This window comes from Parabacteroides caeci, assembly GCF_023656795.1.
GTDB classification, from domain to species: Bacteria; Bacteroidota; Bacteroidia; order Bacteroidales; family Tannerellaceae; genus Parabacteroides; species Parabacteroides segnis.
Genome location: NZ_JAMOKT010000006.1, coordinates 1 through 115,343, shown reverse-complemented (window position 1 = coordinate 115,343; position 115,343 = coordinate 1). Strand labels below are relative to the sequence as shown.

79 protein-coding genes and 1 tRNA gene are annotated in these 115,343 nt (G+C 43.4%); 26 read left to right on the top strand and 54 right to left on the bottom strand.

The annotated features are described in order from the left end of the window. Positions 1–72 precede the first annotated feature (72 nt). Complete coding sequence (locus tag NBH15_RS04705) at positions 73–894, top strand: tetratricopeptide repeat protein (protein WP_128134137.1); 822 nt, start codon at positions 73–75, stop codon at positions 892–894. A 354-nt stretch (positions 895–1,248) separates the two neighbouring features. Here the strand turns inward: NBH15_RS04705 and leuB are convergent, their stop codons facing one another. The 8 genes from leuB to NBH15_RS04665 all read right to left on the bottom strand — a co-directional run bounded on the left by leuB (position 1,249) and on the right by NBH15_RS04665 (position 11,818). Beyond that, positions 1,249–2,319 (bottom strand): 3-isopropylmalate dehydrogenase, encoded by a 1,071-nt coding sequence (leuB, locus tag NBH15_RS04700; protein ID WP_028726080.1) that lies wholly within the window; start codon positions 2,317–2,319, stop codon positions 1,249–1,251. A gap of 14 nt (positions 2,320–2,333) precedes the next feature. Then, positions 2,334–2,780 (bottom strand): methylglyoxal synthase, encoded by a 447-nt coding sequence (locus tag NBH15_RS04695; RefSeq protein WP_007654467.1) that lies wholly within the window; start codon positions 2,778–2,780, stop codon positions 2,334–2,336. An 18-nt stretch (positions 2,781–2,798) separates the two neighbouring features. Further along, positions 2,799–4,310 carry a hydroxymethylglutaryl-CoA lyase-like TIM-barrel protein gene (locus NBH15_RS04690; protein ID WP_128134138.1) on the bottom strand — a complete coding sequence of 504 codons (1,512 nt, stop codon included), beginning with the start codon at positions 4,308–4,310 and terminating at the stop codon, positions 2,799–2,801. A 1-nt stretch (position 4,311) separates the two neighbouring features. Then, complete coding sequence (gene leuD / locus NBH15_RS04685) at positions 4,312–4,902, bottom strand: 3-isopropylmalate dehydratase small subunit (RefSeq protein ID WP_128134139.1); 591 nt, start codon at positions 4,900–4,902, stop codon at positions 4,312–4,314. Positions 4,903–4,935: 33 nt separating this feature from the next. Beyond that, positions 4,936–6,333, bottom strand: a complete 1,398-nt coding sequence (gene leuC / locus NBH15_RS04680) for a 3-isopropylmalate dehydratase large subunit (RefSeq protein ID WP_244050830.1) — start codon at positions 6,331–6,333, stop codon at positions 4,936–4,938. A gap of 18 nt (positions 6,334–6,351) precedes the next feature. Next, positions 6,352–7,848: a 2-isopropylmalate synthase gene (locus tag NBH15_RS04675; protein ID WP_128134140.1), complete on the bottom strand. Its 1,497-nt coding sequence runs from the start codon at positions 7,846–7,848 to the stop codon at positions 6,352–6,354. 351 nt (positions 7,849–8,199) lie between these two features. Next, the gene (locus NBH15_RS04670; RefSeq protein WP_244050829.1) at positions 8,200–9,624 is read right to left on the bottom strand and encodes an L-fucose/L-arabinose isomerase family protein; all 1,425 of its coding nucleotides are present in this window, start codon (positions 9,622–9,624) and stop codon (positions 8,200–8,202) included. 16 nt (positions 9,625–9,640) lie between these two features. Further along, positions 9,641–11,818, bottom strand: coding sequence for a glycosyl hydrolase (locus tag NBH15_RS04665; RefSeq protein WP_250822113.1), 2,178 nt, complete (start codon positions 11,816–11,818; stop codon positions 9,641–9,643). Positions 11,819–12,031: 213 nt separating this feature from the next. Here NBH15_RS04665 and NBH15_RS04660 point away from each other — a divergent pair, with 213 nt between their 5' ends. The 4 genes from NBH15_RS04660 (at position 12,032) to NBH15_RS04645 (ending at position 18,602) form a co-directional block, all read left to right on the top strand. Continuing rightward, on the top strand, positions 12,032–12,544 hold the full coding sequence (locus NBH15_RS04660; protein WP_128134142.1) for an RNA polymerase sigma factor: 513 nt from the start codon (positions 12,032–12,034) through the stop codon (positions 12,542–12,544). A 93-nt stretch (positions 12,545–12,637) separates the two neighbouring features. Beyond that, on the top strand, positions 12,638–13,543 hold the full coding sequence (locus NBH15_RS04655; RefSeq protein ID WP_244050828.1) for a FecR family protein: 906 nt from the start codon (positions 12,638–12,640) through the stop codon (positions 13,541–13,543). Between the two features lie 309 nt (positions 13,544–13,852). Then, positions 13,853–16,945: a TonB-dependent receptor gene (locus NBH15_RS04650; protein ID WP_250822112.1), complete on the top strand. Its 3,093-nt coding sequence runs from the start codon at positions 13,853–13,855 to the stop codon at positions 16,943–16,945. A gap of 13 nt (positions 16,946–16,958) precedes the next feature. Then, positions 16,959–18,602, top strand: a complete 1,644-nt coding sequence (locus NBH15_RS04645) for a RagB/SusD family nutrient uptake outer membrane protein (protein ID WP_250822111.1) — start codon at positions 16,959–16,961, stop codon at positions 18,600–18,602. 109 nt (positions 18,603–18,711) lie between these two features. Here the strand turns inward: NBH15_RS04645 and NBH15_RS04640 are convergent, their stop codons facing one another. Then, a complete protein-coding gene (locus NBH15_RS04640) occupies positions 18,712–19,875 on the bottom strand; it encodes a purple acid phosphatase family protein (RefSeq protein WP_128134148.1) in 1,164 nt (387 codons plus the stop codon). Between the two features lie 362 nt (positions 19,876–20,237). Here NBH15_RS04640 and NBH15_RS04635 point away from each other — a divergent pair, with 362 nt between their 5' ends. Continuing rightward, a complete protein-coding gene (locus NBH15_RS04635) occupies positions 20,238–20,519 on the top strand; it encodes an HU family DNA-binding protein (RefSeq protein WP_128134149.1) in 282 nt (93 codons plus the stop codon). A gap of 170 nt (positions 20,520–20,689) precedes the next feature. Here the strand turns inward: NBH15_RS04635 and NBH15_RS04630 are convergent, their stop codons facing one another. The 14 genes from NBH15_RS04630 to NBH15_RS04565 form a co-directional block, all read right to left on the bottom strand. Further along, entirely contained in the window at positions 20,690–22,279 is a 1,590-nt protein-coding gene (locus tag NBH15_RS04630) for a RagB/SusD family nutrient uptake outer membrane protein (RefSeq protein ID WP_128134150.1), read from the bottom strand. A gap of 18 nt (positions 22,280–22,297) precedes the next feature. Continuing rightward, positions 22,298–25,576, bottom strand: a complete 3,279-nt coding sequence (locus NBH15_RS04625; protein WP_250822110.1) for a SusC/RagA family TonB-linked outer membrane protein — start codon at positions 25,574–25,576, stop codon at positions 22,298–22,300. A 475-nt stretch (positions 25,577–26,051) separates the two neighbouring features. After that, entirely contained in the window at positions 26,052–27,710 is a 1,659-nt protein-coding gene (locus NBH15_RS04620; RefSeq protein WP_128134151.1) for a RagB/SusD family nutrient uptake outer membrane protein, read from the bottom strand. A 15-nt stretch (positions 27,711–27,725) separates the two neighbouring features. After that, complete coding sequence (locus NBH15_RS04615; protein ID WP_128134152.1) at positions 27,726–31,046, bottom strand: SusC/RagA family TonB-linked outer membrane protein; 3,321 nt, start codon at positions 31,044–31,046, stop codon at positions 27,726–27,728. Positions 31,047–31,662: 616 nt separating this feature from the next. Then, on the bottom strand, positions 31,663–32,709 hold the full coding sequence (gene ilvC / locus NBH15_RS04610; protein WP_007654491.1) for a ketol-acid reductoisomerase: 1,047 nt from the start codon (positions 32,707–32,709) through the stop codon (positions 31,663–31,665). 48 nt (positions 32,710–32,757) lie between these two features. After that, on the bottom strand, positions 32,758–33,489 hold the full coding sequence (locus NBH15_RS04605; RefSeq protein ID WP_128133935.1) for an acyl-[acyl-carrier-protein] thioesterase: 732 nt from the start codon (positions 33,487–33,489) through the stop codon (positions 32,758–32,760). A 36-nt stretch (positions 33,490–33,525) separates the two neighbouring features. Further along, positions 33,526–34,080: an acetolactate synthase small subunit gene (gene ilvN, locus NBH15_RS04600; protein WP_128133936.1), complete on the bottom strand. Its 555-nt coding sequence runs from the start codon at positions 34,078–34,080 to the stop codon at positions 33,526–33,528. Between the two features lie 12 nt (positions 34,081–34,092). Continuing rightward, positions 34,093–35,793: a biosynthetic-type acetolactate synthase large subunit gene (gene ilvB / locus NBH15_RS04595; RefSeq protein WP_244050826.1), complete on the bottom strand. Its 1,701-nt coding sequence runs from the start codon at positions 35,791–35,793 to the stop codon at positions 34,093–34,095. Positions 35,794–35,819: 26 nt separating this feature from the next. Continuing rightward, positions 35,820–37,652, bottom strand: a complete 1,833-nt coding sequence (gene ilvD, locus NBH15_RS04590; protein ID WP_128133957.1) for a dihydroxy-acid dehydratase — start codon at positions 37,650–37,652, stop codon at positions 35,820–35,822. Positions 37,653–38,025: 373 nt separating this feature from the next. Next, on the bottom strand, positions 38,026–39,489 hold the full coding sequence (locus NBH15_RS04585; RefSeq protein WP_122327123.1) for an alpha-L-fucosidase: 1,464 nt from the start codon (positions 39,487–39,489) through the stop codon (positions 38,026–38,028). A 72-nt stretch (positions 39,490–39,561) separates the two neighbouring features. Beyond that, positions 39,562–41,004, bottom strand: coding sequence for a RagB/SusD family nutrient uptake outer membrane protein (locus NBH15_RS04580; RefSeq protein WP_010802205.1), 1,443 nt, complete (start codon positions 41,002–41,004; stop codon positions 39,562–39,564). Positions 41,005–41,009: 5 nt separating this feature from the next. After that, complete coding sequence (locus tag NBH15_RS04575) at positions 41,010–44,312, bottom strand: SusC/RagA family TonB-linked outer membrane protein (RefSeq protein ID WP_250822109.1); 3,303 nt, start codon at positions 44,310–44,312, stop codon at positions 41,010–41,012. 158 nt (positions 44,313–44,470) lie between these two features. After that, positions 44,471–45,460: a FecR family protein gene (locus NBH15_RS04570; protein WP_046146374.1), complete on the bottom strand. Its 990-nt coding sequence runs from the start codon at positions 45,458–45,460 to the stop codon at positions 44,471–44,473. A gap of 196 nt (positions 45,461–45,656) precedes the next feature. Beyond that, the gene (locus NBH15_RS04565) at positions 45,657–46,214 is read right to left on the bottom strand and encodes an RNA polymerase sigma-70 factor (protein WP_046145223.1); all 558 of its coding nucleotides are present in this window, start codon (positions 46,212–46,214) and stop codon (positions 45,657–45,659) included. 129 nt (positions 46,215–46,343) lie between these two features. Between NBH15_RS04565 and NBH15_RS04560 the strand changes: the two genes are divergently transcribed. Both NBH15_RS04560 and NBH15_RS04555 read left to right on the top strand, forming a co-directional pair. After that, positions 46,344–48,071 carry a PD-(D/E)XK nuclease domain-containing ATP-binding protein gene (locus NBH15_RS04560; RefSeq protein ID WP_250822108.1) on the top strand — a complete coding sequence of 576 codons (1,728 nt, stop codon included), beginning with the start codon at positions 46,344–46,346 and terminating at the stop codon, positions 48,069–48,071. A gap of 107 nt (positions 48,072–48,178) precedes the next feature. Further along, positions 48,179–49,354, top strand: coding sequence for a MalY/PatB family protein (locus NBH15_RS04555; RefSeq protein ID WP_007654504.1), 1,176 nt, complete (start codon positions 48,179–48,181; stop codon positions 49,352–49,354). 60 nt (positions 49,355–49,414) lie between these two features. Here the strand turns inward: NBH15_RS04555 and NBH15_RS04550 are convergent, their stop codons facing one another. After that, on the bottom strand, positions 49,415–51,283 hold the full coding sequence (locus tag NBH15_RS04550) for an LTA synthase family protein (protein ID WP_250822107.1): 1,869 nt from the start codon (positions 51,281–51,283) through the stop codon (positions 49,415–49,417). 205 nt (positions 51,284–51,488) lie between these two features. On the opposite strand from NBH15_RS04550, the gene NBH15_RS04545 reads away from it, so the two are divergent. After that, complete coding sequence (locus tag NBH15_RS04545; RefSeq protein ID WP_129698280.1) at positions 51,489–52,070, top strand: FKBP-type peptidyl-prolyl cis-trans isomerase; 582 nt, start codon at positions 51,489–51,491, stop codon at positions 52,068–52,070. Between the two features lie 111 nt (positions 52,071–52,181). Next, on the top strand, positions 52,182–53,252 hold the full coding sequence (gene aroC, locus NBH15_RS04540; protein ID WP_007654507.1) for a chorismate synthase: 1,071 nt from the start codon (positions 52,182–52,184) through the stop codon (positions 53,250–53,252). A gap of 26 nt (positions 53,253–53,278) precedes the next feature. On the opposite strand, the gene rlmH is transcribed toward aroC, so the two are convergent. After that, positions 53,279–53,752, bottom strand: coding sequence for a 23S rRNA (pseudouridine(1915)-N(3))-methyltransferase RlmH (rlmH, locus tag NBH15_RS04535; protein ID WP_186961331.1), 474 nt, complete (start codon positions 53,750–53,752; stop codon positions 53,279–53,281). An 88-nt stretch (positions 53,753–53,840) separates the two neighbouring features. Between rlmH and NBH15_RS04530 the strand changes: the two genes are divergently transcribed. Together NBH15_RS04530 and nadC are read left to right on the top strand one after the other, a co-directional pair. Further along, a complete protein-coding gene (locus tag NBH15_RS04530) occupies positions 53,841–54,212 on the top strand; it encodes a DUF4783 domain-containing protein (protein ID WP_007654516.1) in 372 nt (123 codons plus the stop codon). Positions 54,213–54,215: 3 nt separating this feature from the next. Further along, a complete protein-coding gene (gene nadC, locus NBH15_RS04525) occupies positions 54,216–55,055 on the top strand; it encodes a carboxylating nicotinate-nucleotide diphosphorylase (protein ID WP_010802146.1) in 840 nt (279 codons plus the stop codon). A gap of 308 nt (positions 55,056–55,363) precedes the next feature. Here nadC and NBH15_RS04520 read toward each other — a convergent pair whose 3' ends face one another. Further along, the gene (locus NBH15_RS04520; protein WP_010802145.1) at positions 55,364–55,939 is read right to left on the bottom strand and encodes an acyltransferase; all 576 of its coding nucleotides are present in this window, start codon (positions 55,937–55,939) and stop codon (positions 55,364–55,366) included. A gap of 6 nt (positions 55,940–55,945) precedes the next feature. Beyond that, complete coding sequence (locus NBH15_RS04515) at positions 55,946–56,650, bottom strand: SAM-dependent methyltransferase (RefSeq protein WP_186961334.1); 705 nt, start codon at positions 56,648–56,650, stop codon at positions 55,946–55,948. 192 nt (positions 56,651–56,842) lie between these two features. Between NBH15_RS04515 and NBH15_RS04510 the strand changes: the two genes are divergently transcribed. The 5 genes from NBH15_RS04510 (at position 56,843) to NBH15_RS04490 (ending at position 60,671) form a co-directional block, all read left to right on the top strand. Further along, positions 56,843–57,670, top strand: a complete 828-nt coding sequence (locus NBH15_RS04510) for an ABC transporter ATP-binding protein (RefSeq protein WP_250822106.1) — start codon at positions 56,843–56,845, stop codon at positions 57,668–57,670. 13 nt (positions 57,671–57,683) lie between these two features. Then, on the top strand, positions 57,684–58,412 hold the full coding sequence (locus NBH15_RS04505) for a hypothetical protein (RefSeq protein WP_250822105.1): 729 nt from the start codon (positions 57,684–57,686) through the stop codon (positions 58,410–58,412). After that, positions 58,409–58,798 (top strand): GntR family transcriptional regulator, encoded by a 390-nt coding sequence (locus tag NBH15_RS04500; RefSeq protein ID WP_250822104.1) that lies wholly within the window; start codon positions 58,409–58,411, stop codon positions 58,796–58,798. The genes NBH15_RS04505 and NBH15_RS04500 overlap by 4 nt, the downstream gene beginning before the upstream one ends. Next, a complete protein-coding gene (locus NBH15_RS04495) occupies positions 58,785–59,195 on the top strand; it encodes a hypothetical protein (RefSeq protein WP_250822103.1) in 411 nt (136 codons plus the stop codon). Before NBH15_RS04500 ends, NBH15_RS04495 begins: the two co-directional genes overlap by 14 nt. A gap of 87 nt (positions 59,196–59,282) precedes the next feature. Further along, a complete protein-coding gene (locus NBH15_RS04490; protein WP_250822102.1) occupies positions 59,283–60,671 on the top strand; it encodes a methyltransferase RsmF C-terminal domain-like protein in 1,389 nt (462 codons plus the stop codon). 155 nt (positions 60,672–60,826) lie between these two features. On the opposite strand, the gene NBH15_RS04485 is transcribed toward NBH15_RS04490, so the two are convergent. From NBH15_RS04485 to NBH15_RS04475, 3 genes are all read right to left on the bottom strand, one after another. Next, a complete protein-coding gene (locus tag NBH15_RS04485) occupies positions 60,827–61,822 on the bottom strand; it encodes a DUF4837 family protein (protein ID WP_250822101.1) in 996 nt (331 codons plus the stop codon). A gap of 999 nt (positions 61,823–62,821) precedes the next feature. Continuing rightward, positions 62,822–63,499, bottom strand: a complete 678-nt coding sequence (locus tag NBH15_RS04480) for a hypothetical protein (RefSeq protein WP_128133944.1) — start codon at positions 63,497–63,499, stop codon at positions 62,822–62,824. A gap of 10 nt (positions 63,500–63,509) precedes the next feature. Next, on the bottom strand, positions 63,510–65,579 hold the full coding sequence (locus NBH15_RS04475) for an RNA degradosome polyphosphate kinase (RefSeq protein ID WP_250822100.1): 2,070 nt from the start codon (positions 65,577–65,579) through the stop codon (positions 63,510–63,512). Positions 65,580–65,637: 58 nt separating this feature from the next. On the opposite strand from NBH15_RS04475, the gene NBH15_RS04470 reads away from it, so the two are divergent. Next, on the top strand, positions 65,638–66,132 hold the full coding sequence (locus NBH15_RS04470) for a metallophosphoesterase family protein (protein ID WP_250822099.1): 495 nt from the start codon (positions 65,638–65,640) through the stop codon (positions 66,130–66,132). 9 nt (positions 66,133–66,141) lie between these two features. Here the strand turns inward: NBH15_RS04470 and NBH15_RS04465 are convergent, their stop codons facing one another. From NBH15_RS04465 to NBH15_RS04455, 3 genes are all read right to left on the bottom strand, one after another. After that, positions 66,142–67,260 (bottom strand): NUDIX hydrolase, encoded by a 1,119-nt coding sequence (locus NBH15_RS04465; protein ID WP_250822098.1) that lies wholly within the window; start codon positions 67,258–67,260, stop codon positions 66,142–66,144. A gap of 64 nt (positions 67,261–67,324) precedes the next feature. Then, the gene (gene lipA, locus NBH15_RS04460; protein ID WP_250822097.1) at positions 67,325–68,170 is read right to left on the bottom strand and encodes a lipoyl synthase; all 846 of its coding nucleotides are present in this window, start codon (positions 68,168–68,170) and stop codon (positions 67,325–67,327) included. After that, positions 68,170–70,344, bottom strand: coding sequence for a S9 family peptidase (locus NBH15_RS04455; RefSeq protein WP_250822096.1), 2,175 nt, complete (start codon positions 70,342–70,344; stop codon positions 68,170–68,172). Before NBH15_RS04455 ends, lipA begins: the two co-directional genes overlap by 1 nt. A gap of 167 nt (positions 70,345–70,511) precedes the next feature. Between NBH15_RS04455 and mnmL the strand changes: the two genes are divergently transcribed. After that, the gene (gene mnmL, locus NBH15_RS04450; protein WP_250822095.1) at positions 70,512–71,444 is read left to right on the top strand and encodes a tRNA modification radical SAM protein MnmL/YtqA; all 933 of its coding nucleotides are present in this window, start codon (positions 70,512–70,514) and stop codon (positions 71,442–71,444) included. Here mnmL and NBH15_RS04445 read toward each other — a convergent pair. After that, on the bottom strand, positions 71,428–71,925 hold the full coding sequence (locus NBH15_RS04445) for a DUF4251 domain-containing protein (RefSeq protein WP_046145234.1): 498 nt from the start codon (positions 71,923–71,925) through the stop codon (positions 71,428–71,430). The genes mnmL and NBH15_RS04445 overlap by 17 nt on opposite strands. A gap of 214 nt (positions 71,926–72,139) precedes the next feature. Here NBH15_RS04445 and NBH15_RS04440 point away from each other — a divergent pair, with 214 nt between their 5' ends. The 6 genes from NBH15_RS04440 (at position 72,140) to NBH15_RS04415 (ending at position 78,766) form a co-directional block, all read left to right on the top strand. Continuing rightward, a complete protein-coding gene (locus NBH15_RS04440) occupies positions 72,140–74,824 on the top strand; it encodes a calcium-translocating P-type ATPase, PMCA-type (protein WP_250822094.1) in 2,685 nt (894 codons plus the stop codon). Positions 74,825–74,907: 83 nt separating this feature from the next. Further along, positions 74,908–75,207 (top strand): STAS domain-containing protein, encoded by a 300-nt coding sequence (locus tag NBH15_RS04435; RefSeq protein WP_128133950.1) that lies wholly within the window; start codon positions 74,908–74,910, stop codon positions 75,205–75,207. 21 nt (positions 75,208–75,228) lie between these two features. Further along, a complete protein-coding gene (locus NBH15_RS04430) occupies positions 75,229–75,636 on the top strand; it encodes an ATP-binding protein (RefSeq protein ID WP_128133951.1) in 408 nt (135 codons plus the stop codon). A 1-nt stretch (position 75,637) separates the two neighbouring features. Beyond that, positions 75,638–76,759 (top strand): sensor histidine kinase, encoded by a 1,122-nt coding sequence (locus tag NBH15_RS04425; RefSeq protein ID WP_244050822.1) that lies wholly within the window; start codon positions 75,638–75,640, stop codon positions 76,757–76,759. Next, positions 76,752–77,588 (top strand): sensor histidine kinase, encoded by an 837-nt coding sequence (locus tag NBH15_RS04420; RefSeq protein WP_128133952.1) that lies wholly within the window; start codon positions 76,752–76,754, stop codon positions 77,586–77,588. Before NBH15_RS04425 ends, NBH15_RS04420 begins: the two co-directional genes overlap by 8 nt. A gap of 14 nt (positions 77,589–77,602) precedes the next feature. Further along, positions 77,603–78,766 carry a PP2C family protein-serine/threonine phosphatase gene (locus tag NBH15_RS04415; protein ID WP_250822093.1) on the top strand — a complete coding sequence of 388 codons (1,164 nt, stop codon included), beginning with the start codon at positions 77,603–77,605 and terminating at the stop codon, positions 78,764–78,766. Between the two features lie 77 nt (positions 78,767–78,843). Here the strand turns inward: NBH15_RS04415 and NBH15_RS04410 are convergent, their stop codons facing one another. From NBH15_RS04410 to NBH15_RS04340, 15 genes are all read right to left on the bottom strand, one after another. Further along, positions 78,844–79,671, bottom strand: a complete 828-nt coding sequence (locus NBH15_RS04410) for a hypothetical protein (protein WP_128133954.1) — start codon at positions 79,669–79,671, stop codon at positions 78,844–78,846. Positions 79,672–79,705: 34 nt separating this feature from the next. Next, positions 79,706–82,609, bottom strand: coding sequence for an ATP-binding cassette domain-containing protein (locus NBH15_RS04405; RefSeq protein WP_250822092.1), 2,904 nt, complete (start codon positions 82,607–82,609; stop codon positions 79,706–79,708). Between the two features lie 1,358 nt (positions 82,610–83,967). Beyond that, positions 83,968–84,040: transfer RNA gene (locus NBH15_RS04400), tRNA-Thr, on the bottom strand. 56 nt (positions 84,041–84,096) lie between these two features. After that, entirely contained in the window at positions 84,097–84,558 is a 462-nt protein-coding gene (locus NBH15_RS04395) for a hypothetical protein (protein WP_186961350.1), read from the bottom strand. 67 nt (positions 84,559–84,625) lie between these two features. Beyond that, positions 84,626–85,657 carry a DUF6340 family protein gene (locus tag NBH15_RS04390; RefSeq protein ID WP_250822091.1) on the bottom strand — a complete coding sequence of 344 codons (1,032 nt, stop codon included), beginning with the start codon at positions 85,655–85,657 and terminating at the stop codon, positions 84,626–84,628. A gap of 44 nt (positions 85,658–85,701) precedes the next feature. Beyond that, on the bottom strand, positions 85,702–86,553 hold the full coding sequence (locus NBH15_RS04385; protein ID WP_010802117.1) for a sugar phosphate isomerase/epimerase family protein: 852 nt from the start codon (positions 86,551–86,553) through the stop codon (positions 85,702–85,704). 267 nt (positions 86,554–86,820) lie between these two features. After that, positions 86,821–89,436, bottom strand: coding sequence for a valine--tRNA ligase (locus NBH15_RS04380; RefSeq protein WP_128135559.1), 2,616 nt, complete (start codon positions 89,434–89,436; stop codon positions 86,821–86,823). A 119-nt stretch (positions 89,437–89,555) separates the two neighbouring features. Beyond that, complete coding sequence (locus NBH15_RS04375) at positions 89,556–92,213, bottom strand: sugar-binding domain-containing protein (protein WP_250822090.1); 2,658 nt, start codon at positions 92,211–92,213, stop codon at positions 89,556–89,558. 107 nt (positions 92,214–92,320) lie between these two features. After that, positions 92,321–93,928, bottom strand: a complete 1,608-nt coding sequence (locus NBH15_RS04370; protein ID WP_128135560.1) for a RagB/SusD family nutrient uptake outer membrane protein — start codon at positions 93,926–93,928, stop codon at positions 92,321–92,323. Between the two features lie 12 nt (positions 93,929–93,940). Next, on the bottom strand, positions 93,941–97,231 hold the full coding sequence (locus tag NBH15_RS04365) for a TonB-dependent receptor (protein WP_233567558.1): 3,291 nt from the start codon (positions 97,229–97,231) through the stop codon (positions 93,941–93,943). Between the two features lie 453 nt (positions 97,232–97,684). Then, the gene (locus NBH15_RS04360; RefSeq protein WP_250822089.1) at positions 97,685–98,650 is read right to left on the bottom strand and encodes a FecR domain-containing protein; all 966 of its coding nucleotides are present in this window, start codon (positions 98,648–98,650) and stop codon (positions 97,685–97,687) included. A 71-nt stretch (positions 98,651–98,721) separates the two neighbouring features. After that, positions 98,722–99,264 carry an RNA polymerase sigma-70 factor gene (locus NBH15_RS04355; RefSeq protein WP_186961359.1) on the bottom strand — a complete coding sequence of 181 codons (543 nt, stop codon included), beginning with the start codon at positions 99,262–99,264 and terminating at the stop codon, positions 98,722–98,724. Between the two features lie 276 nt (positions 99,265–99,540). Then, the gene (locus tag NBH15_RS04350) at positions 99,541–100,389 is read right to left on the bottom strand and encodes a TonB family protein (protein ID WP_250822088.1); all 849 of its coding nucleotides are present in this window, start codon (positions 100,387–100,389) and stop codon (positions 99,541–99,543) included. Beyond that, a complete protein-coding gene (locus tag NBH15_RS04345; RefSeq protein WP_250822087.1) occupies positions 100,386–100,964 on the bottom strand; it encodes an RNA polymerase sigma factor in 579 nt (192 codons plus the stop codon). Before NBH15_RS04345 ends, NBH15_RS04350 begins: the two co-directional genes overlap by 4 nt. Before the next feature lie 84 nt (positions 100,965–101,048). Next, positions 101,049–104,984: a hybrid sensor histidine kinase/response regulator transcription factor gene (locus NBH15_RS04340; protein WP_250822086.1), complete on the bottom strand. Its 3,936-nt coding sequence runs from the start codon at positions 104,982–104,984 to the stop codon at positions 101,049–101,051. A gap of 180 nt (positions 104,985–105,164) precedes the next feature. Between NBH15_RS04340 and NBH15_RS04335 the strand changes: the two genes are divergently transcribed. After that, a complete protein-coding gene (locus NBH15_RS04335) occupies positions 105,165–106,067 on the top strand; it encodes a glycoside hydrolase family 20 zincin-like fold domain-containing protein (RefSeq protein ID WP_128135697.1) in 903 nt (300 codons plus the stop codon). A 211-nt stretch (positions 106,068–106,278) separates the two neighbouring features. On the opposite strand, the gene NBH15_RS04330 is transcribed toward NBH15_RS04335, so the two are convergent. From NBH15_RS04330 to NBH15_RS04310, 5 genes are all read right to left on the bottom strand, one after another. Further along, a complete protein-coding gene (locus NBH15_RS04330) occupies positions 106,279–106,692 on the bottom strand; it encodes a heme-binding protein (protein ID WP_250822085.1) in 414 nt (137 codons plus the stop codon). 608 nt (positions 106,693–107,300) lie between these two features. Further along, positions 107,301–109,325, bottom strand: a complete 2,025-nt coding sequence (locus NBH15_RS04325; RefSeq protein ID WP_250822084.1) for a RagB/SusD family nutrient uptake outer membrane protein — start codon at positions 109,323–109,325, stop codon at positions 107,301–107,303. Positions 109,326–109,337: 12 nt separating this feature from the next. Further along, complete coding sequence (locus NBH15_RS04320; RefSeq protein WP_250822083.1) at positions 109,338–112,538, bottom strand: SusC/RagA family TonB-linked outer membrane protein; 3,201 nt, start codon at positions 112,536–112,538, stop codon at positions 109,338–109,340. Positions 112,539–112,991: 453 nt separating this feature from the next. Next, positions 112,992–114,467, bottom strand: a complete 1,476-nt coding sequence (locus tag NBH15_RS04315; protein ID WP_250822082.1) for a PAS domain-containing sensor histidine kinase — start codon at positions 114,465–114,467, stop codon at positions 112,992–112,994. 216 nt (positions 114,468–114,683) lie between these two features. Further along, on the bottom strand, positions 114,684–115,025 hold the full coding sequence (locus NBH15_RS04310) for a hypothetical protein (protein WP_250822081.1): 342 nt from the start codon (positions 115,023–115,025) through the stop codon (positions 114,684–114,686). Between the last annotated feature and the right edge of the window lie 318 nt (positions 115,026–115,343).

The window sequence follows — 115,343 nt, the reverse complement described above, 5'->3', positions numbered from 1 at the left end:
TTTTTAATCCGGCGGCAGAACAAGATATTTGCGTAGCTTTGCGACGATCAAATAACAGATAAAAACAAGAGAATGAGATTACTGCTGATATTCATCACTTTTATCCTGGCAACAACTAACTGTTTTGCCCAATCGTATGAGGAACTGATTGAAAAAAGTTACGACTTTCTGGATAAGAAAGATCTGGTGTCTGCCGAAGAAAGCCTGAGGGCCGCCATGCGTCTGGAGCCGGGAAACCCTATGAACTATGCCTTGTTGACAAACCTCGGAAGTATCCAGCGCCGCCAGGGCAAGCTCCAAGATGCGCTGCTTTCCTATACGGCCGCACTCAGCGGACGTCCCAACAATCCGACTATCCTGGAGAACCGCGCCTCTCTCTACTCCGAGTTGGGAGAAACGGAGAAAGCGCTGAATGATTACGATGCCTTACTGATCGTGGAACCGACAAACGAAGAGGCTCTTTACTGTCGCGGACTGATCTATATCCAAAAGAAGAATTATATCTGGGCGGAGCAGGATTTCGATAAAATACTTGAAATGAACGAAAAGTCCGTCCGTGCCCGTCTGGGACATGCCATTCTTGAAAAGATGCGTGGTAACTATGAGGAAAGTGAAAGAATCTTCAACTACCTGATCAGCCAGATGCCCCGTGACTGGCTGTTGTATGAAGGTCGTGCCGATGTGTACTTCATGATGGGCAAGAACGCCCGCGCCATGGCAGATATTAACAAGGTATTTATTGAAAGTACTCCCAGCGCTTCCCTGTATGTGCTGAGAGGGAAAGTGAAGCTGGCCCAGTATGAAAAAGAATCCGCCGCAAAAGATTTCCTGAAAGCACAGGAAATGGGCTATGACCAAACAATCATTGACGAGTTGATGAAGATGACAAAATAAGAATCTATTTAGAAAGTTTTGAGCTATCTGCCAATTATAGGATGAGCCAGTTAGTGACGGTGTCTTCAGGCTGTAGGCCTGTAACAAACTAGCCCAGGGTTCTAACCCTGGGTTCCTTTGAATCCTTTTCTTTTTGAGGCACCCTGTAGGGGTGCAACAAGGTAGAAAGGGTTGATATTTATCTTGTACCGCCCCTACAGGGCGGAAAGGCAGGAGTAAGTTTTCATAAACCCAGGGTTAGAACCCTGGGCTGGTTTGTTAAAGCCTTACAGGCTTACATTGACACCGTAAGGGCGGTTCGCGAACCGCCCTTACCAACGACGCTACATTCATATTTGATAAATTCCAAACCTATTATTTTTTCGCAATATATTCAGCAATCCAGTCCCCTACTTCGCTGGTCTTGTAGGCTTTGCCATTTTCAGCGATATCTTCGGTTACAATATTGGCATCCATGGAAGCAGCAACGGCTTCGCGGATCAATGCACCTTCTTCCATCAGGTTGAAAGCATATTCGAACATTAAGGCGGCACTTAGGATAGTAGCCAGCGGATTGGCTATATTCTTTCCGGCAGCCTGCGGATAAGAACCGTGGATCGGTTCGAACACGGAAGTATGCACACCGATAGAAGCAGAAGGCAGCATGCCTAATGAACCGGTAATTACCGAAGCCTCGTCTGTCAGGATATCACCGAACATGTTTTCGGTAACCATCACGTCGAAACTCTTCGGCCATTGAACCAGACGCATAGCGGCGTTGTCGACAAACATATATTCTGTCTCCACATCCGGATATTCCTTTTCGATCTCCTGTGCTACCTGACGCCACAGACGAGAAGTAGCCAACACATTCGCCTTATCGACTACCGTTACTTTCTTGCGGCGTTTCTGTGCATACTGATAAGCCAGGCGAACGATACGTTCGATCTCTTCACGGGTATAAACACAGGTATCATAAGCCGTGTTTCCATCTTCGCTTCTACCCTGCGGACGACCGAAATACATACCGCCTGTCAATTCGCGGATACACATAAAGTCTGCTCCCTCGATCAGTTCGGCACGAAGCGGAGATTTATGCAACAGCGACGGGAACGTTGTCACCGGGCGGATATTGGCAAAAAGTCCCAGTTTCTTGCGCATTCCCAGCAGTCCTTGTTCGGGGCGTACCTTTGCGGAAGGGTTATTATCATATTTCGGAGAACCGATCGCACCAAAATAAACGGCGTCGCTCTGCATACAAAGTTCGTGCGTTTCATCCGGATACGGGTTGCCGGTCTCATCGATGGCAACCGCTCCCACCAGAGCGTGTTTGTAACTTAGTTCGTGGCCATATTTTTCGCATACGGCTTTAACGGCTTTCATGCCTTGTTCTACAATCTCGGGACCGATACCGTCGCCGGGAAGGACTGCGATGTTTAATTTCATTTCAGTTTGTTATTTTAGTCTCTTTTAAATAGCACATATTTGGGTTCCATAGGGACGTAGCTATCATCGTCCCACAGGGTGCTCGTAATCATCAGGTCGGCACTGTAACGGTTACAAGCAATGGGTACATTATGAACACGACACTGGCGAAGCAACATCTGAATATCAGCCTCGTGCGGTTGCGCGTTCAGGTCATCGATCAGGAAGACCGCCAGATCCACCTCCTTGCGTACCACCATGGCGGCAATTTCTGCATCACCACCTAACGGCCCGGAATGCATACAGATTACTTCGGCAGCAATACCTTTCTCGTCGAAAGCATTACGTATCAGTCCGCCGGTTGTACCGGTACATACTAAAAGATGGTGGGAAAGGAATTCTGCATTGTGTACAGCCCATTCTACCATGTCAGCTTTACGATTGTCGTGCGCTACCAGCGCAATGGTCAGTTTTCTGTTCATAACTAATACCTCCTATATTTATTGTTCAATCTTATTCAGCATCTTCAGCGTCGCCTTGATGGCGGCTTCCGTCTGGTCGGCATCGAGGCCGCGGGTTTTGAAATCTATCCCGGCATAATTCCAGCTGATGATCGTCTGCACAAAGGCATCGGTACGACCTCCGGGGGGAATGGATACGGAATAGTTCGTCAGCATCGGGAACGGGCGGCCCAGATCGGAATAAATCTTGCGAAGGGCACGGACGAACGCGTCGTACTGGCCGTCGCCGGATGCGGATTCCTCGTATGCCTCGCCGTCGATCTCTATTTTCAGCGTGGCTACCGGCCTCAGTCCCTGCGCCAAAGATAAGGAATAATTTAATATACGGATACGTTGGTCTGCCATTGTATCATGGTGAAGGACATCACTGATGATATAAGGCAGGTCTTCCGTCGTCACCATTTCCTTCTTGTCACCCAGTTCGATGATCTTTTCGGTGATCTTGCGCATGGACTCGTCGTCCACGTCGATTCCCAACGATTCCAGGTTCATGCGGATATTCGCCTTGCCGGAAGTCTTTCCGAGGGCATATTCGCGGACACGGCCGAAACGTTCGGGGATCAGGTCGTTGCAATACAGGTTGTTTTTGCTATCGCCATCGGCATGGACGCCGGCACATTGCGTGAAGACATGTTCACCGATGATCGGACGGTTCGGGGCGATATGGATGCCGGAATAGGTCTCGACCAGGCGGCTTGCGGCATTGATCTTCTCTTCCCGCACGCTGGTCTGACCGTTCAGATGATCTTTTATCACAGCGATCACACTGCTGAGCGGTGCATTTCCCGCTCGTTCGCCCAGACCGTTGATCGTGGTGTGGACACCGTGTATTCCTGCCCGGACTGCCGAATAGACATTGGCTACCGCCAGGTCGTAATCGTTGTGGGCATGGAAATCAAAATGAAGCCCGGGATAATGTTCGAGCATCTGTTTGCAGAACTCGTACGTATTGCCCGGATTCAGGATACCCAACGTATCAGGCAGCATAAAACGTCGGATCGGCAGGTCTTTCAACGCATCGATCAGCTGGAAGACATAATCGGGGGAGTTTTTGATCCCGTTCGACCAGTCTTCCAGATACATATTAACCTCAATACCTTTTTCGGTAGCCAGCGATACAACAGAACGGATATCTGCAATATGCTGTTCGGGCAATTTGCGGAGTTGTTCGGTTACGTGTTTATACGAACCTTTACAGAGAAGGTTTACCACACGACAACCGGCCGATTCGATCCAGTTGAGCGAGGCGTCGCCATCCACAAAGCCCAATACTTCGAGCTTATGCAGATTTCCGGTACGTTCGGCCCAGGCAGCCACTCGCTTCACGGCTTCGAACTCTCCGTCCGATACGCGAGCAGAGGCAATCTCCACGCGGTTTACTCCCAGATCCCCCAACAGCATCTGCGCAATACTGAGCTTTTCGTGAGCCGCAAAAGAGACACCCGATGTTTGTTCCCCGTCCCGAAGGGTTGTATCCATTATTTCTACCATCTTACTTTCTATTTGCTTCGTACGCTTCTATCTTCGACTTATTAGCCAGCAGGTAATCGATATCGTCCAAGCCATTTACCAGGCAATCTTTTTTATAGGCATTGATGTCAAAGGATTCGCTTTTGCCGGTTGCGTTGTTGGTAATTGTCTGCGCGGGCAGGTCGATTGTCAACGTTGCTTCCGGATCGGCTTCGACAGAAGCAAATATCTCCGCCAGGAACTCCGGAGAAACAACAACCGGAACAAGGCCGTTGTTCATCGAATTGTTCTTGAAGATATCGGCGAAGAAACTGCTGACTACCGCCCGGAAACCATATCCGGCAATCGCCCAGGCAGCATGTTCGCGACTGGAACCGCTACCGAAGTTCTTCCCGGCAACAAGAATCTGACCTTTATAAGTATCCTGGTTCAATACAAAGTTGGGATTAGGGTTACCGGCCTTGTCATAACGCCAGTCGCGGAAAAGATTATCTCCGAAACCCTCGCGTGTGGTCGCTTTCAGGAAGCGGGCCGGGATGATCTGGTCTGTGTCGACATTTTCCAAAGGAAGGGGGACACAGGTCGATGTTACTATCGTGAATTTTTCTTTCATTTCGTTCTCTTGATTTTTCAGTTCGTAATCTTATTACATTAAATCTCTCGGATCGGTGATCTTACCCGTCACTGCCGCAGCCGCTGCAACCAACGGTCCGGCCAGGATGGTACGTGCACCCGGTCCCTGACGGCCCTCGAAGTTACGATTTGAAGTAGATACGGCATATTTGCCTGCCGGAACCTTATCTTCATTCATGGCCAAGCAAGCCGAGCAACCCGGCTGACGCAGTTCGAAACCAGCTTCCGTCAACACCTTATCGATACCTTCCGCACGGATCTGGCGTTCCACCTGCCAGCTGCCCGGAACCAGCCATACGATCACATCGTCGGCCTTTTTCTTTCCTTTCACCAGGGAGGCAAAAGCACGGAAATCCTCGATACGGCCGTTCGTACAACTTCCCAGGAAGACATAGTCGATCTTTTTGCCCAATACAGGTTCACCGGCGGTGAAGCCCATATAGTCCAGAGATTTCTTATAAGAGATACGGCCGGCTTCGTCTACGCTCTCCATCGTCGGGATGTTTTCGCGGATGCCCATTCCCATTCCCGGATTGGTTCCGTATGTAACCATCGGGTCGATATCTTCTGCATGGAAAACGATTTCCTTGTCGAATTTAGCATCGGGATCGCTGTACAGTTCACGCCATTCAGCCAGTTTCTTTTCCCAGGCTTCGGCACGGGGAGAAAATTCACGGTCTTTCAGATAGTCGAAAGTGACCTGGTCGGGAGCGATCATACCACCGCGAGCACCCATTTCAATAGACAGGTTGCAGATGGTCAGACGTTCTTCCATCGTTGTGTTGCGGATAGCTTCGCCGGCATATTCAACGAAATAACCGGTAGCGCCGCCTGTCGTCATCTTACTTATAATGTATAGGGCGAAATCTTTTGCCGTTACACCCGGTTTGCGCCGGCCGTCGATGGTGATACGCATCGTCTTCGGCTTGCGCTGCATAATACACTGAGTAGCCAATGTCATTTCTACCTCGCTGGTACCGATACCGAAAGCAATTGCACCCATGGCACCGTGGGTAGAAGTATGAGAGTCACCGCAAACGATCGTCATACCCGGCTGAGTCAGGCCAGTTTCCGGTCCTACTACATGGATAATACCGTTTTTGGGGTGTTGCAGACCGTAATAAGTCAGGTTGAAATCCTTCGCATTCTTTTCCAATGTATCCACCTGGTTTTTGGAAACAGGGTCTTCGATCGGTTTCTCCTGGTTCAATGTCGGAATATTATGGTCCGGCATACAAGTAATCTGCTCCGGTCGGAAGGGCTTCAGGCCACGGGCACGTAACCCCGCAAATGCCTGCGGACTGGTTACTTCATGGCAGAACAGACGGTCGATGTAAAACTGGATCGTTCCGTCGGGCAGGGTATCCACCACATGTTTCTCCCAAATCTTTTCGAATAATGTCTTGCTCATTGCTAATTATGTATTATGTTATTTTACGAACTTGTTGATTGCGTCGATAAAGGCTTCTACGGAAGCAGCGATGATATCGGTATTGGCAGCAAAACCGTAGTAATTGTTTCCGTCGTATTCCACCTGCATATGGACTTTACCCATGTCGTCGCTACCTTTATTAATAGCCTGGATGAGAAATTCCTGGATGGTCATCGTACGATGGATAATCGACTTCACGGCTTTGATGGCAGCATCGACAGGGCCGTTACCGGCAGCGGCAGCCTGGAACTTCTCACCGGCGATATTCAAGCAGACGCTGGCGACAGACTGTAAACCGACACCCGATGTAACCTGCAAATATTCCAGTTTGATACGGTGCATGGCTGTGCGGTCTTTTCCGGCCAACATCAACACGTCGTCGTCATTAATATCTTTCTTGCGGTCAGCCAGTTTCAGGAATTCCTGATATACCTTATCCAGTTTTTCCTGGTCCAGTTCCACACCTAAAACACTCAGGCGGTGTTTCAATGCGGCACGTCCGCTACGGGCAGTCAATACGATTGCGTTATCGTCGATACCGACATCTTTCGGGTCGATAATCTCATAGCTTTCACGGTTTTTCAATACACCGTCCTGGTGGATACCGGAAGAATGGGCGAAAGCATTACGTCCGACAATCGCCTTGTTCGGCTGAACCGGCATGTTCATCAAGCTGGAAACCGTACGGCTGATGCCATAGATTTTGGTTGTGTTTATATTGGTTTCGATACCACGTTCTTTGTGGCTGCGGAAGATCATGGCTACTTCTTCCAGCGAAGTATTACCGGCACGTTCGCCGATACCGTTGATGGTCACTTCCACCTGACGGGCACCGTTCAGGACCCCCTGCACGGTATTGGCAGTTGCCATACCCAGGTCATTATGGCAATGAGTGGAGATGATTGCATGCTGGATGCCGTCCACATGTTCCATCAGATATTTGATCTTTGCGCCATATTCGTCAGGCAGACAGTAACCGGTCGTATCCGGGATATTCACAACGGTTGCACCCGCTTTGATCACCGCCTCCACGACACGTGCCAGATAGGCATTGTCCGTACGTCCGGCATCTTCGCAGTAGAATTCTACGTCTTCCACATATCTTTTGGCATACTTGGTGGCAGCGATGGCACGCTCCAGTATCTCGTCCTGGTTGGAGTTGAACTTATAACGGATATGGTAATCGGAAGTACCGATACCGGTATGGATACGTCCGCGTTTGGCGAACTTCAATGCTTCGGCAGCCACATCTATATCTTTTTCAACCGCACGGGTCAAAGCACAGATAGTCGGCCAGGTAACGGCCTTGGATATTTCAACCACACTGTTGAAATCGCCCGGACTCGATACAGGGAATCCAGCCTCAATCACATCGACGCCCAGCTCTTCGAGTGCTCTGGCAACCTGAATCTTTTCAATACTGTTTAACTGGCAACCTGGCACTTGCTCACCATCCCGTAATGTGGTGTCGAAAATAAATAATCTGTCTGACATAGTTCTTATCGTCTTAAATTTGTTAATATTCTTTTGTTCATTCATAAAAAAAGCCTCTCTCACAAGGAAGTGAGAAAGGCTCTTTAATATCTTCATGCATCAGAAAAGCACGTACAGTCTCACTTCCTATCCCGTTCCCAGAGTAGAATAATGTTTAGAGAAATAATGAGACTATTTGCTATGTTCTGTTTCATTGTCATTTTTATTTAACGCTGCAAAGATACAGCCTTTTTCTAAACCACCAAATATAAAACGATATTTTTTACACATATTATCTTATAAACTGAAAGAGGAAAGGCTTTCGAATTAATAAATCATTACTCAAACTCCCTTCCTATAGCAGTCTCCCACCTATCCTACCCTGATAATCGGTATATCCAGCAGGAATGCGATTTTCTCCAGTTTATCTACCTGATGTCCAAGCCCTATCGCACAATGATGGGAAGGGCCTGCCTTGCTCCATGCGTCGATAAAAGCACGGGCACCACAAGCAAAACGATAGCGGCTGTTCGTATTTCCAATCTTCAAAGTCGGTCCTTCCACCGATTCTCCTTCGGCTGCCAGCAGGAAAACGCCGTCTTTCCCTTCGCAGACGGACAACAAAGTAACAGGGCCATGTTTGACCGTCATCTGGATAGACAATCCTTTACCCGGTTTGCCATGATAAACCGGAAGCGGCACCAACCGGACTTTTCCTTCCGCTATGGTAAAATGAGCCGGACCGTCATGCCCCAGCATAACGATATCATCCTTGAAATCGAGGGCATAAAATTCAGAAAAAGAGCCGCCTGCTCCCAACAAAGACATGATCTTCATTGCCTGTACATTCTTCACTTCACATTCGCCGGCAACAGGGATCTCGCGTCCGGTCAACAACGTGTTCCCGGCAATGACGGAAGTCACGATATTCTCATAGTCATTTCCGGCATAGCCTTCATAATAATAGGCCATCGAACCCAGGTCGTGCGCATCGATCAGCCTGTCAAGGGCTATGGATGTCCGGGCGGCACGTTCCAGCTCACCGGCTTCGCATTGCTCGTCAATCTCAAAACAAGCATTGAATTCATCCAGTTTGTCTTTTACATCTTCATCGGTAACATTGTCACGGTAGGCTTTCAGTTCGCACATCTCCACGATTTCCACATGCGTACCGAAAACAGACGACTGCCGGGTCAAGTCGGTATACACATCGAGCATCCCGCAATAATAATGGCCCAGGATTCCCATGCGGTTATTCTTCATCCCATTTACCACACGGGCGGCATCGATCCAGCCGTTTATCTGCTTCCACACATATTCTTCCTGCAAATAGCCGCTTACGATTTCATAAGGAATACCGGCGCGGTTGAACACGCTAGCAAATTCAGGTACGGAACAGGCCTGGCAATGTGCCAGCCATTCACCTGTCATTTTTCCCCTGTCACCCAAGCCGTTTATATATTCATAGTCGATTGCCGCAACGGGCTGGATATTCAAGAGAATAACCGGGACTTTCACACGCTGGGCCAACGGAAGGACCGTCGAAGATAAAGCGTAGGTAGAAATAAAGACAAACAGAAGGCTGATCTCTTCCTTCTTCAGATCTTCCGCTGCCTCAACAGCTTTTACCGGGTTATCAGCAATTCCGGCGTTAACGACTTCAGTGTCCCGACGGGACATCTCCGATGCGATCCAGTCCTGGTATCCGCAAAGACGTGTGTATAATCCTTCAAATTGGGGCCAATACGTATCCAGGCCCAGTCCAATCAGGCCGATTTTAGTTTTTCCTGTTTTCATGGTATCTATTTTTCTATTATAAAATGTTATCAATAAGGAATACGGACGAATGCCTTTCTATCGGTAATGTAACCGTTGTCGTTTCCATACCGGAAACACGTTTATGTTCATATGCCACCTTCATCCGCTGTCCGGTATGAGGGTTCAATAAGACAGGTTTCAGCTTCCCCCGCAACACGACATTTGCCTGATAGGGTTGATCTTTCAAATTGGCAAAATAATAAACAGACTGATTTTTCAGTTCCTTATGTATGTAATTCAATTCATGCCCTGCTTCAAAGGCCACATCAGGAACAGGATAGGAATCTTCGATTGCTGTCTTTAATGCATCCGGTCCTGGTTTCTCTACGAAAAAGGCTTTACCCGCAGTTGCGTAGGAAGCATTCACACCTAATATACGGGAAATGATCTCTTTCACCTCCTTGTCCTGTCCCGGTTCTACCGATTTTTCCGGCAACTGGGTTGTAAATATGACATTCCCCCCGGATTTAAAGAAAGACTCGACCTGTCGTAAAGCCGTTAACGATATTGTTTTTACTCCGGGAATAATAATCAACCGGAAAGTTTCTTTGTTCACCTGATTATCGAGGTGCAACAGTCCTTTTTTCACACGGCATTTTGTAGACAAGACCTCCGGATGCAGATAAGTGAAATCACGCCCGAGAGTATCAGTCAATAAAGCCGAGACATGTGTATAATCCGTATTCGGGATCATTACCCCGCCTTCATAAAATCCCAGTTCCCCGTCCATCACATGTTCTCCCTGAAGAGATTCGATCGGGTAAAGGACTGCTATATCGGCAACATGTCTTCCTTCCTGCTGCAAAATATAGTTGAGACGTGACAGGAACTTATTAAATGCCGGAAGTGAGTCCCGGTATAGTTCGTTCCGCCAAGATAACTCAGGCAGAAAAGTAACATGCTGATCGTTATACCAGACAGCATGAGGGATAAGCGTATTGACCCCTTTCGTATATTGTTCCATGGCTATGTGGTAAAGCTCTTTTACACTGATATTCCCCATAGCACCGTATGTTTCGGACATTACCTGGCGTTTGTCCCAGTTATAGGCAGAAGAAGAAACCACTTTATAAAACAATTCGGTCGGACGGCCTCCGCCAATCTTGTCAATACCGGGAATCCCCATATATTTCCCGCACAACATCAAGTCACCTGAAGTACCCACCGGATTCGCAATCTCTTCCTGATCCTGATGGCCGGTAGAGTAAATATCATGGGCAGAAGCCCATTCACCGATTATTTTCATAAAACCTTCGGAATACAAATGGGCACGCAAGCCAAACAGACGGTTTCGCGCAGATTGCGTTTCCTCCCCGATGTCATACCATAATGCCGGATACAACAATTCGGGGGATTCCCCGTAACGGGAGATAAATTTGTCGTTAAACGCGTCTGTCCAGATACGTCCCTTAGCCCGGTACAGGGTCGGTTCATCGAAAAAAGTTTCTATGATCGTATTCCCGAAATAGGGAGAGAAACGGTCATAATATGCCTGATGAGTTTCTTTTACAAACAGCCTGACGGCTTCTGGGTCCAGATAATCCACATTCGGATCGCCATCTTTCACACAGACGAAAAACATGATCTTCCAGGCCCCTTCCGGAACTTTCCAGTTGAGTTTGCCGGAACGGATATGTTGTTTCAGTGAAATCCGATGCTTCGTCAGCGTGTCCATTGCAACGACCGACATCAGTTTTCCGGCAGGAACGACCTGCTCGAATGATTCGCCGGCAGCTACTTTATACTCCACTTTATCCAGCCGCTTGATTGTGGCATTCGGATATTTGTTCATAAAACGAGGTACCCCATCCGCATTGATGGCTCCCATACTTCCACTCGGAAAGCCATACTCATCATACAGGGACATATGCACATCCAGCTTCCTGGCTTCCTCTATAATCTTGCCATAAAGATTGAAATAATCGTCAGATAGATATTCAGGTTTGAAATCTTGCCCAAAAGGAAGGATTGCACAACCGCCATACCCATCTTTTCGGATCATCTGACGGAATTGGTCCAGCAATTCGTTTTCATTGACCGTCGCATTATTCCAAAACCATAAAGGAACAGGCTTGTATTTATTCTCTGGATTTACAAAAGCCGACTCACTGACCTGGGCAGATACTCCAAACGAGACAAAACACATACATATGACAAAGAAAATACCTTTCATTAAAGATTCTATTTAGGTTATACAATGATTACCGTTTTTATGATTGCACAAATATAGAACCTCTGCTTCAACAGGTTATTTTCAAAACTGATTCTATTCTTCCTATTTTTGATAGTTCAGCCGGAAGGGGGATTGGTTTGTATAAGATTATAATTTATATTTGTCCTCTAAAGAGTCAACCTCTAATAATATACTCGATTTTACTCTGATACAATGACCGAAAAGTATAATACTTTCACGATTCTATATGAACAGCAATATGAACGTTTATTTCGTTTTGCCCTTCATTTTGTACCTGATCATGAAGATTGTGAAGATATACTGGCCGATGTCTTTGTTGCTATTTGGGAGAACTGGGATACATTGAAAAAAATAGACAACCTCAACTCTTATCTTTTTACATCCGTCAAGAACAGATGCCTGAAGTTTCTAAACAAACAAAATCATTTTGAAGAATATATCGAATATCTGCATATCCATTTAAGCATCGATTCAACCACTCCGGAGTCTCTCCTGCATTCGGGCGAAATGACAGGGATAATAGAAAACGCACTGAATCAACTCCCCCAACGATGTAAACTGATCTTCCTAATGTTGAAGGAAGAGAATCTTAAATACAAAGAAGTAGCCGATATCCTGGGTATTTCTGAAAAGACAGTGCAAGCTCAACAAATCATTGCTAAAAAGAAACTGACAGAGATTGTCAGACATTACATAAATGAATAGTAAACATACATATTAGTTAACAAATACTAAACACCAACTTTCCTTTAGGCATAAATGATTGTTTCCGGATTCTATATATAAAAACGTAGAATTATGAACAATCAAGAACAATCATGGAAGGGTCTACCCGAAGAACAACTTACCGATAAGCTGGCCGGACAAATACGCAGCCAGGCAGACCCGGAAGCGATTCGGAAAAGAAAAAGGAGTGTTCAGGATAAAATATTTATACAAATACAGCAACGAAAAAAACAAAAAGAACGAAGAATCCTTTTTGTGTCGATTGCAGCTTCCCTGCTCGTGTTATTTACCATCGGATATAACCTTTTGACAGGCAGTCATAGTAGTGAACAAATAGCCTGGATCGAAATATCCACCCCCAAAGGAGTACGCGATTCGGTATTATTGTCCGATGGCAGTAAAATATTTTTGAATGGAGGATCCGACTTGAAATATCCCCGGCAGTTCACAGGAGATACACGTGAAGTGTCTTTCACCGGAGAAGGTTATTTTGAGATTGCGAAGAATGCAAAGAAACCATTTTTAATTAACACCGAACTTATCGAAGTTAAAGTTTTAGGAACCAAATTCAACCTGAAAGCTTATGCAAACGATATGTCGGTAGAAACAATACTGGAAGAAGGCCGCGTACAAGTGAAACATTCCGCCTCGAATCAGATACTCGATATGAAGCCTAACGACTGTGTAACCTTCAATAAACAAATGAATACATTTTCGACCAAGCAGGTAGATCCCTTAGTGGCTACTATGTGGAGGAGCGGAAAGTATTCTTTTCACTCTACCCCATTCCCTGAATTCGCCCAGACATTGGAAAGAGGGTTTGGTGTAACATTTATCATTGAGAATCCGGATGTGGCCTCCCGCCACTTTACCGGTGAGTTCATACGGGGAGAATCAATCGATGAAATATTGAATATCCTAAAAATAAGTAGTAAGCTGAATTATCAGAAAAAAGATAATATTATCACGATCAGATGAGATAGCAGTAAAGTAATCAGAATATAAACCTAATCTAATATCGCCTATGGTATAACTTCATTAAAAAAAAGAATAGGAAATACCTCCATATTCCCTATTCTCTGCGTTTGCCGAAGCAAACACGTAAACTTAATTAGCAATTAAATTTCTTCACAAAAGTATGAAAAAAAACAAGACAAGCATCTCGTTTCAGGCATTTATTGTCTTAAATTGAAGCGAATTATGAGAATTACAGCCTTTTATTTAATCTGTTGCGCTTTATATGTTTCAGCGGAAACATATTCGCAAACCAAGGTATTTTCATTTACCATGAAAAATGCAAGCATAGAAGAAGTTCTCTCAGTTATAAAAAAAAGCAGCGAATATTCTTTCTTCTACGAGGATTCCCAAATCGACCTAAGTCCCAAAGTTTCAGTTTCCGCCCGGAAGGAGACTGTTTCAAGTATTTTAGACAAAGTGTTAACTGACAAAAACATCAGCTATAAGATCGAGAACAAACATATTATTCTTTACAAAGCAGAACCTAAGAATCAACAGGCCAGCAATAAAATATCAATAAAAGGCCAGGTATTCGATAAGCAGGAGCCGCCTTCTCCCCTGCCGGGTGTTACTATCCAGATAAAAGGTTCTAACCAGGGCGTAGCCACCGATCTGGACGGCCTTTTCCATATCGAAGCCCAACGGGATGATATTCTGATCTTCTCGTATGTCGGTTACAAACCTGTCGAATATGTGGTAAAGCGTCATCAGTCGAACCTGATCATTTCATTGGCCGAAAATATAAGTGCTTTGGAAGAGGTGATCGTAACCGGTTTCACAGAAGAACGTAAACTAAACAGCATTTCCTCTATCTCGCAGGTTAAACTGGATGCAACACTCAATAACAAACCGATCACTTCATTATCACAGGCGCTGCAAGGTGGTGTGACAGGAATTACCGTCACACAATCGACCGGCCTGCCGGGTGGAGATGCGGCAATAATAAAGATCAGAGGCGTTACGATGGGTAACCTGTCTCCACTGGTCCTGGTGGATGGTATCCCTATGAATATGGACAACCTCGATCCCACAACGATTGAAAGTGTCACTGTCTTAAAAGATGCGGCGGCGGCAGCTATTTATGGAGCCCGTGCAGCAAACGGAGTTATCGTGGTAAAAACGAAAAGGGGCCAGCCCGGCAAAATCAAAGTCAGTTACAATGGATACGGTGGCGTGCAAAAAGCAACCTATATGCCTGATTTTGTAAATGCCCCGACTTACATGAGAATGATGAACGAAGCCCACAAGAATAATGGAGGCGACCCGGTTTATTCGGAAGATGCGATACAAAAGACAATCGACCAAAGCGATCCATACAAATACCCCGATACCGACTGGACGGATTTGTTATGGAAAAATGCAACGATACAAAACCATTCGGTATCCGTTTACGGAGGTAGCAGCATTGCCCGTTTTGCCATTACAGGTAATTATATGTCGCAGACTGGTTTTGTCAAAGATTTCACATACGATCGTCTGAACCTCCGCGCAAATACCACCGTCAGTTTACGTGAGAATATCACAGTAGGCGTTGACCTGAATGTGATTCGCGGAACACAGCATAAATGTAGTGTGGACGGAGCTACCGGAGCATTCAATCCTATTAGCTTGCTGTACTGGACACCTCCTACTATCGTGGGTAAATATCTGCAGCGGGAAGGAGACCCCAATGAATACTATGGGAATTACGGTTCAAGCATGAGAAATCCGCTGGCACAAATTGAAAAAGGAGGTTTTACCGAGAACCTGACAGATAATATCAGTGTCAACCTGCAACCCAAATGGGGAATAATACCCGGTTTAAACCTGGCCGGACAATTCAGTTACCAAGTAAACAGCGGTGCAACCAAAGGAGACCGTCGTGCAGTCAACTTTTTCGATTACGATAACGGACAGCTTATTGCCACATGGGGTAACTTTCAGCCTTCCTCCACATGGCGTTCCAGCTATTACTATATAGGGGGAACCGTTGACTATACTAAAACGTTTAATGAAAAACACCGGCTGTTTGTCATTGCCGGAGTAAATGCCGAATTAAACAACAGCGGCGTGTGGGATGAATATGCCATGCAATCATTACTGGCTAAAGCCAATTATACGTACGACGAACGCTATTTGTTTGAAGCAACTATCCGCCGTGACGGATCGTCACGTTTTGGTCCCGGAAATAAGTTCGGTTGGTTCCCGTCCGGAGCTATCGGATGGAATGTGAATAAAGAGGCTTTTTTAAAGGAGGTTGAATGGATAAACAATCTAAAACTAAGAGGTTCATACGGATTATTGGGAAACGAGAATATCGGCGCCTATAAATACCAAAGTACGATCGATCCGAACAACGGCTCCGAACTTATTTTCGGAAATCCGGATATTTCATGGGAAAAGGTATCCATGTTCAACACTGGTGTCGACTTTAGCATTTTCAATAATATGATAGATATCACCTTCGATTATTACGACAAACTAACCTCAGACATTATTTTAAGACCGCCTTTATCATCTGTCGGCGGTATCGGACAATCGGATATCAATGCCGGAGAAATAAGAAACAGAGGTTGGGAATTCAGTATGAATTATATGCAAACCTTCGGGGATTGGAAAGTTTCAGCATTCGGAGGTATATCCCGTAATAAAAATAAGATTGAGAAACTACCCGGAGGTCCTTATGACGGCGGTAGCCATATCGACAAAGAAGGACATGCGTTGAGCAGCCATTACCGGTATGTGTCGAACGGATTATTACAGGAAAGCGATTTCATTCAGCAAAGTGACGGAAGTTACATCCCCAAAGAAGGCATTGTAATCATAGACGGACAACAGCCCGGAGACATCCGTTATATGGACCTTGACGGTGATAATATGATCACGGCTAACGACCGTAAAGTTATGGGAAACGGAGAACCTGATTTCAACTACTTCGCAAACCTGAGTCTGAACTGGAAAAATATTGATTTTGAGATCATGCTACAAGGCGTATCGGGAGTTGATGCCTACTACGGAGGAGCCTTTTCCGATCCGATTGGCAATGCTGCCACTCCACAGACATTCCATCTGGACTATTGGACAAAAGATAATCCGGACGCCCGTTTTCCACGCTTGACACCAACCTCCGGCGAAAACGGCAAATCATCTGATTTCTGGTACTTTGATGCCAGCTACTGCCGGGTAAAATATATCCAGGTAGGATATACGGTCCCTTCTTCTTTTAGCAATAAATACTGGGTATCCAATCTGCGCTTCTTTGTAAATCTTCAGAATCCGTTTACAATAGCTAAAGAAAACAAGATTGACCCTGAAGCCAGAGGAGGAGACAGTACTTATCCTCTGTCAAAAACATATTCCGCAGGTATAAATATTTCATTTTAAAAGGAATACAGATATGAAAAATACATATTTATTATTGAGTCTTACAGTCTTACTATCCAGTTGCAGCGACTTTCTGACACGGGATAATCCTTTCGGTGCTACCGACGATGCTTTCTGGAAAACCAGTAGTGAAGTGGGAGCAGCCTTGAATCTTTGCTATTCACTACCCTCCGGCTCCCTGCATTATACAGCACCTTATGCCTCAATCATCCATTACGAAGGATTTACAGACAACACTTATCATGGAGCTGATTTCGGAGGTTTTATAACCACCATCGGAAACAGCACTATTACCTCCGATAGTCCCAACTCTTTTGGTGGTATTTCTGATGTGTGGACATCCTATTACAAGAATATCCGGAACTGCTGCCGTTTGCTCGAAAATATGGACAAAGCATACTTTATCGATCCGAGTGAAAAAGAACGAATGCGTGCGGAAGGAATCATTTTACGTGCATATTATCATTGGGAATTATTCAAATATTTCGGATATAAAGAAGGCATCCCCGTCGTTGATCATGCTTTATCTCCTAACGAGAATTATATGGAACGTTCTACACCTGAAGCGGTTGTCGATTTTATTCTGGCTGAATTAGACCGTGCGTTGGCTATTGAAGACCTACCCTTCAAATATGAGGATGCAAAAAAAGACAGAATGGATAAAGCTGTAGCCTTATCTCTTAAATCGATTGTTGCCTTAAATGCCAAACGTTACGAAGTATCCAGACAGGCTGCGGCTGAAATTATAAATAGCGGAAGATATGAACTATTCTATACAACAGCGGAAGATGACGATCCTGGCAAAAATTTCAGAGATCTATTTCGGACAGTCAGCATGGACGGCTCCAATAAAGAACGGATACTTATCAAACCAGCCGGATGCAAAGAGGCTTATTTCCGTTTTTCCGGACCAGGATTGGGACAGCAATGTACCTCATGGCCCACACTCGACTTCGTTAACACATTCGAAACCAAGCAAGGAAAAACCTTGCAAGAATTAGGACCAGACTCACTGGATATTTATTCTAAAGATCCTCTGTATAATAATAACCGTGATCCACGTCTTTATGCGACTATTGTTATGCCTTACGACAATACAACTTTTGAGCAATACACCTACGATCCATGGGGAGAAGGACCTGAAGCCGTCGGCAGGCCAAATGCATCGCGCAGTGGTTTCATGCTGAAGAAGTTCTATGATCCACAAGACAGGACCAGTCAAAGAAACGACCACATGATCATCCGGTATGCCGAAATTTTGCTTAATTACGTAGAGTGTTTGATCGAAACCGGACAATACAATAACCCGGATGTATTAAAGTATATAAATGATATAAGAAAACGTGCCGGTCAGATACAGGTTACTGCCGCCGAATATAACAGCGAAGCCAAAGTACGTGAATTATATCGCCGGGAACGTCGTATCGAACTGTCTTTCGAAGGTGCCCGCTACATGGACATCCGCAGATGGGATATTGGCGAACAGACAATGAATGGCCCTATATACGGAGCAGTAAATCCCGCAACCGGCAAAAAGGTGCAGATAGAAATACGGCAGTTCCGCAAAAACAAAAACGAAGTCTGGCCGATACCGGAAAGCGAAATTCTTGCCAATCCGAATTTAAAGCAAAACCAAGGATATGTAGGCAAAGACTAATGTATATTATAGTATGAAGAAAACTCTCTTAACCAATTGAACAACAAAAATCCCCAACAAGCAGCACCTACACTGTTTGTTGGGGATAATTTATATCAGGAGTTATCTTTTACTTATTTATTGTCAGCATATCCACCTCTTTCCCCTCCATGTCCAGTATCCTGATGTTTAATTCTTTTGCGCCTGCTTCCGCTTTCAACACCGTATTGTTGGAGTTTACGATAACCGGAAAACGGACACCGTCTTTCGGTTCATTCCGCATATACCGGTGAAGGTGGCCGCAAAGCATGATATCGACACCGGCATTATTGAGTAAGGGGATAAACTTTTCGGCAACTTCCTGTTCACCGTGCCAACCGCCAAACGGAGGCATATGGCAGACAACGACCTTAAACGGTGCTTCTTTATACTCCTTGCTTTCAAGTACCTTCTTCAACCATTCCGCCTGTTCCGTACGATACTGGTCATAGACCGTTATGCCGGCATATTCAAGATCCGAATCCGGCTTATCTTCGCCACTGTCCAGGATAACAAAGCAGACAGGTCCCTGGCGGAACATGTAATAGATATGCTCCTGTTTCGGAGAGAAATAGTCCTGGAATGCGGTAGCAAAGGAACCGCGGGTTTCATGGTTTCCACGGGTATAGTACATTGGTATCTCGGAGGCGAAAAGTTCGGTTGCCTTATCCATAAAGCCTTCGAATATTTCCTTTTCATTATTGAAAATAGAGACCATATCGCCATTGAACAGAAACATATCGGTCTTTTTCAGATCACAATGGGAAATCAGTTTTTCCAGCAAATCGCTTTTTCCGTGGATATCGTTGACCATGGCAAAATTCACGGATTGCCTGCTATGATCGCTGGTCAGGAACGTCAGCGGTTGCTTGCCGTAAACAGACGTTGCCGCCACATTCCCGTAAATCACCCGCCAACCGACATGGCTTAACACTTCCTGCGAATACACCCGGTAGCGATAACGTGTGCCGGGCTTTAACCCTGTCAGATGCACAGAATGGACAGTGGAGGTCAGCTTGATGCCATTCTTCGCATTAAAGAACTTCGGACGTTCTGTCTGATAATAATGAGTTCCGTCATCAGGCGCCAGTTCCACCCAGCCGATCGAAGGCTTGTTCGCAGTCCATACAATAGTGACTTCATTTTCTCCCAGATTTTGCAGATAAGGGGCATGCGTTATCTTTATATCATCCTGGGCATATGCAGAAAAAGTGATTAATACAGACAAAATAAACAGTAAACTGATTTTATTCATGGTATATCTTTTTAAGTTGTTAACGATCTCCTACAAAGATACATTCTTCATTTATTCCGGCAAACCCTACCGGGATTAAATCCCGTTATCTACAGGAAAGAAGTACACCTTCGCAGACACGCCTCTTCTTTTATGACAGATTAAACTATACCAAAAGAATTTGGTTCAGTTCTGAAGTTGACAGTTGACAGTCATTTTGGCTTTCAGTCGATTCATTTACCGGGTGCGAAGCTTAAAAGAGCGTAGAAACAGATAAACAAGTTCATATTTATGTAAAATAAAAGAAATAATTCGAGAAGTCTTGAATAATAATAGGTCTTTTCATTAGCTTTGCAGAATCATTAATCATAAAAAAAATACCTATGAACAAAGCAGAACTCATTGTGGCTTTAGCTGAAAAGTCCGGATTGAATAAACAAAAAGCAAAAAAAGTCCTGGAATCTTATATAGAGATCGTGACTGAAAAAATGTCCCAAAATGAAGAAATAGTCCTTATTGGCTTCGGGACGTTGATTCCCAGACCGCAAAGTAGCCGGATGGCGCGTAATCCAAAGACCGGCACTCCGGTACGGATCAAGGCAAGAACAACCGTAAAATTCAAACCGGGCAAATTCTTGTTGGAAGCTATAAACGGTAAAAAATAAAAAGAATACCGATACATTCATCATCTAAAGGTAGATGTCGCAAAAATCTCGTTTTAAACGAGATGAAATTCGTCTTAAACGGACTGTAACCCCGTTTAAAACGAGAAAAAACCCGTTTTAAACGAAGTTTGTGCTCGTTTAAAACGGGTTTTCAGGTAAATATGATCTGCTTATTGTCCGCTCCAAGGATTCTGATCCGATTCGGAGATCGCATCATTGTTCAGGATTTCCATCTGAGGGATCTGGCAGAAGAAACGATAATCATTCGCTTCCAAAGTGCCTATCGGTTGCGGATCGAGCGCATTATATCCGTTCAGATACTGCATTCCCCAGACATAATGGCCGGCAGGATTGGTAGTTGATTCACCGATACGGACCAATCTCTTTTGCAGGCGCACCAGGTCATAGAAACCTGCCTGTCCTTCACAGATCAATTCTTTGCGGCGTTCCACATAGATGTCTTCCAACAACGCATCACCGCCGGCATTGGTTGTCGGGGTAGCATTACGCGCCACCTGCAAACGGTTCAGCAGATTCAGGGCCTCACCGGAGTTACCTTTTTGGGCGGCAGCTTCGGCCATGATCAGCAGCATTTCGGCTCCGCGCATCAGGCAGACTTCCGGACGGGTGGCGCTTTGGATAACACTTCCGCCGTCTTCACCATAGTGTTTATACTTATCGAAAGCCCATTTTGTATTGATTTCCGTATTCGCATTGTTCGTACGTTTCCAAAACTGATAACGGTCTTCTTTTTCTTCAAACAGTTTCACAAACTGCTCATCCACGAAGTAGTCAAGGAACGAGTAGATAGGACCGTCAGCATAACCCTCGCCGTAGCTGGCATCCTGGTTGTACCAGAAGTTGAACTGCGTACTACCGCCCAGGTTATTATCGGCTGTATATTTCATGGCCCATACCACTTCCGCATAATTGCCGGAGATCATATCGTCGAAACCGGAACGGTATTGTTCGCGGGTCATCAACTGGCTGTGCTGGTCGTAGACGATCTTGGCTTCGTTGTAGGCACCGTCCCAGTTCTGCATGACCAGGTAAACACGGGCCAGGATTCCCGAACATATTTTAGAGTTGATCAGCCACATATCGTCCGGATTATAATCGGCAAGCAATGTTTTAGCCGTCGTCAGGTCGGACACAATCTGGGTATAGATTTCCTCCACGGTAGAAAAACCTTTATGGGATTCGTCATCAGAAGAGGTACGCAGAATCACGCCACGCTTGCTTTTGGCTATCACATAGGTCTGTTGGTAATTCTGGATCAGATGGAAATACTGGATTCCACGCATTGCCAACGCCTGACCTTTGATATGTTTTTTCTGTGTTTCATCACCGGCGGCGGCATCCACATTGGTCAGGATGATATTGGCACGGTTGATCACATTATAACACATCGACCAGATTTTTGAGGCATTTCCGTCAGCCTGTGTTTTTGAGTTGGAATACTGGTATGCTGTTACCTGATCACCTCCCATATTGGTATGGCTGATCACGTCGGGACCACTCGCATCGACATACATCTGGAATCCGGGGAGGCCAGCATACACACGGTCGCCTTTATCGGTATTAAAATACAGCTGCTTATAAGCTGAAGTCAATACTTTTTCCAACTGAGAGACATTCCCCAGTACATCTTCATCGTTTACTTTCACATAGGAGCTGGTTGTCAGGTCGTCGTTACATCCGGTCAGGGCCATACCAGCAAAAACCAGGGACAGGAAGGATATATTTATAAATCGTTTCATAAATATCATTTTTTACGTTTACAATGTGATTTGAATACCGACCATATACAGTCTTCTCGAACCCTGAATACCGTTATCGGTTTCAGCATTACCGTTATAACTGTTACCCATTATACCTGTTTCGGGGTCTGTGTAGCGTTTTTTGGCAGGACCGAAAGTCAACAGGTTATTACCGGTTACATAAACACGCAGGTTTTCTACCAGGGCCTTGCGGGTAAGGCTCTTAGGCAGCGTATAACCTAATGTCAGGTTTCTCAGACGCCAGTAATGGTTGTCGAATACGAAGTTATCGGCATACTTTACCGTCGCACCATACTGGTTGTACGACCAACGTGGGATAAGTACATCCGCATCGCCCGGTTGACGCCATCTGTCCTCAACCAACTCCTGTATGACACCGACACCCGGACGGTTCATGATACGTTCTTTATATGTATAGTCCGATATTTTGGAACCATAAGAATAATAGAACATGAATGACAGGTCGATCCCTTTGAACTGGAAGTTATTGGTGATAGCACCGAATACTTTGGGGATCGCGGAGCCACAGTACACAAAATCGTCTGTCGTTACTTCCTCCTGCTTTTCCGTACGTTTCCAACCGCCGTTACCATCGCGGATCAACCAGCCTGGTACTCCGGTTTCCGGATTAACACCGTCGTACTGGGGAGCGATAAATTCATACAGAGACTTGCCTTCTTCCATCTTGTAGGTACAAGCCGTACCGGAATAGGTATAAGGACCTGTAGGCAAATAAGTCACCTCATTTTTCAGCGTACTCATGTTGGCATCGATATCCCATCTGAAATCTTTCGTTGTAAGGATATTCGCATTCAATGTGATTTCAATCCCGCTATTACGCAGGTCACCAATATTCATATTATACCCGGATGCACTACCAACCTGGGCAGAGAGAGGCAGTTCCTTATAATACAACAAGTCATGGGAAGTACGGGAATAATATTCCACTGTACCGCTAAGTCGGTTGAATACGGAGAAATCCAAACCGATATTCCATTGCTGATTACTTTCCCACTTCAAGTCCGGTGTCGGATAGGTAGACGGTTTTAAACCGGATTTCAGATACAGGTCATCACTTTCATAAGTACCCTGGTATCCGTAAAGGACTTCATCTCCAGCCTTACCATTCGATTCACGCACGATCAGCTTATCATTACCGGTCGTACCGTAACTTCCACGCAACGACAAGTTATCAATCCATTTCAGGTCTTCCATAAAACCTTCTTTCGATATTCGCCATGAACCGCCAGTCGACCAAAATGTACCCCAGCGATGATCGGAGCTGAAACGGGAAGAACCATCCTCACGAAGCGAAGCGGACAAGTAATACTTATTCAAGAAGTTATAATCGATTTTACCAAAGAACGAAAGCAGAGAGTATTTATCACGTCCGCCGGAAACACCGAAATTCTTGGTGGTATTCGATAATTCATATTTACCCAGTTCCATGATACCTTCACCCCAACCTTGTTCGTAGTGGGAGTCCCAGGTATACCACTCATGTCCGACCAGACCTGAAATAGTGTGGTCACCGATCATCCATTCACCTGACAATACATTATTCCAGGTGGTGGAACGTTTATTGAAATTATAACGGCTGGCATAACCACCGTCTGCCAGTATAGAAATACCATAAGGTGCAGTCTGTCCGCTACCATGTACGGCGGAAGTATATTGCATGGTACGATACCAGTAATCGTCAATATTCAAAGCCGAACGGAATTTCAGGTTGAAAGGCAGAGTAAACTCTGTATTTACCTGGGCAGACAGGATATGCCCCATATTGTTATCGAAACTGTCATCGTTCGGGTTATCCCAATAATCACCCGAGTTATTCAGGATATGGGCACCAAAGAAGTTATTGGTATATTTGCCGTAACTGTACATCCGTTCCCCTGTTTTTTCGGAAACGACCCAACCGGTATTATCTTCATTACGTAACCAGGGTGAAGACAAAGTCGTCGTAAAGTTAGCCGCACGGCTGGCACCACCGGAAAGGTTCTGGCGATGACGCGAATAAGAAAGGCTACCAGCCACTTTCCACCAATCGAACAACTCTGTACTCAGGTTGGTACGGAAAGAATAACGTTTATAATATTGCCGGTTACCATATCCCTGGTCGTCCAGATAACCGCCGGAGAAGAAATAGGCTGTTTTTCCACCATTGGCCTGACCACTTATATCCACACTATAATCCTGGCGCAGTTTACGGGAGAAGATAGCTTTGTAAACATCCCAATCATCTTCATCCCAGACATATTCCAGATTAGGATTCATGTAAGGATTCCCATTGCCGTCATGCAATACATAATTTTCATTGATATGTCTGAACGGAGTGACATAGATCGGATTGTCGTTCGAATCTTTTGTAGCCTTTACCTGTTTGGTCAATGCCTGCGACGAAGCATAATCGCCCGCCTGCTGCATATTCATGCCATCATAGAGGAGAGCGTCATAATACAAGGCATACCAGGTATTTTCCAGCTGCTGGTACGGATCGGCTTTTTTCGGATTCTTGACAGCATTATCCGAAGTACCCCAACCTCCGCGGAAATTAATACGCGGTTTTTCCGATTTACCCCGCTTGGTTGTAATCATTACGACGCCGTTTGCTGCACGCGAACCGTAGAGCGAAGTGGCCGCCGCATCCTTCAACACCGTCATCGATTCAATGTCCGTAGGATTGATCTGATTCAGTTTTCCATCATAAGGCATCCCGTCCACAATATATAACGGATCTGCCTTTCCGGACATGGAAGCAATACCACGAATCTCCACACGGGCATCGGCTCCGGGGTTACCTTGTACGTTCACTACATTCACACCGGCACTCATTCCCTGCAATGCTTCCGCAAAGCCGGAACCCATAATCTTTTCGAGCTTTTCGGCTTTTACAACGGAGGCCGATCCGGTGAAGGTTGACTTTTTTGCCGTTCCATAGGCTACGACAACGACTTCATCCAAGTCTTGTGTCGCATCACTTAATTTTACATTTAAAATAGATTGCCCGTTCCAGGTGATCTCCTGTGTGGCTAAACCGACGAAGGAGATCACAATAGTCGCTCCCCGCCGAACATTATCCAGAGTAAACTTTCCATCGATATCGGTTATCGTACCGATAGTGGTTCCTTTCACTACAACAGAAGCTCCGGCGACAGGTCCCATCTGGTCTTCTACCAGGCCGGTTACCTTATTACCCTGTTGTACTACCATCGTTTCCGGACCTGTAGGATTGGCAGCAATCGTACCTGCCGCACCCAACAATACAGAAATCATCAGTGATCTAATTAGTTTTGAGTTGGTCCACATAGCTAAACTCAAGTCTTTAATTAAATAAAATTAATCACAATAGCGTTCATTTCATTAGAGGTTACACTTTTCTCCGACAAAAGTGACAGGTATACATTTCAACAAAATAAAGTTCAATAAAACGAAGATACACTGATATTTGCACACAACATTTTCTACACACCCTCTCTACAAATTATAGCATCTCCATCAGCAAATATAACTTATCATTATTTAATACTTGCATAATTATGTATATTTATTATTCAAATAAATATATTTTAACTCACTCTGAATTGCTATGCATATACAAAACCGGTACTCAAACAATGACATACATATTGAGAAGAAAAATCAATAACGACCATAAGCCCAAACATTTTTAACTATTTACACATCACAAAAAAAGAGGAACACATCACAAAAACGTGTCCCTCCTACTACTATTTATAGAAATGACTTGTTATTGTCCGCTGAACGGATTCTGATCAGCATTACTGATCACTTCGTTGTTAGCCAACTCCAACTGCGGGATCTGACAGATAAAACGATAATCGTTAGACGGCAGATAACCGTAAGGCTGTGCGTCCGACGCATTGAAATTATCCAGATACATCATACCCCACGAATAATGACCGGCAGGATTCGTACTGCTTGAACCATAACGATACAACGGTTTTTGCAGACGAAGCAGATCATACATACCGGTTACACCTTCGCCCAGGAGTTCTTTACGACGTTCCACATAGATAGCTTCCAGTAAATCATCCTTAACCGTTGTCGTCGTCAGGTTTGCCACATTTCTTGCACTTTGTAATGTCGTAAGATAAGACAATGCAGTTTCTGTATTACCCTGGTTAGCTTCTGCTTCAGCCATGATAAGCAACATTTCCGAACCACGCATCAAAGGAAGCTCCGGATAAGTATTACCTTGTTTGGCTCCGTTGGCATCACCATAATATTTGAATTTATTATAGGCCCATTTTCTTCTTGTTTCGCTATCGCCGTTGTTTGTACGATGCCAGAACATAACGTTTTTAACATCTGCATCTGTAACACCGGTTGTCTTATCACATCTGCGACCGCGATAATCACCATCGTCAAACAATTCTACATATTTTCCATCTACCAGCAAGTTGATAAAGCAGTAAATAGGACCGTCCGTCATACCTTCCCCGTAACTAGGGTCCTGGTTATACCAGTAATTGAACTCCGTATTGGAACTGATATTTGTCAGGTTCGTGTATTTTACTCCCCAAATAACTTCTTTACAACCATCGGTCAGGAAATTATCAAAACCGCTGTACCATTCGTTTTCAGTCATCAATGTATTGTATTTGTCATAAACGGATTTCGCCTCCGACAAAGCATTCGACCAATCTCCCATTACCTGATAAACACGCGCCAACTGACCGGAAACCACATCCGCATTCAGCCTCCACATATCAGTTCTGTCATAACCGGCCAGCAACGTTTTGGCTTCCTTCAAATCTTTCAGTATCTGGTCATAGCATTGCTGAACGGTAGAGAAACCCATCGATTCCGGATCGGAAGACGATGTCCGCAGAATAACACCTCGCTTGTCCTTAGCAATTGCATAAGTCTGCTGATAATTCATGATCAGGTTAAAATAACAGATACCGCGGATTGCCAGACACTGCCCTTTCAAATCGTTCTTTTCGGAATCTTCTCCGGTTGCATCCGGCAGGGCATCCAGAATGATATTCGCCTGGTTGATCGCCTTATACATATTCACCCAGATTCTTTTGGAATAATCGCCGGTAGATTGCGTACGTTCCGGTGCAGCCCGGTAACACATTTCCGGAGAACCGCCATAGTTGGTCGTACTCATAATATCGGCACCGGTCAGGTCGTAATACATGCAATAACCAGGTAAACCGGCATAACAAGCATCATTCTGACTTCCTGATCCATTATCACCCATCAGAATATATTTGTAAACAGAGTTAAGCACCATGTTTAACTGGTTCGTGCTTGAAAGAATCGTTTCTTCCGAAATCGCTGTAGATGAATTTGTAGTCAATTCGTCCGTACAGTTACTCAAGGAAAGAGTAAGTACAGCCAATGACATTATCTTTACGGTTTTATATAAACTTTTCATAAGAACATACGGTTTTTAAAATGAAACTTGAATACCACACATATATACTCTTCTTGAACCCTGGATACCGTTGTCAGTATCAGCATTACCATTATAGTTATTACCCATCACACCTGTTTCCGGTTCTGAATGGCGCTTGGCAGCAGGACCAAAAGTCAACAAGTTGTCACCCGACAAATATACGCGGGCATTGGATACACCGATTTTCTTTGTCAGATTCTTAGGCAATGTATATCCGAATGTAAGGTTTCTCAAACGCAGATAATCATTGTCAAACAGATAGAAATCAGAGTTCTTACGTGTATTGGAATAATCTACAGCCGACCAGCGCGGGAATTTGGCATTATCGCCCGATTGCATCCAAACGTCACCATCCACCAAATCCTGGATAATACCGACACCGTCACGAACTGTTGTACGTTCCTGATAAACATAGTCCCACATCTTAGCACCAAAAGAAGCATACCACATGAAAGACAAATCAAAATCGCGGTACTTAAAGTTATTGGTGATCGAGCCGAATGCTTTAGGAATGGAAGAACCGCAATATTGATAATCGTCAGTTGTTACATCCGAATAGTTTTCTGTTTTCTTCCAGCCACCGTTGCCATCCTGTACCCAATATTGCATATTTCCGTTATCAGGATTTACACCGGCATTCTTAACCATAAAGAATTCAAACAAAGAATACCCTTCTTCCAGCTTATAACTCGAACCACGGTTGGAGTAAATATAAGAACCACCCGGCAGATAAGTTACTTCATTCTTTAATGTAGAGAAGTTAAAGTCGATATTCCACTGGAAGTTGTTAGTCCTGATGGCAGTAGCATTCAATGTCAATTCCACACCACTGTTACGAACATTACCCAGGTTGGTATTTACACCGGAAGCATCTCCCGTCTGTGAAGATAAAGGAAGACTCTTATAGTACAACAAGTCTTTTGAACTGCGTGAATAGTATTCAATCGTACCACTGATTCTGCTCAGGAAACTGAAATCCACAGCGATATTATATTGTTCATTACGTTCCCATTTCAACTTCGGTGTCGGGATGGTTGTCGGCTTATAGCCTGCCATTCCATAAATATCGTCAGAGTCATAGTATCCCTGATATGCGTACAAAATTTCATCACCCGGTGTACCGTTTTCGTTACGCGGATACAACTTATCATTACCGGATGTACCGAAACTACCGCGTAATGCCAGGTTATCGATCCATTTAATATCTTCCATGAAAGCCTCTTTCGAGAATCTCCAGGATGCACCTACCGAGAAGAAGTTACCCCAACGGCTGTCTTTACTGAAGCGGGAAGAACCGTCGCGACGGAAAGAAGCGGATACATAATATTTATTCAGGAAATTATAATCGGCTTTTCCGAAGAATGAAAGCAGGGCATAACGGTTTCTGTAAGAATCTACAGCCCAGTTTTTGGTAGTAGAAGTCAATTCATACTGGCCTAACTGCATGATACCTTCGCCATAACCGTAATTATACTGCTGGTTATAAGAATACAACTCGTGGCCCAACAGGATATTCAAACTATGGTCACCGAAAGTTTTATCCCAACTCAGCAGGTTATTCCATGTTACCGAAGTCGTTTTATAATTTGCGCGTGAAGCCCAACCGCCATTCGTCATAACAGTCACACCAAACGGTTCCAGCTGGCCTTGTCCATGAACGGCCGAACCATACTGATATTCATTTTTGGTGATATCATCCAGGTTCACACTTGTTTTGAACTTAATATCAAAAGGTAATTTGAAATCTGCAAAATAGTGAGCAGTCAACATGCCTCCTTCATTATTGTTGAAATCTTCATCATTCGGGTTATTCCAATAATCACCGCCATTCTGAAGAACATGTGCTCCGAAGAAGTTGGAACTGTTTACGCCAAAGTCATACATACGCTCACCAGTTTTCTGTGAATAATACCAATCTGTATTATCGGAATTTCTCAACCAGGGAGAGTTCAGGGTATTTGAAAATACCAAGGCACGGTTAGAACCTGATACATTCTGGCGTGAGTAGCTATATGCCAGACTACCGCCCATTTGCAACCATTTTGTCAATTCGGAAGTTACATTCGCACGGAAAGAGTAGCGTTTGTAATACTGATTATTCGCATATCCTTTATCGTTCAAATAAGAAATAGAAGTATAGTAGCTGGTCTTACCGTCATTGGTTGAACCGCTAACATCAATACCATAATCCTGGCGTAGTTTTCGGGAGAAGACGGCACCATACCAATCATAATCGCTTTCGTCCCAAACCATTTCCAGATTCGGATTTGTCCAGCAATTACCATTGCCATCGTGCAATACATAATTGGAAGCATCTCCAGTCCATTTGAACGGAGTGACATAAACAGTTTCTCCTTGTGAATTTACACGCGGATTTACCATATGCGGCAAAAGTGTTGAAGAAGCATAATCACCGGCTGCCTGTTTATCCATACCATTTACATAGTACTGGTCGTTGTAGATTGCACGCCAGGTATTTGTCATCTGTTCATACGGGTCTGCTTTTGTCGGATTCTTTACAGCATTATCCGAAGTACCCCAGGCACCTCTGAAATTGATGGTAGGTTTACCGGCTTTCCCCTTTTTAGTCGTGATAACAACCACACCGTTGGCTGCACGGGAACCATAAAGAGAAGAGGCTGCCGCATCTTTCAATACGGTCATAGATTCAATATCAGAAGGAGAAATAGACGTTAGGCTACCATCATACGGCATACCGTCAACAATGTACAGCGGAGTGGTCTTTCCTGACATGGAGCTGATACCACGAATCTGGATACGGGTTTCACCTCCCGGGTTACCTTCGTTATTGGTGACATTTACCCCAGCACTCATCCCCTGAAGGGCTTCAGCGAAACCCGTACCGGAGATTTTCTCCAACTGCTCGGACTTTACAACAGAAGCTGAACCTGTAAATGAAGATTTCTTTGCCGTACCATAAGCAACAACAACCACTTCGTCCAAATCCTGCGTATCACTAACAAGTTTTACATTCAAAATACTTTGTCCGTCCCAAACAATCTCTTGCGTAGCCAATCCTACGAATGAGACAACAAGTACCGCACCTTTTTGAATTCCATCCAGTGTAAACTTACCGTCCATGTCGGTAATTGTCCCGGTGGAAGTTCCCTTCACTGAAATAGAAGCACCCGCAATAGGGCCCATTTCATCTTCAACTACACCTGTAACTTTGTTTTTCTGCTGTGTAATCATCGCTCCTGCGGAGGTGGGGATTACAGCGGCATTGATAGTCCCGCCTGTACCGAATACAGTAGCCAGGACTAAAGCCTTAACCAGTCTCGAGTTTGTCAACATAAGCTAAATTTAAAAATTAAACAATCATACTTTTTTTATGTTTAATGCTCCCTCACAAAGCACCAACTCTTTCATTACAAGGCTTATACTCCTCACTAGTCATACATAAAATCCGGATTCATACTTTCATTCATTAGTTTAAGCACTTAATAATTCACCATAGTTTTAGTAGAACTAAGCTATTGTTTACCGATTTAAACATTAGAGGGGAGTTTCTGTAGTAATAGGATATGATTGAAATAGCTTGAATAATGAAGTTTCAAGATATATACTCATGTAATACACATCATTATATTGTATTTTCAATTATTGGTATATGCATCATTTGGTTTAGGTTAATATGTTAAAAATTAGATAAGATTACATTTTAACTATATTTTTATACCGAATTTAAATAACATTACTATATTTGAAGCCGAAAACCATATTTGTTCTACTAAGACTATGGTAACTTTACTATTATTTAAATACTCCTAATTCTAAAAACAGATCAGATTCCTTACACAGCTAAATACCCATAAAAACGATACAGGCTCATAAAAAAAACGGCAACCCGAAAAGCCGGATTGCCGTTTCTATATCACAAAATGTTTAACTATTAATGTATCACCATTTATTAGTTGTTTTCAGGACGAAGTTTACGAACAACAGCACCTGCACGCCACATTTCACTTTCGCGAAGAGCTGCCAGTTCTTTTTCCAGACCTTCACGATAGTCAGGCTTGCTGTTTGTGTCGATAGAACGCTGTGCTTCGTTACCGCAGGCAACTTCGCTATACAGTTTCTGGAACACAGGTTTTGTAGCATCGTGGAACGGGCCCATCCAATCCAAAGCACCACGCTGTGCAGTTGTTGAACAGTTAGCATACATCCAGTCCATACCGTTTTCTGCAAACAACGGCATCAATGACTGAGTCAGTTCTTCTACTGTTTCATTGAATGCTTCAGAAGGTTCGTGACCGTTTTCACGCAAAGTTTCGTACTGAGCCAGCAGTAATCCCTGGATAGCACCCATCAAAGTTCCACGTTCGCCAGTCAGGTCAGAATATACTTCTTTCTTGAATGTTGTTTCAAACAAGTAACCAGAACCGACACCGATACCCAGTGCAATCACGCGATCCCATGCTTTGCCTGTTGCATCCTGGAAGATTGCGTAGCTTGAGTTCAGACCACGACCCTGCAAGAACATACGGCGCAGTGAAGTACCTGAACCTTTCGGAGCAACCAGGATTACGTCTACATCAGCTGGAGGAATGATGTTTGTACGTTCTTTGTAAGTGATACCGAATCCGTGAGAGAAATACAAAGCCTTACCCGGAGTCAGATATTTTTTGATGCGCGGCCAAACTTCAATCTGAGCAGCATCTGAAAGCAGATACTGGATGATAGTTGCTTTTTCGCATGCTTCTTCGATATCGAACAGTGTTTCGCCCGGTACCCAACCGTCAGCAACAGCCTTTTCCCAGGTCTTACCACCTTTACGTTGTCCTACAATTACGTTAAAACCGTTGTCGCGCAGGTTCAGGCTCTGGCCGGGACCTTGTACGCCGTAACCTATTACAGCGATTGTTTCGTCTTTCAATACTTCTCTTGCCTTTTCCAACGGAAATTCTTCGCGGGTTACTACGTTTTCGTCAACGCCGCCAAAATTCATTACTGCCATTTTCTTTTTACTATTAAAATGTATATAAAATAATTTGTCTCTACTTTGTTATATCCAGGTAACGGCGGCGCGGCTGATAGCTTTGCCGTCGTGACAAATGGACATGTTGTATTTGTCCGGGGATATCTCCTGGTTATGGAGAGTCAGCTCCATCCCATACTTTCCTTCGGACTGATAAGCTATTTCGAAACGGCTTATCTCTTTTTCGCGGAACAGGCTGATATCGAACAAGTCGAGCAGGTGTTCCATATATTTGATACTGTTCAGGTGGCCGTTTACGTCCAAGTCACTGTACTTCACACGGTAAGGTTCACCGGAGGTGTTGTTTTCCACCGGAGCGATTTTACCCGGTTTTTCAATCGGACAGGGACGGTCGGTGATATAAGCACTCAGGCCCTCCACATCGAGCAAGGTCGGGCGACGGGTTTCCATATCGATAGCCGCCCAGATAGAGCGGGCAAAACCAAAGGTCTTGCCTTCACCGTTCACCAGTTCGAAGCAGCGGCTGGTAAATAACTTACCGACCTCATCCACCCAGGTATATAAAGTTACGGATTCAGACATGGCAGGATAAGAAGTCATCTCGATAGCCAGACGGGAAAGAACCCAGGCGGTATGCCTTTCGGTCATATCGTTATATCCGAATCCACGGTCGGCGGCATGGCAAGAAGCAGCATGCAACAAATATGTGCCGATCATAGGGATTGTGATACGTCCCCGGAAGTCCATCAGATAAGACTCTGTTACGAAATGAAATTCTCCTACTTTGTTCTTCTCCATAATTTATTTTATTTACAAAATGTTTCCTTGTTGTTCTCAGACATGTTTTTCCCGCAACTTCTTTTCCATTGCAGATAACATGTCGCTCAGACGTTCTACCTTACTCTTCGTTATAGCAACGCGTCCGGAACGGATAAATTGCAGGACACCGATCGTTTCACTCAATTCTTTAAACAAAGCCTGTGTCTCATCATAATGACCACTCTTTTCCAACACCACACAATCTTCATTCATTTCAAGGATACGGGCATTGTACTTACGGATCAGATCCTCGACCGTCCCCATCTTGATAAAGAGTTCGGTACTCAGTTTATAAAGGGCGATTTCCTGATAAACCAGGTCTTCATCCGTATTATAATAGGCTTTCAGGATATCCACACGCTTGTCGATCTGTTTTACGACCTTGTCGATCGTATCCTCGTCGGCAAAGGTAGTAATTGTAAACTTATGTATTCCCTTTATAGCAGAGGGAGAAACAGAAAGCGTCTCAATGTTCAGTTGCCGGCGCGTAAAGATAACAGTTATCTGATTCAGAAGACCAACAGTATTTTCCGAAAAGATAATAACGGTATATAATTGTTTTGTATTCATAGTTTCTCCTCCTTACTTATCACCCAAAATCATGTTCGTCACGCTTCCTCCGGCCGGAACCATCGGATATACCATACCACAAGTTTCCACATTGGCAACCAACATATAGGCACCGTCGTGATTCAACATTTCAGCAATCGCCTCATCCAAGTCTTCCCGTTTATCTACCGCACGGGAAGCAATACCAAAAGCCTTGGCTATCGCTACAAAATCCGGATTCTTCATGATGGTATTCGAATACCGTTCGTTGAAGAACAGCTCCTGCCACTGGCGTACCATTCCCAGGAAATTGTTGTTAAGAACGATGATCTTTACATTCAGATTTTCCTGCATGATAGTTCCTAACTCCTGGATAGTCATCTGGATACCACCGTCGCCGGTAAAGAAACAGACCGTACGGTCAGGTGCTCCCAGCTTCGCTCCTATGGCGGCGGGAAGGCCAAAGCCCATCGTCCCCAGACCTCCTGAAGTAACTACGCTGCGTGTTTGTTTATATTTGAAATAGCGAACACCCATCATCTGGTTCTGACCTACATCCGTAACCAGAATTGCATCATTATCGGTTGCTTCGGAAACCTTACGGACTACTTCGCCCATTTTCAGTTGGCCTTCGGTAGGATGGAGTTCTTTTTCTATTACCTTATTATATTCCTCTTTTTCATCCGGTTCGAATTCAGCATTCCATTCCGGACGCTTCCGTTCTTCCAGTAAAGCCGTAATCATCGGAATCGTATGCTTGGCATTTCCCAGCACTTTCACGTCGACCGGCACATTCTTTCCGATCTCCGAATTGTCAATATCCAGGTGGATAATCTTTGCCTGCTTGGCATAAGTCTTCAGATCACCGGTTACGCGGTCATCGAAACGCATACCGATAGCAATCAGCACGTCACATTCGTTTGTCTTGCGGTTCGGTCCGACATTTCCATGCATCCCCAACATACCTTTATTTAATGGGAAGTCCGAAGGTAATGCAGACAAGCCTAATACGGTAGAACCGGCTGGTATATCGTTTTTCAACAAGAATTCTTTCAGTTCTTCTTCAGCTCCTCCCAGGATAACCCCCTGCCCAACCAGACAGAATGGCTTTTTGGCATTATTTATCAATGAAGCAGCCGCCTCGATACGCTCCTCCCTGATATCCGGTTCAGGCTGGTAACTACGAACATAATTCACTTTCTGATACTCATAATCTACCAAACCCACCTGTGCATCTTTCGCCAAATCCAGTACCACAGGTCCCGGACGACCGGTCGATGCAATATAGAAAGCACGGGAAACGGCCCAAGCTATTTCTTCCGGGCGGCGTATCTGGTAAGCCCATTTGGTAATCGGTTGTGTGATACCAATCACATCAACTTCTTGAAAAGCATCTGTTCCAAGCAGTGGAGACGGAACCTGGCCGGCAATCACCACCATCGGCGTACTGTCCATCAATGCATCGGCAATACCTGTGATGGTATTGGTTGCCCCGGGACCCGAAGTAACCACCGTTACTCCCACTTTTCCGGAAACACGGGCATATCCCTGTGCAGCATGTGTTGCACCTTGTTCGTGGCGCACCAGAATATGTTTTAACTGATCTCTGTAATCGTATAAACTATCGTAAATTGGTATCGCCTGCCCACCCGGATAACCGAAGATAGTATCTACTCCTTCAGCGATCAGCGCTTTCAGCAAAGCTTCCGAACCGGTTATCTTTTGTTTGTCCATCTCTAAAATATAGTATTTGGTGTTTATTAATCTTCTACTATTCGTACACCGCCCTTATCGGCCGAAGCAACCATCTTTGCGTATGCTTTCAGTGCTTTCGATACCGTACGTTGGCGGAAAGGAGGTGTAAAGGCTTTTGTTCCGCGGGCTTCTTCCGCTTCACGGCGTTTGGTCAGTTCTTCGTCTGTTACCTTTACATGTATGGTTCTTTCGGGTATATTAATTTCGATAATATCGCCGTCTTTCACTAAGCCAATCGCTCCGCCGGCAGCCGCTTCGGGAGAAATATGTCCGATTGACAAACCTGATGTTCCACCGCTGAAGCGTCCGTCTGTGATTAGCGCACATTCTTTACCCAGGTGTTTACTCTTTATATAAGAGGTAGGATACAACATTTCCTGCATCCCCGGACCACCCTTAGGACCTTCATAGGTGATAACGACGACATCGCCGGAGACGACTTGATCTTTCAGGATACCTTCGCAAGCGGCATCCTGCGAATCGAATACTTTGGCTGGACCGGCAAAACGGAAGATACTTTCGTCTACCCCGGCTGTTTTAACCACACAACCGTCCTGTGCGATATTTCCATACAGAACTGCCAGACCACCGTCTTTCACATAAGCATGTTCCACATCGCGGATACATCCGGTTGCACGGTCGGTATCCAGTTCTTTATAATAACTTTCCTGCGATCCGAGCACTAGGTTGAAACGGTGGGCCGGAGCACTTTTATAAATATTGATTGCTTCTTCCGTTACATTTACAGAGGTAATGCAGTATTGGTCGATAGCCTCATTCAAAGTCAGACCATCCGCACGTTTCACGGAACCGTCCACCAGACCGGCTTTTACCAGCTCATTCATGATACCGATGATACCTCCGGCACGGTTCACATCTTCCACATGATAAGAACAACTCGGAGCCACTTTGCAGATAACCGGTGTTTTGCGTGAAAGCATATCAATATCTTTCATTGTAAAATCGACTTCCGCTTCATGAGCCACGGCCAACAGGTGAAGGACTGTATTCGTCGATCCCCCCATGGCAATATCCAGCGACATAGCATTCAGGAAAGCCTGCCGGGTGGCAATACTGCGAGGCAATACGGAATCATCGCCGTCACGATAATATTTAAAGGCATTATCAACAATCATCTTCGCCGCTTTTTTGAACAGGCGGGTACGGTTGGCATGTGTTGCAACAACTGTTCCGTTGCCGGGAAGAGCCAATCCAATCGCTTCGTTCAGACAGTTCATAGAGTTAGCCGTGAACATGCCAGAACAGCAACCGCAGGTCGGGCAAGCGGAACGTTCCACCTTTTCTACTTGTTCATCGCTGATAGAATCGTCAGCCGCTTCAATCATGGCGTCGATCAAATCGAGTGCACGTCCGTCCAGATTACCGGCTTCCATCGGACCGCCGGATACAAAGATTGTCGGAATATTCAGACGCATGCTGGCCATCAGCATACCCGGAGTAATCTTGTCGCAGTTACTGATACAAACCATTGCATCAGCCTTATGCGCATTCACCATATATTCCACACTGTCAGCAATGATGTCGCGGGAAGGCAGAGAATAAAGCATTCCGTCGTGTCCCATAGCAATACCGTCATCAATAGCGATCGTATTAAATTCTGCGGCAAAGCAACCGAGCTTTTCGATTTCCGCTTTTACCTGCTGTCCGATCTCGTGTAGATGCACATGGCCCGGTACAAACTGGGTAAATGAATTCACAATGGCAATGATCGGTTTACCGAATTGTTCTTCTTTCATGCCGTTGGCACGCCATAATGCACGGGCACCGGCCATACGTCTGCCTTCTGTGCTATAGGAGCTTCTTAACGGATTCTTCATCATATCTGTTTTTATCTTTTAGTCAATAAAAAAGCCCTTCTCTATATGGAGAAAGGCTTAAGAAATATCTTTTACGACTTCACAACTTCTTACACACCTTTCTCCTTACCTACTAATGACTAGAAGGACCACCACGAGAATAATATGTAATACATTGTTCATCATCTTTTCTTATCGTCTTTATTTTGTTTGACGCTGCAAATGTAGAATAATAATTTGTACGAGCAAAGGATTTAAAAGAAAAATCTTACTTTTTCTTTCATTTATCAAGAAAATAGGGCGGTTCATCTTGCATTTTAACAGATAACCAGCCCTCAATCAATTGAATTCTTATTTCTGAGCCTCCATTCGCTTCATATTCGATAATTTCCGGTCATTCTCCTTTACTGATACGATTGTTCAGTTCTTTCAACAAAGCATACGATTTCGGAGAAATCGTTCCATCCTGATAAATCCGGACATTAATCATCGGAAGATTTTTTCGTTTGTTAGATTCTTTCACTACCTGCGTCAATTCGTCAATGGAAAGAACAGGATCACCGATAATGGAATCTTTATAAATGTGCGTCCAGTCACCCGGCTCCAATGTTCCGGAGAAAGTTGCCTGTAAGCCATCCTGAGGGCCACCGTGAAACAATCCGTCCCCATCCAACGGAAGAGAAGGATCGTTAACACCGGCACTGGCCAAAGACAAACCCAGTTCGCCAGCATAATAATCCTGAAAGTCCGTCAGTTTCGGCAATATCCAGGAATTAAAACAAATCGCCAACTCCTTATTTCCACTTTTGGCGGCTTTAGCAATCTTTTCAAACGAAGCGCCGTTAGGATAATAACCGATACCGTCATCCATCCACAAACCGGCCAGACGATTTCCATACCGCTGGCTAATCTCTCCCACTATCTTTTCCACATTTGTAAACAAATCTCCTGCATTATCACGTGTATAATGCTGCTTGTCCCACCATTCTTTATCTCCATGACCGACATGGTAATACAGAATCAGACGAATGCCGTATTTACCCAACGCATCAGATAAATCAGCCACTAAATCTCTCTTTGTGGTACGCCCCGGCAAAATAGAATCGATTGCCTGTATCGGAGCCGGGAAATAATATTCCGCCCACGACGTTGTAAAAAATATCAACTTCCCGCCACATTCGTAAACGGTTCGTGCAAAGCGGTCCACATCAAAGTTATTGACCGCATCCTCATAGGCTAACGGCTCTCCTGACTGAGGCATACTCTTTGAATTCCAGTGGAAGAAAAAGCCATAAGGCAAATCCGCCATCCAGGATGTATTACTGCGAAGTGATGTAGCTTCCGCCCGCAACCGCTCATAAGTCTCCGGCCGGGTGACTTCCAACGAGTACAGATACACATTAAAATCATCCTGCTTACCGGGTTTGCCAATCTTTAAAGATAAAACGGAAGTCCCCTTATTAAAATGTAAAGGACGGGGGAACCGGCAACGCTGCCATCCGGTTGTATTTATCCGGCAAATAACACTGTCCGTTCCATTGGATAATACCAACTCCGTTTCTTCCCCATCTCCCATCCGGTTGACAGAAACGATCATTTCAGCCATGTAGTCTTCACCGTCCGTATTGACTTTCCAGGATATTGACTGCTCGGGAGTTTTCCAGTTCTCCGCCCAGAATGCTTTATAAGGTTCTTCCGGATAAAGTTGTTTCACACCATTATTCAGTTCTCCACGAAAAGGAATCAACCGGTTTATGTTCGCCGAATCCAGGTTTAATGCCGTCGGATCAACCGGATTACTGCAAGCAGCCAGGCACATAACAAACAAAGACAAAAAATAAATAAATTGCTTTTTCATTCGTATTTTACGGATATAGGAAGGGCCAATCCAATAATAACTCAGACCGGCCCTTCATGTATTCTACATTAATTATCTGTAATCCGGATTCTGAGGTATGTTATTATTCAGAATTTCGGTATCAGGAATCAACCAAGTATTGTTGTAAGCACCGATAGGGACATTCAATCTGCTGCCACGCGCTTTCTGTACCTTATCGAATGTCTGGGTACGTTTCAAATCGTACCAGGCAAAACCCTCTTCATACAATTCATGCTGACGTTCCAGCAGAACGGCTTCACGGAACTGGTCCTGAGAAAGTCCGCTCAAGTCAGGCACGTTTGTCGGGTCGTTCTGGTCGACACGGGCACGTTTACGGATAGCATTGATATATTGATAAGCACCGGCCGGTCCGTTTATCTCATTTTCAGCTTCGGCGGCAATCAGATACATTTCAGCCAAACGAATCAATTGAGTCTGCCAGGTCAAAATATTGGTATTAGATGCTGGCAACTCCTGTTCCAGATACTCTTCATTGATATACTTATTATAATATGTACGCGCGATGACTTTATTTCCTTTCGCATTTACATATTCAGGTTTAATTCCCCATTCTTTACGCATATCACCTTTATCGAAGCTGGCAATAAAAGCATCTGTCGGAAGATACAAGGCTGTCTGGCTGCCAATCGGTGAAGATTCATTATGCATACCGCTATAACTATCGGGAGCGGAGAACAACTGAGCCCAGATAGTTTCAGCCGTATAACGTTCCGTCTTAAATACTTTATCGAAGGTAGGCATCAAAGAATACTGACCGCTGTTGATTACTTCAAGCGCTTTCTCTTTGGCTTTCGCATAATTTTCTTTCTGATTCATCGGGAAACCGGCAGAAGTCAGATAGATACGTGCCATAATCGCTTTTACGACCCATTTATTTACACGTCCCATATCCTGCGCTTCTTCCGGAAGTTTTTGTTCCGCATCCAGAATATCGTCAAAAATAAACTGATAGATATCAGCCTGCGGCGTACGGTCTATTGCCACGTCGGCATCACTGGTCACGACTTTATCCCGCAAAGGGACATCTCCAAAGAACTGGACCAATGTAAAATAAGACCAGGCACGCAAACATTTCGCCTCACCGATAATACGATTCTTGGTTTCGGCAGTAAAATCCTTATCTTCTATCGACTCCAATATCATATTCGCATTCTTTATCGTACTGTATGGGCCGGACCAGGCATTTCTAAAGGCATAAAAACCATATCCCGGATTATTTGCCCAGATATCCCCGACCTGTTCAGCCGATTCAGGCTTATCATTATAGTCGGCAAAAACTTCCGTCAGATTCAGATTTTGTCCCTGAGGATATAACCCTTTCAAAGCTCCGTCAAAATCTTCCACCGTTTGATAGAAGGAAGAGGGAGAAATAAATGTTTTCGGGTCTTCTTCCAGCCAATCGGAGCAAGAAGCAGACAGAATAACCGGTACAGCCAGCAATATATTTTTAATCAGTGTTTTCATTCTTTTCATACGTATTAAATTTTAACCTGTAAACCCAAAGTAAATGATTTCGCAGACGGGTAAACCCCTCTGTCCCATCCGTTCACGGCAGAAGACGTCCAGGATGCTTCCGGGTCATAATGAGAATAGCTTGTAATCGTAATCAGATTCTGTCCGCTCAGATAAACCGAGATATTAGGTTTACGGGAACCTGCGAACCATTGAGACGGCAACGTATAAGCCAGTTTGATATCTTTGAATCGCAGATACGAACCGTTTTCCACCCAAACCGAACTCGGGTCACCGAAGGCCAGATAATCCTTGGTCGCAACAGAAGCACGTGCATATTTGGCATTCGGATTTTCAGGAGTCCAATGGTTTTCCCAAACATCTTTGCGGATATTCCATGTGCCACCGATATTAGTGATACTTTTATTAAATTCATTAACGATATCACCACCAACACTACCTATTAACAGGAATGATAACTCGAAGTTATTCCAATTGATAATATTCGTCAGACCGAAAGTAAACTTAGGCTGCGTATTTGCAATAATCGTTTTATCACCTGTTGTAATACCAGCTTTCCCGTCCGTGTCTTTATACCGGTAATCACCTGCTTTCTTGGTTGCTTCGCCATTCAAACGAGCTTCTTCATCCGTCTGATAAATACCTTCTATTTCGTAGCCATACAATTGGAACGGAGCTTTACCGACAAACAGAGGGAACCAGTTTCCGCCACCGATAGGAGCATCTATCCGCTGAATCTTATTTCCATACACATCCGAACCCAAATCTTTCACGATTGATCTATTGGATGTAATATTCAAATTAGTCGTCCAGTTCACTTTTCCTTTCATATTGATTGTATTGATAGATATTTCAAAACCTTTATTATCAATACGTCCTAAGTTTCTCAGCATAGAAGAATATCCGGAAGACGGGGGAAGAGTCGCATTATACAGCAAGTCACGCGTTTGTTTCCAATAATAGTCAAAACCGATATTCAGGCGGTTGGAAAAGAATCCGAAGTCGACACCTATATCCGTTTGTGTAGTTGTTTCCCATTTCAAGTCGTCGTTTGCCATGGAGGACAAACCGAAACCAATATCTTTTCCATCACCGAAAATAGGACCGGAAGTTCCCAGACGGGCGAAAGTCTGATACGGGCTAATAGATTGATTACCGGTCTGTCCGATACTGGCACGCAGTTTCAGATTGCTCAGCCAATCAATATCTTTCATAAAATTCTCTTCCGACAGACGCCAGGCCAATGCAGCGGAAGGGAAGAAGGCGAATTTATGGTTCTTACTGAATTTAGACGAACCGTCATATCGTGCGGTGACAGTCAACAGATATCTTTCCATCAGGTTATAATTGGCACGTCCCAGGAAAGAAGCCATCCGGTAATCGCTGTAACCGGAAGACGGAGTTCCGGGTGTAGAGGCTACTCCCAAATTATTCGTTTCATAGACATCGCGCAGAAAACCTGTACCTGAGCCGCCCAAATCATTATACTGATAGGTCTGGAAAGTAACACCACCCATCAGGTTCAATGCATGATTCTTATTGAACCGCTTGTCGTAGGTCAAAATATTTTCATTAATAATAGTATAATAATTAGATTTTGACTTAGACGCATCACCATCCAATTTACCTCCGGCAGACAAACCAATCGGAATGTACCGGTCGGAACTACCCGCATTGACCTCAGCACCGGCATTCACCCGGAAAGTCAATCCATCGATAATCTCATAGATAAGCGACATATTCGCCAGTAAGCGGGAATTAACGGTTTTATTCTTATACAGTTCAGCCATACCGACAGGGTTTGTTCCTCCCCAGGGAGTTCCCGAGAAATTGGTGTACTTGCCATCGGCATCTCTTATTTCCTGTATCGGAGCCATGACCATTGCCGTATAAGCAATCGCTCCCCAGCCATCCGCATTACTGTTCGCTGTATTCTGAGTTCCGTATGAATAAGCGATACTGGCATTCAACGACAAATTTCTCGCCAGCTTCTGGTCGCCATTGATACGCAATGCAAAACGGTTATAATCAGAACCTTTGATAATACCTTCCTGGTTCATATAGTTCAGAGAGGAGTACAACTTCGTTTTATCCGTACCGCCCGAAACAGATACCTGATGACTATGCGTCAAGGCAGTCTGATAAGCCAGATCCTGCCAGTCATTGTTCGGCAGCAGAGCTGCTTGCTCCGGTGTGATGGCAATACCGTTCCCGTCATTCTGGGAAACTTCATTTACCATGGCGATATAATCATCTTTTCCCAGTAAGTCCAGTTTCTTTCTTAAAGAAGAAACACCGACATATCCATTATATTCAAGGACCGTATCGCCGGTACGTCCTCTTTTCGTCGTAATCATAACGACACCGTTTGCACCACGTGAACCGTAGATAGCCGTAGAAGATGCATCTTTCAATACTTCCATCGACAGAATGTCTTCCGGATTAATATCCGAATTCATCTTTTCTACCGGCATACCGTCAATGACATAAAGCGGTTCGTTACCACCTGCCAGGGAGTTACTTCCACGGACACGAATCATCATTGATTCACCTGGCTGACCGGTTCTGGCATTAACCTGCACACCGGCTATTTGTCCCTGCAACGCACGGTCGGCACTGGTTATACCCACCTGGCTCACGTCCTTCATCTGCACGGAACCGACAGCTCCCGTCAGGTCGCTCTTCTTTACCGTACCATAACCGATAACCACAACCTCATCCAAGGCTTCGGAATCCTCGCGAAGTGAAACATTTACGACATCTCCGCTTCCAACCTTTACTTCCTGGGTGTTGTAACCGATATAAGATATCTGCAACACACCACCTTCCGGGACTTCCAGACTATACCGTCCGTTCATATCCGTAACTGTCCCGTTCGTTGTTCCCTTTACGACTACATTCGCACCAATAACGGGTTCACCGGTTTCATCCTTCACAACTCCTGATATCTTTTTCGTTGAAGAAACAGTACGGGCTTGCTTGTTGATAATAATATGTCCGTTACTGAACGTTATCGAACAACCGGAACCTTCCAGCAACTGTTCCATAACCTCTTTCACATTACTGTTCTTCGGTAACTTTGTCAGGACGCGGGAATCGTTCACTTCCTGCGTGTTATAATCGACAAACAGTTTGGTCTGTTGCTCGATTTGTTTGAAGGCTGTCTTCAGTGTTACATTGCTTCCGGTCAGGCGCACTTGTTGATGTTGCGCATAAGAAAACAAATTGATGGAAGATAAAGCTGTAATAAACAACAGCCTGGATACACTTTTTCCGTTATTTATACGTATTAGATTAGTTAATTTCATATATTTGTACATTTGAAAATTGAATATTAATAAAACCATGACGATTTACTCGTCAATCCAATGATGTTCAAGATTCGATTTCGAATTCCGGAAAGAGGGATTTTCGTACTTTCTGTCTTTCCGGTTTTCTTTTGTTCATATTTGTTTACTCCTATATTTTAGTTTATAAATACCACCTTTCCTTTTATTTTATAATGTATACCAATCAGTTGTTGCAGAATGTTCAGCACATCTTCCAGCTTTTCATCCGGCGAGAATTTGACATTATAATATTCTCCCGCAAACTTTTGGGAATTATAATGAATCGTCACATTGAACTTACGTTCCAAAGAGGCCATCAGACGGCTGAAAGATGTATTTTCAAATATCAGATAGCCGTTTCTTTCCATATTATATAAGGAAGCGTCGATAGAATGGACCATCACGGTATGTTCCGAATGCGAATAAACCAACTGTTGGTCAGGCTTTAGCACAGTCGGCTGAATGTCTTCATTCCTGACGGATACCAGCACACTACCTTCCTCCAATGTTGCCATGGAACAGGAGTCGCCCGGATAAGCCTCCACGGTAAAGACAGTACCCAACGCCTGGACATCAAGGTAAGTCGTCTTCACAATAAAGGGTTGCTCCGGATTCTTACGGACAGAGAAGGATGCTTGCCCGGTCAGGTAAACCGTTCGTGTATCGGTAAAATCTTTCGGATAAACCAACAGCGTACCGGCATCCACCCACACCTTCGAACCGTCAGGCAATACCACCTGCTCACTTTCTCCGTAAGGGACGAATACCTGTGCCATTTCCACATGACGGACCGGTTTAAAACGGTCGGTTGCCCAATAGGTCGTTCCGGCAGTCATCATCATCAAGACAATAACGGCCGCATATTTCAACCACTGGCGATAGAATGGCACCGAACGTTCACGAACGGGGACCACGGAAAGATGCCTTTGCAAAGCCTTCCAATCACTATGGGTAGAATCCGTCACCTCCGGCTGAGATTTCTTCCACAAATCCTGCAACATTTCTTCTTTCTCAGCTTTTGCATCGTCCGCCCTCAACCAACGCCCAAACAAGATACGTCCATATCGGGAAAAGTGCTTTCCGAAGTAGAGCTGCATGAGTTGTTTTATCTTGTTGTTCTCTTCCATAAAATATCCGTCTTTATATGGATGTAGGTTTATGACAACAATACACACAATCAAAAATCAACTTTTTTTGAAAATAGTTTGATTCCGGTACTAACGAATGCGATTATTGAAAGAGTTTCATCCTAATGAAACAGTTGTTTCTCCTAAGTGAAACATTTGTTTCATTAGGATGAAACTCTTTGGAAGTCGTCAGTTTTCAGTCCAAATAAGTAAGAAAAAAAAGATAAAGTACCTTGCGAAGAATGGCAAGGGCTGCCGTCAGATGGTTTTCTACAGTTCGTTTACTGATATTCAGACGCGTTGCGATTTCGTCGTTAGACAAACCTTGCTCACGGCTCATCTGGTAAATCAGTTTCCGCTGGGGAGACATTCGTTCGACAGTGCGGCTGATAATGCTTTGCAGTTCACGTGCAAACATCGCTTCCTCTTCCGATTGGGAGATGGAGGCTTCCAGTAAAAACTCATTGGTATACTTTTCTGAAACGGCAAGACGGTCGAAATAATCATAAACGGTAAAGCGCGCCATCTGAAAGAGATAGGAGGAAAAAGAACGGACGTCTCTCAGTTTTTCCCGGTCTTTCCATATGGAAAGAAACAAATCCTGGGATATATCACGACTGATTTCCTTGTCGTGCGTCAGGCCGACAAGGAAATATACCAACCTAGGTTGGTAGTCGAAAAAAAGCTGTTCAAAAGCTTTTATGTTTCCTCTTGCGATCTCCCTCAAGATATGTTGCTCCTCTGGTAATTCCATAACTAGTGCGAAGTAACAAAAAATATCAGAAATAAAATTATTTACTTTGATAAATTCATAGAAAACACGGGAACATAAACTACCTTTGTCTTATCTCGTAAGCATAAATAAAAAACAGGAGTAATTATTATGGAAGTTGCAAAAAGAATCCCTTACGGCATTTCCAATTTTGTGGAAGTGGTAGAGCAGAACCAGTATTATGTGGATAAGACGATGTATTTGCCTATGCTGGAAGAGCAACCCAGTAATTTGTTTTTCATCCGGCCCCGGCGTTTTGGCAAGAGCATCTTTCTGAGTATGCTCCGGGCCTATTATGATATTGCTCAAAAAGAGAAGTTTCAAAAACGTTTCGGCAATTTGTGGATAGGAGAGCATCCCACCCCTTTACAAGGAACATTTCAAGTACTTTATTTGGATTTCTCACGTGCCAGTGGCGGCAGTGGTTCACTATCAGAGAACTTTGACCGGTATTGCAGTATGGTGATGGATATGTTCGGCATGTCTTACGAGTCTTATTATTATCCGGGGTTTGCCAATGAAATGAAAGCATTGCCCGATTTTGTCAGCAAACTGAACTATTTGAATCTTCATGCACCCGAAACCGGGGCGCATCTCTATCTTATTATCGACGAATATGATAACTTCACCAATATAATACTCAATGAGCAAGGTAATGACGTTTACCATGCTCTCACACATGCCAGCGGGTTCTATCGCGAGATTTTCAAGAAATTTAAAGGAATGTTCGAACGTATCTTCATGACCGGCGTCAGTCCTGTTACGTTAGACGATCTTACCAGCGGCTTTAATATCGGCTGGAACATCAGCACCGAACATCAATTCAATATGATGCTAGGATTCAGTGAAGTAGACGTACGCTCTATGCTCCAGTATTATAAAGATGCAGGACAACTGTCGGATGATGCAGATATAGAGGCAATGATTACGGAGATGAAACCGTGGTATGACAATTATTGTTTTGCAAAAGAAAGCCTGAAAAGTGACCCGAAGATGTTCAATTGCGACATGGTACTCTACTATCTCCGCAATTACATAACCTTGAAAAAATCTCCCGAACAGATGATAGACCCCAATACCCGTACGGATTATAACAAAATGAAGAAACTCATCCAGCTGGACCGTCTGGACGGTGACCGCAAAGGGGTACTGCGTAAAATCACTGATGAAGGACAAATCGTTACTAATCTGGCAATCACTTTTCCTGCAACAGAGATTGCCAATCCGGAAATCTTCCCCAGTCTGCTTTTTTATTATGGTATGCTGACTATTACCGATACCCGCGGGGGGCGTGTGGTATTAAGTATCCCCAACAACAATGTGCGCAAGCAATATTACGAATTCCTGTTAGAGGAATACCAAAATAAACGATATATCAATTTGAACCAGTTGACAGATTTGTTCGATGATATGGCCTACGACGGCCATTGGCGCGAATCTCTGGAATTTATAGCCCATGCCTACAAAGAAAACTCGTCGGTTCGCAGTGCTATTGAAGGCGAACGCAATATCCAGGGATTTTTCACGGCTTATCTCAGTGTAAATGCCTACTATCTGACAGCCCCGGAGATGGAGTTGAACCATGGTTATTGCGACCTGTTCCTGATGCCCGATTTGTTGCGCTATGAAGTGAAACACAGTTATATACTTGAATTGAAATATCTTTCAGCAAAAGATTCCGGGGAAAAAGCTAAAGTTCAGTGGGAAGAAGCTGTTGAACAGATAAAACAATATGCCGCTGCACCAAAGGTACGTCAGTTGATACAGGACACAAAATTACATTGTATCATAATGCAGTTCCGTGGTTGTGAGTTGGAACGCATGGAGGAAGTCTTATAATCCGATCGTGTTCTTTTGTCATTCTGCTTCACCTATCAATTTTTCTGTTTATCTTTGACCCCGATCAATAGACTAAAACAAAGATAACTGACTGAACTAAGATAAAAATGAAGCAATACAACTTTGACGAAGTAATTGAACGCCGCGGTACCAATTGCGTGAAATATGATGCAATAAAAGAGCGGTACGGCAACGAGAACCTTATTCCTCTCTGGGTTGCCGATATGGATTTCCGGACTCCGGACTTTATTGTCAATGCAATAAAGAAACGCTGCGAACACGAAATATTCGGTTATACTTTCGGATCAGACTCGTATTATAATAGTATTATAGAATGGGTACATTATAAACAGAACTGGAAGATCAAACGGGAATGGCTCAGCTATATTCCGGGAATTGTCAAAGGTATCGGCTTTGTCATCCAGAGCTTTACCAAACCGGGCGATAAAGTAATCATCCAGCCACCTGTATACCATCCGTTCCGAATTGTTCCGGAAAGCATGAAACGGGAAGTGGTCAACAACCCGCTCAAACTGGTGAACGGCGCCTATGAGATGGATTTCGAACAGCTGGAATCCGTAATAGACGAGCAGTGCAAAGTGTTGATCCTTTGCAATCCCCACAACCCGGGCGGCATCGTATGGAAAAAAGATACACTGGTCAAGCTGGCGGATATCTGTGCAAAACACAATATACTGGTTATTTCAGACGAGATACATGCGGAAATGGCTTATCCGCAGTTTACTCATCATCCGTTTGCCACCGTATCAGAAGCTGCCGCCAATTGCAGTATTACTTTCATGGCTCCGAGCAAGACATTCAATATCGCAGGCATCGTAACCTCCTACTCCATTGTTCCCAATGAAAAGATACGGAAAGAATTTTATGAATTCCTGGAAGCCGGCGAGTTGGGCGACGGGACGATCTTTGCTTATACGGCAACCGAAGCGGCCTATACATATGGTGCCGAATGGTTACAGCAAATGCGGATGTATGTAATGGAAAATGTCCGTTTCGTAGATGAATTCTTCAAGACGAAGCTTCCGAAGATCAAAGTCTATCCGCCACAGGCATCCTTCCTGGTCTGGCTGGATTGCCGCGACCTCAAACTAAGCCAGGAAGAACTGGTTCATTTATTCCAGGATAAAGCCGGTCTGCTGTTGAACGACGGAAGCATGTTCGGACCCGGCGGAGAAGGATATATGCGCCTCAACGTAGGTTGTCCGCGCTCCGTATTGGATACCGCCCTGAATGCTCTGAAGAAAGCGATCGACAAGAAATAAGTATTCAAAAATATGTCGAAAGCCGGTTCTTTCCTGCAACTGCTTTCGACATATTTTTTATCATTTTACCCCTGCCACTTTCACCGGTTCTTCTTTTATATTCAATTTATGTCCCAGATAATCATAGCGGATAATCATGTCTGATATTTCCCAGGCTTCTTTGGCCTGACGGATATTCTCATCGGGAACACTGGCCGTATCTCCGATAAGATTAAACTGGGGGTCGACATCAAAATCTGGTTTCTGCGGATTAAAGATACTTTCTCCCAATCCTTTCCACCAGTAATCATTCAACCCAAGCAGGTCCAGCAAAGTCGGATAAACATCCACCTGTCCCATGACTTTGCCATAATACATATTAAATGGCGCATTCAGAATGATTAGCGGAACAAACGATTTATCAGCTACAATATCCTTTCCTACCGGATCGTTGCACAGTTCTTTCCTGACTGTTCCCAATGCTTCATGGTCTCCCATGATCACGACTAAAGTATTATCGAAACGCTTGTCCGCTTTGATCTTTGCTACAAATTCACCTATTGCCCGGTCTGTATAATTGGCCATGGTCATATAGTTATTCAAGACCTCCGGGACTTCGGGCGAAAAAGAAACTCTTTTCAATGAATCCGGCAAAATAAAAGGATTATGCCCGGAATAGGTAATACATTGCACCAGCGTATTTCCGGATTCATCCCAAACTTCATTCTTCTGTATTTTATCCAGACACTGGCGCAAAAAGGCACGGTCACCCACCTGGTTACGCGAACCGACCGGCTCTTCCTGTACAAAACAGTTTTTCGAAACCAGACTGTCATACCCCAGAACCGGAGCTATTATACATTGATTCCAGACCATCGGTTTGTCGATAGTCAAGCTATATGCTTTGGCATCCTTATGTTTTTCTTTAAACGCCTTTACAATAGAAGGATAATATGATTCCGGGAATTTGATGCTGTAAGGTCCGGAGTTGATAGGCAAAAGCCCGGAACTCATCAGCAACTGGGCATCGATCGAACGCCCTCCTTTCACCTGCGATAAAACATGAGGGGCATAGATCACCGACGTATCCTTTAATATTCTATTCAGGTTCGGAGTAATCTCCTGGCCTTCCACCGTCTTATCCAACACCCAGCTTTCCAATGATTCGGCCAGGATTATAATACAATTATCCTTTGGATTAAATGGTGATAAAACGGATTTGCAATCCGTTTTCCTGGCTAGCCAGGAATCGATACGGGCCTTTATCTCCGGTGTATAGACTATCTGGTCGCAGGTATAATCATAATAAAGAGAACCGAAAATCGTATACATCGGGATATTACAAGTATGCAAATAGGCATCCTGCAATCTCTCATAAGCAACTTTAAAACCATTCTGGCTCCAAAGACGAACAGCAGGAATCAAAGCCACTAAAACAATCAGAACCAGATAACGTGCAAAAGCAAAACCGCCTTTACACCGTACCGCCTGTTCCGTTTCATGTTTCCGATGAAAATTATACCACCACAAAACACCCGCAGCCATTGTAGACAAAGGGAAAAACAGATCGACCATCCGCCAGGAATCAAATACACTGCTGGTAAAATCAGACAAATTATCTATCAGCAAATAGCTATCCAACGGTATGGCAGTAAAGTAAGTCCTGAAATACATCAGGTTCGAAATAAGCAAACCGTCTAGCAGAAAGAAAATCACCAGGGTAGTCTTGACAGCACGAAAGCAAACCAGGGGTAATAACAAAAATAAGGAGACTAATATAGTATCCAGATAAGTTTCAATCTTTGAAAATGGAGTAAATGTAGATAACATGCACCAAAGCAGATTGAACCACATAAACTTCAGAAACAAGACAGCAAAAAATAAACCGATCAACTTCCTGCTTTCCGTTCCGCCCGGAAAGAAAAAGTCTTTTAACTTAGAAAACCGCATCCGCAAACACTACTTTATTAACCTACCGACAAACACTGTAACCATAGAATAAGTACAGGATCTCTCATTTTTATTTCAGCCGACAAAGATAACTATATTCTAGCTTAAAACATTACATATCTTTATTTTTAAAAGAATAACCTGATTAAGTCGGAAATTATACGTAAATTTGTCCTCGTTTTATTTATTACAAATACAATTAAAAATGAAAATTACAGCAAATAAGTTCGTTGCGGTTACATATGACCTGAACGTAGGAGAAGGTGAAGAGCGTGAGTTGATGGAAAAAGCAGTAGCTGAGGCCCCGTTGAAATTCATCTTTGGAACAGGCGCAATGCTCCCGGCTTTCGAAGATGCTTTGAAAGGTCTGGAAGTAGGCGACAAGTTCGACTTCTCTATCGCTCCGGCTGACGCATACGGAGAATATGTGGAAGATCACGTGCTTGATCTGCCAAAAAACATTTTCGAAGTTGAAGGTAAGTTCGACTCTGAAATCATCAAAGAAGGTAACACTGTTCCTATGATGGATTCAAACGGTAACCGTCTGAACGGTTCTGTTCTGGAAGTGAAAGATGACGTTGTCGTTATGGACTTCAACCATCCGTTGGCAGGTGAAACACTGCACTTCAGCGGTGAAGTTATCGACGTTCACGAACCGACAGCAGAAGAAATTGCAGCTTTATCAGCACCGGCAGGCGGATGTGGTTGCGGATGCGACGACTGTGGAAGCGATTGCGGTGACCACGATCACAAAGACGGTGGTTGCGGATGCGGTAGCTGTCACTAATAAATAAATGAATAATGCAGAATGGGGAATGAAGAATGAAACAGATTCTGCATTCCTCATTTTTCATTTTAAGCGATATAATTCTTAATTCTCCACTTGCATTTACTACATATGAATACATTCGGAAATATATATAGATTAACTTCATTCGGAGAGTCACACGGTCCGGGTATCGGAGGTGTTATCGACGGATGCCCGGCTGGTATCGAACTGGATACAGATTTCATCCAAAAAGAATTAAACCGCCGTAAACCGGGACAATCCAAAATTACGACTCCCCGCAAGGAAGACGACGAAGTACAATTCCTTTCCGGGATTTACGAGGGAAAAACGACCGGCACGCCGATCGGTTTCATTATCTGGAACAAGAATCAGCATTCGTCCGATTACGACAATATGAAGACAGTCTACCGTCCTTCGCATGCCGATTATACTTATCAAACAAAATATGGTATCCGTGATCCCCGTGGCGGTGGCCGTTCATCTGCCCGTGAAACAATCGCACGATGTGTAGCCGGAGCAATAGCCAAACTGGCCTTACGCCAGAAAGGTATCCATATCCAGGCTTATACTTCACAGGTAGGTCCCATCAAGCTGGAAGGTTCATATAAAGACTACGACTTGAATCTGACCGAAGAAAGCGCAGTAAGATGTCCCGACCCGGAAAAGGCGGCAGAGATGGAACAGTTAATTGCCGAAGTGAAATCCAAAGGAGACACGATCGGCGGAGTTATTACTTGCGTAGTCAAAGGGACTCCCATCGGTTTAGGTGAACCTGTTTTCGGCAAACTACATGCAGCTTTAGGCCACGCCATGTTGACAATCAATGCCGTCAAAGGATTTGAATATGGTGACGGATTCGAAGCGGCCCTCTATCGTGGTTCCCAGCGTAACGACCGTTTCTTCAATGACAACGGACATATCAATACTCATACGAACAACTCGGGAGGTATCCAGGGAGGTATCTCCAACGGACAAGATATTTATTTCCGTGTCGCTTTCAAATCAGTGGCAACGATCCTGATGGAACAGGAAACCGTCAGCATGGATGGAGAAGACACGATCCTGAAAGCCCGCGGACGCCATGACCCCTGTGTGCTTCCACGTGCCGTCCCCATTGTCGAATCGATGGCAGCAATGACTTTGCTGGATTATTTGTTGATACAAAAGACAAGAGAATAATAATGTGCCAATATTGGCACATTATTCTATTCATGATGATAAGGTTCATTATTCAGAATAGTCATCGCGCGGTAAATCTGTTCAATAAAGATCAGACGGATCATCTGATGCGAAAAGGTCATCTTGCTCAATGAAATCTTTTCCGAAGCCGCTTTATATACAGCTTCACTGAATCCATACGGACCACCGACCACAAAGACCAGCCGTTTCGGTACCGTATGCATTTTCTTTTCTATATAAGCAGAAAATTGCATGGAAGTAAATTCTTTCCCTTTATCATCTAATAAAACCAGATAATCACCGGATTGCAATGTCTTTAAAATCAATTCCCCTTCCTTCTCTTTCTGCTGGACTTCCGATAAGTTTTTTACGTTCTTGATATCGGGGATAACCTCCATTTCAAAAGGGATATAATGAACCAGACGGTTCTTATATTCATTAATAGCCTCCACAAAATAACCGGCATCCGTCTTGCCTATTACAACCAGTGCAATCTTCATTCGTTGACATTTTAATATTGAAGGCGCTAATTTACAGGAAAAATACATACCTTTGCATCAGAATACTCATAAAAAGAGGAGATAGCTTATGAAACGATTATTACTTACATTGGCATTGGTATTCTCAATTTTGAGCGTAATGGCAGCCGATATTACTCCGATATCAAACGCCTTCAAAGGAGGAGATGCCTCTACACTGACAGGAGCAATGGACCAGGAAGTAGATATGGCCCTACCCGGCTCATCTAAAAAGTGCAGCGGAAGCGAAGCCGTTAAGATGCTGTCTACTTTTTTTGGCAGTAACAAACCTTCGGGATTCTCCGTGGTACATCATGCAGACAAAAAAGACGCCGGATTTTTTGTCGGTAAACTCCCGACCGCTTCAGGCGAATATCGTGTAAACATTACTTACCGTGCCGACGGCAACAAAGCGATTATACAATCAATCAGAATAGAATAACACATGGATCAGTTAATTGACGATTTAATTAAATTATCGTTTGCCGAAGACATCGGTGACGGCGATCATACAACGTTATGCTGCATTCCCGAAACAGCTATGGGAAAGAGTCAGCTTATTATCAAAGAGGATGGCGTACTGGCCGGTGTGGAAATGGCTAAACGCATCTTCCATGATTTCGACCCGGAACTAAAAATGACAATCTTCATCAACGATGGCGCAGAAGTAAAGAAAGGCGATATCGCTTTTACCGTTGAAGGGAAAGTGCAGTCGCTGTTACAGACAGAACGCCTGATGTTGAACGTTATGCAACGTATGAGCGGTATTGCAACAACAACCCGCAAATATGTAAAAGCACTGGAAGGAACTAAAACCCGCGTACTGGATACCCGTAAGACGACTCCGGGCATGCGTATGATGGAAAAGGATGCTGTAAAGATCGGCGGCGGTGTCAACCATCGTATCGGACTGTTCGATATGATCCTGCTGAAAGATAATCATGTAGACTTTGCCGGTGGCATCGAACAAGCTATTACCCGTGCACAGAACTACCTGAAAGAAAAAGGCAAAAACCTGAAGATCGAAATCGAAGTACGCAACTTCGACGAATTACAACAAGCGATGAATGTTGGCGGCATCGACCGCATCATGCTGGATAATTTCAATATCGAAGATACAAAGAAAGCAGTCGAAATGATTGGCGGACGTTTCGAAACCGAATCATCCGGCGGTATCACATTCGACACACTGCGCGATTATGCAGAATGCGGCGTAGACTTTATCTCTGTCGGAGCACTGACACATTCGGTCAAAAGTCTCGATATGAGTTTGAAGGCTTGCTAAGAAATATTCAGAAGGCGGATGGTTGATTATCCGCCTTTCTTTTATATATTTGCCAAAGTATTAATATAAAACCGTAAGCTATGAAAAATGTAAAGACAATTCACAGGCAGATTACTATTTATAAAAGGAAAGGAGTAATTTATGGAATTTCTTTATTTATGCATAGGATGTATTGTCATATCAGTTGCATGCTTTATCTGGCTTTTAACACCAAAAGGCCAGAAGTGGTTGCATGAGAAATAATAACGTATATCAAATCCAAAATGAGGGTGTGTCAATTTGTAACAACTTTTGACACACCCTCATTTTTATCCAATACGGACCACCTCATTATCCCTCAGCTGATACCCTTCTCCACTCTCCGGGCAAATAGCAAAACCTTTTTCATCAAACTCCAGCCTGTGTCCATACTCGCTGACCCAGCCGATCTGCCGGGAAGGATTACCAACGACTAAAGCATAAGCAGGAATCTCTTTAGTTACAACCGCTCCCGCACCAATCAATGCATAGGCTCCGATGTTATGCCCGCAAATAATCGTTGCATTGGCACCAATAGTAGCCCCTTTTCCTATATGAGTTTTCTTATACTGGTCTTTGCGGCAAACGGCACTGCGCGGATTTATCACATTCGTGAACACACAACTCGGTCCCAGAAAAACATCATCTTCACAAGTCACTCCGGTATAAACGGAAACATTATTCTGGACTTTGACGTTATTCCCCAAAACCACGCCCGGCGAAATAACGACATTCTGCCCGATATTACATTCTTCACCAATGATACAGCCGGCCATTATATGAGAAAAATGCCAGATAAAAGTATCATCGCCGATCGTACAACCGGGGTCGATCACTGCTGTTTCATGTGCCTGATAAGCTGCCATAAAAAGTTATTTATAGATTAAAAAGATAGTCGGTTTCTTACTCAGATCAGGAACTTTTCCTGCCCAGTCTTTCACAGGACGGGTATGGATATATTCATCTTCACAAGTAATATCCGAAGCGATACATAATTTGGTTGATGGGCGACAAGTCCGGATCAGCTCCTCAGCCAGTTTATTGTTACGGTAAGGCGTTTCGATAAAAAGCTGTGTCTGGTTTTCCGAATAGATACGGCCTTCCAGCTTTTTGATTGTATTTGTCCGTTCCGAAGCATCGATGGGCAGATAGCCATGAAAGGCAAAACTCTGCCCGTTGAAACCGGAAGCCATTACAGACATTAATATAGAAGACGGCCCAACCAGAGGAACCACCGGATAATTCTTCCGCTGCGCAATAGCAACGACATCCGCCCCCGGATCGGCAACAGCCGGACAACCGGCCTCAGATATCACACCTACATGCTCCCCTTTCGTCAACGGAACCAGATAACCGGCCACATCTTCCGGCGAAGTGTGCTTGTTCAGTTCATAAAAAGTCAAATCATCTATCACAATAGACGGTTCCGTCTTTTTCAGGAAACGGCGGGCAGTACGTATATTTTCAACGATGAAATATTTGATCTGAAGAATGATTTCACGATTATATTCCGGGAGAACACGCCGATGATCAGTGTCTCCCAATGTAACCGGTATAAGGAAAAGCGATGCTTGCATACTGTTATATTTTTCGCAAAGTTAGTATTTTTATAGTAAGAACAGACATAAAATCTGTTATTGATAACCAGATATCCATACTCATTACTAGAAAGAATAATCACTTTTCCTGATAAAAAACAGAACAATCTATTGTTAGTTTTATAAATTGTTATACATTTGCAGTGTACTACAAAACTAATACACTACAATATGATCACATTAAAAGAGGCGAGCATCAGTTATAAACGTAACAAACCAGTCCTGGAGAATATCAATCAGGATATTCAACCGGGAAGAATCTATGGTCTGCTAGGAAAGAATGGCGAAGGAAAAACAACTTTGCTGAACGTTTTAAGCGGTCAACTATTCCTGAATAAAGGAACCTGTCGGATATTCGGCGAAGATATATCACAACGAAGTGCAAACTTGCTGCAACAACTATTCCTGTTGCCAGAAGAAATCACTGTACCGGAAGTTACCGGAATGCAATATATCCACATGTATGCTCCTTTCTACCCCACTTTCAGAGAGGATATCATGAAAGCTTGTTTCGAATCATTCGATGTCGACTTCTCCGCCAAGCTGAATAAGATGTCGCAAGGACAACGGAAAAAGATTGCTATCACATTGGCACTATCGGTTCATACACCACTTCTTCTGATGGATGAACCGACCAACGGACTGGATATCCCCAGTAAAGAGGTATTCCGCAAGTTACTTGCCGCTTTTACAGACGAAACACAAACCGTCATTATCTCCACCCATCAGGTACGTGACCTGGAAAGCCTGATCGATTCGGTAATCATTATTAATGATAAAGAAATATTACTCAATAATTCACTGGAAGAAATCGGGCAGAAGTTGTTCTTTGGAATCGTTAAGCCGGAAGAACAGGTACTCTACAAAAGCCAAACTCCATTCGGACTATTAGGCGTAAGAAAAAACCATCAGGAAGAAGAAAGTAATGTATCATTAGAACAATTGTTCAATGCAGCTATTCTGCAACCCGAAGAAATAAAAAGAATAATTAATCAATAAAACTATTACTACCATGCATACCAATTTTAGCTTACAACGGATTAAACTGCTGCTTTTAGCAGATAAGACCGAATTATTCCGACAGTATTTTCTTTCCATGTTATCCTATATCGCTGTCACTATAACCTATCTGATGATTGTTAAATTCGTGTTTCATAATGAACAACAAGTTGAACAAAAAGTATATTTTTTCTATAGAATCGGCCTACTTCTTTTCTTTCTTTTTTTCTGTCGATTCGCAAATCAAAAAGTACATCAAATCAAAGGACAATACCTTACCATACCAGCCAGTTCTACCGAAAAGTTTGCCGTATTGTTGACAGATGGTATACTATTATTACTATTCTTCCATATTCTATTCTACATCTTACTATACATTGCATCCTTTCTCATAACTGAAATCCAGGCTTTAGAGGCAAATAAGATAATAGGAAAAGTCCCGGCCTCTATATATATCTTCATTGCCTCTACATTCTTCTTAGGGAATATCGCATTTCGAAAGTATGCCAATCCAGTAATAGTTGGAAGCTACGCACTTCTGATATTTGCTCTAGGTGTTTTGGCCAGACCAATTTTACGTGCTGTCAGAGAGCCACAGGGAGACGTCTACATGATCGAAACGACTCCTTTATATTACCTTTACAACTTTCTGACTCAATATTATGGAATCATACTTTATGTAGCCACTCTTGTAGTGCTATATATCAGCTATCTCAAACTAAAAGAAAAACAAATCAGATGAATTTCAATACTAATCAATCCATATTTATCCAGATAGCCGACCGGGTATGCGACCGGGTGTTAAGCGGAGAATATCAGGCAGATGCCCGTATACCCTCCGTTCGCGAACTGGCTGTCGAAATGGAAGTGAATCCCAACACCGTCATGCGGTCTTTTGAACGTCTGCAAGCGAATGATATTATCTACAATAAAAGAGGTATCGGCTATTTCATTGCTTCGGATGCAGAAAAGAAAATCCGAAAGATGCGACATAATCAATTCGTCGACGAAGTACTTCCGTCGGTCTTCAAAGAAATGCATTTGCTGGGAGTAAACCTCAGCGAACTGACCAAAGCGTATCATCTTTATTCCTCCACTTTAAATTCTGACAATTATGAAAAGAAGTAATCTGTTATTCACTTTATTACTTGCCGTACTATTTCTCGGACCATTATTCATGTGGTTATTTTACACTTGTGCCGACAAGAAATCGTATACCCGTATCCCCGGCATATACCCGGTTGTCTGGATCGAAAATCCGAAACTGACTGCCGATAACGTAGAAATAAGTACCGGTACATCAGCAAAGATTCCATATGCCGATCAGGATAATCCATGTTATTTATACTATAAAGGTGACAAACAATATCTGCCTGAGATATCGACTAGTCACGATACACTCCGAATCGGAAAAGCTCTCGACGCAAAAGGCCACGAGAACGGGTTAAAACTGAAATTCCATCTCGAATGCCTGGAAAGTGTCTATCTGAACGGACAGCAAATATGGACTAAAAAGGAGCAATAAAGGAAGCTCCTGCCATCTATCCTGCCATTGTATATTTTCCAATCCCAGTTTTTTATTCTATTTTTGCCGCATACAATACAGAATAAGATGGCACTTCCTATCGAATTTATCACACGTACCCGTGCCTTGCTGGGCGAAGAATATGACAAACTGGAAACCGCATTGCAAGCGAACGTTCCCGTCAGTATCCGTATCAACCGGAATAAAGGGACGAAGGCTCCCTCAACACCTCAGGTCGGCTGGAGCGAAACAGGTTATTATCTGCCCGAACGCCTGTCGTTCACCTTCGACCCGCTGTTTCATGCCGGAGCCTATTATGTGCAGGAAGCCTCCTCCATGTTTTTGGAGCAAGCCATCCGGAACTTTGTCTGCGAACCGGTGAAATGCCTGGACCTTTGTGCCGCACCGGGTGGTAAATCGACCCATCTGTTGAGCCTTTTACCCGAAGGCAGCCTGTTGGTCAGCAACGAGGTGATCCGTACCCGCAGTAATATCCTGGCTGAAAATATCACCAAATGGGGGAATCCGAACAGTATCGTCACGAACAACGATCCTGAAGATATCGGGCGCCTTACCCATCTGTTTGATGTTATCGTTACCGACGTCCCCTGTTCCGGCGAAGGAATGTTCCGCAAGGACACCGACAGTACCGGCGAATGGAGCGTAGCAAACGTCAACCTTTGTGCCGCCCGTCAACGCCGTATCATCCACGACATATGGAACGCACTGAAACCGGGCGGACTGCTTATTTACAGCACCTGTACTTACAATACGGAAGAGGATGAAGATAATATACATTATATAATAGAAGAACTGGGAGCCGAAGCCCTGTCCATTCCCATCAGGGAAGAATGGCAGATCACCGGACCGTTACGCCATGCACATCCGGTCTACCGTTTCTTCCCTCATAAAACAAAAGGGGAAGGATTCTTCCTGGCCGCCCTGCGTAAAGCATCCGGTGAAGTCGATGAAATAATCCGTCCTAAAAGTAAAAACAAGAAGGATAAAGGGAAAGCCGCTTCCGTCATCCCCCCTGTTGTAAATAAATGGATACAGGAGCCTGACAGCTTACGGATGGAAATATTCAATGACACGATACAAGCCATCCCAGCCATCCACTATGACACCTGGCAACTGTTATCCACCCAGTTACGGATCGTATCTGCCGGAATCCGCATCGGAGAGATAAAAGGCAAAGATATTTTACCGGCTCATTCGCTGGCTTTAAGCACGGCACTGAACAAAGAGGCTTTCACCTGTGCCGAAATAAGCTGGGACGATGCCATCAAATACCTGAAAAAAGAAGCATTGCTTCTCCCCACCGAAATAGAAAAAGGGTACGTATTGGTTTGTTATCAAGGATTTCCTTTAGGTTTTGTCAAACATCTCGGAAACCGTGCCAACAACCTTTACCCGCAGGAATGGCGCATCCGCACCGGATATATGCCCGAGCAGATACAGTTATTAACAGACTAACCTGAAAGGTTAATGCCAATAGCCCGACACTCCACCTTCTTTAACATTTTTTAGGCGCATGCCCTAACTCCCGTTGGTTAGACTGTCTAAGTCCCGGGACTTAGACGCCCTAAGTCTCTCCACTTAGACAGCCTTAGTGGAGAGTGTTTCACGAATCAGCGGGAGATGGTATCCAGGCGCGCTGTATAAAGTGCAGCTTCGATCTTACGTATATAATTCCGCTTGGTTGTTTCCGGGGCATAAACGAGACCTTCGGCAACAATCACACGTTGTGTTTTCGTATCCAGAAAAGCATGGCTGACAAACGGTCCGCCCATCTTATCGCCAACCATCTTCCACAGGCCACGTAAGACTCCGCAGTATTTATCATGCAACATTATAGGTTCGTAAGTCAGGTCGACACGCTTTTCCGTAGTCATATAAGAATCAGGGAAAGCCCCTGGCAGGTTATCCTTTAAAACAGAATCCCGTTTTGCCACCAGATAGTCCTGTGTAAATGTATTCGCATCGGTATATGGAAAGGAATAGACGATCAGGTCGACACGCCCGGTTTTAGCATTGTTTGACACCCACAGGAAATCGGTTGTATCTTTATAATAAGTCATATCGTCCGGGGCATGCAATTTCATACCGAACTTCTCCTGCACTTTATCCATTGCCAACTGGCTGTAATGTTCTTTCAGGATCTTTATACGACGGTCTTTTTCGATTGCACAGAAATGATTGACAATATCCGAATCATGTAATGTCAGGTAAGTAACCAGTTCGCGAGTCGACGGAGCACAGAGTTTTATCACTTCCTGCCCTTTTGCCCATTCATCTTTAAAGCCATTCAATGAAACCATCGTATACTTCGTCGGATCAATATCGACAACCAGAATATTGCGGACGTATCTCAACAAGCCATTAAAAGTCTCGGTAGGAACAAATGTAACACGCATGGCGGGTTCAGGTTGGGGCAATCCGGCAATGGGAGAATTTAATTGATTCTTTACTAATTCACCGACCTCACTGTCTCCTACATCCCGGGTCATGACAACCAGGATTTCATACGGCAAACCGGTAGCCCGTTTTTCTACGATCGAAGAGTTACAACTCACTAATGTCAGTAATCCCACTAAATAAAAAGTAAATAGATGCTGTGTTCTCATAGCTTTATTGATTTATCTTTTCCAGAGTTTATTGTTTACTCCGACAAAAGTAAAGGATAAGTCAACAGAAGAAAAGAAATGGTGCCGGACAAATCCTACAGGATGCAACAACCTGTATACAAGCACCATACCCGCCACAGAAAGCCATTCCTGCCCATTTATCGGGACAAGAGGCTTGGGAAATTGCTCGGATATTATCAGGGTTGAATGTAGCGTCGTTGGTAGGGGCGGTTCGCGAACCGCCCTTACGGTGTCAATGTAAGCCTGTAAGGCTTTAACAAACCAGCCCAGGGTTAGAACCCTGGGGTTATGAAAACCCGCTCCTCCCTTTCCGCCCTGTAAGGGCGGGACAAGCTAAATATCAACCCTTTTCGTCTTGTCGCACCCCTACAGGGTGCCTCAGAAAGAGAAGGATTCAAGGGTACCCAGGGTTAGAACCCTGGGCTGGTTTGTTACAGGCCTACAGCCTGAAGGCACCGTCACTAATTGGTTCATCCTATAATTAGCGGATAACTCAATTTTTTCTAAATTGGCACATTAGCATATTGCCACATTGGCTCATTATTCTTCTATAAACAAATTTCCCCCAACCGGAATCATCAACGTTTTTATATAATGAAAGCCTTGCTTTTCAACAGGAAGACAAGTGACGCCATTCAAAAAGGCGGCGTCACCTTATAACTACTGAAAGATCAACAATATAACCCATTAAAAGGAAGAGTGATTCCTAAATAGGAAAAACATACGGTTATTCGCTATATGAACAGGTAGCCGCCTGCAAACGGATAACTACTCATCGAGGAACGGATGCCTACCCGCTCACGAAAAGACTTACGCTTTTCTACCGGAATACTTACGTTTTTGACAGACTGCTCCCAACAGCACTATAGTCCTAACTTATTAGCACTATTATGCTAATGCCGTTAACACTATAGTGCCAGAGGAGTTAACACTACTATCCTGATTCCACATTAAACAGGAGGGCACGGACTGTTCTTTCTAATACATCCGGATAAACTGATCCAGGTCGGTCTTCTCATCCAGTTGCAAACGTTTTTTCAGACGGCTCTTCGACTTGGTGAGGGCATCGGTCGTGTTATTGAAAACAGCCATCTGATCTTTGCGGGGAAAGTTCCATTTTATCAGGCAACAGATTTCCTCTTCATGACGGGTTATACCAGATTTCTGCTTCAACTCCGTCAGGAAATTATTGAAAAGAAGGTCGGTCGTACGAAGCAATTCCATCCATTCCTGTCTGCTGAGATTGGTGCGTACCGGATCTTGTTTGAGTTGCAACAACAGGGAAAAGGCATCGACCGGCAACTCTACCGTCTCTGACGAAGCAGAGGAAAGCCGTTCAATGACCTGTTCGTTCTCACGCACCTTCCGTTTGTAATATTCCAGGTCACTGACACGTTCCTTGTAAAGCTCCGATTCTTCCGTCAGGTTCTGTAAATCCTGTTCCAGACGGTTGATCTGCTCGATATAATCGTATTTCTCCTTTTGGTAATGATAAATGGCAACTTTGTTCTTCCTGATCTTTTCCTTTACGAGCCGGTGACGTTCCCGGTTGCGTGCCATACGGATACCTATAATATACCCCAGCACAGCTCCCGCTATCAGAGCCACCCAACAAAAACAGAACAGAAAAAAAGTCAGGGAAGAAGGATTGTCCATACGATCTTATTCACGATTTGTTTTTCAAATATTCATAAATAGCCAGTTGGGAACGGACTTTCACCGGTTCCTCATTATGCTTGAAGTTGTTATGCAGCTGCTCGTCGATCAGGCAGGCTTTTACATTGTCGCGCATCTGTATCTTCAGAATGTCGATCACTTCCTGTTTTATTTCGGGAACCAGTATCGGGAAAGCCGTTTCTATCCGGCGGTTCAGATTACGACGCATCCAGTCAGCCGATGTCAGATAAACATCTTCCTTGCCGTCATTATAGAAATACCAGATACGGGAATGTTCCAGGAACATATCGACAATCCGGGTGATCCGGATATTGGCACTGTAAGGCTGTCCGGGAACCAGACAACAGATGCCCCTTACGATCAGGTCGATCTCCACTCCGTTCTCGCTGGCATGATACAGTTCGTTTATCATATTCTGGTCATGCAGTCCGTTCATCTTTAACACGATCCGCCCTTTACGTCCCAGCTTCACATGTTCGATCTCACGGTGGATCATACGAATCAGTTCGGACACCATGTTGAAACGGGCAACCAGCAGATGCCGGAAAGTAGGCTCCGCCATTTTCCCTTCCAGCACGGCAAACACTTTATTTATATCCGTTATAATCTCGTCATTGCAGGTAAGCAAGGCCATATCCGAGTAGACCCGGGCAGTCTTTTCATTAAAATTGCCGGTACTGAGATAAGCGAAATCGCGCCGTTTATTCCCATCTTCCGGATCTTTCCGGATGATAACCGCCACTTTCGCATGCACCTTCAATCCGGGAATACTATAAATAATACGTATGCCCGCCTGCTCCATCCGTTCAGCCGTACTCATATTATTCTCTTCATCGAAGCGGGCTTTCAGTTCGACAAATACCGTTACCTTCTTCCCGTTCTGCGCCGCACTGACCAACGTATTGATGACGGCCGAATTTTCCGCCACCCGATACTGGGTGATCTTTATCTCATCCACTTTCGGATCGAACGCGGCTTCCATCAGGAAACGTATCAGATAATCGAACGACTGATAGGGAAAATGCAGCAAAATATCTTTCTTCTTCACTGCCCGGAATACGGAACCTTTCTCATCCAGATAAGAAACACGCATAGGCGTCGGAATCTTCTGCTCCAACTCCTTCCCTTTGGGATTAGGCAATTTAGCCAGGTCCTGCAAATTCAGGTAACGCCCCCCTACGACCAGGTCATCGCGGGTAATGCCGAAAGCCTCACAGATAAAGGAAAGGAAGTCGTCCGGCATTGCCCGGTCGTACATAAAACGGCTCAGGGCGCCGATCTTCCGTTTCTTCACTTTCTTCCGGATGCTTTCAACAATATTACCTTTCTCATTTTCCAGATAAATATCGGCATCACGGGATATCTTGATACTGTAACAACTGTCAATTATATATCCGGGGAAGATATTCGCCAGGTTCGCACGGATAATATCATCGATAAACATGATGTAGAACTTTCCTTCATGTTGAGGCAACTCTATAAAACGAGGTACCTTGGCATAGGGTATCTTCATCAGTGCATAATGATATTCAGGCGCCTGATCTCCTTCCGGCTTTCGTTTGCTTTTCTTTACCATACGGATCACCAGATACAGACGACGGTCACGGATAAAGGTACGGATATCCCCCGCCTGTATCATGACAGGCGACAGGAACGGAAAGACCTCCTCATTAAAGAAGTTATGAACGAACTCTTCATGGAATGGTTCAGGTTCGCTTCCCTGATAGAGATAGATATTCTGCCGGTTCAACTCCGGTAATATCTTTTCAGAGAAAATCCGATAATATTCACGTTGCTGGCGGTTTACTTCATTTGTTATCTCGGTCAACACTTCTTCGGCCTCGGCACCGCTTTCTTCGGTAAAATTCTTTTTCATGATCACCCCGCGATGCTCGGCCACACGTATTTCGTAAAATTCTTCCAGGTTGGAAGAATAGATAGACAAGAATTTAATCCGCTCATAGACGGGCAACGTATCGTCTTCCGCCTCGAGTAAAACCCGATAGTTGAAAGACAGCCAACTAACGTCGCGCTTAAAGTATTTATATGAATTCTCCATCGTATTCTATTCTTAGATGCGTAAATATAGATACTTTTGCAGAATAAAAGAAATAGTTATGCTTAAAATAGGACTTCTCTCAGACACCCATGCTTGGTGGGATGATAAATATGCGGAATATTTTGCAGAATGCGATGAAATATGGCATGCAGGAGATATTGGTTCGGACGGGCTGGCAGCAAAGCTAGCTGCTTTGAAACCTTTCCGGGCGGTATATGGAAACATAGACGGGCAATCGCTCCGGTTGGAATATCCCGAAGTGGCTCATTTTAAAGCGGAAGAAGTAAATGTGATGATGACGCATATAGGCGGCTATCCGGGCCGTTACAACCCGGCTATCCGCAAAGAATTGTACGATACCCGCCCGAACTTGTTCATAGCGGGTCATTCGCACATTCTGAAAGTCGCCTTCGACCAATCCCTGGATTGTTTATATATCAATCCGGGCGCAGCCGGCAAAAGCGGCTTCCATCAGGTCCGTACCCTTGTCCGTTTTGTGATTGACGGCAAAAATATAAAAGACCTTGAAGTAATCGAACTGGGTATCCGATAGATACCCAGCTTACTTACCACAGCAGAAACTTTCTGCCAGTAAAATTGTGTTCTGAAGATAAGAGAATTCCTGTTCGAAATATTCACTGAATACACCGGTATTCAAGTTCTCTTCAATTTGTTTGGCAGTCCATAACTTACCGCCAGCCCGTTTACATTGACTTAACTGTTCCTCCGTACGGAGACAGATCACGTAAAGCGATACCAGATGTTTCACCTTCTCGTTCTCAAACGTATAACGTATCAGAAAACGGGGATTTACATCCTGCTGTTCGGCGAGTTCGCCAACCGATTCACGCACCGTACTTTCAATACTGTGCCTGAACAGTACATAACTATGGAAAGGGTAATCAATCGTATCCGGAGATACGAACGCATCTTTACTCCTTTTCATCAGATAAAGCATTCCGTCATGAATGACGGCAATCCGGACGATCGGATGGTAGTACTTCTTAGGTAACGTGCGGCTGACCGAACGCGCAATACAACCAATAACCTTTCCTCCCTCATTCAACACCGGTAACCACATTTCTTTCTGTAAACTACCTTGCATCAACGATAAACGTACCTGTTCATAAAGAATGACCAGTACTCCAATCAATACCCCCAGTTCCCTGTAAAGGAAACGTTCCGCATGTACATTCTGCATCGTATCCGGAAGGATACTGTAAACCAGGATGACAAACAGATGTAATGTATACAAATTCTGGACCAGCTGGGAAACGAAATAGAATTCATTCAGCGTCGTACGCATTAAAGTCCGTTTATAAGTCGGGTGCTTTGAAGTCCTTATCTTCTTTAATACAAAGCGCCGGCTAAAACCGATAAACGCCAGTACTACGACCAACAGCACCTCCGTAATCAACGGAGAATAAATAAACAATACGGGCTCCAGTTTCAAGCAGAGAAAGACGGAATACAATACTAAAGTAATTGCAGAAGGCAACAATAAAAATTGATATACCTTATCCTTACTCAACACCTGATACAGAAAAATACATACAAAACAGAAGGTAACGCCGATAATGAAAGACAACAGATAAGAAAAATAATTATCCAAAAACATAAAAAGCAACAATGGCAATAGACCAATGGCTTGATTGTCTAATCCTTTCTTAACTTTGTTCATACCCTTTCCCCCTTTCTTCGCACTTTAAATATATAACAACCCACTTTGTTAAAAGTTTTGGTAATTAAACATGCTTTTCAGCGTGATAAGAGGAACGGACCAGCGGAGCGCTCTCTACCATGCGAAAACCTTTTTTCAAAGCGATTGATTTATAGACATTAAACTGATCAGGGGTCACGTACTCAGTAACTTGAATATTTTTTCTGGATGGTTGTAAATATTGACCAATTGTTAATACGGAAACACCTGCATCGAGCACATCGTCCATCAGACAGCATACTTCTTCGGGGGTTTCGCCCAAACCAACCATAATACCGGTCTTTGCTGTCGCACCTTGTCCAGCTATGCGGGACAGGACAGCCAGGCTGACATCGTATTTGGCTGCACTGCGAACCTGCGGGCTGATACGCCGCACGGTTTCCATATTATGCGATATAATCTCGGGAGCAGCTTCCACTACCTGATCCACCAGTTCAAGACGTCCCTGAAAGTCAGGGATCAGGACTTCTACGGTGGTGGCCGGATTTACCTCTTTGATGGTCCGGATGGTATCCACCCAATGTTGGGCTCCCAAGTCGGGAAGATCATCACGATCGACCGACGTTATCACTGCATGTTTTAAGTTCATCAGGCGAATACTTTCCGCCACATTTGCCGGTTCTTTCGGGTCCAGCGGCAGCGGTTTGCCTGTTAGCGTGTTACAAAATCGACAGGAACGGGTACAGATATCGCCTGCAATCATAAACGTAGCAGTTCCCCGGCTCCAGCATTCTCCCATGTTCGGGCATTTTCCACTTGTACAAATGGTGTGCAGACAATGAGACTCAACAATGCTTTTCGTCTTTGTAAACTGTTCGTTCCCACCAAGCCGGATCTTTAACCAATCCGGCTTTCTCACATGTTCTGACATTATAAGTTATCCAATAAAAAGTTAGACATCCTGGTATACAGATGATAACGGGTATTTCCTCCGTAAATACTGTGATTACGGTCTTTATAAACCTGCATATCGAACTGTTTACCGGCTTGTACCAATGCTTCTGCATAATCCATCGTCTGCTGGAAGTGTACATTATCGTCAGCAGTTCCGTGCACCAGCAACAGCTTACCCTGTAAGTCTTTTGCCAGCCGGATGGGCGATGTTGCAGCATAGCCCGAGAAGTTTTCTTTTGGCGTACGCATAAAACGTTCGGTATATACCGAGTCATAATATTTCCAGTCTGTCGGAGGAGCGACAGCGATACCGGCCTTGAATGTACCGTTACCCACGCTCATCGACATCAATGTGTTGTATCCGCCAAAGCTCCAGCCCCAGATGGCGATGCGTTTTGCATCCACATACGGCAGTTTGCCTAACGCTTGTGCTGCTTCCACCTGGTCTCTGGATTCCAAATCACCCATCCGCAAGTAAGTACATTTGCGGAAGGCTTCACCACGTGCACCGGTTCCCCGGCCATCCACGCTGACTACGATGATTCCGTTCGTAGCCAGGTAATGTTCCCAGTCAAAACCATATTTGTCCAGTACTTGTTGCGAATTAGGACCACTATATTGTACCATTAACACCGGATATTTCTTCGATTCATCAAAATCAACCGGTTTAACGATCCAGGCATTCAGCTCAATATCAGATGCTGTATGCACCTTGAAGAATTCTTTTTTAGAGAAAGATGTATTTGCTAATTTTTCTCTCAAAGCAGCATTATCCTGCAACACACGCAGTACTTTTTTCGACTTCGTTTCGTTGACGGTAATCACTGCGGGAGTATTTGCATTCGAATAATTATTGACGAAATAAGCGTAGTTCGCACTGAAGTCGGCACTGTTCGTCCCCTCTCCTTCCGACAGTTTTGTCTTTACGCCTTTCTGGTCAATCTTATAAACAGAACGACGTAACGGGCTCTCTTCGGCCGATTCATAATATACAACCTTAGTGGCATCGTCATAGCCAATCAGACGGGTTACGTCCCAGTTGCCTTTCGTTACCTGGCGTTGCATAACACCCGTCGGAGAATACAAATAAATATGGGAATAGCCATCCTGTTCGCTGACGTAAGTAAACCCGCTCGGATTGAAATGAATGGAAGTCAGCCATTCGGAATCCACATAGCATTTGTTCTCATCGCGAAGAATCAGACGGGATACGCCGCTCTTCGGATTCACATAATACATATTGAAAACATTCTGCTGACGGTTCAACGTCATGACTGCCAACTGGTCGGAATTGGTAGTAAAGGTAATTCTCGGAATATAATAATCACCTTCCACCGGCACTTTCAGTTCTTTGATATCTTTTGTCGCTACGCTATAAGAATGAACCGTTACTTTCGAATTCTTCTCTCCTGCTTTCGGATACTTGAAATTATAATATCCCGGATACAGTCCGTTACCCCACATCTGCATGGAATATTCCGGCACTTCGCTTTCATCGAAACGCACATAAGTCAGATATTCACTGTCGGGCGACCAGGCCATCAGGTTAGTTACAGCAAATTCTTCTTCATATACCCAATCGGTAATACCGTTCAGTATTTTGTTCAGTTCACCGTCTTTGGTAACCTGTACTTCCGTATCATAGTCAAACTTACGAATCCATATATTATTATCCACGACATAAGCACACATGCGTCCGTCCGGCGAATAAGTCGGAATCATCTGCTTGTTCTTCGAATCGGAAACAGGCTTTACATAGTTACGGCGCACGTCATAATCGTATACCATCGCTTTGAAAGAACGACGGTAAATCGGTTCGGTTTCCCGCCAAACCAGGATATGATGGCCGGTACTGCTGATATCGTATCCGTCAAAATCATCGAATGTGGATTCACGGGCAGTCCGGGCATTGAACAACGTGTCCACCGGATTACCTGTACGATAGGAGTATTTGATAATCATACTCCGGTCTTTATTCATTGCTGTATAATGTTCTCCATCCGGCAGCGACCGCATTTCACCAATAGCAGTTACCTGACGGAACTTTCCATCTGTAATTTCTTTTAAATCGACACGTTTGCTCCCGTTCTGAGCAGATACGCTTCCAATTATCGCCAATGAAAGCAAGAAACCAACACCCAATCGTCTCATGAATACTTTTATTTTATTTTGAATAGGCTGCAAAGTTAGTATTTTATCACGGTAAACCGTTCACCATTAAAGGTAAATTATGTACCGGAGCCTGGTTATCCGGGCATTTTATCATTAAATTAACCACCGGACATTGGTCATTAACCATTATAAATTACCTTTGCCCCATGGAAAACGTAAAACCTTATAATGATTTCGGAGATTTCCTGCGGAAAGTATTCCCCTGTAAGGTGCAGAAAATCTCTATAAATGCAGGCTTCACCTGTCCGAACCGCGATGGTTCGAAAGGATGGGGCGGTTGTACTTATTGTAATAATCAAACATTCAGTCCGGAGTATTGCCATACGGAAAAGAGTGTGACTGAACAGTTAGAAGAGGGAATCCGCTTCTTCTCCCGCAAATATCCGGAGATGAAATATCTCGCCTACTTCCAAGCTTACACCAATACATACGATGAGCTCAGTTCGCTGAAAGCCAAATATGAAGAAGCGTTATCCTATCCCGGTGTAGTCGGGTTAATCGTCGGAACACGCCCGGACTGCATGCCGGATGCTTTGCTGGATTATTTCACGGCCCTTTCCCGGGAAAAGTTCGTCATGCTAGAATACGGACTGGAAAGCACACTCGATAAAACGTTGCTCCGCATCAACCGCGGACATACCTATGAAGAGTCGGAAAACGCTATCCGCCGGACAGCCGAACGGGGCATTTACACCGGTGCCCACCTGATTCTGGGTTTACCGGGAGAAAGCCGGGAAGAGATTTTACACCATGCCGACCGGTTATCCGGATTGCCCGTAACCACTTTGAAGCTGCATCAACTGCAACTGATTCGCAACACCCGTATGGCCAAAGAATATGCCGAACATCCTGAAGAGTTCCATCTTTATACGGCCGACGAATATATCGACCTGGTTATCGACTTCATAGAAAAACTAAACCCCTCTATTGTGGTAGAGAGGTTTGTATCGCAATCCCCGAAAGAGCTGTTGATCGCTCCCGACTGGGGACTTAAGAACTTCGAATTTACTGCAAAAGTAAATAAGCGTATTGCCGAAAGAAATGCACGGCAAGGACGATTATTTATTCCTTTTTCTTAGGAGCCAGTTCCCCATAGAATGTGATGTTCTGTTTGTTGACAGGCGTCACATTGATTGTCGCGGAGCCATTTGAGAACACCTGCACACTGAATGCAAAGGTATCGTCATCGCTTCGGGTACGAAACTGTATTTGAGCGGTTCCTTTCTTATTAAAAGAACATTGATAATCGGTAATTGATTCTTCGAAACGTAACCCGTCACCGCCACCATAAGGAGCCGAATAAGCCCTTCCGAAATAAGGAAGATAGGAAATAACCGAGTCACCGCGCATTTCCAAAGAGTAGGGAGACGTCAGATTGAGTGAACGTCCTCCCATGGGTATCGCACGATTTACATCTATTGTAAACCGTTTACTATCTATTAATTCTTTCACTTCATTTGCCTTCTGCTCCCGCTTTTCCTTTTTACTTTGAGCATAAAGGGATTGCCCTGCCAATAAAAGGACAATCCCCAATAACCAGAATAACCTAACATTCTTCATAACCTTAAATAAATAACACACATTTTGCTTCTATATATAAGACAATCAGAACAGACCAAAGGTTTACCTCCTGTTCGTTAAATTAACACAACAAACGGTTAACAAAACATTACTGTTATATTCTATCATCAATTAAAAACCAAAGCACTTGCGTATGTCCGCCAACTTTACGTAATTTGTCTACTCATTTTTCTGAATCAGATTAAACAAATTTATGGAGAAAAAACATCAGTATCAAGGCTTAACCAAACAAGAAGTAGAAGAAAGCAGGCGCCTTCACGGCGAAAATATCCTCACTCCACCAGAGAAAGCCTCTCTCTGGAGTCAATTCCTCGAAAAGTTTAATGATCCGATCATCAAGATCCTGCTGGTAGCATGGCTGTTATCAATGATTATTGCCGGCGTACACTGCTGGGGACCGGAAGCGAAAGGTTTTACCGCTTTCCTGGAGCCGATCGGTATATTCTTTGCCATCATGCTGGCATCCTGTGTCGGTTTCTTCTTCGAACTCAAAGCAAACAAAGCATTCGATGTGCTGAATACCGTCAATGACGATACGCTGGTCAAAGTGATCCGCGAAGGAAATATCTGCCAGGTAACCAAAAAAGAAGTCGTTGTCGGCGACATCGTCGTACTGGAAACCGGAGAGGAAATTCCTGCCGACGGTCATTTACTGGAAGCTATATCTCTGCAAATCAACGAATCGACACTGACCGGGGAACCTATTATCAGTAAAACAACCAACGAAGCCGAATTCGACCATGAAGCGACCTATCCGTCCAATATGGTCATGCGGGGAACAACTGTTGTCGACGGGCATGGAGTCATGAAAGTCGAACTGGTGGGAGACGCTACCGGATATGGTAAAGTATATGAAGGTTCGCAGATTGAAAGCGACATAGAGACTCCGCTCCAGATACAGCTGAAAGGGCTTGCCGCCGTAATCAGTAAAGGAGGATACACGGTTGCCGGACTTACCTTTATTGCCTTGCTGATCAAATTATTACTCGGTTCATCGGGTATGCCGGTCATGGATCTGATCTCCCATATACTGAATATCTTCATGATAGCAGTAACCCTGATCGTAGTTTCCGTCCCTGAAGGTTTGCCGATGAGCGTAACCCTCAGCCTTGCCCTGAGTATGAACCGCATGCTCAAGACAAACAACCTGGTCCGCAAAATGCATGCCTGCGAAACGATGGGGGCGACTACGGTTATCTGTACCGACAAAACCGGTACGCTGACCCAAAACCAAATGCAGGTTTACCAGACCAATTTCTATAATCTCAAAGACCAGAAACTGGGAGACGATGAACTAAGCAACCTTATTAAGGAAGGCATTTCCGTTAACTCGACCGCCTTCCTCGACTTCTCGGAAGAGAAAGTAAAGACATTAGGTAACCCTACCGAAGCAGCTTTATTGCTTTGGCTGAACAGCCAGCAACAAAACTACCTGACATTAAGGGAGGAAGCGCCGGTCATGGACCAGCTGACCTTCTCGACCGAACGGAAATATATGGCGACAGTCGTTAAGTCGCCGCTATTGGGTAAAAAAGTACTGTACGTAAAAGGGGCACCGGAAATTGTACTGGCAAACAGCCAACGTGTAGCCATTGACAACACTTATAAACCGGTAGATGCCTGCAAGGCCGATATTGAAAAACAACTGCTGGATTATCAGAATCAGGCAATGCGTACACTCGGTTTTGCTTATCAGATTATTGAAGACGGACAGGACGAATCGTTCTTCGTCAATGGCCGCCTGCATAATACCAACCTGACCTATCTGGGAATCGTTGCGATCTCCGACCCTGTCCGTGCTGATGTTCCGGCCGCCGTACAAAGCTGTCTGAATGCTGGTATTGATGTAAAGATCGTAACCGGTGATACTCCGGGAACGGCCCGTGAGATTGGCCGTCAGATCGGAACCTGGAAACCGGAAGATACCGACCACAACATCATCACAGGTCCGGGCTTTGAAGCACTGACCGACGAAGAAGTGCTCGACCGGGTGCTGGATCTGAAAATCATGTGCCGCGCCCGTCCTACCGACAAACAACGCCTGGTACAGTTATTACAGAAGAAAGGTGCCGTAGTTGCCGTAACCGGCGACGGAACCAACGATGCTCCGGCCCTGAAAGCCGCCCAGGTGGGTCTTTCCATGGGAGACGGAACTTCTGTTGCCAAAGAAGCCAGCGACATCACGATTCTGGATAACTCTTTCGGAAGTATCACACGTGCCGTAATGTGGGGACGTTCCTTGTATCGTAATATCCAGAAGTTCCTCTTATTCCAGTTAACCATCAACGTGGCAGCCTGTCTGATCGTGCTGCTGGGTTCGCTGTTCGGGACCGAATCACCGCTCACCATCACGCAGATGTTATGGGTAAACCTGATCATGGATACATTTGCCGCCGGAGCATTGGCTTCCCTGCCCCCTAACGAACGGGTTATGAAGGATAAACCCCGCCGAAGCGGAAAAGATGGCGACTTTATCATCACCCGGCCGATGGCATACAACATCTTCGGAGTAGGTATTGCTTTCGTGCTGATCCTAATGGGAGTATTGTATTATTTCCATGCACAGACAGGACTGACGCCGCATGACTTGTCATGGTTCTTCAGTTTCTTTGTAATGCTTCAGTTCTGGAATATGTTCAATGCCAAGGCATTTATGGAAGGCCGTTCAGCATTCGCCAACCTGAAAGAGAGCAAGAGCTTCCTGTTTGTAGCCCTGCTTATCCTTATCGGTCAGTATCTGATCGTTACGTTTGGCGGAGAGATGTTCAATGTGGTTCCTTTGTCTTTGAAAGACTGGGGTATCATTATCGGTTCCAGCTCGCTGGTTCTCTGGATAGGTGAAATTGCACGAGGCATCAGCCGGCTTACTAAGAAGTAAGCCGGAATAAACAAATTCAGAGAATAACTTGCTGAGTTTGATTATAATATTTACATTTGCTCAAATAGAAAACAAAAAGATATATGGAAATAGAAATAAAGCACGGAACAGAGACAGTAATCTGTCTTTCCGGACAGCTGGATACACTGAGTTCACCTGATCTGGAAAAAGAGATTACCAATATACTTGAAGGTAATGCGCAAAATGTGGTGCTTGACGGTAGAAAACTCACATATATCAGTAGTGCGGGACTTCGCTTGCTTCTCATTCTGCAAAAAAAGATGAGCCAGAAAGGCGGAACATTTGTATTGAGGAATATCCAGGACAGCATTATGGAGATATTCAAAATAACAGGTTTCTCTTCTTTTCTTACCATTGAATAACAAGATTCAAACTCCGGTAGAATGACCAGCACACTACACATTAAAAATGATCCGGAACAACTTGCGCTCCTGTATGATTTTCTGGAAATGCAGGCCAAGAGTTGCGGAATCGACACAGCACTGCTAATGCAGATAAAGCTGGCAATGGATGAGGCTGTAACAAATGTTATTCAATATGCATATCCCGGTATGGAAGGAGATATAGGCATTGATATGGGGTGCGACAACGGACTATTGAAAATAGTCATAACCGACAACGGCATCCCATTTAATCCTTTGGAAACGCGGGAGCCGGATATTACACTTCCATTGGAAGAACGCCCGATCGGCGGACTAGGCATCTTTTTGGTAAAACAACTGATGACAGATGTCAGATACGAGCGTTCCGAAGGAAAGAATAGATTAACAATGACCAAAGAAATTCAGTAATATGGCCGACTTCGATATAAAAGAGATAGCTTCCCTCAAAAGACAGCTGCGCATCATAGAAAAACTGACGCTGGCAGGTTGGATACTCATTATTGCGGGTTTCTACTATGACTGGGACACAGTTCCCGGCATCATGCTGGTCGTGCAGATCGTTCTTTATATATTAAAGGGACGTCTACGGAAGAAGCTGAAACAAAAAGAATATCTGGCCAAAATAGTGGAAGAACGTACCATCGAACTCCGTATCCAGCGGGATCAGGTACTGAAAGAATCCGAAAAGCTATCGCAAGCGCTGGATGCCCTTGCCAAGGCTCAGGACGAACTGGTACGAAAAGAGAAGCTGGCTACTGTAGGGCAACTTACACAAGGGTTGGTGGACCGTATCCTGAATCCGGTGAACTACATCAATAACTTTGCCGGCCTGTCGGCTAACCTGATCAAAGACCTGAAAGACAACATCACGGACGAGCAATCTGTCATGACGAAAGAAATCTATGAAGACAGCATCGAAATACTCGACATGATAGAAGGCAACCTGCAAAAGATCAATGAACATGGCTGCAACACCGTCCGCATTGTCAAAGCGATGGAAGACCTGTTGAAAGACCGGCATGGCGATGTGACTTCGACCGACCTGTGCGACCTGTGCAAAGTAAACGTCGATGTCCTTAACAAACTATTCAAAAAAGAAATTGAAGAAAATCAGATACAGATACATATAGAATGCCCCGAAAAGCCGGTTATGGCTGAAATTAATATCGAACAGATGAACAAGGCACTGGGCAGCATTCTTAAAAACAGTATTTATGCATTGCTCCGTAAACTGCAAAAACAAAGTTTCTCTCCTTTTATTACTATAAAACTGGAAGAAAGAGGCAACAATACCGTATTTATCAGTATCTATGACAACGGGATCGGTATCGAAGACAGTATCAAGGATAAGATATTCGAACCATTCTTTACAACCAAACCTTCTGCCGAAGCAGCCGGTGTCGGGTTGTATCTCTGCCGTGAAGTTATCCTCAACCACCAGGGTTCGATCCTGGCAAAAAGCGAAAAGGATAACTATACTGAATTCTTAATTACAATTCCTATCAGTCAAAAAAGGATTAACAATGAATGAGAACACCCAAAAAGAAATTGAGAGGCTGAGGAAACAAATCAGCCAGCAGGAGAAGATGGCTTCACTCGGATTATTGAGTGCCGGCATTGCACATGAAATACAGAATCCTCTTAATTTCGTGATCAATTTCAGCAAAGTTTCGCAGAAGTTACTAAAGGATATGCAGGAAGTCCTGGATGAACTCGGGGACGCATTACCGGAAGACTCAGTCGAAGAGATCAAAGAGATCATGTCTGACCTGGAAGGTAATATGAGCAAGATAGAGGAGAACGGCAACCGGGCTTCGGGAATTGTGCGCGGTATCCTGCTTTATTCACGCGGCAAAGACGACGAATATATCCCGACCGACCTGCATCAGCTGACCAAAGAATATGTATGGCTTTCTTACCATGCGGTCAGGGCAAACAACAAAAGTTTCAATGTCGCGATACAGGAAGAGTATGCCGACGACCTGCCATTGGTAAAAGTTATTCCGCAGGATTTCAGCCGCGCCATACTCAACCTGATGAACAATGCCTGCTACGCCGTGTTCAGCAAGTCGAAAGAGATAGCCGATGCAACCTATCAGCCAACCATCAGGATATGCCTGAAAAAAGAGGGTGACCGTATAAACCTGAGCATAGAAGACAACGGACAAGGAATTTCGGAAGAGACAAAAAAGAAACTCTATACGCCTTTCTTCACGACAAAACCGATCGGTGAAGGCACCGGCCTCGGATTGTCGATCACTAAATCGATTATCGAACAAAAACATAACGGTACGATCGGGATGGATTCACGCCCCGGCGAATATACCCGTTTTACTATTTCTATTCCTATCCAACAATAACAGAGACAAAAGTCATGGCTATAAAAATATTAAGTGTAGACGATGAATTAGACCTGGAAAGGTTGCTTACCCAATATTTCCGTCGCAAGATAAAGAAAGGAGAATATGAATTCTATTTTGCGCACGACGGACTGGAAGCACTTCAACTAATGCTTGTCCAACCGGATTTCGATGTGATATTAAGTGACATCAATATGCCGGAAATGGACGGACTGACCTTGCTTGCCAAAATCAACGAAATGCAAAATCCGGCTCTAAAATGCATCATGGTTTCAGCCTACGGAGATATGGACAATATCCGTAGTGCCATGAACCAGGGAGCATTCGACTTCACGACCAAACCGATCAATCTGGAAGACCTGGAACGTACGATCGAAAAGGCAGCCGAACAAATATCATTCATCAAAAAAGCACAGCAGGAGCATTCGCAACTGGAATCCATCCGTAACGACCTTCACATCGCCCAGGAGATTCAGCAAACGATCCTGCCGAAAACATTTCCTCCGTTTCCCGAACTGAAAACGTTCGATATCTATGCCTATATGAATGCGGCAAAATATGTGGGAGGCGACTTCTACGATTTCTTCCGCATAGACCAGGACCGTTTGGGATTTGTTATTGCAGACGTTGCCGGCAAAGGTGTCCCGGCTGCCATCTTTATGGCGATCAGCCGGACTGTCATCCGGACAATTGCACTGACGGAAAACTCGGCAGCCATGTGCATGCAACGCTCAAATACTTTCCTTTGCCAGGAGAACGTTAATGAAATGTTCGTAACAGCATTTTACGGAATACTGAACCTGAATACCGGTCTTGTTACATATTGTAATGCCGGTCATAATCCTCCGGTTCTAATGAAGGCAGACAACACGGTTGTATCAGTCCCGCTCACAAACGACTTTATATTGGGCGGCGTAGAAAACATGACTTATCACGAAAAGACATTGCAGTTATCACCCGGCGACAACCTGCTGCTCTATACGGACGGAATAACAGAGGCGATGAATAGCTGCCACGAACAGTACAGCGAAAAACGTTTGCTGGAAAACTGCCGGGAATTGATCGGAAAGAGTCCCAAAGAAATTGTAGACAGAATAACGGAAACGGTAGGAAAATTCGTTGTAGGAGCCGTACAATCAGATGATATCACCTTGTTGTCTATTACCTATCAGGGATAAAAGACTTCCACAGAATAATAAAAAGGAGATGCCTCGGTCGGAACATCTCCTTTTTTATATACATTATATATATGTACTTATTTCAGTAAAGCATCACGGATACCCATAATCTCTGCATTAGCAGCTCTGGCATCCTGGATAGTTCCGACTTTTTCCTTCAACGGGCTGATAGTTGTACCCAACTGTTGCAGGTCAGGATAGTAAGAAGCCAGGTCAGCTACTACTTCTTCCAGCATAGTCACACGTTTCAGCATATTCTCAGAAAGTCCGGCAGATGTAGCATCTCCTTTGATAACCAATGTCGGATTAGCAAGCAGACAAGCATATTCAGCAGAAGAGGCACCTAAGATTTCAATCTGTACATCAATCTTGTTTTCGGCAGCCATCTTGTCAATGATCTTATCTTCCTGTGCATTCATGAAAGCCTGCAACTGTTCTTTGGTTGCATCTTTCGGAGCTTCCTCTTTCAGGATATCGAGTACAAAAGAAACATTCAGGTCTGTAGCCAGTTTTACAATGGCTCCTTCTACTTCTGCTGTTGGCTGACCGATCGCTTTCAATACATTGTAATCAGCCATATACATACCGAGTGCACGCGCTTTTTGTGTAGCAGTACTTAGTTCGGCAGCTTTAGCAACAGGCAACATATAAGTTAAATCACCCACTTTTACCTGAACTTCACCGCTGGACAAACGATAAGGAATTTCTGACTCCGGCATATCAGCCAGGAATTTAACAGTTTCCTGTTTTACTTCTTCGGTTAACAAATCTTTCGGTGCTTTACCTGCTATAACGGCAGCTTCTTCCGTCTTTTCGGCTTCATTTGATTTTTTAGCTCCGTTGCAGGAAATCATGCCCACCATTAATGCGGCTATTGCAAGCACGCTTATTACACTCTTTTTCATGTTACTTTATTTAATAATTTATATTCCAGCTTTTTTATTCTTCTTTCAGACGTCCCGGAAACTCTGCGAATATAGCGATAATAGCTAATAATGCAAAGAAACCTATAATCAATAAATTAAAATTATAGGTAGAAATTAACATACTGCCCAGTTTTTTCTCATAAGAATAGAAAGGAGCCCTGCCAAACGGATTATCCGGCACTATATAAATCTGACCGACGGCCGGATAGATACGATGCCCATGCTCTTTATAAAAGTTACGGCCACCGGCTCCCATAACCAGGTCTTCGATAGCTGAATTATGATACTTTTTCTTCTGTTCGGTTACCCATTCACTCCCTTTTTCACGTATATCCTTTTCCTGTATCTGATCCAGATAAGCCGTAAAGTTACGAGCACGCTCGTGCAAAGCCGAATCTACCTTATCCAGATACGACAGAAAACTTTCACCTTCACTACGGGGAGCGATACGGGCGGCACGTCCCAATACGGCAAGTTCATTTTCTACCGTCAGACGTTTGTCCGGATCATCTTTTCCCTCCAGTTGTTCAGCCAGGCGACGCACTTCTTTCGAATGTATATTTTCATAGTACTGCGCCAGATATTTTTCCCGCTCTATAGGGAAGTAAGCCTGATTGTAAGCATTATCGGCAAATTGCTCTACCATCAAGGCCTCGAAAGCCCAACGCGAAGGGATAATATCACCGATCAACGGGACCTTATTTTCCTTTGAAGCACTGGTATTCAAATCATCAAACTTGATAATCAATCCACAAAGCAATATCTGCGGGATCAATAGAAGAGGAATGGTTATATAAATCGCAACGACAGAGTTCATCGACTGTGATAAAATCAGTCCCGTCAGGTTTGCCAGAAAAGAAGTTATCCAAAGAATGCTCCACCAAACACCAAACATCTCCCATCCTACCCCTATGATCGTATTTCCCACTAAAATAAAAAGTAAGGACTGAAGTCCGGATACTCCCAGCAGGTAAACCATTTTAGATGTAAGATAGCTGCTACGGCTTAACCGGAGGAAATGTTCCCGCTTCAGGACAGGCCGGTCTTTTATAATCTCTTCGGCACTTATACTTAATCCCATAAAGGTGACCACAATAACCGACATAAAGATATAAGACACAAAATTCTTGTTAGCCAGCAAAGTATATTCGTCACCATCGACATACCGGGTAAGCAAGGCAACGATCAGCGCCAGTAACGGAGCTTCGAGCAACGTAATTGCCAGATATTGCTTATTAACCAGTTTTGTCCGGATATTCCGTTCCAGGAAAATACAAAACTGTTTGAACCAGGTCGGTTTTTTCTGCTTGCTGTCAGGCAGTTCCTTCTCCTCAACCGGTGTATAGGACGGACGCGACGAAATATATTTCTCGTGCCATTCTTCAGGTGTAAACTTCCGGATGTTCGTCTGGTTTCCGGAGTCATCGATCTTCTTCGAGTCGATAATATTCAGGATCAGTTCCGGATTCACATTCCCGCAGGTACTGCAAACACTGATATCCGGATCGGTATATTTCGCAGCTTGCTTGAAATAAATAATCGCTTCGATCGGATTTCCGTCATAAATGGGATAACCTCCCCGGTCCAGTAACCAGAGACGATCGAATAATTTATAGATTTCAGACGATGGCTGGTGGATATTGACAACGACCAGCTTCCCCCGGTGCGTCTGTTCTTTCAGCAACATGATAACCTTCTCGGAATCGGATGAAGATAAACCGGAGGTCGGCTCATCCAGATACAGGATAGCCGGTTCACGGATCAGTTCAAGGGCTATATTCAACCGTTTCCGCTGTCCCCCGCTGATCGTTTTACGGATGGGGGAACCTACTTCCAGGTCTTTTATCCCTTCCAGGTCCAATTCTTTCAATACATTTTCGACCCGCGCTTTGATTTCCTGATCCGAAAGACGGGCAAAACAGAGACGTGCCGTGAACAAAAGGTTCTGATACACGGAAAGTTCTTCTATCAACAAGTCGTCCTGCGGAACAAAACCGATCAACTGACGGGCTTCGGGAGCATCCAACGGATAACCGTTCACCGTAATACGACCCTCATCGGGACGGATATTCCCGTTCATGATACCCAACAAAGTAGATTTACCGACTCCGCTTCCTCCCATTATCGCGACCAACTGGCCCGATTCCAGGTTAAAAGAAAAGTTATGCAAACCGTTGGTACTATTCTTAAAAGTAAAGTTCAAATCTCTACCGTTCAGGAATATGGCTTCCTTCCGTTCATTCTTATTATATACGGTCACCAGATCACTGTAATAAACCGGAAGAAACAACGGTCCCTTCAACACGCTACTATGCTGCCAGGCATAAAAGATACCCGACGACAAAGGAATATCGTTCATGAAAACGACACCTGAACCATAGTAAGTAAAGATTTGCTTGTCAAACCGCCGGATAAAGAGTACACGAATAAAACCGTCCATCCCTTTACGAGTGATATGATTCCCTATGGCGGCATCCTCTCCACTGATAGTCAATAAAGAAGAAGATGGCTTTCCGGTAATAAAAGCAAGTATATCGTCAAACTCTTCTTGCGGAATAGCAAAAATATCAGCCACCAGATGAAAGAGTGGCAAATGATTCTCAAACTCTTCCGAGTTCGAATAGGCGAACTCCACAAAGCGGACCAGAAGAAGCAACTGTTCTTCCGCCACCAGCTTTACCTTCATCTGTTCACAGATATTGCGTATCACATTCTCCTTATCTACAGGAAAAAGCGGATCATCGTACATGCTGCGCAACTCACTGTATAACTCAATATACTCTTTATGGGAACGGACACCGAAATGACTGGATAAATAGAAATGAACTGCACGGCTCGCCTGTTGTTCTTCGATACGTACAGCCGAAGCAAAGACAGCAAACAGATTCAACAAACCGTTCAGAATGGTCTCATTCATATATAAATAATTTACAGGCAAAGATAAAATTTAATATGCTAATATGTCCCCTTTGGCAGAGTTAAAATGCTTTATTCCGAAAAAGAGGTGTCAACAAGAATCACCAAAGGATTAGCATATCCGCCAAAGGGGACGTCCTTGAAGGGGGGGGCGAATAACACGCAATGATTGAACTCATTTCTTATTATTATCTACAACATCCACAACACCAGGTATAGTTTTCTATTTATCAGTTAATTATAACATGGTTGCAGATAAAAAAACATCTACAACAACAGGACGGTATCTACCACTATTTGCCACCTTTCAAAGACTACATGCAATCATCTTACACTTGTGAGGTATTACCATTATCTCTATGTGTCCATTACTGCTGTCCGGTATGGTTTATTTGTTTTTATGCTGTCTAAACCTTTGTTTTGTGCGGAGAAAACAAAAGTTTCCTCCGCAAGAAACTTTTATTCATCCTTACCCCTTTCTCCATCGAAAAGCAAAATAATGCATAAAGTGGTAGATAGAAGATGATAATTGTAGATATTCCTCCACCTGCAACCATCACATAAAATGCTTATTTATAAAACATTCAGAAGGAAATTGTAGATATTGTAGATACTATAGACTATTTAATTTTTTCTGAGAAAGTATTTTGATTTTAGGATATGATTCACTATTTGTCAGTTTTGAACTATCCGATTATTGACCGGTTGTACCTGGCTCCCCTCTCGAGAGGGGGAAGGGGGTGTGTCATATCCCCGCCATACAACCACCATAATCAGAGTCACTTGACTATTAAAGGTTCATTTGCCGTCTGCTTCAGCTGACGGTTTACAAGTTGTTTCTCTCTTTTGGCTTCAGCCACATTTCTCCTAGATAGAAAACTGTAAGAAATGGGACTAAAGTCCAATGAGATATACCCTTTACTAATCCGTCAGCTGAAGCAGACGGCAAATAAACCTGTTACAAGGCTTGTTTTATTGACTGGCTTTAACACACCCCCTACCCCCTCTCAAGAGGGGAGCCAGTTACAACCAGTCAATAAACAGATAATTGCACTTAAACTTCCTTACCCAACTGAAACGAGTAGCTGGCATGAGAATTATTGGTGGGAAGATGAATCTGAAGAAGATCACTTCAGATAGTTATTATATATATTTGTCTCATTAATCAATTAATAATATGGCAAGAACTGTAAATTATTCAAAGAAAATCGGCCATAATCTTTTGTTTTTTGCGACAAACGCTGCGACAAACAGAAATGCCTATGCACAGGTAAATTGTCGTTTTTTTTAAAAGATTGCACGCTAAGAAAAAGAAAACAGCGACCATTAAGTCGCTGTTTATGTTACTATTAAGAAGAGAGCCGAAAGCCGGACTCGAACCGGCGACCTATTCATTACGAATGAATTGCTCTACCAACTGAGCTATTTCGGCAACTTTATATATTACTTTGCTACTTGTTTTTCAATCCGGGCGCAAAGATAAAAACTCTATTCGACATCTGAAAGAAGTTTTGTCAAAAAATCATCTAAATCTGCATCCAAATCTTTCAACAGCGGATCATCTGCCCGTAATACTTCATCATCGAGGAAGAGAAGTTCCTCTATTACAACAAAATCCTCATCCGTCAGACTGATAGAGAAAGGTTTCATGATATGGGGACTTTCAAAAACAGTTTTCGCTACTAAAAGAGTCAGCACAGATTTTACGGTGTTGGCTACCTGTTTATTGAATTGCTCTTCTTCACAAGGACAACCTACCCAATCAAAAACGATAACCTTATCCAGTAACCGTTCATCTTCATCATAGATTTGCAGTTCTCCGCTTTCAGCATCCGCCTGAACATATAAATCGCTGTAATAGCCGTTAGAATCTTCAGCTGTCAGCTTACCGATAGCAGAAGTAAATGTTGTCTCCAGGACAGACTGAATCTTTGCATTATTTGCACTCATAACTCTTTTTTTATTCTTTTTTCGAATCGTCTGTCAAAAGTAATAATAATTCGGAGAATATATGATATTATTCACCAAATTGCATGTTAAGTTTTTTATCGGAACGGATACGGTTACGCAACACTTCTATATAAAGTGCTAACAGTTTAGTATTCTTACCGTCCTCACCTTCGCTTTTCCTAAATAATTCGTATGATTTATTTGCCCATTCATAGGCCTCGTCCAGGTTGGTCTTCATTTCATTGCCCAAAGCCAGATTGGAAGCAGCTTTGGCTTTAGCTTTCGGACTGTTCGATTTTTCATAGAGATGCATCCAGTGTTCAACGGCCTTATCCCATTTTTCTGATTGCGCATAGGCAGAAGCCTCTTTCCAACGGGATCCCATAGCATTATAATACCAGCGCGTTTCGCTATTCCAGTGAGGTACAAAATTAGGACTGGCCTTCGCTCCAATGTATTCGGCAGAAGCACGTAAAGCATTTTCGGATGAAGGTAAATACCTGTCAAGAAGGATCAGATTCGGTGCGTCTTCCATAAAGAAAAGGCTGTCAGCCACATAGACAGTAGCTAAGGGATTCGGCCTGCTGGGAAGATAACCACGCACAACACCGGACATTTTCACCTGGATCTCTCCTTCTACATAACCCTCAGCAAAAGCCACCACATTTTTCCTGGACTCAAACAACATCCGGTCCAGGGATATCACAGCATCCGATCCGGTTTCGTCACATAATGCCTGTACCTGATCCTGAGTCAATTTTTTATCCTCGTAATAAACATCATCTTTGCGGACAGCATCGTGATAGAGAAGAACGTCATTAAAATAGGACATATCTGCCATCGACCTGCCCAGTCCGCGACAAACGTCAAACAGGGCACTGTCGGCTTTCACCTTACAAGTATCCACCTTGTCACCAAACAGGTTGAACTCACACCCGACATCATCCGGCTGAGGAACAGCGTTATTCACAACAAGAATCTTTCCTACACTTTTCGGAAATGTTATTTCGGCAGGGTTGTAAGTATCAATACCCACATAGCTAACAGAACTACAGGATGCCAATAAGCAAACACTCAATAAACAATACGCAACTCTCATCACTTTTCACTATTAGAAGGAGGCGCAAAAGATTGCGCCTCTAATTATACAATATCACTCACCGCCTTGAAATAGCCGATCGATTCAGCTATACCCAGGAAAGGATCTTTCATATCCTTTTCATATTCAAGGCTGCACATTCCGGTATAGTTCACCTCACGCATCATTTTCATCAGCGCAGGGAAATCAATCTTTCCACGACCGATTTCTATACCGACACCTGCTTTCGACGAATCCGTCACGTCCTTGATATGCATATCAAACACACGGGTATGATATTTTTTCAGGTCGGCGACCGGATTACATCCGTTACGCAGGTCATGACCGATATCCAGACACATTCCGATACGCGGATCCAGGTCTTTCGTATGTTCCCATACATCTGTTGCATCCGGATATGTTTTAATATCGGGCCCATGCAAATGGATCGCATAGTGGAAGTCATACTCTTTTACTTTCTTATCCACATAAGGAAGCAATTCGTAATTGGGTACGCCCACAATCAACTTCACCCCTACGCGTTTCGCATACTCGAAACCACGGTCAATTTCCGCTTCACTCTTCATATATATAGGACCAACAGCATAGCCGGTAACATTATGAGCAGCACATTTCTCATGAAATGCCTTGATCTGTTCTTCGTTACTATCCAGCGGCAGATGGAAATCCTTAATGCAAAGATAATGAATATCGAGTCTCTGCAATGTCTTCAGAGTAGTATCCAAATCAAAATTAACAAATGTATAACCAGCCATCCCCAAACGCCAGGGGTTTATTGACTTCGCCGCCTTTGGAATGATCCGGTCCGGCAAACCGGCTTTTACTACGCCTGCCGATCCTAACAATAATGCACCGGCAAGTCCTTGTCTAAAAAATTTTCTTCTAGAATTCTCCATGGTATAATTATGTAAATAATATGTTACGGCTTTTTGTCAGCAAGTTAGTAAGAATTTGCGTAAGACGGTTACAATCGGTATAAAAAAGTTGTGGCGGACACTCATTTAATTCCAATTTAACGTTCTCCAGCATCCTGAGTTGTATTACATTATATATCTGTGTGCAAAAAATTAAATAGACTATACCTTTTTAACAAAAAAACAAAAAGTCCCATATTTGTCTGATTCAGAACAAATATGGGACCTATAATAGGGTAAAATAGCGTTTTACTTCTTCAAAGCGGCAATGCTTTCTTCGATCGACTTGATCTTGCTTTCGGCATCCGCCTGTTTCTTGCGTTCCATTTCGATCACTTTTGCAGGAGCTTTGCTTACAAAACTTTCGTTACTTAGCTTCTTCTGTACGGAAGCAAGGAACCCCTGCTGGTATTTCAGTTCTTCAGCCAGTTTTGCCAATTCTTCTTCCACATTGATCATATTGCCCAGAGGAACAGCATATTCAGTTGTACGAACCAGGAAAGAAACAGCACCGGCCGCTTTATCGTCAGTCTTTGTAAATTCAGACAGGTTACACATCTTGGCAATAACCGGATTGAAAGCATCATTATGATCGCCTAAAACCTGTAAAGCCAATGTATCCTTGTTCGGAATATTTTTCTGCAAACGAATAGTACGGACACCGCTAACAATTTCTTTCACTACATCAAAAGCATCCAGGTAGGCGTTATCGACCGGAGCTACTTCCGGCATCAAAGCCACCATCAAACTTTCACCTTCCTTGCGCGGTTCCAATGCCTGCCACAATTCTTCCGTAATGAACGGCATGAACGGGTGAAGCAAACGAAGCAAGGCATCGAAGAAACCGAGTGTCGCATCGTAAGTCACCTTATCGATCGGCAACTGATAACCCGGCTTGATCATTTCCAGATACCAGGAAGAAAATTCGTCCCAAAACAATTTATAGATCATCATCATTGCCTCACTCAAACGGTATTTGCTGAACAGGTCGTCCACTTCGGCAATCGTCTTGTCCAACTGCATCTTAAACCACTTAACAGCAGTTGCCGATGCTTCCGGCTGTGGGATCTTATCATCTACCGTCCAACCTTTGATCAGACGGAAGGCATTCCATATCTTATTATTAAAATTACGTCCTTGTTCACACAATGCCTCATCGAAAGGAATATCGTTACCGGCAGGTGCAGCCATCATCAGCCCCATACGGACCCCATCGGCTCCATACTGTTCGATCAGCAGCAGCGGATCGGGAGAGTTTCCTAATGATTTCGACATCTTACGTCCCAGTTTGTCACGAACGATACCGGTAAAGTACACATTCTTGAACGGCATATCTTTACGGTATTCATAACCAGCCATAATCATACGGGCAACCCAGAAGAAGATAATATCCGGTCCTGTCACCAGGTCGCTGGTCGGATAGTAGTAATTGATTTCTTCGTTATCCGGATTATTGATACCGTCAAACAAAGAGATCGGCCACAACCAGGAAGAAAACCAGGTATCCAGACAGTCGTCATCCTGACGCAGATCGGCCATTGTCAATGCCGGATTCTTCTCTTTTGCCAGTTCCAATGCTTTTTCTGCTGTCTCGGCTACTACATAACCACCTTCCGGCAGATAATAAGCCGGGATACGGTGTCCCCACCATAACTGACGACTGATACACCAGTCCTTGATGTTTTCCATCCAGTGACGGTATGTATTCTTGAACTTAGGCGGATAGAATTTAAGTTCGTCATTCATAACCGGTTCCAAAGCAATCTGAGCCAGATGTTCCATTTTCAGAAACCACTGCATAGACAACTTCGGTTCGATAGGAACGTTTGTACGTTCAGAATAACCGACTTTGTTTTCATATGCTTCTACTTTTTCCAGCAGGCCGGCTGCTTCCAAATCTTTCTCGATCTGCTCACGAACATCAAAACGATCCATACCGATATATAAACCGGCTGCTTCGCTCAATGTACCGTTATCGTTGAAAATATCGATAGATGGCAAGTTGTATTTCTCACCCAGCATATAGTCATTTACGTCATGCGCCGGAGTTACCTTCAGACAACCTGTACCGAATTCGATATCTACATAATCGTCTTCGATAACCGGGATCACGCGGTTTACCAGTGGAACGATTACCTTCTTACCTCTCAGGTGCTGGTTCTTCGGGTCGTTCGGATTGATACACATGGCAGTATCGCCCATGATCGTTTCCGGACGGGTGGTTGCAACAACAGCATAACCGTCTTCACCTTCGATCTTATAACGGAGATAATATAATTTACTATGTTCTTCCTTATAAATTACTTCTTCATCGGAAAGAGCAGTCAGAGCTTTCGGATCCCAGTTTACCATACGTACACCGCGATAGATCAGTCCTTTTTCAAACAGGTCTACGAATACTTTCAATACGCTTTCCGAACGTTTTTCGTCCATCGTGAAAGCCGTACGGTCCCAATCGCAGGAAGCACCCAGTTTGCGCAACTGTTTCAGGATAATACCTCCATGTTCTTCTTTCCATTCCCAGGCATGTTTCAAAAATTCGTCGCGGGTCAGGTCCGTTTTCTTGATGCCCTGCTGAGCCAGTCTGTTTACAACCTTCGCTTCAGTAGCGATAGAAGCATGGTCGGTGCCCGGTACCCAACAAGCATTTTTCCCAAGCATGCGGGCACGACGGATCAGGATATCCTGAATGGTATTGTTAAGCATGTGTCCCATATGAAGTACGCCGGTGACGTTAGGGGGCGGAATGACGATTGTATACGGCTCACGGCCGTCTGGTTTCGACTTGAAGAAGCCGTTATCCAACCAATACTGATACCACTTTCCCTCTACTTCGGCGGGGTTGTACTTACTTGCAATTTCCATATTGTTTTGTTCTAATTATATCCTTATTAAACATAGGCCAACCAGCCTGTTATTTTTGATTTGCAAAGGTACAAAAAATATTATCATATAGCATGTTCCGCCTATAAAATCAGGATACATCAATCGTTGATCCCTACACCGAACTGCGTCTGTTGCCTTTCAACATCTTTCACTTTCAATTGATTTAATTCTTTACGTAAACGTTCGTTCTCCCTTTCCAGATCACTTTTGTTAATGGAAAGATTAACTACAGAGCGGGATTGTCCGGATAAGGATAACTCTTTCTGTGAGAAAACTTCTTTTTGATCATTTGCTACACTTTCAAACTCCAGTATCCCCTCCAACGGACGTGACTGCCCCGGATTTTGCATGGAAGCACTGATTTTGATTTTACCCGACTTTGTTGTCGATTGTACCAGGACCGGAGCAGAACCCCAAACGACCGGACACGGATTGGTATCCACGGAAGCATCTCCCAGCAAACGTCCCTCACCTGCTATCTCAAACCGGATAACTGAATTATTCAAACGTTTTACCGTTCCGCGCTTATCTACGATTTCGGCAATAACAGTTACCACATCGGAGCCATCCGCTTTCAAAGGAACCTGCTCATTGTCCAGACGAAGAGAAATATGATCAGCCTGACCGGACGGATAGCGTTTATCACTCACTACAACTTTCCCGTCTATCAATCCCTCGGCCAGCAGATACGCATCATCCTGCCTTCCCGAACGTGCCATCGCTTTCCATTCCATAAAATGAAATGCATCCGCAAAAGTTATTATAGGAGACGGCATGCCTTTATGATCAGGATCTTTCTTATAAATATATTCTTTTCCACTCTTGAAGACTGTTAAACGTACTTCATCACAATTGGAATACACAGTCACATCTTTCGGTGAAAAAGGTGTAAGTTCATGTGCTATATAGATCATCGGTCCATTATCCGCAATCAAATCGCTTTTTTCCGGAGAACGCTGCGACATAAACATATAATAAGACGCTTTCGGCTGGCGAAAAGCATCCATAATTCCGCCATAAAAAGGATCGGCATGATAACCGCGCTGATGATCGAACGAATGCCAGAAACAGGCACCGACAATCTGGTCGGGTTTATTGCAGATCGTTTCATAACATAAAACCGGATAATCCTTTACATAAGACGGATTCGCATAATGCTCCGCCTGAAGCAGCATCGGTACTTCTCCCCATCCCCGTGCCACACGGCTATCCGAGTTCTGGGCATTCCAATCGTCGACATTATCTCCCCATTCACGAATGAAATAGGTTTTATCTGTCCGTAATTTCGATTCGATCGGACGCAATAACAAGGAATAATAATGATCTCCAGCCGCCCCGTCATCACAAGCCGCAATACTATAAGGATACGGATATTCTTCCAGGCAAATATCCAATGCCTTTTTGGCAAAATCCTCCGGATAATGCGTCTCATTCAGGATTGGTTCCCAAAAGAACAAAGAAGCATGATTACGATGTATACGGATCATATTCCGTATATCCGAATAAAGGCGTTCTCCAAAGACCGGTTCTTTATTCCAGAATTGCCAACCCGGAACTTCAACCAGCGCAAACAAACCTAATTCATCACAGGCATCCATAAAAGCCGGGTCTATCACATAATGGGTTCGAATAACCTTCAAACCCGCATCACGCAACTTCTTAGCATCCCTCCACTGCATCGAATTCGGTAAAGCATTACCTAAAACGGCAAAATCCTGATGCCGGTTCGTCCCCATTATCTTTCCTTCGTAAGGTTTGCCGTTTATCCACAGGCCTTCCGTTTGCCTGAATTCTATACTTCTGATACCCACTCTCTGACGATAACCGTCCACAACCTGGTCATTAGCTCCTTTGACCATCACTTCCAAATCATATAAATAAGGATGATCGGGACTCCATAAAGAAGGTGCGTTAATTTTCATTGAACCAACAGCATACGAAGCATTTCCCCTCTTCACAGTCAACTTCTTCGATACACGCTTGACAAGTTCACCTGATTTCTTTTTCAACTCAAAAGTAACCGTAACATTTTTATCGTTTGCCGAATTATTGCGGATATGGGCTTTCAGGTTTACAAGGGCACTTTTTTCAGATACATCTGCGTAAGAAACGAACAAACCTCCTCCTGCCACTTCATCCTCATAATTCGCATTGGTTATAAACACGTCATTATGTGCAACCAGCCAACAATCACGGTAGATACCACCGAAATAAGTAAAGTCCAGTAGATTTTGCGGTTTACCGACCGGATAAGAAGGGTCATCGCTATTATCCGCTTTTACAGCTATCACATTCTCTTCACCCCATTTCAGAAAATTCGTTACATCCAGTATAACAGGCAAATATCCGCCATAATGCTTTTTTAACAACTGCCCGTTCACATAGATTTCACTTTTTCCCATGATCGCCTCGAAATGGATGAACAACTGTTTTCCTTTCAGATGTTCATCCGGAGTAAAACGTTTACGATACCAGGCAATACCCTGATAGTTGGCACAACCGCTGGCTTCCATCGGCAGATACTCCAATCCGTGCGGAACAGAAACAATCTCCCAGCCGGAATCATCAAAATTCACGGCATAAGGAGTTCCCTGTACATCACCTTTTATAAACCTCCATGCCAGATTCATGGAATAAACTTCACGGCCAGTATTGGGTAATTCATAAAAACCGGCAGTCGAGAATTCCGGTAACCCTAAGGCGGACAGATTTAATGTCAATACCCAAAATAGCAACACTAAAATATTCTTTTTCATAAAATAGTCTGTTATTAGAATCAATCATTTTTACATTTAGAAAGAAACCCCGAATCTTCTTCCGTAAATTCAGATCCGGGGTTCTCCAACCTAGTCATTAACCATCGTTACCAATCTTTATTCTGCACCAAATTCGGATTGTTATCTATTGCTTCCTGAGGAATCGGGAACAAATACATTTTATCATTCCAGAAACGTTCTTCTACAAACTTATTATCCATTGCATCACTGATAGCCTTCAAACGAGCTCCATATACTTTGCCGGATTTCACCTTATCGGCAATATGCCAACGAATAATATCGAAATAACGCAACCCCTCAAAGGCTGTTTCTATACGTCTTTCATGACGCAACTTTTCACGTAATACGGATTGAGAAGCCATTGCGATATCGGGCATCCCCGCCCGTTGACGGATCTGATTAATCAGAGCGACAGCTTCACCCAGATCCTGACTTAATTCAATCAAAGCTTCTGCCCGCATCAAAAGAACATCTCCATAACGTAGGATCGTCATATTCTTCTGACCACGTGTACGGTCTGCATATTCACCCTGCAAATCCACCCACTTTGTAACCAGAAAACCGGTCATATGCGTTTCTTTCTTCACATAATCCTTACTGTCCGGATCATCCACACCATAACGGGATAAAACATTCCCACCAACTTTCCATTCCCAATACGGCCACATGATCGTTGCTGCCAGACGAGGATCGCGGAAATCATATTCTCCGCGATGCGTTTCAGCCTCCGCATCTTTCCTTTTCTGGAAATATTCACACCCCAGAGATTCACATTCGGATACCGGATGACCGTTCACACATTCATAATCGTCCACCAACTCCTGCAACCCCAACACATGGGACCAACCGGCATAAATGGAAGAGGCCGGAGATAAGTTACGATTCAGTTCATGTACAACCAACGGAGAACTGTATTGATGTTCAAAAATCACTTCCTTATTGCTGGCATCAGCCTGTGGACGGAATAATTCTTCATAATTGGGGTGAAGTTCGTATTTCCCGGATTTGATTACCTCATTCGTATAATAAAGTACTTTTTCATAATTCTTCTCATACAGATAAACACGGGAAAGGAAAGCATTCACTACCTGTTTACTTACACGACCGCTTTCTGTTACGGATACCTTATCGATATTCGGCAGCACACCTTCTTCCAGTTCTTTCAGTACAAAATCCAATACTTCCTGTCGAGGTTGCCGGGACGTTTCACGAGCTTCTGCCACACTCAACGTCTTAGTGATCAAAGGCACATCCCCGAAAAAGAAAACCATATTGTAATAAACAAAGGCGCGAATAAAACGCACTTCCGCATTAAAACGAAGATATTCTTCTTCCGATATCAGGTTTCTTGCCTTCTCAATACCCTCCAATATGTAATTCAGCTTAGCAATAGAAGCATATTTCCATTCATCTTTAACCGCAGCGCTTTGGGTCGTATAAGTCCCGTTGCCAATCTCTTTGTATTTTGCTTCACGGTGTGTCGCATTGTCACTGATACAATCACGGAGCACCACTTCATTCGGACCATACACATATTGATAGGCTCCTTTCACCATCATTTCCGTCTGGTTTTTATCCCCCCACCATTGATCTTCGGAAATCTGATCCAAAGGAGGAGTGGTCAAGAAACTGTCACATGAAGAAACACCTAGCACCATCAGGGCTGCACATATATATATTTTTATTGATTTCATTTTTCCAGCTTTTTAAAATTGAACATTTAAACCAAATGAATATGTCCGGGCAAACGGATAAGATACGGATTTATCAGACTCCGGATCCATACCCGGCACAAAATCGGAAACAGTAAACAGATTATTAGCAGAGAAATAGATACAAACTCTGTCAAAACCTGCCGGTCTCAATATTTCACGCGGAATAGTATATCCAATCTGTAAATTCTTCATACGGAAATATCCGGCATTGATCATCCAGTAATCAGACTGCTGATAATTATGCGTTCCATCGTCCTTATTCAAAATACGCGGATATTTGGCTCCTGTATTTTCCGGTGTCCAGTAATCCAAATGATGTTCAAAAATGGAAGAATCATAAAACGGTCTGACAAAATTATCCATTATAATCCGGTCTTTCTGCCCGATCCCCTGGAAGAACATATTCAAATCAAAGTTCTTGTAATCAAATCCCAGATTCACACCATACAAGAAATGCGGGTTCGGATCACCTATCACAACACGGTCGTTAGCATCGATCTTATCATCTCCATTCTGGTTTTTATAACGTATATCACCGGCTGCCGTATTGGAATTCTGGAAAGGAGCATTGGCCACCTCTTCATCAGACTGGAATAACCCCATCGATTCGTATCCGTAAATAGAGTTATAAGGCAATCCGACTGCCGTATAAGTGTCGGAACCTTTCCACGGACCTGTATCCCCCAAGTCGATTACTTCATTCCGGTTATCCGACAAGTTACCCGATATACTATAACCAAAATCATTGATCCGGTCATTCCAACTTAAAGTCAACTCCCAACCTTTGTTACGCACCTCACCGATATTCATATTCGGTTTACCGAAACCATATTCCAACGGTACAGGCATTTCCAACAAAATATCTTTTGTATTTTTGATATAATAGTCGCCCGTAAAGTTTAAGCGACTGTTCAACATTTTAACATCCAGACCGAAGTTCAACATATCCGTATGTTCCCAGGTTAAATCCGTGTTTCCGATTGTTTTCAAAGATGCAATCTGCTGATAAGCATTATTCAGGATTAAACCACCTGTAGAGATCAATGTATAACTCGGATAAAGACCTAATCCTGTTGCACTACCGGTTTGCCCCCAAGACGCTCTGATCTTCAGATCATCCAAGTAATTATGTGTCCCTTCCATAAACGACTCCTGGGAAATTCTCCATGCACCGGCTACAGACGGGAAGGTAGACCAACGGCTTCCTTTCGCAAAACGGGAAGAAGCATCTGAACGCATACTTACAGATAAAATATATTTATTGTCGTAATCATAATTGATACGGCCGATAAAAGAAGCCAACGCCCAATGCTCACCGTTACCGTCATTACTCCAGTTATCCTTTGGTCCCGGATTCAACTCCCAGATAATATCGGTCGGATAGCCGGAACGGGCACCTTTCAGCCAGTCTGTATTTTCACTTTCCTGCTGGTAACCAGCCAGAATATCCAGGTTATGAACGCCAAAACTTTTCTTATAGTTCAACAAAGCCTGCAAATTATAGTAAGCGTTGTAATCACGACGATCGGTGAAAGAGTTCAGTCCGTTTTCAAACTCTTCCCCAGTGAAATAGTTTTTATAAAACGTCTTACGCCCCCTTGACTCTTCATTCTGGAATGTATATCTCACATTGGCAATACCGGTAAATTTCAATCCTTCGATAAATTCATAATCAAGCTTGAAAATACCCGAAGCTTCATGTCTGTTTGTCAACTTCTCTCCGCCTTCATACAGAGGAACTAGCGGATTAGTGAAGAAACCGGGATTATATCCGTATGTACCATCTGTATAATAAGCCACCATAGTCGGATCGGCAACAATCAATTGCTTATACAGGTCCTCCTGATTATTCAAAGCCTCCATATCTCTTAACTGATAACGCATATCAAAAGAAATTCCGAACTTTTTAGTAATCGTAATATCCGTACTGGAACGTACGTTGAATACATTTTGCTGTGTATTTGGGAAGACACCGGTCTGATGGTCGACACCGGCACTAACCAGATATCTCACCTTTTCCGTACCACCGGAAGCCTCCAGACCATGACGTGTAGTAACGCTGTTCTGTATCGCCAGGTCCAGCCAATTTGTATTCGGATAACGGTTCAGATCCGTACCGTTGGCAAACATGGCGATATCTTCATCCGAATAAACCGGAGCACGCCCCATATTCCTTTCCGCTTCATTTTTTATTCTTGCATATTCGGCAGAACTGATCGGTTTTGGCATATACATCGGTGTATTAACTCCGACCGATCCATTATAACGGAAAGTTGGCTTGCCCATCTTTCCACGTTTGGTTGTGATCAAAAGAACTCCGTTTGCGGCACGTGAACCGTAAATCGCAGCAGAAGCAGCATCTTTCAGGACATTGATACTTTCAATATCTTCCGGATTCAGAAAATTGAAGTCGGCAGGCACACCATCCACCAACACCAACGGACCACTGGTTTCGGATCTCAGCCTGGGCAACGTTTCTTTATCCGCTTCAGCAGTACTGGATTTCAGCATGGAAGAACCACGCAATTGAAGTGAAGGTGACTCGCCCGGTGCCCCTTTTGAAGTAACGCTCAAACCAGGAATTTGTCCCTGCAACGCCTCTCCTATCGTCTGGACCGGACGATTTTGTAACGCTTCCGCCTTAATTGTCGTCACGGCAGTAGCAATATTACCTTTGCGCTGTGTACCATAACCGACAACCACAACTTCATCCAGGTTCTGTGCATCTTCTTTTAATATGATTGCCCAGTTTTTTCTGTTTTTCACCGGAATCTGCTGTTCGACATAACCAATATAGGAAACCACCAAAATATCATTCTCCGAAGGTACTTCCAAACTAAAATTACCCTCCATATCAGTGATCGTACCCAAGTTCGTTCCTTTAACAAAAACATTAGCACCGATTACAGACAAACCGGTCTCATCGGTAACAAGACCTTTTACCACTTTGCCGGCCTGCTGTGTTATCGCAGCGTCCTGTGCATGTTTTGTGAGGACCACATAGCCATCATCAAAAACAAATGAAACACCGGACCCATCAAAAATAGTGTTCAGGCAATCGACAACAGTGTTTTTCCCTTTCTTTAAAGAAATTGTTTTATTTGCGTCAATCTCTCCTTTATTATAAACGAACATATAACCAGTCTCCTTTTCAACTTGCCTGATAAAGGCTCCGATCGTCATACGAGCGTTCGTAATATTCACTTTTGCAGTCTGCGAATTCACATTTGAAGCATAAGATGCCAAAATGCTGACAAACAGAAATAAGATTGAAATTCTCATAACATTAAAAAACTTCTTAAAGTGTTTTCTTTGAAATAAAAAGATTGACAAAGCATATTTTTCCATACCTTTGTAAAATTAAATGTTTAATACTTTTTTCGACTAAGAGTGTTAGATGTATGGCAGACAAGTGCTGGAACACTTGTCTGCTTTTTACATAAAAAGGCTTTCCTCATTTCTTCTAGATCATAGGCATTTATTTTTAAGGTTATACATACTTTCTTCTCTGTTTCTATCAGTTAAACCCTCCATGCCGGAAAGACCACTACAAACAAACTGAAATTAAATATAATTTAACACACAAATCATATTGTAAGATGTTTTATTCCAAATATTCGGCTATTTCGATCCCGCTGCCAACTCATCTTTCATAATAGTATGTAAGGTCGTACGAATGGCCGTCATAGACAATGCCACGACTCTATAACTGATATTTTCGATGTCAGGGTTTATTTACTGTAAAACAATCAGATTACGCTCATCATCCTTTGTATAAGTGAACGGATATACAATTTGTAATTTCCGTAAAACACTTTCCACTCCATCCCTTTGTCTGAATTTTCCGGTATAACGGAAGCTGCCCAGTTCCGTGTTCTTCACAACAATCGACACATCATAAAACAGTTCCAGTTTTTTGATAATATCTGTTAACAACATATCATCAAAAACAAATACGCCTTCTCGCCACGATAGAAAATCGGTATTCTCAAATAAGGCAACTTCCGATGAAGAATCCGACACTATAATTTGCTGCTGCGGACGTAGTGAAAAGGTACGGTTCCGGTCGTTTGCACAAGAAACGGAAACCGCTCCCTCAACCAAAGATGTAACAAAATATGCTTCCGCTTCATAAGCGCTTACATTAAATTTGGTTCCGGTTACCTGTATATCCATTTTGCTTGTCTTGACAACAAAAGGCTTCTCTTTATTCTTTTCCACTTCAAAAAAAGCTTCTCCTTGCAGTTCAACCTCCCGTTGCTTCAAATTAAAGCGTTCCGGATAGCGTAAAGTTGAATTGGCATTCAGCCAAACTTCCGTACCGTCGGCCAACAATACCCTGGCACGTTGGCCGGGAGGTGTTGAAAACTCCTGATAACGGGCTAGTTCTTGTCTTCCTTCTCCCATATAAGTCATTAACAAATAGGTCGATAATACAGAAAATACCATGATAGCCGCATAGCCGGCTATTCTCCGCATATTAAAGAAGAACGCGCGCTTTTTTCTCAAATGAACAAACGAGCGATATTGCATATCGGAAGCAGGATACTCTTCCCGGGCCATAGAAACAAGTGCCGACAGATTTTGTATACCGGCTGCTTCTTTTTTCAATTCCGGATTTTCTCTTAATTGCTGAAAAAGAGTTAGTTTTTCTTCCGATGAAATATCTCCTGTCAAATATTTTGATAACAGATCATGCATATTTTTCTTCTATTTATAAAGTTAAAACCTTACCGGGAGACAGACCACTATAAACCGTCTTAAAATAAACATTAATTAACCAGGAACAAGAGCAAAGGCAAATAATCTTTCAGTGCTACACGTAGCTTTTTCAACGCAGTAACAATATGGTTTTCAACTGTATTAACAGATATCCCTAATTCTTCCGATATTTCCTTATACTTCAGTCCTTCGATGCGGCTTTTTATAAACACCTCACGGCAACGCTCCGGCAATGTGTCCAAAGCCCGCTGAATGATCTCCTGCAATTCCTTTTCCGACTGATATGAATACTCCAACGATTCCAAAGCATATAGTTTAAAACCTAATTCTTCTTTCATCTGCGTATTATATTCCTCTTCGATAAGTTTATGCCGTAGGAAATTCAGACATCTGTTTTTGACCAGAGTAAATAAATAGGTAGTAAGTGTACAAGATAATTCAAGTTCATCCTTTTTCTCCCAAAGCACCAAAAAGACATCCTGCACTATATTTTCCACATCCTCATTTGCCGATACGTAATTCTTGGCAAATGCTACCATCTTGGGATAGTACAGTTTATATATCTTTTCAAAATTGTTTTGGGGATAAACCATATCTAATTCTGTTAATTCTATACTTTAGCAAAAGTAACATATTATTCTAACTTTTAAACAATCGGGCAAGATTTATCACTTTTCTTTCCGTTCCCATGTGAATTTCAGGAACACTTTGCCTACACAACCTAGTCACTTTACTGATTGTTTCCCACTGCAATGGGGATTATTCCCCTTTGTGGTGGGGATTGTTCCCCTTTACAATGGGGAAAATTCCCCACGTAATAAAAAATATGGGGAATTTATAACAGGGAAAAGAAATACAGATGATAGAAGCTACGGGGCAAAAACAACCGGGAAAAACACCTTAGCCGTATCCACCTGCCAGTCCGGTCCTTTTTCAATCAGTCGGAGGGCTTCCTTGTCGGCCGATTCGCACAGGCTTCGTTTAACTTTCAAATCGATAGGGCGTCCTTTTTCATTGATATGGAATTCAATAACGACTGTTCCGCTCACTCCTTTGCAAAGAGAATCCTGCGGATGGATAAGTTCCTTTTTCAGATATTCGCGATAAGCTTCTTCACCAATTACCGGCTGAGGTATATGCCGGGGCATTGAACGGACCAAAGCCTTAGTTGCTACGGGAACTTCCTCTTCCGCAACTATATCGGCTACAGCGATATCTTCACAAGGTGCGGAATAAACTTCTACCTGGGCTACAGAGGCTTCTGCAACAACAGGAGCCGGTGACTGATGGGTGTCTTCAGAGACCTTCGCTTTGGCCTCCCCTACTCCCGAAGCGCTCTCCTGTTCTTGCATAGAATCGGCTGCAATACCCGCCAACGGCGCTTGTTGCAACGGAGCCGCCTGTTCCTCCATAACAACCGCCAGCGGTGACTGTGACGGCATACCTAATTGTCTGTTCAGCCAGAAATAGCTACCGAAACCTAAACAAATCAACAGGCTGGCGGCAATACTCCATTTCGTTATGCTGTTGCGGTGCGAACGGGTACGGTGGGAAATACGGCGACGCATCTCTTCAATACTTTCCACGTGATTACCCTCTACGGCTTGGAAACCGTCAAGCGCATCCGAAAGGAAAGGGTCTTTCATCGCCTCCTTTTCCAGGCGATGGGCATCCTTGCCTTTTCGTGAACCTTGTATGTATTGCATCAGATTTTTCATTGCGCCATTCTCTTTTCTATGCAACTTTTCAGATTGCGTTTGCCATTCTGAATATAACTTTTTACACTTTTCAGCTGATATCCGGTCTGTTCCATAATATCAGCGTACGACATTTCTTCCATAAAGAAAAAGAGGATACAACGCTGCTGCGGTTCGGGCAGTTTCTCCATGCAATGTTTGAGGGCCACCGTACGGGCATCGTCGCTTGTTTCTTCCTTATCTAATAGATGCAACAAATCGTAAGATTCCACAAACTGCCGGTCAAAATCGGTTGCAATCTCAGGATTTTCTTTTCGCAATAACTGGAAACAATGATTCTTCGCTACACTGTAAATCCAGGTTCTGAATTCCCGTATCTCATAACGCGAAAGTTTAGGCAGCAGGTCTTCAAACAATTGCATCACAGCATCTTGCGCCTCCTCCTCTTCCTGCAAGTATTTCAGACACAGACCGTAAATCAACGGGATATAGCGGTTATACAATTCACCGAAATAATCGTTTTTCCCGGTTTCCTTATATAATCGAACCAACTCACTGTCGGAATAACTCGATATGTTACGTCTGAAAAATAGCAATTTGTCCCTGTTTTTTCTACAAATGTAAACTTTAAATCAAAATCATTGCAAAAAAAGTAAGATTTCCGATTATCTACACCCAACTTAATTATTACGACGATATTCGGTTGGGGTCATCCCATAACTCTGTTTAAAAGCCGTACTAAAATAGCGGGCACTGGAAAAGCCGGCGCGGTCTGCAACATCCTGGATACTCATATCTTTATAAGAGGAAAGCAAACGCGCAGCCTCGACCATCCGGAACCGGATCACATAATCGCCGATTGAAATATCCGACAAATGACAAAACTTGCTGTAAAGTGTCGTACGGCTCATAGCCATCCCAGAAGCAATAAAAGCTACGTTCAAATTCGGATTAGTCAGATTCTCACGAATCAACGTATTCAATTTTTGCATGAACTGTTCATCTGCATTGCTTACGGCATCCTCTTTCGGAGAGAACAGACAACCGGACTCCCGATAACGTGCACGAAGCTGATCGCGTTGTTTCAATATATTCTGCAAAATCACTAACAAGGAATCCACATCAAACGGCTTTGCCAAGTATATATCCGCACCAGACTTATACCCTTCGAACGAACTCGCCTGATCTGCTCGAGCCGTAAGTAAAACGACAGGTATATGACTCACCTTCACATCGTTTTTAATACGTCGACACAGTTCAAAACCATCTACTCTAGGCATCATAACATCGCTGACTATAATATCCGGCTGATATTGTCCCAGGAGTTCCCATGCTTCTTCTCCGTCTGCTGCCACATAAACTTCTTTAAATTCTGCCTGTAAAACGCCGGACAGATAGTTACGCAAATCCGTTTCATCTTCAGCCACCAACAATGTATATTTCGCTAATGATATATCGGCTTGTGCTACCCGGACACTCTCTTCCGTCACGCCTGCATTCTCCACACCGGAACCGATAACTCCATTCGATTCACCGGAGACAGAGGCCTGTTCCAACGGCAGGTCGAAATAGAAAGTCGCACCACCGTCTTTATTATTACAAGCACCAATACTTCCTCCATGCAACTCCACTAGTTTACGGGCATAAGCCAATCCGATTCCACTACCTTTACGATCATGGTCACCCTGATAAAAACGGGAAAAAAGACGGTCCATATCCACATGTTCCAATCCAATCCCCTGGTCGGCAAGAGAAATACGTACATTTTTTCCTATACGTTCCGTACAAATCACCAATAGGGTATTCGACTCGCTGAACTTCATCGCATTTATCAATAAATTAGATAAAACGACACGGCATTTGGATGCGTCGAAGGGAACTTTCTCTACTGAAGTATCCAACTTGAATTCCAGACAAATTCCACGTGCTTCAAATTCCGGTATGAAATCATCCGTTACCGACCGTATCCAATCATTAAGATTGTAAAAACAGATATCCATGACATCACCATTCGTGTCCGATTTTTGGGCATCGAGCACCATATCTACTATTTCCCGCATCCGACTGGTCTGTAACAACATACCGTTCAATTGGCGGGATACATCTTCATCCGTCACTTTTCCGGATTTCAATAAACGTTTAAGCGGGGCATAAATCAAGGTCAGTGGCGTACGCAGTTCATGACTAATATTAACCATGAAGCGAACTTTCTCCTCATAGAACTTACGCTCATGCTCTTTCATCACCCAGGCCAGTTCCCGTTCCTTCTTCTCCATTATCAAACGAATAACCCATCCGGTTATTGTCAAAACTATGACAATCATTAATGCAACAAACCATACTCGCTGCCATAAAGGAGGAACCACATGAACGGTTAATAATTTCAATGGTACACTCCAATCTCCGTTCCTCTTCCCATACGAAACCCACAATTCATAATTACCAGAAGAAAGAGCCGGAAACGAAAATGCATGGCTGGAAGTCTCCAATAGTTCTTCACGATCCCCTTTAATAGCAAAACGAAATAATTTTTTTCGCATCAAATCCTTCTCTTTAACGATGACACTCAGTCCCAGAGAAGCATAATCCCATGGGATGGAAATGACTTGTTCTCCAAATATGCCGTCCTGATGAATAGGCGAGCCATCCAAAGCCAGATTGATCAGACTGACGGAAAAATCTTCTTCCTTTTGAAATTCCTGATCAGGCCGTACCCTAACAACGCCATCCACACCTGCAATATAAATATCCCCGGAAGAGCTCTCTAAAGCCGGCTGCGGTAAAAACTCACGTGTAAAAACACCATCTGATTCTCCGAAAACGATCACACGTTTTTCCTGGGAAACATACGCATACAACCCTTCATGAGTACTCACCCAAAGACGATCATGAGTGTCGAAAGCTAGAGACGTTATCCCTATAAAACGCTTCGTATCAACAGTATCTATCTTTTGTGTAGTGCGGTCATATACATATAATCCGGAAGAAGTCCCCAACCAAAAACGTTTATCTTTATCTTGTTTTACCGAAATAATTGTTCCGAATTCTTCCTTTGTCACAAATAGCGGACGTAACTGTTTATGCGGAAAGTCCAACACATATAAGGCTTTAGAAGAACTTATATAACACGAATCGCCAGAAACAAAACAAGGAGCTAAAAAATTATGAGGTATCATATCCTCTGGCAAAGATTCGAATTGTTGCTTTTTTGTGTCATACACACAAAAATAATTATCTGATAAAAGGTAAAAACGGTTTTCATCCACACGGTACAAACGAACCGCATTTCCTAGCAGAAATAAATCATTTCGCACATTCCCCCAATTTAACCGGAACTCCCGACATTCTCCAGTCGCTTTATTAAAAAGACAAAGTCCGACACCAAACGAAGACAACAACAATTCCGAATCACTATAAGGCATGATGGAAACAATTTTCATACCCGATGTACAAGAATATTCCTGAAACATTTCCTTTACCGGATCGAATAAATTAAGGCCGCCACCATCTGTTCCCATCCAGATTTTCCCGTCCGTATCTTCATACATGGAAGTAACCGACTGGAAACTTAATCCATAAGAAGTTCCGGGAGGGGCATCCCGATAGGTGGTCATAAAAACAGGTTTGATTCCTATCAGTCCTCCTCGGATACTGCCAGCCCATATGTTATCTTCATCATCAATGTAAAGACTGGCAAAAGAGTTTACCGGAAGAGAGTGATGATCACCCGGCAGATGCATAATGGCTTTCACGGACTTATCCTTGTAATTATAAATATTGATACCTCCACCATCTGTCGCAATCCAGAGTTCGCCGTCCTTTTCCCGCATATCCTGTACAATATTGTGAGTCAGTCTATCCGGTGCCTCCAGATGTTCCAATAACTCTCCGTCATGAGTATAACAATATACTCCTTTATTATAAACAGCCACCCAAATCCTTTCTTGCGAATCCAGATACATGGAAGAAATATTCTTTTCTTGAACAAACGACACCTGCTCTATCTCTCCGGTATCCGGATAATACCACCAAAGACCACTCCCGAAAGAAGAAACTATAATCTTCCTATCCTCTTTATTATACAAAAAAGCATAATTAGGTAATAAATCAGGTAACTGACCCTTTTCCGGACATTTGAGAATCCTTTTTTCTGCATAGGAATAACAAAAAAAGCCCTTCTTTCCTAAAAAATAGACTCCTTCCGGCATGAGAAAACAACAAGTTACGACCACCGGTTCACCGTCTATTTCCTGACGTGCAAATTTCCGGGTATCACGATCAAAGCGGGCTAATCCGCGACTGGTTCCAACCCAAATATATCTTTCCGCATCTTCTTCCAGAAAAACAATGTCATTATAAGGGAGAGAGTACGGATTGTCTTTTTCCTCCTGATAAACTATCACCTTTTCCCTGTCGAAACGATTTAAACCGAACCGGGTGCCAATCCATAAAACGCCCCTGTCATCTACCAATACACACTTTACTGAAGACTGCGATAATCCGTCCTGTAAAAAAATTTGTTTAAAATAATATTGGGGGGTTGCAGAAAGCCCACCTGTTAAGAATACGAAAAATAATAATATATTTAATTGTAAATACTTCCCTAATATTTGCATAACTATATATCACCCTTTGTTCGGCAAAAATACAAAATCATCCGAAATATAAGCCCTGTATAGCAAAAAAAACGATTTCTGAACTTTCTCGGACGATATCGAACATTGGGATATATTCCGACACATAGATTTGCAACAAGTGAAATTTAAACAAAAAGTGTACTATTAAAAGTTATTCTTATGTCATTCAGAGCTGGTATATATTCTATTTTTTTTATTATGATTCTCGTTAAATGTATCCTGCCGGACGAAAAACCGGAAATTATACCTTTTCCCCAACAAAGTGTATCAGATAAGGGCAACTTTATATTCGACGAGACTACCCTTATTAGTGTCGAAAATAAAAAACAGGCAGTGATTGCCCAAGAATTAACCGATATATTTCATCAAGCAGCCGGATTCAGCCCAAGAATAGCGATACAAAAAAAACAGGCAGATATCATATTCCGTACAAATATGGACTTGTCGGCAGAGCATTATAAACTAAATATAAGTCCATCTTGTATTCTGGTAGAAGCTTCAGGAGACAAAGGATTTTTTTACGCAATGCAAACCTTGCGTCTACTGCTTCCTCCGGCAATAAACAGCCAAGCATCAGCAGAAAACATTCAATGGAGTGTGCCGGGAATGACCATACATGACGGCCCCCGTTACAATAACCGGACAGTAGTACTACACACACCTTTCAGTCTCATTCCAGAGAATAATCTCAAAGAATTGATTGATTGTATGGCCATGTTAAAAATAAACAGGCTTCATTTTATACAAGAACTTTACGATATAACACCGGATATACAGCTAGGATTAGAAAACATGACTTCATATGCCCATTCTAAAAAGATTACGATTTCAAGCGGGATGACGCGATCAGATGGCATGATATCCAATCTTCCTTTCCATGTGGAACAAATCATCCGGAAATCCAATATTAGCAATTCCAAGGACGACAGAAAACTATTATTCAAACATTTAGCCTCTATTGCCGAAAAAAGCTGGTCAAATCCTCTAGAAACAGAAGGCAATAAAAAATTCAACAAAAGAGTGGAAATGCTCGCTTTATATATAGGAAGCAACACTTTATAACGACAGAAAAAAAATAATAGTTAAACGTAACTTATTTGCCCTTATCATATCTATTTGCTTATGTAGCTGTACCGATGAAAATAATATACTCAAAGAAGAAGATATCAATATACCTGAAAGCATAATAGAATTCAGCGGCGCTGTCTTCATGGGCATATCCGATGAAGACAGCGTATTGCCGGAAAGCGGTAACCATATCTATCAATGTAGCCTATATATTTTCTTCCAAAGAATACGAAGAAAAAAATTCTTCAAACACCTTTACCACGTGTTCGGCAATCTCGCAGTCTTGTGCCTCTGTACCACCGCCTACACCAATAGCACCAACAATCTCGCCATTCACAAACAACGGATAACCGCCGGCTACGAACGTGATACGCGGATCGCTCGTACCAATTATCCGTTTAATGGATGCGTGGGGGAATGAACACAAAGGTATGTTTGATGAAATGGGAAATATTATAAAAACAGATGTAGAATACGAAGAATAACCCTCTTTCACAAGAGGGTTATCTCTAAAATACATCATATCAATGGAAAAGTAGATAAATAAGAGCCATTCTATTTCCGGCCTATCGCCTCCCTCTCCGTTAATCTTTGTCACGATTCTATTGCTGAGCGCCATAACAATAAATTTAAGAGGTCAAGCGCCTCACCTGCTTTCAGATTGTGCTCTATTTTAACAACAGACATAAACAGAAAATAGTTGATGATGCCGACAACGTCCAAACAGTGTTCACACGAAACCAGTTAAATATTCACAAATATTCCTGTCGATTTTAACACAAAACATCCTCGTATTAGCTCTGTTGAACCTCCGTTAAAGGTCCGTTTAACCTCCACTCCCTACAATCGGAGGTAAAAGGGAGGTAATTCTTTAACAAATGGGCCGTTTTACGGCAGTCTATGTTAATGCGATTTTAACACGATTTTTTTCGCGGTTGTTATAAGAAGTGAAGAAGTAATGTGTATAAGAACGAAAATGGGCCTTTATTTTTTATCTGCGAATTAAAATCTTATGCCGCTCGATGATGGCATTATCTTTCACAGGAAATATCGAAAGGGGAAAGACCGATAAGAATGTCGCGAGAAACAGAAGCTGCACCTATAATATTGGTAAAATTAGTAGTTAAAGTAACAATACCGGCAGAAGTTCCTACTCGAGAAACCCTGCAAGCGTTCTCCCGAATACTTGCAGGGTAAGTGAGGTATATCTAAATTATGTTGAAATAATTATTCCAATGCAGGTGAACTAGCTGTTGTCGGCCAGTAAGGATTCTGATACAAATTGGATATCTCCAATTTCGAATCAGGAGAGGCCAAGGTCAGTTCTAGAACAGAATAAGGTGACAAATAATATGCCTTCCTCCATTGATATCCATCCCATACTTCATTGTTTTCTTTGATTACGCGGTAAGGACGAATGTATTTGCTGTCGTTCCGGTTTGAGATGTTGGCATCGCCTTTACCTTCGGCCTGTTCGATCAAGGCAGATTCGCTTGTCACATTGCCTGCTTCATCGACTTTCAGGTAAGCTTCATTCTTATACATTTCCGTCCAGAAGTTTACGCCTTCGGGGATGTATTTACCCATATTTTCAGGAAACAAGGCATCAAATGCTCTCCAACGGATTAAATCACTCCATCTTCTCCCCTCACCGATAAATTCACAACGGCGTTCGCGACGGATATTATACAGGGTCGGGTCTACTTTCTCGGAACCGGAATAAACCGCCCAGTCCGGTTCTTTTGAAAGATCGGTAGCTGCGATGGTCTTGCTGAAGTCGGAATCTATACCGGCACGTTCGCGCAATTGACGCCAATAAGTAGCTGCCGTCCCGTCGATTGACCCGTTTTTCAGGTAAGAAGCCTCCAAATAGTTTAAGTATGCTTCTGCAGCACGTGCCACAACGATGCCATTGGTACCGCGTACGCCATTACGGATTTGTGCGAAATCATAACAATAGTGTTTACGCTGGCGGAACCCAGTACGATCGCGGTGTTCGGTCAACGCAACAACTGTCGGCGCTTCATAGCATTCCAGTGAATCTTCATTGCATAAGACAGTCGATTCGCCAAACACGAACAATTGCAGGCGTCCGTCACGTCCTTCTTTTTGAAGGTCGATAGTCAAGTCGCCTTTATATCCCGAATTGGCAGCATAAATCGGCAGACCGTTTTCCATCAGGAAGGCATCTACATAACTTTTAGTCATACCGTTGTTACCACCTTCCATGATATAGGCCATAAAACCGTGTGTAATACTCAAGTCTGAATCAAACTGACGCCACATTAAAACCTCGTCTAAGGAGCTTGGATCAGGCATGGAGAACATTTCGAAGTAAGGATTCCAACCGTAAATCTGGTTGATTGCCGGATTTAATACTTTTGTATTTTGTACCAGACTATGATTGTCTGCTACTTCTTTCGCTGCACTCATTGCCTCAGTCAGGAAGAAGTCGATTTCGCTGTCGATGTTAAATGTTTTGCCTGCATTGTAAGCCATATTCGCTCCCGGCCATCCGGATTCACCCGGTACACGCGGCGTACCTTTGTGGTATTTCTCGAATGTCGCTTCGTACAAAGCTACGCGCGATTTCACCAAAAGTGCCATTTCTTTACCGATACGCACCTTGTTGAATGCCGTACCCGGTTTTAACAAAGAGATAGCTCTGTCCAAATCTTCCAGAATAAAACGGGCTACTTCATTGCGGGGGGCACGTTTGCTGAGTTCCACCAGTTCTTCTGTTTTATCTTCCGGTACAGTTGTAACGATGGGGAAGTCGCCGTAGGTACACAGACGGTCGAAATAAGCAGTAGCGCGCAAGAAATAAATTTCACCGATATAATGGTTGATATCTTCCGTTGCACCGGAGATAGCACCAGCTTCCTTCTTCGGCAATACTTGTTCAAGGAAGTAATTCATAGCACGGATCAGACTAAAATCAGGGCCACCAGATGAAGGAACCAACCAGCGATCAGCTGCAAAATAGCCTGTGTTGGCTTCACCTACAACCATATTATCCGTATTACCATCAACATTTAAAGGCCCGGCATTATACGCCGCATCATTCGTTGCAATAAGCGAAGTATAATAATTGATGGAATACGCACCCAATTCTTCAGCAGAATTAAAATATTGTGCAGGCGTAATGCTTGAGATCGGTTCCCTGTCCAGGAAATCGTTGCATGACGATGTCAGTAAACCGAAAGCTGCTGCTATGGGAAAAAGATATATATTTTTTAAACTCAGTTTCATAATCCTCTTTATTTAGAAATTAACATTCAAACCGACAGAAATCGTTTTACACAACGGATACAATTTACCGTCCCCCCAATCTCCACCCAATGTTTCAGGGTCGAACACACCAGTAATATCGGAAAAAGTCAGCAGGTTATCACCGGATATATACAATCTGACAGAAGACATACCAACCTTAGAAGTCCACTGTTGAGGCAATGTATAACCTAACTGTATATTCTTCATACGAAGATAAGCTGCATTCTGTAAATATCCGCTTTGACGTTGTTGGTTCTTGCTGCCATCAAAGCTGGCACGTGGATAATAAGCATTCAGGTTAGCACCCAACGGGTCGTTTTCGCCGCGCCAGAAATCCCAGTGCTGTTTGAAACCGGCAGACTGCCACATTCCACCACTTGCCCCCCAGAAATACGGGCCATCCAACCAATAGTCACGTTTACCGATGCCTTGGAAAAATACCGAGAAGTCAAAACCTTTCCAAGCAGCATCCAAAGTCAAACCGAAATTATAACGAGGTGTACTGTTACCGATAACTGAACGGTCGCCCGGATTATCTACCGTATTAGCACCTGTATTGACAACACCGTCGCCATTTAAGTCTTTGTACATGACATCACCAGGACTCCAACTTGATCCCCAGCTTGGTTTGTTGTTAGCCAGGTGAGCATCCATCTCTTCTTGGGTCTGGGCGATGCCAACAGTGGTGTATCCCCAGATTTCATTCAGCATTTTACCGCTGTAATGGGCTATATCCAGTGATCTTGATTCATTCGGATATCTAGTTATCTTCTGTCTTGCATCAGATAAAACAAATTTAGCACCATAACTGACGTCACCGATACGGTCTCTCCAGGAGAGTTCCAATTCAAAACCGTACGATTTCATGTCGGAGTTATTGATTTTTGGAGGTGTTGTACCCAAAACACTTGGTAATTCAGGAGCCGGGCCAATCATATCATACGTATAGCGTGTAAAGTAGTCGAACGATCCCGTCAAGCGGTTATTCAATAATGCCCAATCCAAACCAACGTCCCAGGTTTCTACTGTTTCCCAAGTCTTCAATGAACTTACGATAGATGGTAATCCGGCTACATTCGGTTTCACACCGTTTACCAACCAACGCCCACTAGCTGTTCCAACTGGCATGGTCTGGTAGAATGGATACCAAGCGTCATTTGTATCCGTATTACCTAACTGTCCCCAAGAACCTCTGACTTTCAATGTACTGAAAATGTCAGACAGGTTACCGAAGAATTCTTCACGGGCGATATTCCATCCGGCTGAAACAGAAGGGAAAAATCCCCAACGCTGGTCGCCGATAAAGCGGGAAGAACCGTCATAACGTCCGTTCAGTTCGACCATGTAGCGATCTTTGTAATTGTAGTTGATACGTCCAAAGAAGCCTGCAACGGAGTTTTCAGCCTTGCCGCCACCCACTTTCTGTTCAGATGTGGTTTGGTTGATCGTCGGAACTTCGGCAGAGATGATTTTATCACCTTGTCCATAAAGATTATCAGTTCTCGTTAATTCAGCATTAAATCCGACCATCACTTTAAAGAAGTGATCATTGATTGTCTTCTGGTAATCCGTATAAATATTTGTTGTGAAATAATCTTCCGTATACCGGCTTTCGGAAATACGGCTGGCTCCCGGAGAGTAAGATGCCCCTCCATCCCAGCTTATGGCATAAGGCTGATTATTAACGTCGTATGCATAAACAGGCAATACAGCCCAGTGCTGGTTGTTAGTATGTGTACGCATATTTCCGTCAATATTGATTGTCCAATCTTTGATCGGTTCGATTCTTAAAGCGACTTGTTGGGTGTAATAATTCTTTTGTTGTGTCTGTACACCTCCCTCTTCCATCTGAGTCAACTCCATTCCCTCGGTCAAATGTCCATTATCGTCATATACCGGACAGGTCGGCCAGCGGCGGGCGATATTATGGAAGAACAGCCCCGTCATATAAGTCGGACGATCATAATCTTCACGTGTCCATTTACTCGTATAATTTAAAGTAATCCAGTTTGCTAATTGAGCAGATATTTTGGCATCCAATGTGTAGCGCTGGAAATTATCCGATCCATGGCGTATCAAACCATTCTGATCGAGGAAACTACCGCTGACACGGTAGGTCAGTTTTTCCGAACCACCACTTACGCTCAGGTTATGTTCGTGTGAAGGTGCCCAGTTACGGTATACTTCGGCAAACCAATCTGTATTAGCATTGGCACCGGTATACATTTCCCACTTGTTTTGTGAACTGGGCGTAGAGACCGTACTTATCTTACCGGCTTGATAATCTTGAATTCGTTGCATGACATCCGCGCTAAATACCGGGCTCTGTCCGGCATTGGCAGCTGCTGCATTAAAATATTGTGCGAACTGATAGGAATCCATCATTTCCGGTATCTGCAAAGCATCTGTGAAACGGACATTCCCTGAGTAACTTACATTTGTTTTACCCGCTTTTCCTCCTTTTGTCTTAATCAAAATCACACCAAAAGAAGCACGTGAACCATAAATAGAAGAGGCTGCAGCATCTTTCAAAACAGAAACAGATTCGATATCATTCGGATTGACAGTATTCATATTACCTTCGATACCGTCAATCAATACCAATGGAGATGAACCGGAACCATCACCGATAGTACCGGCACCACGAATATTAAAATTCAGTTCATTATCAAGCGTACCGCCACCAGAATTGACTGAAAAGTTCAAGCCAGGGACAACACCTTGCAAGGCTTGCGATACATTCTGAACCGGACGAGATTCAAGAACTTCTGCGTCCACCATACTAACCGATCCGGTTAAATTTACCTTTTTCTGTGTACCGAAACCGACAACAACAACTTCATCAATTGTTTGTGTGTCTTCTTTAAGCTGGATTTTAATAGAACCTTGTCCTGTATATTTTACCTCTTGGGTAATATAACCGATAAAGGAAATTTGGATAAGGTCTCCTTTTTTAACATGGGATAATTCAAATTTACCATTCATGTCTGTAACAGTTCCATTTGTTGTCCCTTTTACGACAACAGAGGCACCAGTTACAGGACCGAACTCATCTTCAACAGTCCCTGTTAGTTTGTCTGTTTGTTGAGTAATAGTTGTTGCTGCACTTACTTCCAGAGCATGAAGCTGTCCTCCATAAGCAAAAGCTAACGAAAGCAGCAAAACACCAACAGTTTGCATTTTTTTTAGCATAGCATTACTTTTAATTATTAAAACTAGGTTAACTATAAGGAATAACTTATGTTAATCAAAAGATTATATCCTCCAACGCATATTGTATCAATCTTTGTTTTTACATTAGTTCTGATAGAACTTACACCTTAACATTCAACATCTATACGATTTCACAGTCTATTTTACTTGAATTAAAATTGGAGAATAACATTTTATTATATAAGCGAATTTGCTTCGTAGTTATTAAGCGTATCTTCTGATACTATTTTATTTTTTAAATATTTGAAAGGTTAAAATGTGATATATTTAAAAATAATATATATATTTGCACTCAAAATGAAAATAGTTCTATCAGAACTATGGTATTCTCTATTTTGCTATACCTTTTGAAATTTAGCCAAACGATACCCCCCCAAAAAAAATACGAGACTTTACTCAAATCCCGTATTTCTCATTATCCCAATTACTTTCTTATTCACATGACAGGTACCTAATTGTAAAATAAAAAGTAGTCCCTTTTCCTTCTTCAGATTCAACCCAAATCTTTCCTCCCAGACGTTCAACAATCACCTGACAAATAGCTAGTCCCAATCCTGTCCCGGGCACAAAACTATTTAACTTTACAAAACGTTCAAATACATTGTGTAACTGTTCTCGAGGTATCCCGCAACCAGTATCAGAAACATAAAATTCAAGCATATCCTGATTTTGTAACCTGTATCCAAAATAAATATGCCCTTCTTTTGTGAATTTGGCAGCATTTCCCAATAAATTGATCAATACTTGCGACAACCTATTTTTATCTACACTCAAATGGCAATTCAATATATGATCCATGAAACGCAATTCAACAGTTCCTTGCACTTTCAACCGCATAGAACGCTCCAATTCATTCATCAGAAGATCCAGATCTACATCTGTACGGACAAACTCTAAAGTCCCCGCCTCTATTTTGGACAAATCCAAAATATCACCAATTAATTGTAATAAAAGAGCATTGTTGTTTTCGATAATGGATACAAATTCTTTCTTTTCATCTTCTTCATCGGTAGTTGCAAGAATCTGAGAGAAACCGACAATGGCGTTCAATGGTGTCCGGATTTCATGACTCATATTGGCTAGAAATGCAGATTTTAGACGATTAGATTCCTCTGCTTTATCCCGTGCTCGTAATAATTCTTCTTCGATTTTTTTCCTTTCGGTAATCAACAAGGAAGAACCTGTCAATATAACTGGCTGGCCGTGTTCATCCCTCTTTTCAACAACAGCTTGAACCTCCACCCAATCAAAACGAACACGATCACCCTTTCCCCGGTAAATCAAAAACTCTTCTTTTACCTTGTCTGCTTTTCCACTAACAAGGAGTTCACAAGTTTTTCTTAATCGATCCCTATCTGATTTACGGATATTGTTGAAATATTTTTCTTCTGAGACTTTAAACTGTTTCTCCAATACGGGATGTTCCACTTTCAACTCCATATCCGGATGTTTGACATCACAGAATATCAAATGCTTATGCAAATCCCATCTCCATGGAATAATATTGGCAACATCCAAAGAAAGCGACAATTTACGATTTACCGTACGAAGCAACCGCTGCATCTGTTGTTGCAAAGCACGCTGACGGTTCAATACTCTTATGCGCCAAAGCAAAAAGAAAATGACAAAAAAGAACAGCAAAATGCCCACAGATATATACAAACGGTTCTGTTCCCAAAAAGAAGAAGGTTTCAGATAAAAAAACGTATTAGAAGGACAATCTGCCGGAGAAAACCCCTTTTTCACTAATACCTGATAGTCCAGTACTGGCCCGGGATTTTCAGGCGAAACAACAGTTTCCCGAACATCTCCTTCAAGTATAGATCTAACCGTTTTTATAACGATATCATATATACTGGAGGATGTATAAAAATATCCTCCCAACAAACCGTTTTTATCAATCGCCATATCATATAAGGTAAATATAGGCAAAGAGGTATAAGAGCTTATTGTTTGATAGATATCAGAACTTTGAACAACATATTTTCCTTGTTGACTTTTAAAACACCATGATGACAACAGAATTCCGGTATGCTCATCTACATTCTTTAAAGAGTCTATCAGAACGCTTCCTGTGACATCTCCGGCGGTCAGGATCGTAAAACAGATATCCGGGTATTCGGTTTACATAATATTTTCGAGTATCTCCAAATTTTGTAACCCAAGAAACGTTTTATCGGAAAGAAACAGTAAATGTCGCATATCCGGCATAAGATGACGCATCAATTCAATAGTTTCCTTTATATAATCAGGTATAAAAAGAACTGTTACCTGTGGGTGTAACCGAATGACATCGTTTATAGGAGTCTTTTCCTGTTGCATAATCATTCGCTCTTGTAAATAGGTTTCACGCGGGCCGACATATAATTTATTCGTATAAAGAACAATTGGAATCTGCCGTCCCCAAGTCTTCTCTAATTTATCCAACAAAAGAGCGAAAGCTGGATTGCCCAATAATATGACCATACGAGGAGGATGTTTATATCTACTGAAAAGATCTTGTTCGAAAAAGGACAATTCTTCTTCGTTTTGTATCAATAACATATTCATATGCTCCGTATAGGCCGTAAGTTCTCCGTACTCTTTTATCAATGTTTCATAGATAGGAACTGTAAAATTACAAATCCACGGGGAATTCTCTGAATATGAATTAACAATAAGAATCATTACTGTCCCGTAAAAGTGGATAAATAGTTCTTTGAAATAATTGAAATATAGTCTATTAGATACTACTTTTTAGGCGCGACGATTTGAAATCATACCTTTGAGGTCAATTAAGGTGAC

Coding starts and splice junctions, on each gene's coding strand:
- NBH15_RS04615 (WP_128134152.1), bottom strand. CDS start 31,046: ATGTTGACAAACTCGAGACTGGTTAAGGCTTTAGTCCTGGCTACTGTA.
- NBH15_RS04310 (WP_250822081.1), bottom strand. CDS start 115,025: ATGGTCATATTATTGGGCAATCCAGCTTTCGCTCTTTTGTTGGATAAA.
- lipA (WP_250822097.1), bottom strand. CDS start 68,170: ATGTCAGAACATGTGAGAAAGCCGGATTGGTTAAAGATCCGGCTTGGT.
- NBH15_RS04455 (WP_250822096.1), bottom strand. CDS start 70,344: ATGAGACGATTGGGTGTTGGTTTCTTGCTTTCATTGGCGATAATTGGA.
- leuC (WP_244050830.1), bottom strand. CDS start 6,333: ATGAGCAAGACATTATTCGAAAAGATTTGGGAGAAACATGTGGTGGAT.
- mnmL (WP_250822095.1), top strand. CDS start 70,512: ATGGAAAACGTAAAACCTTATAATGATTTCGGAGATTTCCTGCGGAAA.
- NBH15_RS04695 (WP_007654467.1), bottom strand. CDS start 2,780: ATGAACAGAAAACTGACCATTGCGCTGGTAGCGCACGACAATCGTAAA.
- leuD (WP_128134139.1), bottom strand. CDS start 4,902: ATGAAAGAAAAATTCACGATAGTAACATCGACCTGTGTCCCCCTTCCT.
- NBH15_RS04520 (WP_010802145.1), bottom strand. CDS start 55,939: ATGGCAGCTTATCAGGCACATGAAACAGCAGTGATCGACCCCGGTTGT.
- NBH15_RS04565 (WP_046145223.1), bottom strand. CDS start 46,214: ATGGAATTACCAGAGGAGCAACATATCTTGAGGGAGATCGCAAGAGGA.
- NBH15_RS04480 (WP_128133944.1), bottom strand. CDS start 63,499: ATGGACAATCCTTCTTCCCTGACTTTTTTTCTGTTCTGTTTTTGTTGG.
- leuB (WP_028726080.1), bottom strand. CDS start 2,319: ATGAAATTAAACATCGCAGTCCTTCCCGGCGACGGTATCGGTCCCGAG.
- NBH15_RS04440 (WP_250822094.1), top strand. CDS start 72,140: ATGGAGAAAAAACATCAGTATCAAGGCTTAACCAAACAAGAAGTAGAA.
- NBH15_RS04580 (WP_010802205.1), bottom strand. CDS start 41,004: ATGAAAAGAATGAAAACACTGATTAAAAATATATTGCTGGCTGTACCG.
- NBH15_RS04555 (WP_007654504.1), top strand. CDS start 48,179: ATGAAGCAATACAACTTTGACGAAGTAATTGAACGCCGCGGTACCAAT.
- NBH15_RS04355 (WP_186961359.1), bottom strand. CDS start 99,264: ATGGTTTATCCCCAAAACAATTTTGAAAAGATATATAAACTGTACTAT.
- NBH15_RS04505 (WP_250822105.1), top strand. CDS start 57,684: ATGCATACCAATTTTAGCTTACAACGGATTAAACTGCTGCTTTTAGCA.
- NBH15_RS04425 (WP_244050822.1), top strand. CDS start 75,638: ATGGCCGACTTCGATATAAAAGAGATAGCTTCCCTCAAAAGACAGCTG.
- NBH15_RS04435 (WP_128133950.1), top strand. CDS start 74,908: ATGGAAATAGAAATAAAGCACGGAACAGAGACAGTAATCTGTCTTTCC.
- NBH15_RS04690 (WP_128134138.1), bottom strand. CDS start 4,310: ATGGTAGAAATAATGGATACAACCCTTCGGGACGGGGAACAAACATCG.
- NBH15_RS04585 (WP_122327123.1), bottom strand. CDS start 39,489: ATGAAAAAGCAATTTATTTATTTTTTGTCTTTGTTTGTTATGTGCCTG.
- NBH15_RS04350 (WP_250822088.1), bottom strand. CDS start 100,389: ATGAAAAATCTGATGCAATACATACAAGGTTCACGAAAAGGCAAGGAT.
- NBH15_RS04375 (WP_250822090.1), bottom strand. CDS start 92,213: ATGAAAAAGAATATTTTAGTGTTGCTATTTTGGGTATTGACATTAAAT.
- NBH15_RS04430 (WP_128133951.1), top strand. CDS start 75,229: ATGACCAGCACACTACACATTAAAAATGATCCGGAACAACTTGCGCTC.
- NBH15_RS04625 (WP_250822110.1), bottom strand. CDS start 25,576: ATGATTTCTGTATTGTTGGGTGCGGCAGGTACGATTGCTGCCAATCCT.
- ilvD (WP_128133957.1), bottom strand. CDS start 37,652: ATGAAGAATCCGTTAAGAAGCTCCTATAGCACAGAAGGCAGACGTATG.
- NBH15_RS04390 (WP_250822091.1), bottom strand. CDS start 85,657: ATGAGAGTTGCGTATTGTTTATTGAGTGTTTGCTTATTGGCATCCTGT.
- NBH15_RS04320 (WP_250822083.1), bottom strand. CDS start 112,538: ATGCTAAAAAAAATGCAAACTGTTGGTGTTTTGCTGCTTTCGTTAGCT.
- NBH15_RS04485 (WP_250822101.1), bottom strand. CDS start 61,822: ATGAGAACACAGCATCTATTTACTTTTTATTTAGTGGGATTACTGACA.
- NBH15_RS04550 (WP_250822107.1), bottom strand. CDS start 51,283: ATGCGGTTTTCTAAGTTAAAAGACTTTTTCTTTCCGGGCGGAACGGAA.
- NBH15_RS04650 (WP_250822112.1), top strand. CDS start 13,853: ATGAAAAATGCAAGCATAGAAGAAGTTCTCTCAGTTATAAAAAAAAGC.
- NBH15_RS04660 (WP_128134142.1), top strand. CDS start 12,032: ATGACCGAAAAGTATAATACTTTCACGATTCTATATGAACAGCAATAT.
- NBH15_RS04415 (WP_250822093.1), top strand. CDS start 77,603: ATGGCTATAAAAATATTAAGTGTAGACGATGAATTAGACCTGGAAAGG.
- NBH15_RS04645 (WP_250822111.1), top strand. CDS start 16,959: ATGAAAAATACATATTTATTATTGAGTCTTACAGTCTTACTATCCAGT.
- NBH15_RS04380 (WP_128135559.1), bottom strand. CDS start 89,436: ATGGAAATTGCAAGTAAGTACAACCCCGCCGAAGTAGAGGGAAAGTGG.
- NBH15_RS04640 (WP_128134148.1), bottom strand. CDS start 19,875: ATGAATAAAATCAGTTTACTGTTTATTTTGTCTGTATTAATCACTTTT.
- NBH15_RS04385 (WP_010802117.1), bottom strand. CDS start 86,553: ATGGAGAATTCTAGAAGAAAATTTTTTAGACAAGGACTTGCCGGTGCA.
- ilvC (WP_007654491.1), bottom strand. CDS start 32,709: ATGGCAGTAATGAATTTTGGCGGCGTTGACGAAAACGTAGTAACCCGC.
- NBH15_RS04465 (WP_250822098.1), bottom strand. CDS start 67,260: ATGAACAAAGTTAAGAAAGGATTAGACAATCAAGCCATTGGTCTATTG.
- NBH15_RS04410 (WP_128133954.1), bottom strand. CDS start 79,671: ATGAAAAAGAGTGTAATAAGCGTGCTTGCAATAGCCGCATTAATGGTG.
- NBH15_RS04405 (WP_250822092.1), bottom strand. CDS start 82,609: ATGAATGAGACCATTCTGAACGGTTTGTTGAATCTGTTTGCTGTCTTT.
- NBH15_RS04365 (WP_233567558.1), bottom strand. CDS start 97,231: ATGAGAATTTCAATCTTATTTCTGTTTGTCAGCATTTTGGCATCTTAT.
- NBH15_RS04475 (WP_250822100.1), bottom strand. CDS start 65,579: ATGGAGAATTCATATAAATACTTTAAGCGCGACGTTAGTTGGCTGTCT.
- NBH15_RS04560 (WP_250822108.1), top strand. CDS start 46,344: ATGGAAGTTGCAAAAAGAATCCCTTACGGCATTTCCAATTTTGTGGAA.
- NBH15_RS04575 (WP_250822109.1), bottom strand. CDS start 44,312: ATGAAATTAACTAATCTAATACGTATAAATAACGGAAAAAGTGTATCC.
- NBH15_RS04515 (WP_186961334.1), bottom strand. CDS start 56,650: ATGCAAGCATCGCTTTTCCTTATACCGGTTACATTGGGAGACACTGAT.
- NBH15_RS04630 (WP_128134150.1), bottom strand. CDS start 22,279: ATGAAACGATTTATAAATATATCCTTCCTGTCCCTGGTTTTTGCTGGT.
- NBH15_RS04705 (WP_128134137.1), top strand. CDS start 73: ATGAGATTACTGCTGATATTCATCACTTTTATCCTGGCAACAACTAAC.
- NBH15_RS04395 (WP_186961350.1), bottom strand. CDS start 84,558: ATGAGTGCAAATAATGCAAAGATTCAGTCTGTCCTGGAGACAACATTT.
- NBH15_RS04360 (WP_250822089.1), bottom strand. CDS start 98,650: ATGCATGATCTGTTATCAAAATATTTGACAGGAGATATTTCATCGGAA.
- rlmH (WP_186961331.1), bottom strand. CDS start 53,752: ATGAAGATTGCACTGGTTGTAATAGGCAAGACGGATGCCGGTTATTTT.
- NBH15_RS04530 (WP_007654516.1), top strand. CDS start 53,841: ATGAAACGATTATTACTTACATTGGCATTGGTATTCTCAATTTTGAGC.
- NBH15_RS04470 (WP_250822099.1), top strand. CDS start 65,638: ATGCTTAAAATAGGACTTCTCTCAGACACCCATGCTTGGTGGGATGAT.
- aroC (WP_007654507.1), top strand. CDS start 52,182: ATGAATACATTCGGAAATATATATAGATTAACTTCATTCGGAGAGTCA.
- NBH15_RS04420 (WP_128133952.1), top strand. CDS start 76,752: ATGAATGAGAACACCCAAAAAGAAATTGAGAGGCTGAGGAAACAAATC.
- NBH15_RS04655 (WP_244050828.1), top strand. CDS start 12,638: ATGAACAATCAAGAACAATCATGGAAGGGTCTACCCGAAGAACAACTT.
- NBH15_RS04510 (WP_250822106.1), top strand. CDS start 56,843: ATGATCACATTAAAAGAGGCGAGCATCAGTTATAAACGTAACAAACCA.
- NBH15_RS04325 (WP_250822084.1), bottom strand. CDS start 109,325: ATGAAACTGAGTTTAAAAAATATATATCTTTTTCCCATAGCAGCAGCT.
- NBH15_RS04490 (WP_250822102.1), top strand. CDS start 59,283: ATGGCACTTCCTATCGAATTTATCACACGTACCCGTGCCTTGCTGGGC.
- NBH15_RS04315 (WP_250822082.1), bottom strand. CDS start 114,467: ATGGCGATTGATAAAAACGGTTTGTTGGGAGGATATTTTTATACATCC.
- NBH15_RS04330 (WP_250822085.1), bottom strand. CDS start 106,692: ATGGCGCTCAGCAATAGAATCGTGACAAAGATTAACGGAGAGGGAGGC.
- NBH15_RS04620 (WP_128134151.1), bottom strand. CDS start 27,710: ATGAAAAGTTTATATAAAACCGTAAAGATAATGTCATTGGCTGTACTT.
- NBH15_RS04335 (WP_128135697.1), top strand. CDS start 105,165: ATGTCATTCAGAGCTGGTATATATTCTATTTTTTTTATTATGATTCTC.
- NBH15_RS04605 (WP_128133935.1), bottom strand. CDS start 33,489: ATGGAGAAGAACAAAGTAGGAGAATTTCATTTCGTAACAGAGTCTTAT.
- NBH15_RS04635 (WP_128134149.1), top strand. CDS start 20,238: ATGAACAAAGCAGAACTCATTGTGGCTTTAGCTGAAAAGTCCGGATTG.
- NBH15_RS04500 (WP_250822104.1), top strand. CDS start 58,409: ATGAATTTCAATACTAATCAATCCATATTTATCCAGATAGCCGACCGG.
- nadC (WP_010802146.1), top strand. CDS start 54,216: ATGGATCAGTTAATTGACGATTTAATTAAATTATCGTTTGCCGAAGAC.
- ilvN (WP_128133936.1), bottom strand. CDS start 34,080: ATGAATACAAAACAATTATATACCGTTATTATCTTTTCGGAAAATACT.
- NBH15_RS04340 (WP_250822086.1), bottom strand. CDS start 104,984: ATGCAAATATTAGGGAAGTATTTACAATTAAATATATTATTATTTTTC.
- NBH15_RS04445 (WP_046145234.1), bottom strand. CDS start 71,925: ATGAAGAATGTTAGGTTATTCTGGTTATTGGGGATTGTCCTTTTATTG.
- NBH15_RS04675 (WP_128134140.1), bottom strand. CDS start 7,848: ATGTCAGACAGATTATTTATTTTCGACACCACATTACGGGATGGTGAG.
- NBH15_RS04495 (WP_250822103.1), top strand. CDS start 58,785: ATGAAAAGAAGTAATCTGTTATTCACTTTATTACTTGCCGTACTATTT.
- ilvB (WP_244050826.1), bottom strand. CDS start 35,793: ATGGACAAACAAAAGATAACCGGTTCGGAAGCTTTGCTGAAAGCGCTG.
- NBH15_RS04370 (WP_128135560.1), bottom strand. CDS start 93,928: ATGAAATCAATAAAAATATATATATGTGCAGCCCTGATGGTGCTAGGT.
- NBH15_RS04545 (WP_129698280.1), top strand. CDS start 51,489: ATGAAAATTACAGCAAATAAGTTCGTTGCGGTTACATATGACCTGAAC.
- NBH15_RS04665 (WP_250822113.1), bottom strand. CDS start 11,818: ATGAAAGGTATTTTCTTTGTCATATGTATGTGTTTTGTCTCGTTTGGA.
- NBH15_RS04670 (WP_244050829.1), bottom strand. CDS start 9,624: ATGAAAACAGGAAAAACTAAAATCGGCCTGATTGGACTGGGCCTGGAT.
- NBH15_RS04570 (WP_046146374.1), bottom strand. CDS start 45,460: ATGGAAGAGAACAACAAGATAAAACAACTCATGCAGCTCTACTTCGGA.